Origin of the sequence: Paenibacillus sp. SYP-B3998 (assembly GCF_010820665.1) — a bacterium.
In the GTDB taxonomy this organism is placed as follows: Bacteria; Bacillota; Bacilli; order Paenibacillales; family NBRC-103111; genus Paenibacillus_E.
Map to the genome: position 1 here is coordinate 57,672 of NZ_JAAIKC010000002.1, position 115,343 is coordinate 173,014.

At 44.7% G+C, this 115,343-nt stretch carries 115 protein-coding genes and 1 tRNA gene (2 of these 116 cut by a window edge); 19 read left to right on the forward strand and 97 right to left on the reverse strand.

Going from position 1 to position 115,343, the window contains the following annotated elements; all coding sequences use genetic code 11:
* A protein-coding gene (gene glgB, locus GK047_RS08195) for a 1,4-alpha-glucan branching protein GlgB (RefSeq protein ID WP_346010305.1) crosses the window boundary here: on the reverse strand, window positions 1-1,638 show its 5' portion. 366 nt of this gene lie to the left of the window's left edge; the window shows 1,638 of its 2,004 coding nt (coding positions 1-1,638); it begins with the start codon at window positions 1,636-1,638; its stop codon lies off the left edge, out of view.
* Window positions 1,639-1,859: 221 nt separating this feature from the next.
* Here glgB and GK047_RS08200 point away from each other — a divergent pair, with 221 nt between their 5' ends.
* From GK047_RS08200 to GK047_RS08210, 3 genes are read left to right on the forward strand one after another with little or no spacing between them, the layout of a single operon-like run.
* Window positions 1,860-2,984 (forward strand): peptidylprolyl isomerase, encoded by a 1,125-nt coding sequence (locus GK047_RS08200; protein WP_163944032.1) that lies wholly within the window; start codon window positions 1,860-1,862, stop codon window positions 2,982-2,984.
* Window positions 2,985-3,038: 54 nt separating this feature from the next.
* Entirely contained in the window at window positions 3,039-3,905 is an 867-nt protein-coding gene (locus GK047_RS08205; RefSeq protein WP_163944035.1) for a class I SAM-dependent methyltransferase, read from the forward strand.
* Between the two features lie 3 nt (window positions 3,906-3,908).
* Complete coding sequence (locus tag GK047_RS08210; protein WP_163944037.1) at window positions 3,909-4,619, forward strand: pseudouridine synthase; 711 nt, start codon at window positions 3,909-3,911, stop codon at window positions 4,617-4,619.
* 1 nt (window position 4,620) lies between these two features.
* Here GK047_RS08210 and GK047_RS08215 read toward each other — a convergent pair whose 3' ends face one another.
* On the reverse strand, window positions 4,621-5,025 hold the full coding sequence (locus GK047_RS08215) for a MarR family transcriptional regulator (protein WP_163944040.1): 405 nt from the start codon (window positions 5,023-5,025) through the stop codon (window positions 4,621-4,623).
* Between the two features lie 310 nt (window positions 5,026-5,335).
* Between GK047_RS08215 and GK047_RS08220 the strand changes: the two genes are divergently transcribed.
* A complete protein-coding gene (locus GK047_RS08220; RefSeq protein ID WP_163943842.1) occupies window positions 5,336-5,503 on the forward strand; it encodes a hypothetical protein in 168 nt (55 codons plus the stop codon).
* Here GK047_RS08220 and gyrA read toward each other — a convergent pair.
* The 15 genes from gyrA to leuC all read right to left on the reverse strand — a co-directional run bounded on the left by gyrA (window position 5,500) and on the right by leuC (window position 29,127).
* Window positions 5,500-7,935, reverse strand: a complete 2,436-nt coding sequence (gyrA, locus tag GK047_RS08225; RefSeq protein ID WP_163944043.1) for a DNA gyrase subunit A — start codon at window positions 7,933-7,935, stop codon at window positions 5,500-5,502. The two genes, GK047_RS08220 and gyrA, sit on opposite strands and share 4 nt — an antisense overlap.
* 33 nt (window positions 7,936-7,968) lie before the next feature.
* On the reverse strand, window positions 7,969-9,930 hold the full coding sequence (parE, locus tag GK047_RS08230; RefSeq protein WP_163944046.1) for a DNA topoisomerase IV subunit B: 1,962 nt from the start codon (window positions 9,928-9,930) through the stop codon (window positions 7,969-7,971).
* A 32-nt stretch (window positions 9,931-9,962) separates the two neighbouring features.
* On the reverse strand, window positions 9,963-10,955 hold the full coding sequence (locus tag GK047_RS08235) for an ABC transporter permease (protein WP_163944049.1): 993 nt from the start codon (window positions 10,953-10,955) through the stop codon (window positions 9,963-9,965).
* Complete coding sequence (locus GK047_RS08240) at window positions 10,948-11,913, reverse strand: ABC transporter ATP-binding protein (protein ID WP_163944052.1); 966 nt, start codon at window positions 11,911-11,913, stop codon at window positions 10,948-10,950. The genes GK047_RS08235 and GK047_RS08240 overlap by 8 nt, the downstream gene beginning before the upstream one ends.
* Window positions 11,914-11,926: 13 nt before the next feature.
* Window positions 11,927-12,742, reverse strand: a complete 816-nt coding sequence (locus GK047_RS08245; protein WP_163944054.1) for a GDSL-type esterase/lipase family protein — start codon at window positions 12,740-12,742, stop codon at window positions 11,927-11,929.
* 228 nt (window positions 12,743-12,970) lie between these two features.
* On the reverse strand, window positions 12,971-14,818 hold the full coding sequence (locus GK047_RS08250; protein ID WP_163944057.1) for an ABC transporter ATP-binding protein: 1,848 nt from the start codon (window positions 14,816-14,818) through the stop codon (window positions 12,971-12,973).
* A complete protein-coding gene (locus tag GK047_RS08255) occupies window positions 14,815-16,635 on the reverse strand; it encodes an ABC transporter transmembrane domain-containing protein (RefSeq protein WP_163944060.1) in 1,821 nt (606 codons plus the stop codon). The genes GK047_RS08250 and GK047_RS08255 overlap by 4 nt, the downstream gene beginning before the upstream one ends.
* 267 nt (window positions 16,636-16,902) lie before the next feature.
* The gene (locus tag GK047_RS08260) at window positions 16,903-20,607 is read right to left on the reverse strand and encodes a dynamin family protein (RefSeq protein ID WP_163944063.1); all 3,705 of its coding nucleotides are present in this window, start codon (window positions 20,605-20,607) and stop codon (window positions 16,903-16,905) included.
* Window positions 20,608-20,683: 76 nt separating this feature from the next.
* Window positions 20,684-20,959: an NAD/NADP transhydrogenase alpha subunit gene (locus GK047_RS08265; protein WP_163944066.1), complete on the reverse strand. Its 276-nt coding sequence runs from the start codon at window positions 20,957-20,959 to the stop codon at window positions 20,684-20,686.
* A 25-nt stretch (window positions 20,960-20,984) separates the two neighbouring features.
* Window positions 20,985-21,656, reverse strand: coding sequence for an endonuclease III (nth, locus tag GK047_RS08270; RefSeq protein ID WP_163944069.1), 672 nt, complete (start codon window positions 21,654-21,656; stop codon window positions 20,985-20,987).
* 198 nt (window positions 21,657-21,854) lie between these two features.
* Window positions 21,855-24,581, reverse strand: a complete 2,727-nt coding sequence (locus GK047_RS08275) for an S-layer homology domain-containing protein (RefSeq protein WP_163944072.1) — start codon at window positions 24,579-24,581, stop codon at window positions 21,855-21,857.
* Between the two features lie 29 nt (window positions 24,582-24,610).
* Window positions 24,611-25,195, reverse strand: coding sequence for a GerMN domain-containing protein (locus tag GK047_RS08280; RefSeq protein ID WP_163944076.1), 585 nt, complete (start codon window positions 25,193-25,195; stop codon window positions 24,611-24,613).
* A gap of 52 nt (window positions 25,196-25,247) precedes the next feature.
* Window positions 25,248-26,762: an N-acetylmuramoyl-L-alanine amidase family protein gene (locus GK047_RS08285; RefSeq protein WP_163944079.1), complete on the reverse strand. Its 1,515-nt coding sequence runs from the start codon at window positions 26,760-26,762 to the stop codon at window positions 25,248-25,250.
* Window positions 26,763-27,042: 280 nt separating this feature from the next.
* On the reverse strand, window positions 27,043-27,648 hold the full coding sequence (gene leuD / locus GK047_RS08290) for a 3-isopropylmalate dehydratase small subunit (RefSeq protein WP_163944082.1): 606 nt from the start codon (window positions 27,646-27,648) through the stop codon (window positions 27,043-27,045).
* 57 nt (window positions 27,649-27,705) lie between these two features.
* Window positions 27,706-29,127 (reverse strand): 3-isopropylmalate dehydratase large subunit, encoded by a 1,422-nt coding sequence (leuC, locus tag GK047_RS08295; RefSeq protein ID WP_163944086.1) that lies wholly within the window; start codon window positions 29,125-29,127, stop codon window positions 27,706-27,708.
* Between the two features lie 254 nt (window positions 29,128-29,381).
* Between leuC and GK047_RS08300 the strand changes: the two genes are divergently transcribed.
* The 4 genes from GK047_RS08300 (at window position 29,382) to GK047_RS08315 (ending at window position 32,960) form a co-directional block, all read left to right on the forward strand.
* The gene (locus GK047_RS08300; RefSeq protein ID WP_163944088.1) at window positions 29,382-30,275 is read left to right on the forward strand and encodes a LysR family transcriptional regulator; all 894 of its coding nucleotides are present in this window, start codon (window positions 29,382-29,384) and stop codon (window positions 30,273-30,275) included.
* Window positions 30,276-30,295: 20 nt separating this feature from the next.
* The gene (locus GK047_RS08305; protein WP_163944090.1) at window positions 30,296-31,258 is read left to right on the forward strand and encodes a WYL domain-containing protein; all 963 of its coding nucleotides are present in this window, start codon (window positions 30,296-30,298) and stop codon (window positions 31,256-31,258) included.
* Window positions 31,259-31,378: 120 nt separating this feature from the next.
* Window positions 31,379-32,257, forward strand: coding sequence for an SDR family NAD(P)-dependent oxidoreductase (locus GK047_RS08310; protein WP_205516569.1), 879 nt, complete (start codon window positions 31,379-31,381; stop codon window positions 32,255-32,257).
* Window positions 32,258-32,468: 211 nt separating this feature from the next.
* Window positions 32,469-32,960, forward strand: coding sequence for a cysteine dioxygenase (locus GK047_RS08315; RefSeq protein ID WP_163944094.1), 492 nt, complete (start codon window positions 32,469-32,471; stop codon window positions 32,958-32,960).
* Window positions 32,961-33,009: 49 nt separating this feature from the next.
* Here the strand turns inward: GK047_RS08315 and GK047_RS08320 are convergent, their stop codons facing one another.
* From GK047_RS08320 to GK047_RS08330, 3 genes are all read right to left on the reverse strand, one after another.
* Window positions 33,010-34,392, reverse strand: coding sequence for a glycine--tRNA ligase (locus tag GK047_RS08320; RefSeq protein WP_163944097.1), 1,383 nt, complete (start codon window positions 34,390-34,392; stop codon window positions 33,010-33,012).
* 369 nt (window positions 34,393-34,761) lie between these two features.
* The gene (locus GK047_RS08325; protein WP_240343857.1) at window positions 34,762-35,562 is read right to left on the reverse strand and encodes a carbon-nitrogen family hydrolase; all 801 of its coding nucleotides are present in this window, start codon (window positions 35,560-35,562) and stop codon (window positions 34,762-34,764) included.
* Between the two features lie 66 nt (window positions 35,563-35,628).
* A complete protein-coding gene (locus tag GK047_RS08330) occupies window positions 35,629-36,156 on the reverse strand; it encodes a DUF1572 family protein (protein ID WP_163944100.1) in 528 nt (175 codons plus the stop codon).
* Between the two features lie 125 nt (window positions 36,157-36,281).
* Between GK047_RS08330 and GK047_RS08335 the strand changes: the two genes are divergently transcribed.
* From GK047_RS08335 to mtnB, 8 genes are all read left to right on the forward strand, one after another.
* A complete protein-coding gene (locus GK047_RS08335) occupies window positions 36,282-37,484 on the forward strand; it encodes a pyridoxal phosphate-dependent aminotransferase (RefSeq protein ID WP_163944102.1) in 1,203 nt (400 codons plus the stop codon).
* Window positions 37,485-37,991: 507 nt separating this feature from the next.
* The gene (gene proB, locus GK047_RS08340; RefSeq protein WP_163944106.1) at window positions 37,992-39,092 is read left to right on the forward strand and encodes a glutamate 5-kinase; all 1,101 of its coding nucleotides are present in this window, start codon (window positions 37,992-37,994) and stop codon (window positions 39,090-39,092) included.
* Between the two features lie 29 nt (window positions 39,093-39,121).
* Window positions 39,122-40,837 (forward strand): proline--tRNA ligase, encoded by a 1,716-nt coding sequence (locus GK047_RS08345; protein WP_163944109.1) that lies wholly within the window; start codon window positions 39,122-39,124, stop codon window positions 40,835-40,837.
* Between the two features lie 13 nt (window positions 40,838-40,850).
* Complete coding sequence (locus GK047_RS08350) at window positions 40,851-42,098, forward strand: glutamate-5-semialdehyde dehydrogenase (protein ID WP_163944112.1); 1,248 nt, start codon at window positions 40,851-40,853, stop codon at window positions 42,096-42,098.
* 70 nt (window positions 42,099-42,168) lie between these two features.
* Window positions 42,169-43,038 (forward strand): pyrroline-5-carboxylate reductase, encoded by an 870-nt coding sequence (gene proC / locus GK047_RS08355; protein WP_163944115.1) that lies wholly within the window; start codon window positions 42,169-42,171, stop codon window positions 43,036-43,038.
* 43 nt (window positions 43,039-43,081) lie between these two features.
* Complete coding sequence (locus GK047_RS08360; protein ID WP_163944118.1) at window positions 43,082-44,350, forward strand: 2,3-diketo-5-methylthiopentyl-1-phosphate enolase; 1,269 nt, start codon at window positions 43,082-43,084, stop codon at window positions 44,348-44,350.
* Window positions 44,347-45,009 carry a 2-hydroxy-3-keto-5-methylthiopentenyl-1-phosphate phosphatase gene (locus GK047_RS08365; RefSeq protein WP_163944121.1) on the forward strand — a complete coding sequence of 221 codons (663 nt, stop codon included), beginning with the start codon at window positions 44,347-44,349 and terminating at the stop codon, window positions 45,007-45,009. The genes GK047_RS08360 and GK047_RS08365 overlap by 4 nt, the downstream gene beginning before the upstream one ends.
* The gene (mtnB, locus tag GK047_RS08370; RefSeq protein ID WP_163944124.1) at window positions 45,006-45,647 is read left to right on the forward strand and encodes a methylthioribulose 1-phosphate dehydratase; all 642 of its coding nucleotides are present in this window, start codon (window positions 45,006-45,008) and stop codon (window positions 45,645-45,647) included. Before GK047_RS08365 ends, mtnB begins: the two co-directional genes overlap by 4 nt.
* Before the next feature lie 83 nt (window positions 45,648-45,730).
* Here mtnB and GK047_RS08375 read toward each other — a convergent pair whose 3' ends face one another.
* The 8 genes from GK047_RS08375 to GK047_RS08410 form a co-directional block, all read right to left on the reverse strand.
* A complete protein-coding gene (locus GK047_RS08375) occupies window positions 45,731-46,414 on the reverse strand; it encodes a DnaD domain-containing protein (RefSeq protein WP_163944127.1) in 684 nt (227 codons plus the stop codon).
* 38 nt (window positions 46,415-46,452) lie between these two features.
* On the reverse strand, window positions 46,453-47,742 hold the full coding sequence (asnS, locus tag GK047_RS08380) for an asparagine--tRNA ligase (protein WP_163944130.1): 1,290 nt from the start codon (window positions 47,740-47,742) through the stop codon (window positions 46,453-46,455).
* 127 nt (window positions 47,743-47,869) lie between these two features.
* Window positions 47,870-49,078: an acetate/propionate family kinase gene (locus GK047_RS08385; RefSeq protein WP_163944133.1), complete on the reverse strand. Its 1,209-nt coding sequence runs from the start codon at window positions 49,076-49,078 to the stop codon at window positions 47,870-47,872.
* Window positions 49,075-49,947, reverse strand: coding sequence for a 3-hydroxyacyl-CoA dehydrogenase family protein (locus tag GK047_RS08390; RefSeq protein WP_163944136.1), 873 nt, complete (start codon window positions 49,945-49,947; stop codon window positions 49,075-49,077). Before GK047_RS08390 ends, GK047_RS08385 begins: the two co-directional genes overlap by 4 nt.
* 199 nt (window positions 49,948-50,146) lie before the next feature.
* Window positions 50,147-51,652 (reverse strand): AAA family ATPase, encoded by a 1,506-nt coding sequence (locus GK047_RS08395; protein ID WP_163944140.1) that lies wholly within the window; start codon window positions 51,650-51,652, stop codon window positions 50,147-50,149.
* The gene (locus tag GK047_RS08400; RefSeq protein ID WP_163944143.1) at window positions 51,645-52,175 is read right to left on the reverse strand and encodes a hypothetical protein; all 531 of its coding nucleotides are present in this window, start codon (window positions 52,173-52,175) and stop codon (window positions 51,645-51,647) included. Before GK047_RS08400 ends, GK047_RS08395 begins: the two co-directional genes overlap by 8 nt.
* 176 nt (window positions 52,176-52,351) lie before the next feature.
* The gene (locus GK047_RS08405) at window positions 52,352-52,840 is read right to left on the reverse strand and encodes a cell wall elongation regulator TseB-like domain-containing protein (protein ID WP_163944147.1); all 489 of its coding nucleotides are present in this window, start codon (window positions 52,838-52,840) and stop codon (window positions 52,352-52,354) included.
* Between the two features lie 24 nt (window positions 52,841-52,864).
* Window positions 52,865-54,160, reverse strand: coding sequence for an amidohydrolase (locus tag GK047_RS08410; protein ID WP_163944150.1), 1,296 nt, complete (start codon window positions 54,158-54,160; stop codon window positions 52,865-52,867).
* Between the two features lie 246 nt (window positions 54,161-54,406).
* Between GK047_RS08410 and GK047_RS08415 the strand changes: the two genes are divergently transcribed.
* Both GK047_RS08415 and GK047_RS08420 read left to right on the forward strand, forming a co-directional pair.
* Entirely contained in the window at window positions 54,407-55,033 is a 627-nt protein-coding gene (locus tag GK047_RS08415) for a DUF47 domain-containing protein (protein WP_163944153.1), read from the forward strand.
* Between the two features lie 64 nt (window positions 55,034-55,097).
* On the forward strand, window positions 55,098-56,099 hold the full coding sequence (locus tag GK047_RS08420; RefSeq protein WP_163944156.1) for an inorganic phosphate transporter: 1,002 nt from the start codon (window positions 55,098-55,100) through the stop codon (window positions 56,097-56,099).
* 258 nt (window positions 56,100-56,357) lie between these two features.
* On the opposite strand, the gene GK047_RS29185 is transcribed toward GK047_RS08420, so the two are convergent.
* From GK047_RS29185 to GK047_RS08495, 16 genes are all read right to left on the reverse strand, one after another.
* Window positions 56,358-56,600, reverse strand: coding sequence for a cytochrome P450 (locus GK047_RS29185; protein ID WP_205516571.1), 243 nt, complete (start codon window positions 56,598-56,600; stop codon window positions 56,358-56,360).
* Window positions 56,578-57,102 (reverse strand): cytochrome P450 family protein, encoded by a 525-nt coding sequence (locus GK047_RS08425; protein ID WP_205516573.1) that lies wholly within the window; start codon window positions 57,100-57,102, stop codon window positions 56,578-56,580. The genes GK047_RS29185 and GK047_RS08425 overlap by 23 nt, the downstream gene beginning before the upstream one ends.
* A 143-nt stretch (window positions 57,103-57,245) precedes the next feature.
* Window positions 57,246-57,866 (reverse strand): redox-sensing transcriptional repressor Rex, encoded by a 621-nt coding sequence (locus GK047_RS08430; RefSeq protein WP_163944159.1) that lies wholly within the window; start codon window positions 57,864-57,866, stop codon window positions 57,246-57,248.
* Window positions 57,863-60,724, reverse strand: coding sequence for an ATP-dependent DNA helicase DinG (gene dinG / locus GK047_RS08435; RefSeq protein ID WP_163944162.1), 2,862 nt, complete (start codon window positions 60,722-60,724; stop codon window positions 57,863-57,865). The genes GK047_RS08430 and dinG overlap by 4 nt, the downstream gene beginning before the upstream one ends.
* An 84-nt stretch (window positions 60,725-60,808) precedes the next feature.
* Entirely contained in the window at window positions 60,809-61,402 is a 594-nt protein-coding gene (locus GK047_RS08440) for a tetratricopeptide repeat protein (RefSeq protein ID WP_163944165.1), read from the reverse strand.
* 99 nt (window positions 61,403-61,501) lie between these two features.
* Window positions 61,502-61,885: an aspartate 1-decarboxylase gene (gene panD, locus GK047_RS08445; protein ID WP_163944167.1), complete on the reverse strand. Its 384-nt coding sequence runs from the start codon at window positions 61,883-61,885 to the stop codon at window positions 61,502-61,504.
* A 31-nt stretch (window positions 61,886-61,916) separates the two neighbouring features.
* Window positions 61,917-62,783: a pantoate--beta-alanine ligase gene (gene panC / locus GK047_RS08450; RefSeq protein ID WP_163945240.1), complete on the reverse strand. Its 867-nt coding sequence runs from the start codon at window positions 62,781-62,783 to the stop codon at window positions 61,917-61,919.
* A gap of 26 nt (window positions 62,784-62,809) precedes the next feature.
* On the reverse strand, window positions 62,810-63,664 hold the full coding sequence (gene panB / locus GK047_RS08455) for a 3-methyl-2-oxobutanoate hydroxymethyltransferase (RefSeq protein WP_163944169.1): 855 nt from the start codon (window positions 63,662-63,664) through the stop codon (window positions 62,810-62,812).
* Window positions 63,665-63,897: 233 nt separating this feature from the next.
* The gene (locus GK047_RS08460) at window positions 63,898-64,866 is read right to left on the reverse strand and encodes a biotin--[acetyl-CoA-carboxylase] ligase (RefSeq protein WP_163944172.1); all 969 of its coding nucleotides are present in this window, start codon (window positions 64,864-64,866) and stop codon (window positions 63,898-63,900) included.
* Window positions 64,867-64,929: 63 nt separating this feature from the next.
* A complete protein-coding gene (locus GK047_RS08465) occupies window positions 64,930-66,261 on the reverse strand; it encodes a CCA tRNA nucleotidyltransferase (protein ID WP_240343858.1) in 1,332 nt (443 codons plus the stop codon).
* Between the two features lie 31 nt (window positions 66,262-66,292).
* A complete protein-coding gene (bshA, locus tag GK047_RS08470; protein ID WP_163944175.1) occupies window positions 66,293-67,465 on the reverse strand; it encodes an N-acetyl-alpha-D-glucosaminyl L-malate synthase BshA in 1,173 nt (390 codons plus the stop codon).
* A 19-nt stretch (window positions 67,466-67,484) separates the two neighbouring features.
* Window positions 67,485-68,189, reverse strand: a complete 705-nt coding sequence (bshB1, locus tag GK047_RS08475) for a bacillithiol biosynthesis deacetylase BshB1 (RefSeq protein WP_240343859.1) — start codon at window positions 68,187-68,189, stop codon at window positions 67,485-67,487.
* The gene (locus GK047_RS08480; protein WP_163944177.1) at window positions 68,183-68,608 is read right to left on the reverse strand and encodes a methylglyoxal synthase; all 426 of its coding nucleotides are present in this window, start codon (window positions 68,606-68,608) and stop codon (window positions 68,183-68,185) included. The genes bshB1 and GK047_RS08480 overlap by 7 nt, the downstream gene beginning before the upstream one ends.
* A 57-nt stretch (window positions 68,609-68,665) precedes the next feature.
* Window positions 68,666-69,469 carry a 4-hydroxy-tetrahydrodipicolinate reductase gene (gene dapB / locus GK047_RS08485; RefSeq protein ID WP_163944181.1) on the reverse strand — a complete coding sequence of 268 codons (804 nt, stop codon included), beginning with the start codon at window positions 69,467-69,469 and terminating at the stop codon, window positions 68,666-68,668.
* Between the two features lie 34 nt (window positions 69,470-69,503).
* On the reverse strand, window positions 69,504-70,004 hold the full coding sequence (locus tag GK047_RS08490) for a tetratricopeptide repeat protein (RefSeq protein ID WP_163944184.1): 501 nt from the start codon (window positions 70,002-70,004) through the stop codon (window positions 69,504-69,506).
* A gap of 101 nt (window positions 70,005-70,105) precedes the next feature.
* The gene (locus GK047_RS08495; protein WP_163945249.1) at window positions 70,106-70,444 is read right to left on the reverse strand and encodes a nucleotide pyrophosphohydrolase; all 339 of its coding nucleotides are present in this window, start codon (window positions 70,442-70,444) and stop codon (window positions 70,106-70,108) included.
* 133 nt (window positions 70,445-70,577) lie between these two features.
* On the opposite strand from GK047_RS08495, the gene GK047_RS08500 reads away from it, so the two are divergent.
* The gene (locus GK047_RS08500) at window positions 70,578-71,450 is read left to right on the forward strand and encodes a YitT family protein (RefSeq protein ID WP_163944186.1); all 873 of its coding nucleotides are present in this window, start codon (window positions 70,578-70,580) and stop codon (window positions 71,448-71,450) included.
* A gap of 55 nt (window positions 71,451-71,505) precedes the next feature.
* On the opposite strand, the gene GK047_RS08505 is transcribed toward GK047_RS08500, so the two are convergent.
* From GK047_RS08505 to rpsA, 53 genes are all read right to left on the reverse strand, one after another.
* Complete coding sequence (locus tag GK047_RS08505) at window positions 71,506-72,384, reverse strand: sporulation protein YpjB (RefSeq protein ID WP_163944189.1); 879 nt, start codon at window positions 72,382-72,384, stop codon at window positions 71,506-71,508.
* A 55-nt stretch (window positions 72,385-72,439) separates the two neighbouring features.
* Window positions 72,440-73,108, reverse strand: a complete 669-nt coding sequence (locus tag GK047_RS08510; protein WP_346010306.1) for a DUF1405 domain-containing protein — start codon at window positions 73,106-73,108, stop codon at window positions 72,440-72,442.
* A 70-nt stretch (window positions 73,109-73,178) separates the two neighbouring features.
* Complete coding sequence (locus tag GK047_RS08515; protein WP_163944192.1) at window positions 73,179-74,066, reverse strand: c-type cytochrome; 888 nt, start codon at window positions 74,064-74,066, stop codon at window positions 73,179-73,181.
* A gap of 19 nt (window positions 74,067-74,085) precedes the next feature.
* On the reverse strand, window positions 74,086-74,757 hold the full coding sequence (qcrB, locus tag GK047_RS08520; RefSeq protein WP_163944195.1) for a menaquinol-cytochrome c reductase cytochrome b subunit: 672 nt from the start codon (window positions 74,755-74,757) through the stop codon (window positions 74,086-74,088).
* Between the two features lie 17 nt (window positions 74,758-74,774).
* A complete protein-coding gene (locus GK047_RS08525) occupies window positions 74,775-75,320 on the reverse strand; it encodes a QcrA and Rieske domain-containing protein (RefSeq protein WP_163944198.1) in 546 nt (181 codons plus the stop codon).
* A gap of 283 nt (window positions 75,321-75,603) precedes the next feature.
* Window positions 75,604-76,035, reverse strand: a complete 432-nt coding sequence (locus tag GK047_RS08530) for a DUF2487 family protein (protein ID WP_163944201.1) — start codon at window positions 76,033-76,035, stop codon at window positions 75,604-75,606.
* 70 nt (window positions 76,036-76,105) lie between these two features.
* Window positions 76,106-77,122: an LCP family protein gene (locus GK047_RS08535; RefSeq protein ID WP_163944204.1), complete on the reverse strand. Its 1,017-nt coding sequence runs from the start codon at window positions 77,120-77,122 to the stop codon at window positions 76,106-76,108.
* Window positions 77,123-77,290: 168 nt separating this feature from the next.
* A complete protein-coding gene (locus GK047_RS08540) occupies window positions 77,291-77,479 on the reverse strand; it encodes an IDEAL domain-containing protein (protein ID WP_163944207.1) in 189 nt (62 codons plus the stop codon).
* A gap of 192 nt (window positions 77,480-77,671) precedes the next feature.
* Entirely contained in the window at window positions 77,672-78,817 is a 1,146-nt protein-coding gene (locus GK047_RS08545; protein WP_163945255.1) for a hypothetical protein, read from the reverse strand.
* A 141-nt stretch (window positions 78,818-78,958) separates the two neighbouring features.
* Window positions 78,959-79,540 carry a histidine phosphatase family protein gene (locus GK047_RS08550; protein WP_163944210.1) on the reverse strand — a complete coding sequence of 194 codons (582 nt, stop codon included), beginning with the start codon at window positions 79,538-79,540 and terminating at the stop codon, window positions 78,959-78,961.
* Window positions 79,541-79,590: 50 nt separating this feature from the next.
* Window positions 79,591-80,220 carry an anti-sigma factor family protein gene (locus GK047_RS08555; RefSeq protein WP_163944213.1) on the reverse strand — a complete coding sequence of 210 codons (630 nt, stop codon included), beginning with the start codon at window positions 80,218-80,220 and terminating at the stop codon, window positions 79,591-79,593.
* 7 nt (window positions 80,221-80,227) lie between these two features.
* On the reverse strand, window positions 80,228-80,809 hold the full coding sequence (locus GK047_RS08560; RefSeq protein WP_163944217.1) for an RNA polymerase sigma factor: 582 nt from the start codon (window positions 80,807-80,809) through the stop codon (window positions 80,228-80,230).
* A 468-nt stretch (window positions 80,810-81,277) separates the two neighbouring features.
* On the reverse strand, window positions 81,278-82,144 hold the full coding sequence (locus GK047_RS08565) for a polysaccharide deacetylase family protein (RefSeq protein WP_240343860.1): 867 nt from the start codon (window positions 82,142-82,144) through the stop codon (window positions 81,278-81,280).
* 168 nt (window positions 82,145-82,312) lie between these two features.
* Window positions 82,313-83,401: a prephenate dehydrogenase gene (locus GK047_RS08570; RefSeq protein ID WP_163944220.1), complete on the reverse strand. Its 1,089-nt coding sequence runs from the start codon at window positions 83,399-83,401 to the stop codon at window positions 82,313-82,315.
* Between the two features lie 29 nt (window positions 83,402-83,430).
* A complete protein-coding gene (hisC, locus tag GK047_RS08575; RefSeq protein ID WP_163944223.1) occupies window positions 83,431-84,531 on the reverse strand; it encodes a histidinol-phosphate transaminase in 1,101 nt (366 codons plus the stop codon).
* Between the two features lie 275 nt (window positions 84,532-84,806).
* On the reverse strand, window positions 84,807-85,613 hold the full coding sequence (gene trpA, locus GK047_RS08580; RefSeq protein ID WP_163944226.1) for a tryptophan synthase subunit alpha: 807 nt from the start codon (window positions 85,611-85,613) through the stop codon (window positions 84,807-84,809).
* Between the two features lie 3 nt (window positions 85,614-85,616).
* A complete protein-coding gene (gene trpB / locus GK047_RS08585; protein ID WP_163944229.1) occupies window positions 85,617-86,813 on the reverse strand; it encodes a tryptophan synthase subunit beta in 1,197 nt (398 codons plus the stop codon).
* A complete protein-coding gene (locus tag GK047_RS08590) occupies window positions 86,810-87,508 on the reverse strand; it encodes a phosphoribosylanthranilate isomerase (protein ID WP_163944231.1) in 699 nt (232 codons plus the stop codon). Before GK047_RS08590 ends, trpB begins: the two co-directional genes overlap by 4 nt.
* A 31-nt stretch (window positions 87,509-87,539) precedes the next feature.
* Window positions 87,540-88,328 (reverse strand): indole-3-glycerol phosphate synthase TrpC, encoded by a 789-nt coding sequence (gene trpC / locus GK047_RS08595; protein ID WP_163944236.1) that lies wholly within the window; start codon window positions 88,326-88,328, stop codon window positions 87,540-87,542.
* The gene (gene trpD, locus GK047_RS08600; RefSeq protein WP_163944239.1) at window positions 88,318-89,358 is read right to left on the reverse strand and encodes an anthranilate phosphoribosyltransferase; all 1,041 of its coding nucleotides are present in this window, start codon (window positions 89,356-89,358) and stop codon (window positions 88,318-88,320) included. Before trpD ends, trpC begins: the two co-directional genes overlap by 11 nt.
* Before the next feature lie 28 nt (window positions 89,359-89,386).
* Entirely contained in the window at window positions 89,387-90,934 is a 1,548-nt protein-coding gene (gene trpE, locus GK047_RS08605) for an anthranilate synthase component I (RefSeq protein WP_163944242.1), read from the reverse strand.
* Between the two features lie 335 nt (window positions 90,935-91,269).
* Complete coding sequence (aroH, locus tag GK047_RS08610; protein WP_163944245.1) at window positions 91,270-91,647, reverse strand: chorismate mutase; 378 nt, start codon at window positions 91,645-91,647, stop codon at window positions 91,270-91,272.
* Between the two features lie 3 nt (window positions 91,648-91,650).
* The gene (aroB, locus tag GK047_RS08615) at window positions 91,651-92,745 is read right to left on the reverse strand and encodes a 3-dehydroquinate synthase (protein ID WP_163944248.1); all 1,095 of its coding nucleotides are present in this window, start codon (window positions 92,743-92,745) and stop codon (window positions 91,651-91,653) included.
* Window position 92,746: 1 nt separating this feature from the next.
* Window positions 92,747-93,910, reverse strand: a complete 1,164-nt coding sequence (aroC, locus tag GK047_RS08620) for a chorismate synthase (protein ID WP_163944252.1) — start codon at window positions 93,908-93,910, stop codon at window positions 92,747-92,749.
* Window positions 93,911-94,104: 194 nt separating this feature from the next.
* Window positions 94,105-94,269 (reverse strand): hypothetical protein, encoded by a 165-nt coding sequence (locus GK047_RS29190; protein ID WP_205516575.1) that lies wholly within the window; start codon window positions 94,267-94,269, stop codon window positions 94,105-94,107.
* A 56-nt stretch (window positions 94,270-94,325) separates the two neighbouring features.
* A complete protein-coding gene (locus GK047_RS08625) occupies window positions 94,326-95,108 on the reverse strand; it encodes a CheR family methyltransferase (protein WP_163944255.1) in 783 nt (260 codons plus the stop codon).
* A gap of 161 nt (window positions 95,109-95,269) precedes the next feature.
* Complete coding sequence (gene ndk, locus GK047_RS08630) at window positions 95,270-95,713, reverse strand: nucleoside-diphosphate kinase (RefSeq protein ID WP_163944258.1); 444 nt, start codon at window positions 95,711-95,713, stop codon at window positions 95,270-95,272.
* Window positions 95,714-95,812: 99 nt separating this feature from the next.
* Complete coding sequence (locus GK047_RS08635) at window positions 95,813-96,790, reverse strand: polyprenyl synthetase family protein (protein ID WP_163944261.1); 978 nt, start codon at window positions 96,788-96,790, stop codon at window positions 95,813-95,815.
* The gene (locus GK047_RS08640; RefSeq protein ID WP_163944264.1) at window positions 96,787-97,650 is read right to left on the reverse strand and encodes a menaquinone biosynthesis protein; all 864 of its coding nucleotides are present in this window, start codon (window positions 97,648-97,650) and stop codon (window positions 96,787-96,789) included. The genes GK047_RS08635 and GK047_RS08640 overlap by 4 nt, the downstream gene beginning before the upstream one ends.
* A complete protein-coding gene (locus GK047_RS08645; protein WP_163944267.1) occupies window positions 97,631-98,242 on the reverse strand; it encodes a UbiX family flavin prenyltransferase in 612 nt (203 codons plus the stop codon). Before GK047_RS08645 ends, GK047_RS08640 begins: the two co-directional genes overlap by 20 nt.
* Complete coding sequence (locus GK047_RS08650; RefSeq protein ID WP_163944271.1) at window positions 98,239-99,114, reverse strand: UbiA-like polyprenyltransferase; 876 nt, start codon at window positions 99,112-99,114, stop codon at window positions 98,239-98,241. The genes GK047_RS08645 and GK047_RS08650 overlap by 4 nt, the downstream gene beginning before the upstream one ends.
* Before the next feature lie 7 nt (window positions 99,115-99,121).
* Window positions 99,122-99,856, reverse strand: a complete 735-nt coding sequence (locus tag GK047_RS08655) for a demethylmenaquinone methyltransferase (RefSeq protein WP_163944273.1) — start codon at window positions 99,854-99,856, stop codon at window positions 99,122-99,124.
* Window positions 99,857-99,867: 11 nt separating this feature from the next.
* Window positions 99,868-100,734, reverse strand: a complete 867-nt coding sequence (locus GK047_RS08660; RefSeq protein WP_163944276.1) for a heptaprenyl diphosphate synthase component 1 — start codon at window positions 100,732-100,734, stop codon at window positions 99,868-99,870.
* Window positions 100,735-100,822: 88 nt separating this feature from the next.
* A complete protein-coding gene (locus GK047_RS08665; protein ID WP_163944279.1) occupies window positions 100,823-101,356 on the reverse strand; it encodes a hypothetical protein in 534 nt (177 codons plus the stop codon).
* Between the two features lie 122 nt (window positions 101,357-101,478).
* A complete protein-coding gene (gene mtrB, locus GK047_RS08670; RefSeq protein ID WP_163944282.1) occupies window positions 101,479-101,730 on the reverse strand; it encodes a trp RNA-binding attenuation protein MtrB in 252 nt (83 codons plus the stop codon).
* An 81-nt stretch (window positions 101,731-101,811) separates the two neighbouring features.
* Window positions 101,812-102,738: a phosphatase PAP2 family protein gene (locus tag GK047_RS08675; RefSeq protein WP_240343861.1), complete on the reverse strand. Its 927-nt coding sequence runs from the start codon at window positions 102,736-102,738 to the stop codon at window positions 101,812-101,814.
* Window positions 102,739-102,834: 96 nt separating this feature from the next.
* A tRNA-Pro gene (locus GK047_RS08680) sits at window positions 102,835-102,911 on the reverse strand.
* Between the two features lie 291 nt (window positions 102,912-103,202).
* Window positions 103,203-103,475: an HU family DNA-binding protein gene (locus GK047_RS08685; RefSeq protein WP_163944285.1), complete on the reverse strand. Its 273-nt coding sequence runs from the start codon at window positions 103,473-103,475 to the stop codon at window positions 103,203-103,205.
* Window positions 103,476-103,723: 248 nt separating this feature from the next.
* Window positions 103,724-105,202, reverse strand: coding sequence for a stage IV sporulation protein A (gene spoIVA / locus GK047_RS08690; RefSeq protein WP_163944288.1), 1,479 nt, complete (start codon window positions 105,200-105,202; stop codon window positions 103,724-103,726).
* Between the two features lie 266 nt (window positions 105,203-105,468).
* Complete coding sequence (locus GK047_RS08695; protein WP_240343862.1) at window positions 105,469-106,239, reverse strand: hypothetical protein; 771 nt, start codon at window positions 106,237-106,239, stop codon at window positions 105,469-105,471.
* Entirely contained in the window at window positions 106,236-106,583 is a 348-nt protein-coding gene (locus GK047_RS08700) for a 2Fe-2S iron-sulfur cluster-binding protein (protein WP_163944291.1), read from the reverse strand. Before GK047_RS08700 ends, GK047_RS08695 begins: the two co-directional genes overlap by 4 nt.
* 37 nt (window positions 106,584-106,620) lie before the next feature.
* Window positions 106,621-107,214: a nucleotidyltransferase family protein gene (locus GK047_RS08705; protein ID WP_163944294.1), complete on the reverse strand. Its 594-nt coding sequence runs from the start codon at window positions 107,212-107,214 to the stop codon at window positions 106,621-106,623.
* 21 nt (window positions 107,215-107,235) lie between these two features.
* Window positions 107,236-107,529, reverse strand: coding sequence for a 2Fe-2S iron-sulfur cluster-binding protein (locus GK047_RS08710; protein ID WP_163944296.1), 294 nt, complete (start codon window positions 107,527-107,529; stop codon window positions 107,236-107,238).
* A 20-nt stretch (window positions 107,530-107,549) separates the two neighbouring features.
* The gene (locus tag GK047_RS08715; RefSeq protein WP_163944299.1) at window positions 107,550-107,729 is read right to left on the reverse strand and encodes a DUF2768 family protein; all 180 of its coding nucleotides are present in this window, start codon (window positions 107,727-107,729) and stop codon (window positions 107,550-107,552) included.
* A 136-nt stretch (window positions 107,730-107,865) separates the two neighbouring features.
* On the reverse strand, window positions 107,866-108,147 hold the full coding sequence (locus GK047_RS08720; RefSeq protein ID WP_163944302.1) for a stage VI sporulation protein F: 282 nt from the start codon (window positions 108,145-108,147) through the stop codon (window positions 107,866-107,868).
* Between the two features lie 75 nt (window positions 108,148-108,222).
* Window positions 108,223-109,266 carry an NAD(P)H-dependent glycerol-3-phosphate dehydrogenase gene (locus tag GK047_RS08725; protein ID WP_163944306.1) on the reverse strand — a complete coding sequence of 348 codons (1,044 nt, stop codon included), beginning with the start codon at window positions 109,264-109,266 and terminating at the stop codon, window positions 108,223-108,225.
* A gap of 92 nt (window positions 109,267-109,358) precedes the next feature.
* Window positions 109,359-109,961 (reverse strand): glycerol-3-phosphate 1-O-acyltransferase PlsY, encoded by a 603-nt coding sequence (gene plsY, locus GK047_RS08730; RefSeq protein ID WP_205516577.1) that lies wholly within the window; start codon window positions 109,959-109,961, stop codon window positions 109,359-109,361.
* 13 nt (window positions 109,962-109,974) lie between these two features.
* Complete coding sequence (der, locus tag GK047_RS08735; RefSeq protein WP_163944308.1) at window positions 109,975-111,300, reverse strand: ribosome biogenesis GTPase Der; 1,326 nt, start codon at window positions 111,298-111,300, stop codon at window positions 109,975-109,977.
* A 200-nt stretch (window positions 111,301-111,500) separates the two neighbouring features.
* Window positions 111,501-111,680, reverse strand: coding sequence for a capping complex subunit for YIEGIA (locus GK047_RS08740; RefSeq protein ID WP_163944311.1), 180 nt, complete (start codon window positions 111,678-111,680; stop codon window positions 111,501-111,503).
* A 5-nt stretch (window positions 111,681-111,685) separates the two neighbouring features.
* On the reverse strand, window positions 111,686-112,591 hold the full coding sequence (locus GK047_RS08745; RefSeq protein ID WP_163944314.1) for a YIEGIA family protein: 906 nt from the start codon (window positions 112,589-112,591) through the stop codon (window positions 111,686-111,688).
* Complete coding sequence (locus GK047_RS08750) at window positions 112,591-113,217, reverse strand: YphA family membrane protein (RefSeq protein WP_163944317.1); 627 nt, start codon at window positions 113,215-113,217, stop codon at window positions 112,591-112,593. Before GK047_RS08750 ends, GK047_RS08745 begins: the two co-directional genes overlap by 1 nt.
* An 87-nt stretch (window positions 113,218-113,304) precedes the next feature.
* Window positions 113,305-114,363 carry a type 2 isopentenyl-diphosphate Delta-isomerase gene (gene fni / locus GK047_RS08755; protein ID WP_163944320.1) on the reverse strand — a complete coding sequence of 353 codons (1,059 nt, stop codon included), beginning with the start codon at window positions 114,361-114,363 and terminating at the stop codon, window positions 113,305-113,307.
* 68 nt (window positions 114,364-114,431) lie between these two features.
* Window positions 114,432-115,343, reverse strand: partial view of a 30S ribosomal protein S1 gene (gene rpsA / locus GK047_RS08760; protein WP_163944324.1) — the 3' portion only. The gene runs 396 nt beyond the window's last position; 912 of the gene's 1,308 nt are visible here — the last part of the coding sequence; the start codon falls outside the window, past its right edge; it ends in the stop codon at window positions 114,432-114,434.

Genomic DNA, 115,343 nt, shown 5'->3' on the forward strand with positions numbered 1-115,343 from the left:
AGTAACTACGCTTTGGCTTTCATCGTGAGGATTGATCCATTGGAATCCTTGAGCATGATGATCAAGCTCCCATAAAGCAGGCTCACTCAAATAAAATTGATTGAGCGCCTTCACATAGCTTTGCATCTCTCGATGCTTGTCGAATTGTTCGAGTAAAAACCAATCGACTTCCTCCAAATCTTTCCACTCATCGAATTGTCCGAATTCACTGCCCATAAATAACAGCTTTTTACCAGGATGGCCCATCATATAGCCATATAAAACGCGAAGATTAGCGAATTTTTGCCAATAATCGCCTGGCATTTTATGCAGGAGCGAACGTTTACCATGGACAACCTCATCATGGGAAAACGGTAAAATATAATTTTCCGAAAATGTATACATAAATGAAAAAGTAATCAGCTTGTGATGATACTTTCTGGCGATCGGATCTAATTTCATATACCTCAGCATATCGTTCATCCAGCCCATATTCCATTTGTAGTTGAACCCAAGCCCGCCATCATGAACAGGTGCCGTTACTAACGGCCAGTCAGTGGAATCCTCTGCCATCATGAGCGCATCCGGAAAGTATGAAAATACAACTTGATTCAGCTTACGCAAAAAAGCTACAGCCTCCGGGTTATCATTCCCGCCGAACTGATTATGAATAGGCGTCTCATTCCATCTGCCGAAATTCAAATGGAGCATGCTCGCTACGGCATCCACCCGTATCCCATCCATATGATACATGTCCATCCAAAAGACCGCATTGGAGATCAAAAAACTTTGAACTTCTGGTCTTCCAAAATCAAATGTGAGCGTACCCCATTCCAGCTTCTCTGCTTTACGTGGATCTTCATATTCGTATAGCGGACTACCGTCAAATTGTCGTAAACCATGATCGTCTTTGCAAAAATGGCCTGGCACCCAGTCCATGATAACGCCAATTCCGCGCTGATGGCAGCGGTCGACGAAATGCATGAAATCCTTCGGCGAACCGTGGCGACTTGTAACCGAGTAATACCCCGTCGCCTGATACCCCCACGAGCGGTCAAAAGGATGCTCTGCGAGCGGCATTAACTCAATATGTGTATACCCCATGTCTGCCGCGTAATCTACGAGTTCGAGTGCTAATTGCTCATACGTATATAATTCTTCACTTTGAAGGTCTTTTTTACGCCATGTGCCTAAATGCACCTCATAAATAGAGAGCGGTTTATCATAAAGGGGACTGTTCTGTTTGTGTTGCTGCCACGATTGATCCTGCCAATCATAACCAGCCAAGTCAACAATACGGGAAGCCGTACCAGGACGAAGCTCAGAGTAAAAAGCATATGGATCTGCTTTCAACAGTACTTGTCCACTTTGACTATGAATTTCGAATTTGTAATAATCGCCTTCGCGGGCTTCTGGCACGAATAATATCCATACCCCTAGTGAGCTCAGTCGTTCCATTCGATGAGTCCCTGAGATCCATCCGTTGAAATCTCCAAGTAGATGAACCTGTCTGGCATGTGGCGCCCAAACCGCAAAGCGAACGCCTTCTTGCCCCAACGTCTTGCTGACATGTGCGCCCAAAAGTCGATAACTGTGGTAAAGTGACCCTTCATGAAGTAAAAATAAATCTTCTGCGCTGAGAATACCTTGCGTCCTCACACAATCACCTCCTGATTCATCTAGTAGCGGTAACTCCGTGCTCGCAACCTATCTAAACGCCTAGATGACTGGATGAAAGCTGACTTCCAGCTCCTTCTATAGAGTACAAATACTACAAGCGAGTAAAGAAATCCTTCAATTTTCTCCTAAGAAAAAAAGGGAATTATTTGAGAGATGGTGAATTGTTAAGATAGAACATGTTGAAAGGTGGAATATTAGCAATGAAGGACAAAATGAAAGGACTTATTGTCGGCTTGACGATCGGTTCCTTATTGAGTGGCACAGCAGCGTTTGCTGCAAGCAGTCAAATTGATGTAGCTTTCCGAAACCTCAAGTATATGTTTGACGGTGTTGAAAAAGCACCCGCAGAAGGAAAAGGGTTTATTTACGAGGGCTCCACCTATGTACCCCTTAAATTTGTAAGTGAAGCACTTGGGAAAGCTGTGGAGTGGGATGAAACAAATGAAACGATTTGGATCGGCAGCAACCCGTCTCATATCGTAGCGACTTACAAAGGTGGTAAGGTGACCAAAGGCGAGTTCGAAACGTATTTGGCACTGCAAACTTTCTTTTACCCAGACTATGCATCCTCTCAAAATGATCCTGAATTTCAACAATACATAGTCAAAGAGCTGATTCAGAACCGGATTTTATCCAGCAAGGCTTCAGAGACCGATCTGGCAGCCGCTAAGGATAGCGCATCGAAGCAAATTGCAGCTTGGAAAACGAAAATTACTGAATCGGCTGCAGTCGATCAATTGAAACAGATCAAGCTAACCGAGGCTGACTTGTACAACTCCATTGTAGAAAGCCTAAGTGTGCAAAGTTATATCAACTCAAGTATCTCAGATGAGCAGTTAAAAGCCAAATATGACGAAATCCTTAAAGCAAACGAAGGTGCCTACACCATCGCTTCGCTCCGTCATATCCTGATTGGCCTGAATGACAGCGCCACTCAAAAAGTGCTTCGAACAAAAGAAGAAGCACTTGCTCGCGCCAAAGAAGTGCAGCAGAAGCTGAAAAACGGCGAAGACTTCACCAGTCTAGCTAAAACCTACTCAGACGATCCAGGTTCCAAAGACAATGGCGGTCTTTATTCAGATGTAGAAGTGAGCCAGTGGGTTGCTGGATTTAAGAAAGCTGCAATCAGTCTGACTCTGAATACAATCAGTGACCCTGTAGAAACAGAATTCGGCTATCACGTAATGAAAGTGGAATCACGCAGTGTGAAAACTTTTGATTCTGTAAAAGCTCAAATCAAAAACGAGCTGTCACAAGAACATTCGCAAGCTTTTATGGAAAAAGAACTGCCAGCCTTGATTGAAAAGATCGATTTAGGACAATAAATGGTGTACAATGGGTGTTTGACCAAGTATACAAGTTGAAGGATGGATTACAGCATGTTTTATGCAAAAGATTGGACCGATTATGAGCTTCTGGATACCGGCGGCGGCGAAAAGCTAGAACGTTGGGGCACTTACGTGCTAAGAAGACCGGATCCTCAAATTATATGGCCGCTTGAAAAAGAAACACCGGCTTGGAAGTCAGCCGATGCCCACTATCACCGCAGTTCCAGCGGAGGCGGACAATGGGAGCAGCACTCGGAACTGCCAGAACGTTGGACGATTACTTATGACCAGAAACTGACGTTTTATATTAAGCCGACAGGCTTCAAACATACCGGCTTGTTCCCAGAACAGGCTGTCAACTGGAAATGGATGATCGAGAAAATTCAACAAGCAGGCCGTCCGATTAAGGTTCTCAACCTTTTTGCCTATACTGGCGGAGCTTCGCTGGCTTGCGCTTACGCAGGTGCGGAGGTTTGTCACGTGGATGCCTCCAAAGGCGTAGTCAATTGGGCGAAGGAGAATCTTCAGCTGTCTGGTATGGGCAGCCGTCCTGTACGTTTTATTACAGACGACGTCTTCAAATTCGTACAGAGAGAACAGCGCCGCGGAAGTAAATACGACGCAATCATTATGGACCCTCCTTCCTATGGAAGAGGGCCTAACGGGGAAACTTGGAAGCTAGAGGATGACCTTCACCCGTTCATCCAAACTTGTATGTCCATCTTGACGGACGATCCGCTATTTCTGTTGATTAATTCTTACACAACAGGTATTTCATCCACTGTCCTTCATAACATCCTCTCCATGGCGATGAAGAACAAGCATGGTGGTACGATTTCCAGCGGTGAAATCGGTCTGCCTATCACCCATTCCGGCTTGATGCTGCCTTGCGGCATTCTGGGACGCTGGGAGGCGTAAAGGGTGGCAGGATCAAGAGATATCTCGGAAGCTTCACAGATTCCGATTCTGTTTGAAGACAACCACATTCTTGTGGTTGAGAAGCCCGTCAACATGCCGACGCAAGAGGACGACTCGCGCGATCCAGATCTGCTTAGCTTGTTGAAGGCTGATCTTAAGCACCGTCACAGCAAACCAGGCAATGTTTACCTCGGGCTTGTTCACCGCCTAGATCGTCCCGTTGGAGGCGTTATGGTATTCGCCAAAACGTCAAAAGCCGCGTCCCGACTATCGGACGCGGTAAGGACGAGAGCCTTCGACAAGACGTATGTCGCTGTCGTACACGGTAAGCCCCCACAGCCGTCTGCAACACTGCGGCACTGGCTGCGGAAAGACACGCGGACGAATACCGTCAGCGTGGTCAGAGAAGGCCAGCCGGAAGCCAAGGAAGCTGTGCTCGACTATTGGCTGCTCGGCAGCCAAGATGGGCTCAGCTTACTCCGGGTGAAGCTGCACACCGGTAGGCCGCACCAAATCCGGGTACAGCTGGCAGCCATCGGCTGTACGCTCTACGGCGACCAACGCTACGGGAGTACCGTCAACAAGCCCGGCCAGCAGCTTGCGCTCTGGTCAACGGAACTTGCCTTCGAGCATCCTACGCTGAAAGAGACCTTAAGCTTCCGGTCGTTACCGCCTCAGCAGTACCCTTGGCGCGAATTTACACATACCTGGTAAGTTAATTAGCAACTTTCCCCAATAAATAAATAAGCAGTTTCTGATTATGGGCGGAAACGCGATTGAGATACGAATTCAGCAGCTTTTCGCGGATTCCTGTCCCTCTCTCGCATTCCGCCTTTCCTGTATCCGTCACGTTGACCCACACGATACGACGGTCCTTCTCATCTCGTTCCCGAGCTATCAATTGATTCTTCTCCATGCGATCCAATAGCGTTGTTACAGCCGCTGGTGTGGTCGATAAAAATTCAATCAAATCAGAGGGCTTCATTCGCTCATTTGCACTAAGCAGCTCTAGTACATGAAGTTGGCCCTCCGTGAGGGTTGGCGCCAGACCGGCTTCCATCTGAGCTTTCAATTCTTTGGATAGTTTAAGCCATAGCTTACCGAATTCATTGGAATACACGCTTTTATCATCTCGCTTCCAAATTACTCCTAACTCAAGTATAGCATGACCTATCTATGGTTTAAAGGTTAATGGCATTAATATTTTCTGACAACTACTGCATCGTTTGTAGGACATGCTGTCGATAAGTTACGACAAAACAACCATCTTGTCCTAATATGATGGTTCATCTTGATAGTCATGCTTGCGAGAGAGCATTAACACATGGGCCACTCCTTACATATACTGTGGAATAAGTAGGCTTAAGGCTTTGATGCGCATTTGAACTTACACAACAGTTAAGTAACTAGCTACAAAGGAGTGATTCAATGTGGACGCTTGGAAAATGGAGCTTGGCAAAAAAGCGCTGGAATCAGGGTTGTTAAAAGACCCACAGTGGCTGGATCGGTTAGACGAACCAATGCCCCTATGGGTCCTATTAGAAATGGCTTTTCAACTCATTGAGAAGCTGGATCCACCTTCAATCAGTTACGATTAAGGAAATCGCAAGATTTCAACAATGGCCTCCGTTTTGGTAACCGGTATGATTTGTTTCCCTTGCGCTTTACGATCTTCCAACGGCGCAGTCTCCGTTGAGAAACGAAGCTTCTCTCCAGTGTTCATGATCGCTGTTATTGTATAATCCATTTTCACGATAAAGGTTCGAATTAGCATAGAGCCATTCGGCCTTACGCGCTTGCCTTCTTTGAATTCAAAGGTGAGAATACCCTTGCCTCCGCGACCTTGGATTGGATAATCCACAACAAGGGAACGTTTGGCATAACCAATATCCGAGATGACGAGTACTTCTCCTTCATCCCCATAAATCCATTCCGCTGAGACGACCTCATCGTCTTCCTTAAGCTGAATGCCGCGAACTCCTGCGGCCGCTCGGCCCATTGGGTTCACTTCCTCTTCGCGGAAACGAATACTCATCCCCTGTTTCGTGACAAGCAATATTTCTTTCGAATTGTCGCTTAAGTGAACTTGCAATACTTCATCTTGCTCACCAAGCTTACATGCGACGATTCCGTTTGAACGGTTCGTCATATATTCCTTAAGCTCCGTTCGTTTGACTTGTCCTTTGCGCGTCACGAAAACGAGTGATTTGGTAGGATCTTCGAAGCCTTTCACCGGAATGACACTAACAATTCGATCTTCTTTTGAGATCGGAATAATGTTGACAATCGCCGTTCCGTTTTCCTTCCATTTAAACTCAGGCGCTTGGTGGACAGGCAGTAAGTAGTACTGACCTTTTTTCGTAAAGATCAGTAAACTCTCTATCGTATTCACATCCAGAAGGAATCGTACATAGTCGCCTTCCTTCACCCCTGTGCTTTCCAACTCGCCGCCTGATCTCGTGAAAGAGAGCTTGCTGGTCCTTTTAATATATCCTTCGTTGGATAGCGTTACCAAAACGTCCTCTGGTGTCACTAAGACCTCCAGATTCACTTTCAACTCTTCTACCTCGCCTTGAATATCAGAACGTCGTTCAATGCCATACTTTTTACGAATATCGCCGATTTCATCCTTGATAACGCCAAGCAGCTTTTTTAAACTGCCAAGGATGCCGCGTAAGTAGGCAATTGTCTTCTCAACCTCACGCAATTCTTTCTCCAGCGAAGTAATTTCTAAATTAGTTAAACGATATAATTGCAAGACCAGAATCGCATCCGCTTGACGCTCTGAGAATCCAAACTTCGCAACGAGGTTGTCCTGCGCGTCTTGTCGGTTCTTAGACGCCTTGATCGCAGCAATAACCTCATCTAAGATGTTCAGTGCTTTGACGAGCCCTTCCAGCACGTGAGCGCGATCCTCAGCCTTCTCCAGTTCGTACTGGGAACGGAACGTAACAACTTCTTTCTGATGTTCAATGTATGCTTCTAGAATATCCTTGAAACCAAGCTGACGCGGCGCTTTATTCACGATTGCGACCATATTGAAATTATACGTCACTTGAAGGTCTGTCTTTTTGAGCAGATAGGCAAGAATGCCTTGCGCGTCCGCCTCTTTTTTCAGCTCGACGACAATTCGCAGGCCGTTCCGACCGCTTTCATCACGAACCTCGGCAATACCCTCTACTTTTTTCTCAAGTCGGATATTTTCCATCGCTGTCACTAAACGTGCTTTTACCACTTGATAGGGAATTTCGGTAATGACGATCTGCTGTCTACCGCCGCGCATATCCTCAATTGCCGTTCTTGAACGTATATGAATACGTCCTTTCCCTGTCCGATATGCGTCGCGAATTCCCTCCTCGCCCATGATGATACCACCCGTTGGGAAGTCGGGACCTTTGACGATTGACATCAGCTCGTCCATTGTAATCTCTGGCTTGTCAATCATTGCGATACAAGCATCGATGACCTCACGTAAATTGTGCGGAGGAATTTCTGTAGCGAATCCCGCCGAAATCCCGCTTACTCCATTAACAAGTAAGTTTGGATAACGGGCTGGAAGCACAACTGGCTCCTTCGTCGTATTATCGAAGTTGTCTTTGAAAATAACCGTTCGCTTCTCGATATCTCGAAGCAATTCCATCGCAATTTCCGACAAACGGGCTTCAGTATAACGCATCGCTGCAGGCGGATCATCGTCTAACGATCCCCAGTTTCCATGGCCATCCACAAGTGTATGCGCCATTTTCCAAGGCTGCGCCATCCGTACCATACCTTCGTAAATTGGCGCATCGCCGTGCGGATGATAATTACCCATCACGTCACCAACGGTTTTCGCTGATTTACGATACAATTTATCAGGTGTATTGCCAGCATCATACATCGCGTACAGGATACGCCGTTGTACAGGCTTAAGACCGTCTCTAACGTCAGGAATCGCACGATCCTGAATAATATATTTGGAATACCGGCCGAAGCGATCGCCTACGACCTCCTCCAGAAAGGCAGGCAAAAACTGTTCTAACATACTCAATCTCTAGTCACCACTCTTTTTGGTCTACTCGTCTTAATCGGTAAAATCGACATTATCCATGATCCATCGTTTCCGGGGATCTACTTTATCGCCCATTAACGTCGTAACTCGACGCTCGGCTTTAGCAGCATCTTCAATCTGAACTTGAAGCAAAATGCGCGTTTCTGGGTTCATTGTCGTTTCCCATAGCTGATCCGGATTCATTTCTCCAAGTCCTTTATAACGCTGCAGTTCTGAATTTTTCCCAAATTCTTTTACAACCTTCTGCAGTTGTTCGTCGGTCCACGCGTAGCGATGGCCCCCATTCTTGCCTTTTTTCGTCACCTTATATAGCGGAGGCTGCGCAATATACACTTTACCTGAATCAATTAATGGCTTCATGTAGCGATAAAAGAAAGTCAGCAGCAGCACTTGAATATGTGCGCCATCTGTATCAGCGTCGGTCATAATAATAATTTTGCCGTAATTGGTCTCTTCTGAATCAAATTCCGAGCCAACGCCTGCTCCGATTGCAGCAATAACAGCTTTGTACTCATCGTTTTTCATAATGTCGAGCAGCTTTGCCTTTTCGGGATTCATCGGCTTCCCTTTGAGGGGGAGAATCGCTTGGTGTTTCGAGTCACGGCCTTGCTTGGCCGAACCGCCCGCAGAATCGCCTTCTACGATGAACAATTCGTTTCGCTGTAAATCTTTGGATTGCGCTGGCGTCAGCTTACCATTCAAGTTAGAGCTTTCGCTTTTACCTTTTTTGCCGTTACGAATTTCTTCACGCGCCTTCCGCGCGGCTTCACGCGCCTTTGAAGCTTGCACAGCCTTCTTCAGCATCATTTGTCCGATTTGCGGATTTTCTTCCAAGAATACCGCCATTTTATCAGAAACGATGGCATCTACAACACTTCGGGCGACGGCACTTCCAAGTTGATCCTTCGTCTGTCCCACGAACTCAACATCGCCCATCTTGATATTAATAACCGCCATCATACCTTCACGAAGGTCGGTGCCGTCCAAATTTTTGTCTTTTTCCTTGAGAAGCGCCGCTTTACGGGCGTACTCATTCATAACGCGGGTATACGCGGTTTTAAAACCAGTTTCGTGCGTACCACCCCCACGCGTGGGAATCGAATTCACAAACGAAGCAAGTGTTTCCGTGTAGCCGTCATTATACTGAATGGCCACTTCCACTTCAATCTCATCTTTTTCTGAGGCAAAATGGATCACGGGATGAAGGACGGTTTTTTCTTCATTCAGGAACTCTACGAATTGGCTGGCACCGCCCTCATATTGGAACGAATCCTGCTTTTCCGTTCGATCGTCCTTTAAATTCACTTGTAAACCAGAGTTCAAGAAAGCAATTTCTTGCAGCCGCTCTGCCAATGTATCATAGTTAATCGTCGTGCCGCCCTGAAAAACCCGTTTATCTGGCTTGAACGTTACTTTCGTTCCTGTGCGGTTCGTATTGCCTATAACTTCAAGACCCGTTGAAGGTTCCCCAACATGTTCGACTCCTAATTCATCCACCCAATATTCAAAGCGCTGCTTGTGCGTTTTGCCATCTCGGTAAATCTCCACTTCCAACCATTCCGACAATGCATTCGTAACGGAAGCGCCTACACCATGGAGTCCGCCTGACTTCTTGTAACCGGAGCCACCAAACTTTCCTCCAGCATGAAGTATCGTAAATACAACTTGTGGTGTTGGAACTCCGGTTTTGTGCATCCCGGTAGGAATCCCCCTACCGTTATCTTGCACGGTAATGGATTGGTCTTTATGTATCGTCACGTTGATCTTCGAACAATGCTTGGCCAAGTGCTCATCGACCGCATTATCCACGATCTCCCAGATCAGATGATGCAAGCCAGAGCTGCTTGTGCTGCCGATATACATCCCTGGTCTCTTTCTTACAGCGACTAGGCCCTCGAGTACTTGAATATCATCGGCATTATAATCCGACGCCGTGGCGTTTCCATTTGCAATTTGTTCTAGCTGCTCGGTCATCGAAGCCCTCCCTTTTAAACGATACGGCACATTTAATTTAATACGTCTTTGCGTGTAAATACAAAAAATGAAATAATTAACGAAGCAATCGCCCATAGAGCTAACACGCTAAGTGAAAACGTTAGGTCCATTCCTTTAATCGGCGGCAGCCCTCCAGTTAAATATTTGGTCAGGTCTAAATTAACCATGAACAAGTATTTTGCCGTTTCCCAGGAAGATACCATGTTGGAAAGAATCGTTCCAGAGATTAATACGGCAAGCATGACGCCCATTCCTGCCGCAGTTGAGCGTATCAGAACTGAAAGCATAAGCGACATCAAGGCAACTACAAGGGCGGAGAACCAAACCAAGCCGAACTCCATCAATAAAAAGAACCATTGGTCCACAGCCCGAACAAGACTGAAATCAACTTCTGAACCTGTTAATTGAATCCCGATAAAAACCGGCATCGTCCATCCGTTATAGCCAAAGACAACACCCGAAATTAAGTAACAAAGGACGCCTGTGGACAGAACCGTCAGTGAAGTAAAGAACACCACTGTAATTAATTTACTCATAAGGATTTTCCATCGCCTGACCGGTCTTGTCAACAATAATTTAATAGTCCCCGTAGAATGCTCCGATGATACGATATCAGCGGAAATCACCATGATGATGAGCGGGATGAATAATCCAACCGCATTTTTAACAAATTCACGCGTAAATGTGACTGCGTTCGGCGTGCTCGGATCAACATTTTTGTCCAAATAATAATTAGCAATCTGTATCTGTACCTTAAGCTGCTGCTTCCATTCCTCTGGCGTTCGCGCCGAGCTGAGACGTTTCTCCGCGTCTGCGATTTTCTGTCGCTGATCCGCTTTCCAATCCGTTGTACCGAATTGCTTTTGCGTATTTTGAGCAACCCGCATTTGTGCATAAGTAAACATGGGAATTAAAGCGAGCAGAATAAGAAGAATGACGTAGAAGCGTTTCTTCTTTATCATCTTGATACATTCATTTTCCACAAGCGAATATAAACTACTCAATTCTTTCACCTTCTGTCAGGCTCAAGAACAAATCTTCGAGCGTTGGGTTTTTGATTTCTACAGCATAGAGGCTAATTCCTGCTTCCATAAGTTCCCGACTTACTTGCGGTACATCTTCTTTGTTCATAACGGTTACGATTTGCTTCACAAGCGGATCATTCCCCGCGGCGCCTTCTTGGATTATGTCCTCAATAAAAGTTACCACTGACGAAGCGCCAAGCAGCTTTTCGGCCTTATCGACTGGCGACACAGACCAAACTACTTTACCGCCTTGGGCGACTAGCTCATCGACTGCGCCGACTTTAATAACTGCCCCGTGGCTAATAATCGCCACACGATCACACATTTGCTGAATTTCGCTTAACAGATGGCTAGAGACGAATAAACTAAGGCCACCCTCAGCTAAACGATAAATAAATTCGCGCATTTCTTTAATACCTTGCGGGTCGAGACCATTCGTAGGCTCGTCCAAAATTAATAAGCTTGGTCGGCCAAGCAGCGCCTGCGCAATGCCTAATCGTTGACGCATGCCTAGAGAATACGTGCGTACGCGATCATGGATGCGTTGATCCATGGAGACGATCTCAACAACCTCGGCAATCCGCTTCTCATCCACATCAGGCAGCATTCTTGCGAAATGCTCAAGATTCTCCCAGCCCGTCAAATAAGAGTATAGCTCCGGATTCTCTACAATGCAGCCTACATGGCGCAATGCTTGGTCATGCTCTTTGTGAACATCGTACCCACAGATATGAATAGACCCTTCTGTCGGTCGTATCAAATCAACAAGCATGCGAATAGTCGTCGTTTTACCCGATCCGTTGGGTCCAAGAAAGCCGAATATTTCCCCCGCATAGACTTCAAACGAGATGCCCTTAATAATTTCCTTGTTCTTAATTCGCTTTTTGACATTTTTTACGGATAACACGGTAGTTGGTCGTGCAGCTGTTTCCGTCATGTTTCTCCCCCTCCTACTTCAAAATTTGCACAATACGATCAGCTATTCGTTCATAGCCATCACCGTTCGGATGAAAATGATCGGCTGAGGACAAATATTTGATCAGATTTTGTTCAAACAGATCATAAGTAGGGACAATAATCATATTCGGATAGCGATTCGTTATTGCGAACACGCTATTATTCCAGTGCTGTACAATCAGTGAGCCTTCACGTTTAGGATCAAGATCCAGAAAAGGATGATAAAGTCCCACATACAACACAATTGCATTCGGATTTGCTTTGTTGATGGTTTGTAAAATTTGATCCATCCGGGCTAAAGCCGGTTCTATACGTTTGAGCGCCCCCTCGGGATTAAACTCTTGTTGATTATCTCCTGTAAAGATTCCCTCGCCGCCTGCAAAGATATCATTGCCTCCTATTGTCAGAAGCACAATATCCGCTTGAGCTAGCGCATCCTGCGTCTTTTTCAAAGCTAAATCGTTAAGCAATTGGTCGCTCTTATATCCAGGAATGGCCAAATTGTTCAAAACGAATACCGGTTTACCACTTTGCTTTTCCAATTTATCACGTACTCGACCCACGTAACCTTTACCCGTGTTATCGCCAGTCCCCGCCGTTAAAGAGTCACCGAGTGCCACAATCTGCAGCTTGCTTTTTGTCTCAATAATCGTTTCATTCTTCGGAGCTGTTGTAGATATTGCAAGGTCTCCAGAGGCTTTGGGAAACCATATTTGATTCGCTGCGTAGGCAAAACCAACCGCAAAAACGAATGTGGATATCGATGCCGTAAGGCCAATAGCTCCCCATATGAAGCGAGATGATCTCAATTGAGTTCCCTCCTGCGTATAAATGGCATAATTCACTATAAGAGTATAGCTTCTTGGTTGAATTTGCAAACAACAGTTGCTTTATTAATTCTATTATACAGAACGTATGTTTGTTTTCAATACCCTTGGGGCTTTGCCAAATATCTTTTCGACCTTATCTTTACTACATGTTTATAAGCAAAAAGCTGGTTGACCGCTCTAGCAGTCAACCAGCTTCCATTCATCAACCTAACCAACGTCCTGCAAAAATCTGTATTGCGCTTGAATCAAACCAAAATATATCTTCTGTTCTTTCATCAATTCTTCGTGGTTTCCGCTTTCCATCATACGTCCATGATCCAATACAATAATCTTATCTGCACTCCGAATCGTAGAGAGCCTGTGAGCAACGATAAAGGAAGTACGCCCTGCTAGTAGTGTTTTAAGCGCTTCCTGTATTTTCAGCTCTGTCTCGGTGTCGATGCTCGCTGTCGCCTCATCCAGGATCAGCACGCGTGGATTCGCTAGGAGCGCTCTAGCAAAAGAAATCAGTTGACGCTGCCCCATGGATAACACGCTGCCTCGCTCTTGAACTTCCGTATCATAACCACTTGGCAAACTAACGATAAAATCATGCGCATGAACAGCTTTTGCTGCAAGCTCCACTTCCTCATTCGTCGCGTTTAAACGCCCGAAACGGATATTATCTCGTATCGTTCCAGAGAAAATGAACGTGTCCTGGAGTACTATACCTATTTGTGAACGAAGACTCTGAATCGTCACTGTACAGATATCCTGACCATCTATGAGCACTCGCCCTTCCACTGGATCATAAAAACGGCATAATAAATTCATTATCGTGCTTTTTCCCGAGCCCGTGTGTCCAACTAAAGCAATGGATTGACCTGCCTGCACCTCCAAATTAATCCCTTTCAGCGCGGGTCTGCCGGGTTCGTATTCGAACACCAAATTCTCGAATCTCACACTGCCTACGATATTGGGAAGGTCCTGTGCATGTGGTAACTCCGCTACAGTTGGTTTTTCATCGATATATTCGAAAATTCGCTCTGCAGAAGCCATAGCAACAAGAAGTTGAGAATACATCTGCCCCAGTCGCGTAATTGGCTCCCAAAAGTAGCCTATGTACGTGGCGAAGGCAACCAGCAATCCCACTGTAATTTCCTCTGTTTGAATAAGGTGAGCCCCGTACCAGAATAAAATACAATAGCCTATCGCACCTGTAATTTCAATGATCGGCCCAAAGCTTTGATTAAGCATCGAAGCACGGTTCCAAGACAGCCGATTGACCATATTCATGTTGTGAAAGTAACCGATATTTTCTTTTTCTTGCGTATACGCTTGGGTTACCCGAATCCCTTGAATACTTTCATTCAAGTGTGAGTTCAATCGCGATTGTTTAGTTGTCACGTCCTGCCAAGCGCGACGAATCTTCATTCGCAGCCTCGTCGAAATGACGAACATCAATGGAACGGTAACAATAATCGCCGCGCCAAGCTTAAAGTTAAAGCTTAATAAAATTATAATGATTCCGCACAGTTGAACACAATCTATCAATAAATTTACAATGCCGTTCGTAAATAAATCTTGCAACGAGTTCACGTAATTCGTGACGCGCACCAGCACTGACCCTGCAGGACGAGTATCAAAGAACCGGAATGACATCTTCTGAATATGACTGAATAAATGTTGCCGAAGATCATAAATCACACGTTGACCGATCATATTTGTATACTTTATGCGGAATGTGTTTGCCAGCCACTGAATGATATAAACACCAAGCATCATGCCAACAATTAGCAGCAGCATATTCCGATTTTTCGGAGTTATCGCATCATCGATTGCTACACGGATAAGGAGAGGAATGGTTAGCTTGGTAATCGCTCCAACCAGCATCATGATAATAATAATCGGCAGCATTTGTTTCTTGTAGGGCTTCATGTAACTAAATAAACGTCTTAGCTGCTTCCAATCAAACGGCTTATCAATCAACTCATCGTCTTGATAAACGAACCGCTGCCCTGCTTGAGATTCCTGTTGCTTCCCAGTTGTATCTGTCTGCTTTGCGTTCGAGCTCAATGTGCAAACCTTCTTTCTAGAGAAGATGCAGGATTATTTAAAGCTGTATTTGCCTCTGCAGCGTGATCCGAAGCTGATGCGGCCGGAGGCTGGTCTGCATACTGGATTCGGTACGTTTGCCGATAAAGACCTTCCTCTTGAAGAAGAGCCTGGTGGGTTCCCCTTTGGACAATACGCCCCTGGTCCAACACAATAATTTCATTGGCGTGCTTGAGAGATGAGATGCGGTGCGCGATGATTAACGTTGTGCGACCTTGCATCACCTCGCCAAAACCCGCTTGAATCTCATGTTCTGTCTCCATATCCACTGCGCTTGTCGCATCATCCAAAATGAGAATTCTCGGATCTTTGAGAAGCGCTCTAGCAATCGCGATCCGTTGTTTCTGCCCGCCAGATAAGCCTAGACCGCGTTCCCCAACGACCGTTTCGTATCCATCGGGCAGTTCCATAATGAAATCATGTGCTTTAGCGAGCTTAGCTGCGCGTATGATGTCATCCATCGTGACTTCCTTACGACCATATGCAATGTTTCCACGAATCGTTGATGAAAATAAGAATGTCTCTTGAAATACGGTAGCGATTTGGCTACGTAGACTCTCGGCACTGAGTGAGCGAATGTCTTTACCATCCAGCGTTATCTTACCTTCCTTCACATTATAAGCCCTCATGAGCAAGGAAATAACGGTCGATTTCCCCGACCCTGTACTACCCAGAAACCCAATCACAGATCCCGCTGGAGCATCTACAGAAAAGTTGTACAGCGCTGGTTGCTTTTCAGGATAGGCGAATGTGACCTGTTCAAACGTAATGTGTCCCTTCACTTCGCTGCTTTCCAGCTTAATGGCATCAGGCTCATCTTTAACATGCATATATTGATGTAAAATCTCCAAAATCTTTTCTCCGGAAGCTTTCGTTTGCGTAAAGTTATTAATCTGAAATCCAAGGCCCCACATGGGACCGATGATATACCAAATTAAGCTAAAGCAAGCGACCAATTCACCAAGTGTAATTGTATTTTCAATAACCATGTAGCCGCCAACACCGAGTAAAATCACGACGCTGAGATTCGCCAGAATCTCCATAATCGGGAAATATTTAGCCCAAATGTTCGCTGTATCCATATTCATTGATTTATAATCCTCATTATGAGCTGAAAATTTTGTGATTTCGTGCGGCTCACGAGCAAAAGACTTTACCGTTCTTACGCCTGTAATGTTTTCCTGAACGGCCGTTGTCATTGAACTGAGCGATTGACGAGCTAAACGGAAAGCAGGGTGAATTTTCCCTTCGAAGCGAATTGCTGTGAAAGCTAGAAATGGCATGGTTAGCATGGTCAAGATTGCTAATTTCCAGTTAATCAAAAACAGCATTCCCATCCCGAAAACCAGCATTAACGCAACGTTCAACAATTGGGCAAAACCAAAACCGATGAAGGTACGAATTGCTTCTAAATCTGCCGTCAAGCGCGACATCAAATCCCCTGTCCGAGCTTGATCATAATATTGAAAAGATAAATACTGAAGCTTTTTGTAGAGCGCATTTCGCATATGAAATGCAACTCTGTTACCTAATCTGCCTCCAGTTAAACCATGAAGAAATTGAAGAATCCCCTTCAAAGTAACTACGCTGACAACAAGGAGAGAGAGCTTAGGAACAAGCCCATATTCCTTCTTACTAATCACGTTGTCAATCAAATACCTGAGTAAATTCGGATACACAAGGCCTAATGCGGTTGCTAATGTCAAGCAAAAAATTGAAGTAAATAACAATTTCCGTTCTGGCCAATAAAATTGCTTCAACTGCCTGAACACATCCACCGTAGCGCACTCTCCTCAAGAAGGGAAAATTGGAAAAGCTAAGAAAGCGTTTTAAAACCTTTATGAATCTTAACACCATCCCTATATCGGAGCAATGAGAGTAAAAGAGGATTTAAACGCTTAAATGACCATATCTAAACAAAAACTAGTAAGAATCCACCCTATTCTTGGAAATCATCCCGATAACCACCAATGTAAGCGATTACATAACAAGACAAACAAAAGGAGGGATAAGTTGTAATCAACTTTACCCACCCTTTTGTTTGTCTACGCTAAGAACGCCTTTAATTGATGCTGCTTGGAGATTAATTCGTTCAAATCGATCTTCATTTCGAGCGCATCTAACATACCCCTTGTATGTTCTTTCAGTTGAATCTCCATGTCATTCTTCAAGCTTAACAGCCGTTTTTCTAGCTGTTCCGCGTAAGCTAGTTCAAGCTCTATCGTTTGTCGCTCAATAACGAGGGCAACCGGCATATTCATACGAGTTTCCAACTCTGATCTTAATTTGCTCTTCCCGTCTCCCTCAAAGAACTGTTTCGCATTCTTGAAGTAGCTTTGAAGCAATTTCATGGAAACATCCGTTACTTCCAACTTCGGTGTAACTTCAGGTGTTTGAAATGAATGGGGCTCATACGTGCTGCTTTCAAACCCATCTAACTGTTCCACTAGCTGCTCTTCCCAACGTTTTACACGATTTCCACTGAAAAGATTCATTTTATTTTCCACTCTGAGTGTAGTAGCTAATACTTCTTGGGACAGGTCAAAAGCAATCATTCGCAGCAGCTCTCCCCAAGCAGACTGGAGCGCTTGCTTCGGATCACGAGCTTCTTCCCGGAAAGTCGATGGATTGAAGGCATAATTGTACAGCTCCCCGAAACGGAACATTGTCCGCTGCTTGACGTAATATAGGAGCTCTTGAATTTCTTTCTTCATTTCTTTTAATTCTGGCGCATAATCAGTCTCCTCCAGTAGTTTCAGCCCCGCTTGCTCCGCTTCCAGAAGCTGTGCAATTTGCTGTTTCCGCTGTTCTTCTCCTGTTTGCGCATGCTCCAGCCATTGCTGCATCGTGTGTATAGCACGTTTGAGCTCCAGATTCGCCGCATGAATCGCAACATCGCTAAGCTCGTTGAATGTGAACTGAATAAAGTCTTGTTCAAACGGTCGAATACCTGATTGTGCAACTAATGATTCGCTATTTGTGATTTTCCCTTCAGCTGCCAAATAACTAGAAATAGGATAAATGCGCGGATTGCGGATACCATGCTGAATCAGATTCGTCTCTACATGCTTAACAACACCCTGTAGCTCTTCTTGGCTCGAAGCCAAGTCAGCGGCATTCACAATAAAAAACATTTTATCCATCTCAAAGCTATCTTTCACCCGCCCAAGCTGTAACAGAAATTCACGATCTGCTTGCGAGAAAGCGTGATTGTAATAAGTAACGAAAAGAATCGCATCCGCATTCTTAATATAATTGAAGGCTACGCCCGTATGACGCGCATTAATTGAATCTGCCCCTGGCGTATCTACAAAAATGATGCCTTGTTCAGTCAAGGGATTAGAATAATACAATTCAATAAATTCAACAAAGCAAGATTTGGATTCATCCGCCACATAGCTTGGGAATTCATCCTTCGTAATTTTCAATTCAGAACCTAACTTATTCTCAGCTAACGTCCAGCCTTTCTCAACGGCCTTTAAAAACGAATAATGAGGCTTTCCTTTCGCCGTTACATCGGTTGGGGATAACGAACTGATACGCTTTAATGCAGACGCCATATCTGTGGCCTGCATGCCAAGCAGTTCCAGCGAGTACAGCACATCCTGCAGGATAGCATCAGCTGCTTTCATCTTAACCTTAGCCGTTCCATGCGGCCATCCTTCTTGAGGCGGCATAATCTTGTTGATTGCCGCTGTCGTCGGATTCGGCGATACCGGCAAAACCCGTTCCCCAATAAGTGCATTGGCAAACGAAGATTTGCCGGCACTGAAAGCGCCGAACAGTGCGATCGTGAACGTCCGCTCGCGCAGCCGCTCGGCCTTGCCCTGCATCGAGCGCGCGATTGATTTCATCGATGGAAGTCCATCGATGAGACTCGCCGCCTCTTGCAGCGCGGCGGCTTTGCGCTCCATGCGCCTTCCGTGTTCACCCGAGGAGAACACGGAAGGCGCCGTAGCTGCCTCTATATGGGCAGCAGGGCTGTTAGCTGCCGCAGTCGCAGTCGCGGCAGCCTGCAAAATCGTATCCATGGAGGTTACGTGCAGGCCCCCGCTCAGCGGGGCTGCTGCCGTCTCCTCCATGATCGTAGCCTGCTGCAAATCTGGCAGCGCTGGCGGAAGAGGCTTCCGCCAGCTGGCCATTTGCAACAGTTCGGCCAGCCCAGCAGCTTCAGCAGCTTCAAGCCGCTGAAGCGCTTGATAGGCGCTGAGACTTTCGCTCAGCGCGCTTAGCTCCTGCGCAAGCACATCCATCGCTTGCGCGGAATGCTTGCGGACGGCAGATGCGAGCTCGTCTATTAACGCAAACGCCTGTTTGCGGTACTGCAGTTTAATGTCAGCAGCTACCTGCTTCATATAGTTAAGCGTGTACTCTCCACCGAAAACTGCCCCAGCGTGAACTTGGGCTGCCAACCAATCTGGGGTCACTTCAACCTTAAGTGCTTCGATCTTGGCTATTAGCGCTTGATCGTACTGTCCTTGCTGCTGTGATGCCTTCTTTAAAGAATCCCTTAAATGCCAATCAAGTTGAGCTTCTACTTGCTCAGCAAGGTCTTCTTGAAACGTCTTCAAACGTTTCTCCGCTTCTAGAGCTGTTTGCACAGCACGCGAGAAGAAACCCACCTTAAACCCAGGCTTGCGGCTCTCCAAATACAGGTGAGCTTGATCTCGGGTCAAAGCTGGCGTAATATTGGCGTTCTCAATAACCACACCAACCTCTTTGCGAAATGCTGCCGTTAATACCTCCGGCAGCTCCCTTAACTGTTTAAGCTCCAACTGCTTGGCATCTGCTTGCTCCTGAGCCGCCTGCACATCGCCCTCTTGGTTGATTTGCTCCATAAGATCATTTTTTTGCGGCTCATTTTGCTCAGCTAACCATCTTCCGTGCTCAACTGCTAGAAAGCGAGCTGATGCGTCAATACTAAAGCTGCGAAGTGATTCCCCTCGTTCGATCAAACTTGTCAAGAGCCAACGCAACTTAGCGTACTCATTGTGAGGATGGCCTGGTTCCTTCATGGTAACATACAGTAAACCGTCTGGTTCAATTCCCCAGTTAAGGAAAGCTTGTTTCGTTCCCTCTTGATATTGCTTAAATGGAAGCTCCTGCTCCTTATGCTTATCAATCATATTGATAACCAGATAAAGCGGCTTTCCCCACTCTTTCATCTTCTTCGTAAACGCAAGATTGACCTCTGATTGGACATGGTTATAATCCATTACATAAAAAACAACATCTGCCAAGTGAAGAGCAGACTCTGTAGATTGATGATGGGCATCATCTGTCGAATCAATACCTGGCGTATCCAGCAACGCTGTGTGTTCGCCGAGAAATGAGATCGGATAGGTAATCTCGATGGATTCAATATCCGTGCCATTCACACAATATGCCTCTAGCTCCTCTAAAGGGATTGTCTCCTTATTGGTGTTCACTTCTTCACTGACCAGTCCTTGTTTCATACGGTGCGTAACATGTGCACCTGGCTCTCCATTGCGAATACTAACGATATTAGCGCTTGTCGGAATGGGGCTAGAAGGCAGCAGTGCATGGCCGCAAAGCTGATTAATCAGGGTGGATTTACCCGCAGAAAAGTGGCCGCAAAATGCGATATTCATCCGTGCCGAGCTTATTTTATCGAGCAATTGCCCCAGTTTACTCGCGTTATCTTGATCCCCTATTTGACGCAACCTCACCTGCATCTGCGTCATCGCAGGCGGCATAGCCTCTATACTTGCCTCTGTCATTTGATTCATCGTCAATCTCCCCTAGGTAAACTAAGCAATTCAACACCTATATGTCGTAACAGAAAAAAATCTCCACAAGGGAGATTTAGGACATAATCACATTTTCATTTTCTGGCAAGAAAATTTCAAATACATCGCGATGCTGCAAAATCGTAATATCCGAATCTTTTACTTTCATAACAACCACTTCTGGTTTCGTTTTCATTTTGTCTATGTAGTTCTGAGGAACCTCACCGGATTCACTAATCGTTACACCTTCAATGACGGTTTCTTCATTATCTTTCAATGGTGTGTTAATTACTTGCTCATAAATGTCGGAGAACAATTCAAAACTATTGGTATATACGGCGATGCACTTCATTTCTATCCCATCCTTTGTTTGCTTATCATTTGTTTGTAATAGTTTTCCTAGTTTTACTTGGTTTCATACGTTTTTTACCTTCTCGGCAATTATCCAACAACGGACAGATCGCACATTGCGGATTTTGTGCTTTGCAATGGTACCGACCAAAAAAGATCAGACGATGATGGGTTTGAGTCCACTCTTCACGCGGAATCTTCTTCATCAGCTTCTTTTCAACTTCGAGTACAGAATCATCTAACAAAGCCAGACCTAGTCTTTTGGAAACTCGTTCCACATGTGTATCTACCGCAATTGCTGGTACACCGAAAGCGTTCGATACGACCACATTTGCTGTCTTACGCCCTACGCCAGGCAATTCGACTAAATGTTCGTGCTTTTCCGGAATCTCACCATCAAACTTGTCCAGCAGCAATTGACATAGCTTTTGAATATTGCTTGACTTATTTCGAAACAGGCCAATTCGACGAATGTCTTGCTCCAATTCCTCTTGAGGCACAGCCAAGTAATCCTCTGGCCGTTTGTACTTCTGAAACAAGGATTGAGTAACCTTATTGACCGTTTCATCTGTACACTGTGCGGAAAGCAATACAGCGATGGTCAATTCAAATGGATTGCTGTGATGCAACTCACAATGAGCATCCGGGAACAGCTCGCCAATCGTATCTAAAATATGTCTAACCAACTTTTGAGTCATGTTTTTTCTTCCTTGAGGCGTAATAATCTCCAGTGTAGCGAATTGTAACGGTAGAATCAATCCTTCTAAGCGTCAAAATGCGAACATTTTTTAAAATTTATAAGTTTTTTTTATTTTGACCAACAAAAAAATGAGCCGCCTAGTTGAGGAGATAGCCTCCTGATAAACAGACGGATCATTTTTTTATTTTGTTCAAGCTTATTGCTTATCGATTTCTACAATCTTATCGTCCAGAACATAAACCATCACTTGATCGCCAGCTTGGAAGGAAGAAACAGATAGCTGATCTGCACCTTTGTGATAATAAGCTCTTGGATAAAGATTATAAGTTGTTCTATCGTTAGAACTAGATGGTTTAAAATTCATTTGATTCACAATGTTGTTATAGCTGGCAAACTCTCTCTTTGCAGCAGCTGCAACTTGAATGACCTGCTTATCTCCGGCATCTTTCATCACCTGTACACGATCACCAACTTTAATCGATGAGAAGCTTAATGCGGCTCCGCCATTTAATTTTACAGCATAGTTACTTCCAGCGGCAAACACTTGGTTCTTCCCTGTAAAATCCTGTACAGTTAAGCTCGAACTCGCTACATCAACAGCTGTAACTTTGCCTCGAATAGCACTTATCAGTTCTGCTTTCACTACGGCCGTGCCTTTAAATGTCAGCTTCACATACTCATCAGGCACAAAATCTGTTATCGCTCCAACGCTTTGATCGGCCCTAACAATAGGTACATTATCAAGATTAACAACATAAGAGGTGTTCGCTTCATCAGTTACGGTTACTTGTTTTGCGTTGACATTGCTTAATATCGTTTTGTAAAGTCCCGTTTTACTTGTGACAATCTTCGTAACGATGGATTGATCGTAGCTAAGGATCAAGCTAATATTTTCACCAAGCTTCAAATCGGAAAGCGTACTATTCGGTTTATTAGCCAACTCAACGACTGGGGCATAGTTAAGCTTAAAGCTTAAGCTTTGGCCACTGTCTGTTTTCAATGTAATATCGCTTGTCGTCAGGTTAAGCTGCGTTAAAGTACCGTCTAATTGGTTCGACATTTGAATTTGAGTTACATTGTTTTTGGAAACCAACAAATCTACATATTTGCCTGTCGTAAAAGTACTCACGAAGCTAGTAAATGGAAGCTTCATACCTGCATACATAATGGACATCGACTCAGATAATTGGTAGGCATGCGGGGAGCCTGAATTATCTTTTACTGTTAAAATCTTATTTGTTTGATCATAAGAAATAATTTTAGCAAAGTATAAGTTCTCGATCGATCGATTCGTTACGGTAATTCGTGTAACCTTATTATTCAGAACATCCAGTTTGAGCTGATCACCGGGAGCAAGATCATATAAACTAGCTGTCGTCAGGCCATTGATCATCACTTGCACATTATCACCAAGGAAATAAGACCCTAGCTGGCCACCTGCCGTTTTGATAATCGTTAGGTACGTTTTATCATCACTAATTGCTTTAAGTGTACCTTCTACACTAGTACCCACATCAGCTTGTTTTTTAACAAGCACTTTAGTAATCACGCTATTTTGAACCGTGTATTCAATTGCATCTCCAACGTGAAGCGAATTAACATCAATCAAACTGTTATCAGGCAAAGTAGCAATTAAATTACTCGAAAATCCGAAAGTTTCAGGTTGACCTGATGTACTTTCGAGTATTGTCAGTTGTTTACCGTCTTTATTAAGCGTTTGAATCGTCCCGTTTACCGTTTTATTTACCGGTACTTGTTTGACAACGATGGATGTAATTTTGTCGCCTTTTACAATCTTACTTTTTCTTAATTGAATCGTACTTCCACTCACGATGGAACCAAGGCTGAGGCCTCTCCCATCCACGTCGGTTACGGCAACATCAGTAGCAAGATCATATACCTCAAAATTGTCGAGAGTAGCTTTCAATCCATTGATATTTAAGTTTAATAATTTGCCCTCATGAATGTCCATTTGTAGTTCATCGTTCAGTACTTCAACGTAGTAAGCCGTACCGCTTACTTGTACAAGCGAGACCTCGTACGTTTCTTGAATTGTTTTGGCAGCAATTGGATTATCGTCCTTTTTACCATAAAAAACAGCGTTCGTTGAAAGTTTATAGGTGCTTGTGTTCCCATCTTTGTCCATGATAGCGATGCTTCCGCTCGTCAAGCTGGTCATATAGCCTTTAACCGCTCGCGAAGGCAGAGTAGCCAATTCTTTTTGTGAACGACTTAGGAAAGCGGCCATCTGAGCTCGTGTTACAGCACCTTTTGGTTGGAAAGAACCGTCCTCAAATCCATTTACAACTTGCAAAGCAACGGCTGCATTCACATAACCAAGAGCTGTGTAGCTAATCGCACTATTGTCTTTGAAAGCTGTTGGCGTTGAAGACATACTTTGCGCAAGCGATACCTTGCCAATAGCTCTAATCACGACTTCAGCTACCCATTCCCTTGTCGCTTTTTTCTGACCCCAAACCTCTTTCGAAGTATCTCCTTGCGCTCTTGCTTTTTCTTCTTCGTTAGAAATCAAGCCTTTTTGAAGTGCAATTGCTACATAATTTCGAGCGTATTTATCAACGGCCATAAAATCAGGAAAGATTGTGGATGCTGTCATCGCATCTACTTCGCCTTGAAGACCCATCATCCGGGTAGCCATGATCAGTACATCTTGCTGTGAAACAGAATTTTCGGCCCGATACGCGCCATCCTCATAGCCTTCGATAATACCTTCCAAGGCTAACTTGGAAATATGACGAATCCCCCAATAATCGGATTTTACATCTGGAAAGGATAATTTAACATTCGAATTCGTAGATGAAGATGAGTTCTGGTTAGCAGATTCGGCAAGAGCTGGCGTTGCCGCCAAGCTGGTCACGATTAACGAACTTAGAATAGCACTTGCTAATTTCCTATTTTTCATTATATGTATATACTCCTCTGCACCTTCATTTAATTAGGTCGTTTGATTGGATAAGGAAGCTCTAGATGTCCCATTAAACTTTCAACCTGTTTTCCATCCTTCAGTACAAATAGTGCTTTCACTTCAGGAAATTGAAAAGCTGTTTTCTTTAAAGCCTGCAAAAATAAATCTTCCCCAGGCGCACCTAACTGCGTTTTTGGACCAAATTTAAGATCGACTTTCAACTCTCCCTTGGTCTTATCGAACACGACATTCGTAAACTTCATATCGTCAAATAAAGAAACGGCTTTACTATCGTCACTCTTTCCGAGAGCGTTCAGAGAAGCTTGATAGATATCACTTTCCTGTTTAAAGCTGATCGTGACTTCCTGTTCGATTAATTTCATCTCATCTTGGTCACTGTAATAGGCTTTAACCTTCTTTTGCATCAAAGGTTCAGCCGAAGATGTTGGTGTCGGTTGTGGGCTTTGAGCAATAGGTGTAGGCTGTGCCGGTACCGTCGATTGAGGCGTAGCGCCTCCGACAAGCAAGCCTTTTTGACCGCATGCAGTTACAGTTAAAGTGATGGCACTTACAAGAAGCGCCCCTTGAAATAGGCGACTTGTTTTTGTCATCTCACTCACTCCTTAGAGCTTCCTTCTGGAAGCCAGCTTCTTAAGCCTAAGCTTATTTAAGATCCAAGTATTCTTTGATGGCTGTTACGATTGATGTAGCTACTTGATCCTGGAAAGCATCTTTATACATCGCTGCTTCGTCGTCTTTATTGGACAAATACCCCACTTCTACAAGCACAGCTGGCATTGTGGTTTTCTTAATGACACGAAAATCCGCTTCGCGAACTTTGCGATCTGCAAACCCCGTTGCAGCAACAACATTCTTGTGTACGACATTGGCAAAAGATAAGCTTTCAGGCCGATTATAATACGTTTCCGTTCCTGTAATGTTAGCTTTGGCGCTATTCCCATGAATGGACAGGAATAGATCAACTTGATTATCGTTAGCGAAGGCAACGCGATCGTCGAGTTCAACAAATGTATTGTCCGAACGGGTCATTAGCACTTCAAGACGCTTGTCCTGAGAAAGAAGCTTGCTTACCTTCTTCGCTGTAGCTAATGTAAAATCCTTCTCATGCTTGCCTGTAATCGATAAAGCACCTGGATCTTTATCCCCATGACCCGCGTCAATCATAACAGTTAAATGATGTTCACCGATCGTCGCTATCCATTGATTGGTTGGCTTCGTCGTTTGAATTTTATAATCCGCTGAGCTCTTCAAATCCAAAATGACACGCACTGTATCAGGACTATCCGAATAATTTGAAAAACGGATTTTTTGCACGAGGGGATGCTTGGAGGACATCTCACCTGCGTTATTAACCAAAAGCTTTTGAAATGAATCATCAAGCTTCGTATTTGGGAAATCAAAGACGATCCTGTTCGGATTTGCCAGCTTCATGATGGTTGGTTTTAATACACCATCTTTTGCAAGGACGACAAGATCCTTTGCTGAAAGTTCAATGGACGTAAGCAGATGTGTATTTGGATTCAGCGGTTTGTCCCCTGTTCCAGTGCCGGTTCCAGGCGGTGGTGTGGTACCTGTTACAGGAGGCTTTGTTCCTGTTGAAGGTGTCGATGGGTTTGTCGGCTTAGTCGGCAGCACCTCCCCTTGAGGCTTGCCATTTTTATCATCAACCACATCAACAGGCTCAACTACAGGCTTGGATGACAAATCGTCTTTCTTGAACATGTGAACGGAGGAGGTTATCGAATCCCAATTGAACTCAACTCCCAATTTCGCGCCAACAAAGCTTAACGGCAGCATTGTACTCCCCTCGATGATGACGGGAGAAATAGCCATTTTCTCATTAACCCCATTAATCTTAGAAGTTTTGCTGTCAATTGTCAGTTCAATCAAAACATCACTTTTTTTAATCGTAACTTTACGCAGCGCGGCATCCCAAGTAACTTTAGCACCAAGCTCCTCGGCAATGATACGAACAGGCACGATTGTATAGCCCTCTCCAACAATTCTAGGAGAAGGATCTTCTTTTTTTATAACAAGTTGCTTTTCATTCATATACAATTTAATCGTGTTCGGAGACGCTTCATTTCCAAAAGCATACGTAGGAAGAAGGAGTATAAACACGACTAGCGTCAAAAAAATAGCAGGAAATTTCATCATTCACCTCTATGTAATGTCGGAATTAGGAAGTTTTATCGAGCTTAAATAACCAATGTATCAGAATCTAGCAGCAACACTGTAATTATATCAAAATAGCAAACTTACTGACAACAAAACCTCCGTTCTTGCGACAATCTAGTATACTATTAGACGTGTTATTCTGCCAAAAGTTGCAAAGTAATCATATAAAAAATAAAATTTATCATTCTGAGAATAACTATAGGGAACAAAAAAAAGGCCATGCCAATTGAACATCAATTAGCACGCCTTATTCGAGGTTTTATTTATAAGCCAAACGCTCTTTATGAGCTTCTTCATATGCGGTAATTTTGTCCACGTGTTGAAGCGTTAACCCGATATCATCTAAACCTTGCAGCAAAAATTGACGGCGATGCTCGTCTAGATCGAACGTAATGCTGAGACCGTAGTCATCAGTCAACTTGTTATTCTCCAGATCTACATGCAGCTTATAGCCATCATGTTTCGCTGTCCGTTGGAATAAATCTTCCACCTGCTCTTCGGACAATTTAATGGGCAGAATGCCGTTTTTGAAACAGTTGTTGTAGAAAATATCTGCGTATGATGGTGCAATAATAACACGGAAGCCAAAATCTTGAATCGCCCAAGGGGCATGTTCACGGGAGGATCCGCAACCGAAGTTTGCTCTGGAAATCAACACGGAAGCTCCTTGATAGCGTTCTTGATTCAAAGGGAAATTCTCGATCACATTGCCCGCTTCATCCCATCTCCATTCAAAGAAGAGAAATTGACCGAAGCCGGAACGTTCGATTCTTTTCAAAAATTGCTTAGGAATAATTGCATCTGTATCTACATTCACTCGATCAACTGGGCCAACAAGACCCGAGTGTAGTTTAAAAGCGTCCATATTCACATTCTCCTTAGAGTTTTTCGTTAGAAAAACTAACTTCATACACCAATTTAATTAAGCTTGTTGGTATTCTTTAACTTCCCAATCGCGCACATCGAAGAAATGACCTTTAATTGCTGCAGCAACAGCCATAGCTGGAGAAACAAGATGTGTACGTCCTCCGCGACCTTGACGCCCTTCGAAATTACGGTTTGAAGTCGAGGCGCAACGTTGGCCCGGTTTAAGTACGTCTGGGTTCATCGCTAAACACATACTGCAACCTGCATCGCGCCATTCGAAGCCAGCATTCGAGAAAATTTTGTCCAAACCTTCTTTTTCAGCTTGAATTTTGACCCGGCCGGAACCTGGAACAACGATTGCCGTAACGCTAGGATCTACGGTGTACCCTTGAGCAATTTTGGCCGCCGCACGAAGGTCTTCAATACGACCGTTGGTGCAAGAACCGATAAATACATAATCCACTTTCAACTCCGTCATCGGAGTTCCTGGCGTTAAATCCATATATTCAAGCGCTTTTTCAGCAGCTTTACGTTCATTTTCGGTTTCGAAACTTTGTGGATCTGGCACCAATGCATTGACACCTGTCCCCATCCCTGGGCTTGTTCCCCAGGTAACTTGCGGGATCAAAGAATCCGCATCGAAGTCAACTGTCCAATCATATGTTGCGCCTTCGTCCGTTACATAGTTTTTCCATTGTTCAACCGCTGCATCGAATCCAGCGCCTTGAGGCACATATTCACGACCGCGCAGGTAGTTAAAAGTAGTTTCATCAGGAGCGATTAGACCTGCTCTAGCTCCACCTTCAATGGACATATTGCATACAGTCATACGCTCTTCCATGGAAAGACCACGAATCGCTTCACCTGTATATTCAATAACATAACCAGTAGCGAAATCCGTACCGTATTTTGCGATAACGCCAAGGATTAAGTCCTTTGCCGTTACACCTGGCTTCAGGCTGCCGTTAATACGCACTTCTAATGTTTTGGCTTTGGACTGCTGAAGCGTTTGTGTAGCAAGTACGTGCTCAACTTCACTCGTCCCAATACCAAAAGCCAGAGCGCCGAATGCACCGTGTGTAGAAGTATGGCTATCGCCGCATACGATAGTTTTTCCCGGGTGTGTAAGACCTAACTCAGGACCCATAACGTGAACGACACCTTGGTCGATGCTGTCGAGATCAAATAGTGTAACGCCGAAATCACGGCAGTTTTGAGAAAGTGTATCAATTTGTTGTTTGGAAATCGGATCCGTAATGTTAAAACGGTCCTTTGTTGGAACGTTATGATCCATTGTGGCAAAAGTCAGATCCGGTCTGCGAACTTTACGTCCTGACAAACGAAGACCCTCAAATGCTTGTGGTGAAGTTACTTCATGAACCAGTTGCAAGTCAATATAGATAACGCTTGGCTTGCCTTCTTCCTGGTTGATGACGTGATTTTCCCAAATTTTCTCGAACATTGTCTTTTTACTCATACCCAGTCACCTCTTGTCATTATCCGCTCTTAAATGATTACGTTTAATACCCTCATAACGTATACTAGCACGAATTCGTTATTTGGTGAAAGACACAATAACTATAAGGTTCATAGTTTATTCCTATAAGTAACACAGAATATCGACACTCAATTTCTTTCTATATCAGAGCGTATTCTTGTATACTAAGGACAAGCTTCATAGGTAAAAACAATAATGAAAATGCGCTTTATATAAAAGGAGACCCTTCTATCATGGAATTACGCCAACTTCAATATGCCATTCAAATCGCTGTAGAGCGTAACTTCTCGCGCGCAGCAGAGAAACTTCATATCGCCCAGCCTTCCCTCAGCCAGCAGCTGTCCAAGCTTGAGAAAGAGATTGGCGTTCTGCTGTTTCAACGCAGCACCAACTCCGTGGAGCTTACGCATGCAGGCTCTCTTTTTGTTGAAAAATCGCAAAAAATTCTGGACATGGTCGAGCAGCTTAAAAAGGAGATGGAAGACATTTCGCAAATGAAAAAAGGCCGACTTGTTGTTGGGAGCATGCCGATAACGGGTTCAACGATCCTTCCCTTTGTCGTGCCTGTTTTTCGAACTGCGTACCCAGACATTGAGATTTCTCTCGTCGAAGAAACTTCGGCGAACTTAGAAACCCTTACGAACAACGGTCAAACGGACATAAGCCTCCTTTCTCTCCCGCTTCGTGAAGATTCGCTTGTGTACGAAACGCTGTTGGAAGAAGAGTTCGTTCTTGCGGTTCCACCGAGTCATCCACTTGCGGCAAGCGCGGCGCCTGTCCGCATTGAACAGCTAGCGAACGATGCCTTCATCGCGTTGAAAAAAGGACAAGGGTTTCGTAAATTAACACTCGATCTCTGTCAAAAAGCCGGGATTACACCCAATATCGTTTTCGAATCAAGTAACATGGAAACTGTTCAATCACTCGTTGCCGCTGGAATGGGCATAGCCTTTGTACCTTATCTCATCTCAAGAAGAAACCTAAGCGAGCTTTCCCCTATATATCTTCCGCTAGAAGGTCGACCTACGCGCACGCTTGTAATCGCTTATAAGAAAGGACGCTATATTTCCAAAGCTGCCGAAGCTTTTATTTCTACAATGAAAGAAGTCATGAGCAGTATTGTCTAGCAAAACGGGAGGCATTCACGGTGAATAAAACACAGCGATTGATTCATTTGATGATGGCAGTTAATGAACGTATGCAGTTCACTGTTAAAGAAATGGCTGATGAATTCGGCGTTTCCGACAGAACCATGCACCGCGATCTGCAGGAATTAAGCGAGCTCGGCATGCCCCTTTACACGGAATTCGGCCCTCATGGCGGTTACCGCTTGCTGAAAAAACGCATGCTGCCTCCGATCCTGTTCTCGGAACAGGAGGCCGTTGCCATGTTTTTCGCCTTTCAATCGCTCCAATATTACGGAGCGCTGCCTTTTGAAGCGGAATCGACTTCCGCCCTTCATAAATTTTATCATTACCTTCCGACTGATGTAAGAACAAAGATTGATGCGCTCAAGGATCGCGTTTCGTTTTGGACACCGTATCGAACGCAGAGCTCACCATTTTTGCAGCAGCTGCTTGAAGCTTCCATCGAGGGTCATCCTTTACTTATGAGTTATGCCTCAAAAGAGGGAATCAAGCAAAGAACGATTCAACCGATAGGCATATATGCGAGTCATGGCTTTTGGTACTTACCCTCTTATTGCTTTTTAAAAGAAGGATTTCTTTTATTCCGTGCTGACCGAATCATTTCTCTGGAGCCTGCTCATTCAAGTCAACCTAGTAAGGATTTCAGAAACTATACCATTCCGGACTGGCTCCTTGCTGGCGCAGCATATGAAGGTCAACCGCAGCCGAAGCTTAATCTACGCGTCAGATTAACTCCAAATGGTATTCGCGCTTATGAACGCAGCAATGGTTTCAATGGTGCTTTAACACTCGATAAGGATGGCAGCGGTATGCTTGTAGCCGACATGCTGCCTGACAATTTAGCTTACTTTTCCAGCTATTTTCTTAGTCTTGGCGCTGATGCGATTGTTGAAGAGCCCTTCGAAATGGTTGATTGGATCCGCGAACAGATCCGAGCTATGCAGCAGGCTTATGAGGTATAATATTCCGTAAATACGATGACAAGATCTGTCAACGATTACGTGTAGCATGAGAGCTGTAGTCAACTTAAGATGATGGCTAAGCCAGTAATTCTGGCAATAACACGCTTGGGAGGCGCAGCAATGACAAATAACGTTCAAAATTTACAAGGAAAGATTGCTTTAGTGACAGGATCAAGTCGTGGTGGTGGACGCGGAATCGCGCTTGCTCTTGGGGAAGCCGGGGCAACTGTGTATGTGACAGGACGCAGTACGAGAACACAGTCAAGTAGAACCGATTTAACTGGAACCATTGAAGATACTGCTGAAGCCGTCTCTCAGCGCGGCGGCGTGGGTATTCCTGTTCGCTGTGACCATACGGTTGATGACGACGTAGCCGCGTTGTACGATCGCATTAAGCAAGAACAAGGCTCCCTTGATCTTGTTGTAAACAACGCTTGGGGTGGTTACGAAAACTACGAAGACACCGATTTCCAAGCTCCTTTTTGGAAGCAACCGATGCTGCGTTGGGACAAAATGTTTCAAGCCGGCTTGCGCGCTCAAATGGTTTCAAGCCGCTACGCCATGTCAGGACTATTTCTTGCACAAAAGCACGGACTCATCATTAATACCGGTGTTTATTCGGATATCGGCGGGAATTATCCCGTGAACGTATTTTACGATACGGTGAAACGCGCTGTCGCTACGATGACTCGTGGGATGTCCCTCAATCTTCAGGCAAGTGAAACTGGCGTAATTGCATTAGCGCTTGCACCTGGGTGGATGCGAACAGAAGCGGTGTATAAACACTATGGACTAGAAGCAGGAGATCCTGATTTCATGAGAATCGAAGCGCTTCATCCTACCGAGTCGGTGGAATACATTGGCCGTGCTGTTGTCGCCCTTGCTTCCGATCCTCTTGTGCACAAGAAAGCAGGTCAATTACTTGAGGCAGGCTCTCTAGCTGCTGAGTACGGTTTCACCGATGTAGACGGTAGGCAAATGCCGCCGTTCCGGGTGTAGTCCCTTATTCCCTTATTAAATCCCTTCACAATACGATTTGGCTGTTGGATACGGCAGGTGTCAAAAGCTGCTATATGCCGATGGCCATTTTGTTCCCCCCCCCTATTAACCATTTAGCCTACAAAAGCATATGATATATCAGAATTTATGATCAATACGATAATAAAACATGATATTATAAGATGAAAGTGGCTTATGGAGGCTGAAAACAATGAAGTTATTACAAGCAATTGAGCAAACATTCTGCAGGTTGCAAGAGCCCTCACACGAACAAATGAAATCAGCTATACATGCTTTGAAAGAACGATTTTCCACTATTAAGGACCTAATAACGGAGCCAACACAGCTTCCTTACGGCAGAAATGTCGTTTTTAGCAGCAAAGAATTAGAAGTGATCGTCATTCATATTCCCGCCAATCAGGCTACAGCCATTCATAACCACGGATTATCCATTGGTACCGCTTATTTAGTTGAAGGTTCGCTTGTAAATACGATGTTTACCCTAGATCCCGCAGGCTACCCTATCCCTCAGCAAGATCACTTCATACAAGCCGGACAATTTTTCCTTGCCCCTGCTGGACAAATCCATCAACTAAACAATCCCTTTCACGAACGTGCCATCTCTCTTCATGTGTACACGCCTCCGCTACGCAGTGTGAACCGTTACTTGCCCTACAGTGATATTCTCGATTACGTCATATAAAAAATCCCCTGCACCGCGCCAGCTAGCACGCATACAGGGGATGACGCTATTAAAACTGCAGCTTGTTTTCGATAAATGTCTTTAACTCGCTGATAGGCATACGTGTTTGCTCCATCGTATCACGATCACGAACCGTTACTTGACCATCAGTTTCTGACTCGAAGTCATACGTAATACAAAACGGCGTACCGATTTCATCGTGACGACGGTAACGTTTACCGATTGAACCCGCATCATCATAATCGACCATGAAGTGCTTAGCCAGATCTGCGAAGACAGCCTGCGCACCTTCAGCCAGCTTTTTGGAAAGCGGGAATATCGCGGCTTTGATCGGCGCAAGCGCTGGGTGGAAACGCAGAACCGTACGACTGTCGTCACCTTCCAATTTTTGCTCCTCATATGCATCGATCAATAAGGCCAAAGTCACTCGATCTGCACCCAATGAAGGCTCAATACAGTATGGGATGTAGCGCTCGTTCGTCTCTTGATCAATGTAGTTGAAATCTTCGCCAGAATGCTCCATGTGCTGTTTCAAGTCAAAGTCCGTGCGGTCCGCAATGCCCCAAAGCTCGCCCCAACCGAATGGGAATTTGTACTCGATATCTGTCGTCGCATTACTATAATGAGATAGTTCATCATCATTATGGTCTCGCAAACGCAGGTTATCTGGTTTCGCGCCTAATGTTAGCAGCCAGTTATGGCAGAAGCTTCTCCAGTACTCAAACCATTTCATGTCCTCGCCCGGTTTGCAGAAAAATTCTAACTCCATTTGCTCAAATTCACGCGTACGGAACGTAAAGTTACCTGGCGTGATTTCGTTACGGAAACTTTTACCGACTTGTCCGATACCGAAAGGCAGCTTTTTACGCATCGTGCGCTGCACATTTTTGAAGTTAACGAAAATGCCTTGTGCGGTTTCTGGACGCAGATAAACGACGTTAGAGCTTGATTCAGTTACCCCTTGGAACGTTTTGAACATGAGGTTGAATTGACGAATATCAGTGAAGTCTTTGCTGCCGCAATCCGGGCAAACGATATCATGCTCAACGATTAGCTTCTGCATATCGTCAAACGTCATGCCGTCAACAATGATTTCGATGTCTTTTTCAGCCAATTTGCCTTCTATTAATTTATCCGCTCGGTGACGCGCCTTACACTGTTTGCAATCGATCATCGGATCGTTAAAGTTCCCTACGTGACCGGATGCCACCCAAGCTTGCGGGTTCATCAAAATCGCTGCATCAAGGCCTACATTGTAGGGGGATTCTTGAATGAATTTTTTCCACCATGCGCGCTTAATGTTGTTTTTGAGCTCTACGCCAAGCGGACCGTAATCCCATGTATTAGCAAGCCCGCCGTACACTTCGGAACCTGGAAATACAAAACCTCTGTGCTTCGCTAACGCTACAATTTGCTCCATAGTAACACTCATCTTCATTCTCCTTCATCTGTTCAAAATAGGTTGATTCTCGTTGAAGACGACGCCTTGATGATGGGCCAAATGCAAAAAAAGGCTCATCATCCAAAGGCATCAAAACAATGCCTAGGGACGAGAGCCTTACGCACCCGCGGTTCCACCCTAGTTGACACGCAAATTCACAAGAGCGTATCCCCTTTATCGAATTGACTCCGGATAGCCTTTTCCTTGAACTTCAGTCTGGGCTCTCACCGTCCCCAGCTCGCTGAACATGAAGGTGCTTCAAGTACTATTCATCCATCACAGCCACAATTGTTATACAATTGGCTTTAGTGTACCGAAAAACCACAAAAAAATCAAATCTGTTTTACGCAGAGTCTAGCGCTAATAAAGGTGTGGCCGCCGATCTTCGAACACAGGTATTTTCCCCCGAACGCGCACAACTTCGCTCAAATCGATAGTCGCGTGTAAAATCGCTTCGGTTTCATCCCCTTCAACAAGAACTTCCCCCCATGGGTCGATAACCATCGAATGTCCGAAAAAGTTCGTTGTACCGCTAGTACCCACCCGATTACAGGAAACGACATACATTTGATTCTCAATCGCTCTTGCCATGAGCAGCGTACGCCAGTGATGCAATCTCGGATGTGGCCACTCCGCAGGTACAAACAATATCCTTGCCCCATCTAAAGCTAGCTTCCGAGCAAGCTCTGGAAAACGAATGTCATAGCATATCATTGCGGCAGCGGGAACGCCCTCTAGTTCGAATCTGCCTAGCTGGTCGCCGCTTTGCAGGTACTTTTCCTCATCCATAAGGCGGAAAAGATGAATCTTGGAATATTCAGCAATTTCTTGGCCCTGACGATCGAAGGCATACACCGTATTCAGTACCTGATCTCCCCGTTTATTCGCGATCGAGCCCCCGATAAGATTCACCTTATTTTTCATCGCAAAATCACGTAGGAACGTTTTCGTACGAGCTCCGTCTTGATCCGCTATTTCATGAATTTCAGTCAGCGCGTAGCCTGTGTTCCACATTTCCGGAAAAACGATGACATCTGGCTTTATTTCAGCAGAAACAGCTTCGTTTAAAAATGCTTCCAAGCGAGTAAAATTGGTGTTCGGTTCTCCAATGGCTATATCCATCTGAATGAGTGCAATATGTAGAGTATGGGCGTCCCCCATGTGAAGGCTCCTTTCAAAATCGTATATTCTTCATTTTTATTATATTAGCCGAATTGAGTGATGAACTCAATTCGGCTTGAACGCTTTGGATTGCCCTCTAGGAATACTCAGTGTCGTCCAGCTATTACTTGCCAAATGCTTGCCAAGAAAAACCATTTGGCCCACGTGATAACCGTAATGAGAAACTTGTCGTTGAATGGCTTGTAGCACCGTATTAGCTTCACCACGGATCATAACGAGACTAAGCACATCATCCGCAGTTAGCGATTGGAGTGTACCAAATAAAACTTGCCATCCCTCTTCCCAAAGCGAAATGAGCTCCTGTCGGTTGAATGACTTACTTTCAAATTCTCCGTCTCGATTGCGCCATTCCTTTTCTCCATCGGTTGTCAGGAAATCCGTCCAACGAGACAGCATATTGCCATGCATGTGTTTGATAAGGATCTCCATAGAGTTGGACTCGCCGTCCAATGCTTGATGGAAATGTTCATCTTCAAGCTGGATTAACGTTTTGTCTGCGAGTTGCTTCATACTTTCAAATGCTCGAATCGATTCTTGTAAAAAAACCTCAGCCACTTTTTCGTTTGTATGCATAATTAACCCCTTCCCGTTTGGGTTCTTACTAAATTCATGCGAACAATCTAACTATACACCACACTTGAATCATGGTACATTAATGTTATTATGTAAATCCCGACCTACGGAGTGTGAATTAAAACATGACCAATCTATCTCGACCACAAGCCCCTTTTTCCATACAACCTGCCGATCGTATGCAGGGATTGCCAACACAGTTCTTTGCAACACTAGTTCGTAAAGCAAATGAGCAAATTGCACAAGGACACGACGTCATTAATTTGGGGCAAGGTAACCCTGACCGACCGACCCCCTCTCACATCGTTGCTTCCATGCAAGAAGCTGCGGCTAATCCGCTCTATCACAAATATCCACCATTTAGCGGGTTCCCCTTTCTCAAAGAAGCGGTCGCTCAGCGTTATAAGGAAGACCACGATGTCGACCTTGACCCTGAAACCGAGGTCGCCATACTTTTTGGCGGTAAAACAGGATTGATTGAAATCGCTCAATGTCTGCTCAATCCAGGAGATGTTTGTCTTGTCCCTGATCCAGGTTATCCAGACTACTGGTCTGGCGTAGCGCTTGCAGGCGCGCAGATGGCTTTCATGCCGCTTAAAGAAGACAATAACTTCCTTCCTGATTATTCAGCGCTGAAGGAATCTGATCTGAACCGTGCCAAGTTAATGTTCATTAACTATCCGAATAATCCTACCGGAGCCACCGCACCAGCCTCCTTTTACCAGGAGACCGTTGAGTTCGCTCATCGGCGCGGGGTCGTGGTGGCAAGTGATTTTGCTTATGGAGCCATTGGTTTCGACGGTCAGAAACCCGTAAGCTTCCTCTCCACCCCTGGCGCAAAAGAAGTTGGCGTGGAATTTTACACCTTGTCCAAAACTTACAATATGGCTGGCTGGCGTGTCGGCTTCGCTCTTGGCAATCGTGAGGTTATCCGCTTAATCAACTTAATGCAGGATCATTATTACTGCTCTCTGTTCGGAGGCATCCAAGCAGCGGCGACAACCGCTCTTATCGGTCCTCAGGACTGTGTAACTGAACTTCGCAATGTTTACGAAAGCCGACGTAACGCACTATACACAGCGCTTGCTGGTATCGGATGGAACGCCTCCCCCTCACAGGGCTCGTTCTTCTCATGGCTGCCAGTGCCGAAGGGACACACCTCGACAAGCCTTTCCGACCTGCTGCTGCAGGAAGCTAAAGTTGTCGTGGCTCCGGGTGTAGGCTTTGGGACACACGGCGAAGGATATGTACGGCTTGGGCTGTTGTCATCTGAGACACGCTTGGAAGAAGCCGTGCAGCGAATTGGCAAGCTTCATTTGTTTGATTAATCTATGGACATTACAATGGGTTGAGAGCTTCATGCTTTCAGCCTTGCAGGAGCTTCATGAGTTACTCCTGTTAGAATAAAAAAAGGGCCGAACAGTCAGGTTCCCTTCCCTTGGTAAGAGGGAAGTATTGACATTAGCTCCTTTACAAAGACTTGTACAGCATGCTATTCTATAAAGAATTAAAAGGAAGCCTTCAAGAGACTTCCATATCGCAACGTTATGATGGGAATAGTAGGAAGCGTGCAACACGTCTGCAGAGAGTAAGCTCCATTGGCTGAGAGAGCTTACCGTGAACCGATTTCGAACCCGCCCCTGAACGGTCAACGACGAGTTGAACAGCCCCCTGCTGTTATTTAGGGAATCTAGAGTTGGGTGCAGCTTTTTTTACATGCGCCAATCTAAGGTGGTACCGCGGAAGTTACAGACTTTCGTCCTTATTGTTATGAGGACGAAAGTCTTTTTTGCATATACATACTTAGCCAAATAAAACCAAAGGATGGGATCGATATGATACAGCGAATCGTCGTCAAAATCGGCAGCAGCTCTTTAACTTCCGATACAGGCGGCCTAAATCCGGATAAAATACGTTTTTTCGCTTCGGAGTTGGCGCGATTGCAGCAAGACGGCCATCAAGTGCTGCTCGTTACATCCGGCGCGGTAGCCGCAGGCTTCACTTCCCTTGGCTACCGCACACGGCCTAAGGTGCTGCACGAGAAGCAGGCCGCTGCTGCAGTCGGCCAGGCGCTATTAATGCAGGCCTATCACGAAGCCTTCGCCTCTCATGGCACTAGCGTCGCTCAAATTTTGCTAACGAGATATGATTTCTCCAACCGCAAGCGCGTCCAGAACGCGCTGATGACGATTGACGAACTGCTGCAGCGGGGCGTCGTCCCCATCATCAACGAGAACGATTCCGTCTCAGTCGATGAGCTTAAATTCGGCGACAATGACACCTTGTCTGCGTTAGTCGGCAACCTAGTGAAAGCCAACAAGTTGATCATCATCACAGACATGGACGGCTTGTATACGGACGACCCTAGAAAAAATGCGAGCGCACAGCGAATCGAGCGCGTAGATGCAATCAGCGACGAGCTCTTCAGCTTCGCTGGAGGTTCAGGGAGCGCAGTCGGCACCGGCGGTATGCGCTCCAAGGTCGAGGCCGCCCGTATCGCCATGCGCGGAGGTGTACCCGTTTTCGTAGGGCGCGTGCTTGAGCCCTACGATCTACAGCTTGCCGTAGATGGTCAAGGCAAGGGAACTTATTTCGACACGGCGATGAACAACTTGCCAGTCAAAAAGCAATGGGTCGGTTTTCATTCGCTGCCCCAAGGCCGAATTATCGTCGATGCGGGTGCCAGGACAGCGTTGCTATCCGGCGGTAAAAGCCTACTCCCCGCCGGTATTACTGCCGTCGAAGGCGATTTCCACCCCGGAGACGTCGTTGAGGTGTTGGGCACAGATAACACACTACTAGGTCGCGGAGTCGTTAACTACACAGCATGGCAATTGCAAGCAGCCGCAGGCTTATCAACCGAAGAAGTACAAAAGCGGGTCGAGGTCGTACGTATTGAAGTGATCCATCGAGACGAGTGGGTCCCGCTCCTATAGATAGGCTCGGAAAGTGAGGCAAGCTAAGCATGAGACAACAATTGTTACTTAACCCTACACTGCGGGACGTACCAGCAGACGCAGAAGCTGTGAGCCACCGCCTCATGCTTCGAGCAGGATTCATCCGGCAGCTATCCAGCGGCATTTATTCTTATTTACCTCTAGGATTGAAAGCACTGCGCAACATTCAACAGATTGTACAAGAAGAAATGGATGCGGCTGGAGCTCAAGAGATGCTCATGCCAGCCCTCCATCCTTCTGAATTATGGAAAGAATCAGGCAGATGGGACATCTATGGCCCAGAGCTCATGAGACTAGAAGACCGAAATGGGCGAGAGTTCGCCCTTGGCGCTACGCATGAAGAAGTGATTACTTCTCTTGTACGCGATGAAATTCAGTCTTACAAGAAGCTGCCTATGACGCTTTATCAGATCCAAACCAAATTCAGGGATGAACGACGACCTCGGTATGGTCTCCTGCGCGGACGAGAATTTCTAATGAAGGACGCCTATTCCTTTGATCGTTCTTCCGCTGGATTAGATCTAAGCTATAAGCAAATGTATAACGCCTATGACCGCATCTTCCGTCGTACGGGACTGAAATTTCGCGCAGTTGAAGCCGATTCCGGCGCTATCGGCGGCACCGATACTCATGAATTTATGGCACTAGCCGATGTTGGCGAAGATACCATCGTTTATTGTCCATCCTGTCAATATGCAGCTAACCTAGAGAAAGCTGTCGGTGTGATTCCAGAACTACAGATGACGGCTGAAACAAACAACTCGACTCCGCCTGAGAAAATTCACACGCCTCAGGCTTCAAGCATCAAAAAATTAAGTCAGTTCCTGAACGTCAAGCCGCAACAAATCATCAAAACAATTGCTTTAAAGGCCGATGGCGCCCCTCTCGTCGTGCTCATTCGAGGAGATTATGAGCTGAATGAGATTAAGATTAGGCAAGTCGTTAACGCTGAACAAATCAGCATGATGACCGAAGATGAGATCATGAATGAACTTCGTTCTGTTGCAGGTTTCATCGGTCCAATCGGACTTCTTGGTAGAAGCGGCGTTCAGCTCATCGCGGACGACTCTGTTAGAGGGCTGACTGAAGCAGTCATCGGTGCGAACGAAGCAGATTTCCACTTGCAACACGTACAGGTCGACCGTGATCTCCCTACTTTGATGTACGCCGATTTACGCAATGTGGCAGAAGGTGATACGTGCGTCCATTGCTTGAGTGAACTTGTTTTTGCAAAAGGCATTGAGGTTGGGCACGTATTTAAATTAGGCACTAAATATAGTCATTCATTGGGTGCTGTCTACAACGATGAAGCTGGCGCTTCCCAAGATATCGTAATGGGCTGTTATGGCATCGGGATTTCACGTGTGCTTGCTGCTATAGTCGAACAAAATCATGACGATTACGGCATCATTTGGCCCCATGCCATTACACCATTCTCGATCCATCTACTAACGGTTAAGACGCAGGATGAAGCTCAAATGAAACTGTCAGAACATATCTACGACACGCTGACACGTGCAGGCTTCAGTGTTTTATGGGATGACCGAGAAGAACGACCAGGAGTCAAATTCCATGATGCGGATCTCCTCGGCTTCCCGCTCCGACTAACTGTAGGGAAGAAAGCGGCTGAATCCAGTATCGAATGCAAGGAACGCCGCAACGGTAACCAATACGAGCTTCAAGTCGACAATTTGCTAGCTCACTGTCAAACATTTTTTAATTAGGAGGCTGAAACCGATGAGTGAAGTCGTTCAGAAATCAAAACTTGCCAAACAAGCGGCTCAAATGATGGGCAATCTAAGCACCGAGCAGAAAAACGCCGCACTGCTTCTTATGGCTAATGCACTAGTAACCGAGCAGCAAGCTATCATTGATGCTAACGCTAAGGATTTGCAGCGTGGCAAAGACGCTGGCACCAGCACTTCCTTACTAGACCGTCTAGCGCTGAATGAGAGTCGCATTCAAGCAATGGCGGAAGGTCTTCGTCAAATCGCAGAATTACCTGATCCAATCGGAGATACGTTAGAATCGTTTGATCGTCCCAACGGTTTGCGCATTAGCAAAATCCGTGTTCCATTAGGCGTCATTGGCATCATTTATGAAGCTAGACCTAATGTAACCGTTGATGCTGCTGGCTTATGTCTAAAAACAGGGAACGCAGTTGTGCTGCGTGGTGGATCTTCGGCACTATTTTCCAATGAAAAAATTATTCAGGTACTCCATGGCGCCCTTAGCCGCTCTGCGATACCAGTGGATGCCCTCCAGCTTATTCTCAGCGCTGACCGTTCGTCTGTGGACGAAATGTTGAAGTTAAATGGCCTGATTGATGTATTAATTCCAAGAGGCGGACATTCGCTTATTCAAAATGTTGTCAATAACGCTTCGGTTCCTGTCATTGAAACGGGAGCAGGTGTATGTCATACTTTTATAGATGAAAGTGCGCAGCTCGATATGGCGATTCGAATTGCAGTGAATGCCAAAGCGCAGCGGCCTTCCGTCTGCAACTCCATGGAAACCATGCTCGTTCATGAAGCATTCGCCGCCCAACACTTAGCTGCTTTAGCCGATGCTTTCCAAGCGGTTCAAGTCGAACTACGAGGCGATGAACGCGCAAGAGATCTGGTCCCTTCCATGCATATCGCCGAGGCTGTTGACTGGGAAACGGAATACGGAGATTACATCCTTTCGGTCAAAGTTGTGAAAGATCTTGATGAAGCATTCGCGCATATCCACAATTATGGCACCAAGCACTCCGAGTGCATCGTGACCGAACAACCTGCACATGCAGAACGATTCCTACAAGAGGTCGATGCGGCGGCTGTGTATCACAACGCTTCAACGCGTTTTACAGATGGTTTCGAATTCGGCTTTGGCGCTGAAATCGGTATCTCTACACAGAAGCTGCACGCGCGAGGACCTATGGGTCTGCACGCTTTAACCTCAACGAAATACCGCATCTACGGAAGCGGTCAAATCCGAGAATAGTTTCGCATCCAACAGATTGCTTGCGATGTCAATCGTGCTTGATCAAAACCCTAAGGAGGATTACGCACTTATGTCCATTTCATTATCTCAGGCAAAAATTGCATTTGTCGGCGCCGGCTCGATGTCCGAGGCTATTTTCCGAGGGCTTCTAGAACGTAAAGTTGCTCATTCACACAATCTATTTGTTATGAATCGTTCCGATCAAACAAGATTGGAATATCTCCGTTCCGAGTACGATGTAAATGCAACCTCTGATTCTGTCACCAGAGAAGCCTACATCCGCGAGGCTGATGTTGTCGTCCTTTGTATGAAGCCTAAGGATGTCGAAACCGCGTTTGCCGATTTGCAGCCCTTTCTTAGTGAGAAGCAATTGCTTATCTCTGTAATCGCCGGTCTTTCCATTGCCAAAATCGAAGCGTTGTTACAAACACGCATGCCGATTGTCAGAACGATGCCGAACACTTCCTGCACAATAGGCTTAGGCGCTACGGGCATGAGTTTTTCCGCTTCGGTGAGTGAATCGCTTCAACAATTGGCTACCCAAATATTTGAAGCTGTCGGCATAGTCAGTATCGTTGAAGAAACAAAATTAGAAATTGTGACGGGTGTATCGGGCAGTGGCCCTGCTTACGTCTATTATTTCATGGAAGCAATGATTAAAGCGGCTATTCAAGGGGGTCTATCCGAGGAAGATGCGCGCCAGCTTACGCTTCAAACTGTACTTGGAGCAGCGCATATGGTTCAAATAACGCAAGAAAATCCAGCAGAATTGCGTCGCAAGGTCACCTCACCTAATGGCGCTACACAGGCCTCGATTGAAGTTCTGGACAACCATCAATTTGTCGAAGGGATTACTCGCGCAGTTTTCCGCTCTGCGGAACGGGCCAAAGAAATGGGCGAGGAAATCGCTTCCCAACATACAAGCGTGAAAACCGTATAATCACAAGATGACTTACTCTATGTAAAGCAGGTGAAAGATAAAAATGAGCGCTTATTGCTTAGCAACTTATCGGTCTTTCGATGAGAAAGCCGATTTTCATAAAAAAGCGACTAGCATCGCAGTCGGCCTCACGGTTGGCAGCTGGACTGAACTTCCTGAAGCACAAAAGACCCAAATGGAGAAGCACCTTGGCAAGGTCATTTCGGTTGACGTCCATGAACCCGCTCCTGGACAAGGACTATCAGAACGTTACGCCGACATTCAAATCGCATACCCGGACGTTAATTTTAGTCGTGATATTCCAGCCCTATTGGTTACCGTGTTCGGCAAGCTATCTATGGACGGCAAAATCAAGTTAATTGATTTGTCGTTCTCTTCTGATTTTCTTGCTGGTTTTGCCGGTCCCAAATTCGGGATGCAAGGTGTACGCGACCTACTGGACGTACATAACCGTCCGCTTCTAATGAGCATTTTCAAGTCTGTTGTTGGCTATGAACTGCCTGCACTGCGAGAACAATTCTACTTACAGGCCGCTGGCGGCGTGGATTTAATCAAAGACGATGAAATTTTGTTTGAAAATCCATTAACCCCGCTTGAGAAGCGTATTGAGGTCTGCCTGGAAGCCGCTGAGCAAGCGCGCAAGGAAACCGGACAAAAACTGCTCTATGCCGTTAATTTAACGGGGCCGACCTTTGAATTGGCTGAACAAGCTAAAAAAGCCATTCGCGCTGGGGCAAATGCCTTGCTTTTCAACGTGCTTGCTTACGGGTTCGATGTGCTTCATGCGTTAAGCGCCGATCCTGAAATTAACATTCCGATTATGGCACACCCAGCAATGGCTGGCGCTACTTATCCATCTCACCATTATGGCATTTCCGCTTCTGTGTTATTAGGCAAATTAATGCGAATCGCGGGCGCAGACTTAGTTCTCTTCCCTTCGCCTTACGGCTCTGTCGTCATGCCAAGAGATGAGAACTTAGCCATCAAGCATGCGTTGTTAACGAGTGATTTGCGGGCCGATTATGCCTATGGAGCTTCGACTGACGCTGCGTTGAATCTTGCCGCCAGCTTCCCTGTGCCATCCGCTGGGATTCATCCAGGCCTAGTTCCGCTAATTCTGCGTGATTTTGGTGGCGATGTCGTTGTGAATGCAGGCGGAGGCATCCATGGTCACCCGCTTGGCACAATTGCCGGCGGACAAGCATTCCGTCAAGCGATTGACGCAAGTCTGCAAGGTATTACTTTACAAGAATATGCCAAGACACATCCAGAGTTACAAGCAGCTATTGATACTTGGGGGAATAAAGAATGAACAAGGAACGCATCATCTTTTGCGACTTTGACGGTACGATTACCGTGAACGATAACATTGTGGCGATCATGAAGCATTTTAAGCCGCCAGGTTGGGATGAACTCGTCGATCAGGTTGTAGGGAAGAAAATTTCGATCCGTAAAGGCGTTGGCGCGATGTTCGCGCTCCTTCCTACTGCTAGGAAGAAAGAAATCGTCGATTATGCGATTACGAATGCAAAGATTAGAGAAGGTTTCGGGGAATTCGTTGCTTACTGCAAAGAACAGAACATTACATTGCTCATCACAAGCGGTGGCATCGATTTCTTCATCTACCCATTGCTACAACCGTTTTCCATACCAACGGATCACATTTTTTGCAACGCCAGCACGTTCGAAGGCACGACGATTGAAATTCTGTGGCCTCATCGCTGTGATGAACTGTGTTCTACGGACTGCGGCATGTGCAAAACTAGCATTATTCGTTCCTATGATCAAGAACGTTACGAACGTATTATTATCGGTGACAGTATTACCGATTTCGAAGGCGCTAAGCTGGTTGACACCATTTTTGCGAGATCCCATCTCATCGATATGTGTAAACAACTTGATTATCCGTATTATCCTTTCGAAACGTTCTTCGATATTATGAAGCAATTGGAGGCTGAACCGATATCATGAGTATTTTACTAGAAGAGAAACAACGTGCATTCACGGAACTTCGAGACATTAAAGCTAATTTAGCGGCAAGAGGCTGGTTTCCGGCAACGAGCGGCAATCTTTCTGTTCGCGTAGGCGGTTACGCCCCTGATGCCTTCACTTTCGCCATTACATCTAGCGGCAGAGATAAATCGGTCCAGACGCCAGAAGACTTTCTGCTTGTCAATGAGCAAGGTCAACCAACTGAAGCGACTAGCTTGAAGCCATCGGCAGAAACCTTAATCCATAGTGAAATTTACCGTTTAACAGGCGCAGGGGCTATTTTCCATGTGCACACGATTTTCAACAACCTTATTTCCGAGCTATACGGGGAGCGTAAAAGTATTCCCGTCGATGGTGTCGAGCTGATCAAAGCATTCAACATTTGGGATGAAGAAGCACAGATCGAAATCCCAATTTTACCCAATTATGCTGATATTCCGCGTATCGCTGAGCTTGTAGAAGGAGCTATTATCCCTCGCATTCCTGGCATTGTACTTCGTAAACACGGCATCTACGCTTGGGGCGCTAATGCTTTTGAAGCGAAACGCCATTTGGAAGCATTTGAGTTCATCTTCGAATACGTGTACCATTCCCACTTGCTTCATAAAGGTGTCTAGTTACCGTTTACAGACACTTCTTTAGCCAAAAAAGCCAGATCGTCTCCAAGTCATGGAGTGACGATCTGGCTTTTTCTCATAAGTTATCTAGATTGGCGAAAACGCTGCGAATACTCCTTCGCCTGCTCGACAGTCGCTACCCGATTCCTGCTCCATTCAAGCAGGATACGGTCAATGTAGCGGAAATACACTTTTCCAGCAAAGACAGCTTCTTTCAATGCTGTTAAGATCAGTTCTTCTCTATACATATCTTTGTCCAACCAACCGCTGATCGTTTCTAATTCCATTGGCGTCAGTGGTCGTGCAAACTCTTTTTCAAATGTGGTGTATATATCTTTAGCAGCAGCATCAGAATGAATAGGTGCACGAACGGCTGTAAGCGCAGCTGCTTCCTGCTCGATGACGAGCTGCGCAAGCTTTTGGTAGAGCGGCGATAAATTATACCTCTCACACCTCATGCCTGTAGCTTCTTCCGTATCTTCGTCAATCGTAATGAACTGCTCATGCAGCAGCTTCTGCAGACTGGCAATCACTTGATCGGGGGATGCCGTCATCCTCGCTTGGATTTCCTCAATGGTCGGAAAATCGTTCTGTTCCTTTTCAAAAAAGGAAATCAATTGAATGATCGTCATGACCTCAATCTCACTCAACTTCAGTGTTCGGTAATGCTTCAGGAGAAGCGTCGGGACGGTAACACTGCCCTCTCGAAATCCAATCAAAAGAGCTGCTTCCAGCATTTTGCGCGGTGTGGTATCCTGTCTACTCATCTGAATCCCCCCTTTTTACCAATGGTCGATAAAATAGTTTACGGATACAGTCTATAGAGAAGACGTGGGAACGGAATCGTTTCGCGAACGTGATCTAATCCGCAAATCCATGCAACCGTGCGTTCAAGTCCAAGACCAAAGCCGGAGTGAGGCACCGTGCCGTATTTACGCAGATCCAGATACCATTGATAGGCTTCTTTGGATAGTTCATGCTCTTGGAAACGCTGCTCCATAAGCTCAGGATCATCGATCCGCTGGCTTCCGCCGATAATCTCGCCATACCCTTCAGGCGCAATCATGTCTGCACATAACACAACTTCTGGACGGCTAGGATCTGGTTTCATATAGAAAGCTTTGATCTCAGCTGGCCAATGCGTAATAAATACAGGGGTTTCATACTGCGCAGCGATCGCCGTTTCATGCGGTGCGCCGAAGTCCTCGCCCCATTCAAATTCGTGGCCATTATTTTTCAAAAACTCAACAGCCGTATCGTATGTAATACGCGGGAAGCCACCTTGAATCTTTTCCAATTTGGACGTGTCTCGCTCAAGGGTCTCAAGCTCCTTACCGCAGTTCGCTAATACCGTTTGCACAATGTGCGACACGAATTGCTCCTGCACTTCCAAGCTCTCCTCATGATTGACGAACGCCATTTCCGGCTCTATCATCCAGAATTCAATCAGATGGCGACGCGTTTTGGATTTCTCCGCACGGAACGTCGGTCCGAATGAATATACTTTACCTAGCGCCATTGCCGCGGCTTCCATGTACAATTGACCGCTTTGCGTCAGGAAAGCATCCTCATCGAAATATTTGGTATGGAACAAATTCGTTGTGCCTTCGCAGGAGGAAGGCGTCAAAATTGGTGGATCCACCAAATGAAAGCCACGGTCATTGAAGAACTGCTGCACAGCCTGAATAATTTGTGCGCGAATCACAAGAACAGCACGCTGACGCGGACTGCGAATCCAAAGATGACGGTTATCCATTAAGAAATCAACGCCATGCTCCTTCGGCGTAATCGGATATTCCTCCGTTATTTGGATAATTTCCACACCCTGCACATCAAGTTCAAATCCACCCTTGCTGCGCGTATCCTCCTTCACCGTTCCTGTAACATAAAGAGAACTTTCCTGTGTGAGTTTGGTAGCGGCTTCCCATGCTTCTTCGCTGACATCGCTTTTTACAACGACACCTTGTATATATCCGGAGCCATCTCGCAGCTGGAGAAATTGAATTTTACCGCTCGATCTTTTCTTGTTCAACCAACAGCCAATCGTAACGGACTCGCCAACATGATGCTTTACTTCATTAATCGTACACTTCATCTTTCTTTCAAGCCTCCTATACATACCGGAACTTCCCAGTTTTTAAACACCTACACTATTGTACACTATTTCCACAAAAGAATCAGTTCACATGCTTCTGAATAATCCTCTTTGCTGCTTTAGCTTCTCACGCTCTGTTTCCAATTACTAACGCATACGTATCTCGGGCAATCATCCATTCTTCATTAGTTGGAATAACGAGAACTTCCACCCTCGACCCTACTTTCGAAATCCTGCGATCCAGTCCTCTACCTGTGCGATTCGCTGCTTCATCGAATTCCACTCCTAGGAAAGTCAGACCCTCACAAATGGTTTTGCGAAGTAGTTCTGAGTTCTCACCAACGCCTGCGGTGAACACAATCGCATCGACTCCATTCATGGCTGCTGCATATGCGCCAATATATTTTCGTAGTCGATATTCGTACATATTGAAAGCAAGCTGAGCGTTTTTGTCGCCAGACTCCAATGCTTCTACAATTTCACGCATATCGCTGCTGATCCCTGAGATCGCCTGAAGCCCGCTATGCTTATTGAGCATAGAACTGACCTCACCCAACGTCAAATCCTCCTTACCCATCACATAAGGCACGATGGCGGGGTCTAGATCGCCGCTGCGCGTGCCCATCATCAGTCCTTCGAGCGGAGTCATCCCCATGCTCGTATCGACAGATTGGCCGCCTTGTACTGCCGCACAGCTCGCTCCGTTACCGATATGGCAAGTAACAAGCTTGAGTTCCTCCAGTGGGCGTCCTAAGAAGGTAGCGGCGCGTTCGCTAACATACTTGTGCGAGGTGCCGTGGAACCCGTAACGGCGCACCTTGTGCTTCCGGTACAGCGCCATCGGCACAGGGTACAAATAAGCCGGCGCAGGCATTGTTTGATGGAAAGCGGTGTCAAAAACAACAGCCTGCGGTACGCCAGGCATATTCGCATCAACCGCCATAATGCCTAGCATATGCGCTGGGTTGTGAAGGGGCGCGAGATCGAAGAGCCGCTTGATCTCTTGCTTTACGTTTGCGTCAACGAGAACAGAGCTCTTAAACGATTCGCCTCCGTGAACAACGCGATGGCCAACAGCGTCTATCTCCTTGATCGAGGCAAGAACACCCTCTACGGGATGAACGAGCTTCTCGAGCACCTTGCGAATCGCAGTTGTATGCTCAAGAATTTCGCTAACTTCATGAACCTCCGCTTTGCCTGCTGGCTCATGGATCAGAATGGCCGTCTCCATGCCGATACGCTCAACTCTTCCTTTTGCGCAAACGGATTCATCTTTCATATTAAACAATTGATATTTAAGCGAAGAGCTTCCTGCATTTATAACTAAGATGTTCACAGGCGATCACCATCCTTATCGTAGCGGAAGAAACCTTCCCCTGATTTCACGCCAAGATGCCCGGCACGTACCATTTGCTTCAACAAGAAGGACGGGCGGTATTTGATATCGCCAAAATCACGGAACATGCCTTCTAGAGCGGAATAAACCGAATCCAGTCCGAATCGGTCACATAATTCTAACGGTCCATATTTGAAATCATAACCAATCCGCATCGCATTATCGATATCTTCAGCCGAAGCAACACCCTCTGAAAGTGTATGCAATGCCTCATTAATTAACGTGCAAATAAGCCTTGTCGTAATAAAACCAGGCGACTCATTTACTTTAATACTCTTCTTTTGAATAAGCTCGTCAACAAATCTACGCGTCTCTTCAAACGTTTCATCCGTCGTTTTCATTGCTCTAATAATTTCTACAAGATCAATTTTAGCAACGGGATGTAGGAAATGAAGCCCAATAATTCGTCCAGGATTCGTCGTTACAGCCGCGATTTCCGTAACACTCAAAGTAGAAGTATTGCTAGCTAAAATAATTGTCGGCCCACAAATTTGATTCAGTTGGAAGAATACATGCTTTTTGGCATTCAAATCCTCCGTAATCGTCTCGATTACCATATCACAGGCAGCCATATCTTGAAGAGAGTCTGTCTTTTTGATTTTCCCTAGAATTAGCTTTCTCTCTGCTTCAGTCAATGCCCATCTTTCAATTTGTTTATCCAAACTAAGCGAAATCATTTCAATGGCTCGATCCGCCTTGTCCATCGTCTTCTCAGCAAGCAGTACTTCCAAGCCTCTCGCCGCCAACATTTCGGCGATCCCTTGCCCCATTGTGCCTCCGCCTACTACACCAATTGTTTTGAATGCCATCCCCGGTGTCTCCTTCTCCATGCAGTTCTCTATAATTCTCAATGGATTCTCAATAGCGTCCACTACTTAATCATACAAGCTTTGGCCTACGATTTCATTAGTATACGCAAAAGTTTCATGATGTTTTCGCTAGTTAGACACAATTTGAACACCAAAGTACACCAAAAGAAAAACCGCCGACGTTTGTCAGCGGTCATGATTATGCACTTTGCTCCACGCGAGGTCCAAGGAGTTTACGAAACGATTCTCCTGAGAGCACTTCCTCTTTCATTAAGATTGCGAAGGAATGATCAAACACGCCGCGTTGCTGTTCAAGCAGCTCCTTGGTCCGCAGCATAAGCGCGTCCAAGATTGCCGTATTTTCTTTCATTAACTGCTCCTTCGTCACCATCTCACGATCCATAATACCCAATGCCGTCAAACCGGAATCCATCATATTACGAACCATCGATAAGGCTTGTTCAAAATCATTGCGGGACCCTGTACTTCGTCCGCCATAGAAAATTTCTTCAGCTGCCGCTCCGCCTAAAGCAATCATAATCTGTTCTTCGATATAATCTTTGGTGTACAGATATTGATCCTGCGGCGGATTGTGACGCACATACCCTAGCGCCTTGCCCCTTGGGCTTACGGTTACTTGAGACACAGAACCAGGACGAACAATTTCAGCGACAATGGCGTGTCCAAGCTCATGATAAGCGACTCGCTCTTTCTCCTCTTTTGCTGCTTCTTTATCCGTTCGTTCACCCATCATCACTTTATCGATCGCTGAAGCGAGGTGATGCTGCTCCAACGCAGTTTTCTCCTCGCGCAGCGCATAAATCGCCGCTTCATTCAACACGCCTTCAAGCTGTGCGCCCGAGAAGCCAAAGGTTTGTTCGGCAACCGTGTCCAAGGAGACCCCTTCAGCCAGCGGTTTGTTTTTCACATGGATATCCAGAATCGACAATCGCCCCTTCTTATCTGGCAAATCCACATCGATATGACGATCAAAACGTCCAGGACGTAGAAGGGCGCTATCCAACATTTCTTTACGATTAGTTGCCGCCATTATAAGAATGCGTGGAGCGTCGTTCGTATGAATACCATCCATTTCAGTTAGCAATTGATTGAGCGTCTGATCATACTCACGGTGCTGCCCGCCATCGCGTTTACCACCAATTACATCAATTTCATCAATAAAAATAATCGCACTCTCTTTGCCTTCTTTGGCCGCGCGAGTTCTCGCTTCTTTGAAAAGATCGCGAACGCGGCTAGCCCCTACACCCACATACATCTCTACAAACTCACTACCTGAAGCTGCCATATAAACAGAATTCGTATAATGAGCCGCGGCTTTCGCCATTAACGTTTTCCCTGTTCCCGGAGGACCCGTAAGCAAAATACCCTTCAATGGACGAATACCTAACTTTTTGATCTGCTCATGCTTAATCAAGAAATCAAGAGCTTCCATCAATTCGCGTTTTGCTCGATCCTGTCCGCCAATTTGATCAAAAGTTAAATAAGACGGGGTCCGATTTTTACTTTTCCGATCACCGCCACCAGCTGAAATACCTGCGCCACCACGGCTTCTAATCATATAAAACAACGAAACACCCAGTACCGCTACAAATAACAATGGAATTACATTGACACCAATGAAAGCCAAAAAAATGAGCAGCACAGGTACGAACCCGATACTTATTTCTTTATACATTTTACTCATTCGGCCACACTCCTATCTTCGAAGATCGTGGGAGCATTACGAATTTAGAGGATTCACCATCGGTCATATGAATGTATACATAAGATTCATCCATCTCACTATCTACCTTCATGTTAGGAACATCGGCTGCATATTTCTGCAGCGTGGTTGGAATATCTGCATAATGCTTCGTTTCCATTGCCTGCGCAACCTCAAACAATGCTTTGGACCACCATTCTTCAATCTTGGCTGATGGTTTGTCCGTTACTTCCACATGTAAAGAACGCTTTCCGATAATCGAGGAACCTTCCGTCTGTATACGTCTAACGATCTCACGCAAATTAGCGTCTTGCTTCAATTTTAATTCAATGTTTACTTGTGTACTGTCTAGCTTCATTGTCGAACTTTCTACACCTGGAGCATTACCGATAATATCGGATAATGGATTTTCCATGGCGAGACTTGTATAAGCAAACCATCCACCAAATAATACGGCGGAAGAGATGATCACACTCAGGACGACAGGTAAGAGACGTAGCTTCATCAGACAACGTCCCCCTTTCTATAGTCTATTTTGTTATTGCGTTCATTTCTCGTAATTGTATGCTATCGAGTGTACATCATGCGGCACCATTCGTTATTCACTGCTGCTATACGAAAAGTATATCACGCGGCATATACGATAGCTCTATGAAATGAGTGGAAATAACAAAACTCAGCCTAATGCAGGCTGAGTCGATAAGTATCCATATAGGTTCCGTCTTTAAATTTATAATAGTCATAAAAATAACGCGTTCCTGAGTCGTCCTGCTTTTTATAGAAAACCTCCCACACGTAATCATCCCCGAGTTTACCGGGCAATACGCGTTCTACTTCAAAGTCGGTTCCCTTTTTGAGCATAATTTCCCTAACTTGATCCTCGGAGAAACTTTCGGATGACATCTCCGTGTGTACGTCTTTATCAGACACCCAAACAATAACCGGTTGACCGATTTTGTCTTCACCGTACACAATCTTTAATGGTTCATCACCGTAGAAAGAATCTACCTTTGTAGCTTTTGCCAAAATCGTCTTTTCGTAGGCGGTTTCTACAGCTTTACTGTTTTCACCCCAATGTTTATTTTGCACATCCATGTAAAAGCGGCTGAGCACCACACCCAACGTCAATATGATGAACGCGCAGAGTGCCACCGTTCTTTTCCAATTCACGAAGCCGCTCTCCTTTCATAGACGTTAGCCGATTAATTTATCGAAGCATTGCTCGAATTCACTTTTGATCTTTTCTTCATCCAATTTCAGGCATTCGCCTTTACGCACGATCCATTCGCCATTTACACACACATCAACTACATCTTTTGCCGATGCTGAGTAAACAATATGAGAAACGAAGTCTGTCTTCGGCAAGAAATGCGGCTGATCGATGTCTAAAGCGATGAAATCAGCTTTCATACCTTGGGAAAGCTGCCCAACATCCTGCAGCCAAACCGATTCGGCACCCATCTTGGTTCCCATCAACAGTGCTTCAGCAGCAGGCACAGCTGTAGGGTCGCCCGATACGCCTTTGTGAATCAAAGCGGCAAGTCTCATTTCCTCAAACATATCCAAATTGTTGTTGGAAGCCGCGCCATCCGTACCAAGTGAAACTTTCACTCCTGCACGAAGCAGCTCAGGGACGCGTGCCACACCGCTGGCAAGCTTAAGGTTACTACCTGGGTTGTGCGAAATGCGCACGTCATACTGCTTCAATATTTGTATTTCTTCATCAAGAAGGTGAACGCCATGCGCTACTAAGGTAGGTCTTGAAAACACACCGATTTTTTCTAAATGAGCGACAGGACGCAGTCCATATTGATCAACATTCGCTTGTACTTCACGACTTGTCTCAGACATATGAGTATGTATAGGTAGGTTTAAGTCATGTGCCGCTTGCACGATACGTTCAATATAATCCGGTGGACATGTATACGGGGCATGTGGAGACATCATCGTCGTAATGCGGCCATCCGCTTTACCGTGCCAGTTTCTTGCGAATTCCGTCGCTTCTTTTAACTTGGCATCTTGAATTTCAGGTGGACACAAGCCAATTACACCGCGGGTCAAAACGCCGCGCATACCCGATTGTTCAATCGCAATGGCAACTTCATTCATATGATCGTACATATCAACGATCGTTGTTGTTCCGCCTTTAATCATCTCAACAATCGAGAGCAGCGTTCCCCATTTTACGTCTTGTGAGCTGAATTTGGCTTCCATTGGCCACATCTTCTCTTCAAGCCAGATCTGCAAAGCAAGATCATCGCCATAACCGCGAAGTAATGACATTGCTGCATGTCCATGGGTATTTACGAGCCCAGGCATGTAAACCTTATTGGTGCCATCGACAACTTCATCATAATTCTCGTGAGGTTCAGGCGCTAGTTCGCCAATATATGTAATTTGGTTGCCTTCAATGACCATACAGCCTTTGATGAACGTTTTCGCTTCATTAATTGTAATGAAAATACCGTTTTTAATTAATGTTTTTTTCATACTAAATAATCCTCTCTCTGTTCATTCTATAAAAGAACATTGCCTTTTCAACTTTACATCTTCAAGCATGTAAAATCAAGGAGGTCGAACTTTGTTGAGAAATTGTAAAGTGTCACGTATTTTTCGTTGCTTTAGATAGGAATATTATGATATTTTTAATTTTGTGAGTTTTTTCACTCATTTGGTCTGATTATCTCATAAATTCGATCAAAATCTTGTACATACAGAAAAATTTAGGAGGGTTCTATGACAACGCTATTTACGAAAAAGAACGAAATCGATTTTCTACAGCTTCTTATCCGTGCAGCAGAGAATGCATTGAAAACCGCTCAATTGTTCAGAACAGCCATGATGGGCGATAAACCGCCGATCGACTATCTCAAAGACATTAATGACTTGGAGCATGAAGGGGACTCCATTACGCATGAAATCTTCAAAGGTCTAAACAAAGTATTCATCACTCCGCTTGATCGCGAAGATATTATGGAACTGGCGTCCAAAGTCGATGATGTTACTGATGGCATTGAAGCTACAATCGCTCGCTTTGACTATCTCGGCGTTTCTCATACGGACAGTTATATGAAAGAATTTTCAGCAGTTATCGTTGAGTCCTGCCAGCATATGCTGGACGCGTTCAAACTGCTTTCCAAAAAAAAATATATGCAAATTCCCGAGCATACGGTTGCCATTAACAGCCTTGAAAATGACGGAGATCGCTTGATGCGCGAAGGCATTCGTCAAATTTTCATTGCGCGCAAAGATCCCTACGAAGATTTCAAATTGAAAGAAATTTATGAACGCCTGGAAGAGACGACAGACGCTTGTGAAGACGTAGCCAACATTCTTGAAAGTGTGGTTCTTCGTTATTCATAAGAACCGATCAGGTCCTATGCTTACGAAGAAAGTTTTGCTCATGCAAAACGCTTAGGAGGAAATCATGTTAACTTATCTGATCGTCATCGTGGTACTTGCCCTGTTGTTTGACTTCATCAATGGATTTCACGATACGGCCAATGCCATCGCTACATCGATCTCTACTCGTGCGTTAAGCCCCCGTGTTGCCGTCATGATGGCGGCAACACTCAACTTCGTTGGAGCGGTCGTATCATCCGAGGTTGCCAAAACGGTTGGTGGAAGTATCGCCAACCCGGCAAAAATCGAAAATGGTGTAGAAATTGTCATAGCCGCTTTACTTGCCGCTATTATTTGGAATCTCCTGACTTGGTATTTAGCAATCCCCTCATCCTCTTCACATACATTGCTTGGTTCCTTAGCAGGGGCAGTTATTGCTGGAGCAGGTCTTCATGCCGTGAATTGGAGTGGTTTTACACAAATCATTATTATATTGATTTTATCGCCGATTATTGCCTTCGTTCTCGGTTATCTGATCATGGTATTGATTAAATATATCATTCTATGGTCAGGGAATACATCTAGATCAAAGCTAAATCGTATGTTCCGTACGTTACAGATTTTATCTGCTGGTTTACTCTCTTATTCCCACGGAGGCAACGATGCCCAAAAGGCAATGGGGATTATCGTTTTCGGTCTTGTCGCTGCAGATTACCAAACGGATTTGACTGTTCCGCTTTGGGTTAAAATCTCAGCCGCATTGGCGATGGGACTAGGAACCTCCATAGGAGGATGGCGAATTATCAAAACCATCTCAGGTAAAATCGTTAAAATCGAGCCGATCAATGGCTTCGCGGCTGATTTAACCTCATCCTTGGTCATTCAATTCTCAACCCATATTGGAAAACCATTGTCTACAACACACGTCATCTCTTCCGCAATTATCGGTACAGGCAGTGTCCTTCGGTTTCACGAGGTTCAGTGGGCAACTGTTGGACGTATGCTTGTTACTTGGGTTATTACGATTCCTATCAGCATTGCATTAGCCTTCTCGATTTACTTTGTTTTGTTCAAAGTTATTTTTTAATAAAAACTTACAAAGAAATCGGTTCTTTTATTCAATTCCATTGCTTCTTGCACCCAAAAAGGTACAACCTCGAAGTGTTCACTCGGGGTTGTACCTTTTTTTCATGTGAGGAAGATATTTGATTGATGATGAAACACGCAATTTTAAGAATAATAACTTGTGATACTCCTTTTTCACGTCAATTCCTTCAATAATGAGCCCATATGGTTCTAGGCAAACTAGTTTTGATTAATAAACAACAGGGAGATTTACTAGCGCTCATAAAACCAACTGCGGGTTCCACTGTATGTCCGCAGTCGGTATAGCCAATTGCAGCTTAGGCAACCGTCTGAGAAGCGTCGTAAGGCCAATTTGACCCTCTAGCCTTGCTAATGGAGCACCCAAACAAAAATGAATGCCTTGACCGAATGCCAGATGCCGAATCTCTTGACGCTTGATTTTCAAAACGTCTGGATCAGCAAACTGCTGCGGATCACGATTAGCCGATGCAATAACTAACAATACCAGTTCTCCACGAGGGATAATCGTTCCCCAAACTCGATATCCTCGCTCGCGAATTGTTCTGTCGTCCGCGGAATTGCTCTCTATCTTCAAGCGGTAAACCAAGTAATTCCATGATTACAATAATGGGCAGCGGGTAAGCAAAATCATGAATTAGATCCATGGATCCTCTTTCTTCTACTTCGTCCAACAGCTCATCCGCAATCTGTTGAATGCGTCCCCCAAGTTGTTCGATCAGACGGGGCGTAAACCCTTTATGTACCAAGGATCTTAATCGGGTGTGACTGGGTTCGTCAAGATCCAGCATATTCTGAGACAACTGCCGCATCAACTCAATCTTGGGCGGCATTTGCGCAAGTTCTTCCGGAGTCATCGTGTTGCGCACGTCTTTAACAAAGCGCCTATCCTTCAGAGCAGACAACACATCTTCGTACCGCGTTATCAACCAAAGTCCTTGTCCGTCCGGTAATGCAACCCGATAAACTGGTGCTGCTTCACGCATGTAAGCATAAGTAGGATATATGGTTCAAGGGACTAGAAAAACTAATTTATATAAGATTTTTCAAGTCCTTCTTGATCCCTACACCTCACAAAAAAAGAGCTGCCTCTCAGCAGCTCAAAAGCTAATCGAGAGACAACTCTATTTTAATCCAAATAGTACGCTAAGCTTTGCAAATCTGTCGTAAAATCAGCATGATGAACACGAATCTCAGGAGGAACTTTAATAATAACAGGAGCAAAGTTAAGAATAGCTTCAATTCCGCATTCTACAAACTGATTAGCTACATTTTGCGCTTCTACAGCAGGGACAGTAATGATCCCGATGCGTACACCAAGCTTCGTTAATGTCATCTTCATCTCCTGCATAGGCTGTACAATCAAGTTATTAATTGTTTCCCCCTCTTTGTCTGGCAAAGCGTCGAAGACGGCCACAATTTTCATATCATTGCGTAAGTACGTATTATAATTGCATAGGGCTCGCCCCAAGTTGCCCGCTCCCACGAGTGCCACTTGGATGTGCCGATCAAGCTTCAAAATTTGTCGAATCTTCTCAATCAGGTAAGCTACGTCATAGCCAATCCCTTTTTTCCCGAACTCCCCGAAATAGGCTAAATCCTTCCGAATTTGCGCTGGATTTAAATCCAGCTTCTGACCAAGATCCTGCGACGACACGGTCATGATATTTTTCATTGAAAGCTCATTAAGAAAGCGTAAGTAAATCGGCAATCGGCGGACAACGGCCTCCGAAATTTTTTGTGTCTTCATTGCTCCACCTCCCCCATCCATTGCTCAATCCTCGGTAACATTTGCTCCGTCGTCATATGTTCAATCTTTGGTCCAGGCAATGAATAGAGGAAGTGCTTGCCATAGTACGTATCAATGACTCTCGTGTCGTAAATAATAACAATCCCCTTATCAGAAGCTCTTCGCACGAGTCTGCCAAAGCCTTGCTTAAAGCGAATAACGGCCTGAGGAACGGAAAACTTCATAAAAGGATTCTCATTACGCTTCTTAATGTTCTCGCATTTGGCCTCAACAAGCGGATGATTAGGCGGTTGAAAGGGTAATCGAATAATTGCTAAGCAGCTGAGCGCATCTCCCGGAATGTCGACGCCTTCCCAGAAAGAACTGGTTCCAAGCAGAACACACATCTTATTATCTTGGAACATACGGGTCAGCTTACTTCGATTACCGCTGTCTACGCCCTGCCCAAGCACCGTAATTCCATGTGGCTTCAAGCGATCTTTCATTCCTGCGTAAATTTGCTTCAACATCCGATTAGATGTACATAAAATGAGCATGCGTCCCTTGGTCACAAGTGCTACATCACTAAGAGATTCAATAAGTGCATTTATATAAACAGGATCGCCGGAAGGTCCTTTAATCGTCGGGAAATCCCGAGGGATTACGACAAGAGCCTGTTCCCTATAATTAAATGGCGATGGCAGCTGCACCGTCTTCAACTTTCCAGTTTCTTCATCCCTCGGAATGTGCAGCCCAAGCTGGTCAGCCGAATATTGAAACGATTTGTTAACGGACAAAGTTGCCGAAGTAAGCACTATGCTCTCTTTCAATTCGAAAAAGTGCGTCTGGAGCAATGCACTTACATCAGTTGGCACGGAAAGGAGCTGAAGTGACTTGGCTTTTGCGTATGTCCCGGCTTCCATCCAGTACACATACCCTTCGTCCGCCATTTTCATAAAGAAATGTAAAGCGTCTCTGTGGCTGTAAAGCTCTTTTACCGTACCATTCAAATCGGTGACCAACCCTTGAACCTCAAAAACTTCCTGCATCTCTTTGATTTCACTCAAGAGCTTATCTAATGTGCGCAGCAAGTCGTTTGCATTCAAATATATATTGTCCTCCATGATCAGAAGCTCGTTCCAGTTAGGAGGCAGCAGTTCCGGCTTCACTCTCAGCACATATTGTGAATTTTCCGTCTGAGAGGGGTCGCTCTTCGAGGAAAGCAGCTCATAGAGGGACTCGCTTAGACGATCCCAGTCTTCTTTTATTTTGATGATTTTCGGATATAACGTGTCGATTGTATAGCTCCATGCTGCCACTCGTTCAGGATGATCGTCTGATTTCTGCAAACGAAAGCGGAGCATCGGCAGTTGACCACTGCGCGTATCTTTATATAGCCATAGTAAGGAGTGATAAAAAGCCGAAGCATGTAGTTCAATACCAAGATGCTTGCTTGCCACTTCTTCAAAGTGATGCGCCTCATCGATCACCAAGTGCTTGTAAGCCGGCAGAAGCCGATTCTCAGCCTTCATATCCGTAAATAAAAGAGAATGATTGGTGATGACAACATCAGCTGCATTCGCATCGTTACGAGCCCGGTGGTAGAAACATTTCTTATACCATGGACACATCCGATTCAAGCAGGAGTCCGTGTCACTAGCAACCGTATGCCAGAACTGTGCCCCTTTATTGCCGAAATGCAGTTCTTCCTCATCCCCATGCTCCGTCTCACTGAGCCATACAACCATTTGCGCAGCCGTAAGCGGATCTTCCTTACCGTTCTCGTAATCACGCGTCGTCAGCTTATTCTCGAATTTACGCAAACAAAGATAGTGACTTCTTCCCTTAAGCACAGCGGCATTGAATTTAACAGGAAAAATATCCTTGAGCAAGGGAATATCCCTTTCTCTAAGCTGCTCTTGTAAATTAATCGTGTGGGTTGAAACAATCACTTTCTTCTCGTTCTTGATGCCATAGTATAGAGAAGGAATTAGATAACCCAGTGATTTACCAGTACCTGTTCCTGCTTCAATCATCAAATGCTGATCGTTTTCCAGCGACTGCTCAACCTCACGAATCATTTGCTCTTGCGATTCTCGCTCTTCGAACACCTCAAACTTCATCTTAAGCGCAGCCTTTAATCCATCCTGAAACTGCGAAAAAGATCCAAGCTTATCCACATCTTCGTCTTCGCGGATGGCTGCTTCATCGCCCCAATCACTCACATTGATCGTAAATTGACGAAAATAACGATGCGCATCAGTATCGACAGCTGTTTCTGACTCTTTGAAGAGGCAAATTTCATCCAGAAACCAGCTTAAATCGTTGGCTCCGCTTTCGAGAATTTGATTCAACCTCTGAACCGTTAAAAGCGGCAATCCCAACAATCGTTCTAAACAAATAATCCATATGAGTGCCGTAACTTCCGCATCGCTATCAGCTTGATGAGGTCTCTCATGATCCAAACCGAACATGCTGGCTACCATACTCAACTGAAGGCTTGAAATGGACGGGAACAGCACGCGCAACATATCCATCGTATCCAAAACACGTCCTGAAAACGGCGGATACCCCGTTTTTGTCAGCCCTCTTTGCAAAAAAGTTAAATCAAATGAAACATGATGACCCACAAGTACGCAATCGAATAAAAGTGGAAACATATCCGACATCACTTGATCGAGCGACGGGGCGTCTTTAACCATATCATCTGTAATTCCCGTTAAGGTCGTAATCGAAGAAGGTATACTGATCCCCGGTTTCACCAGAGAAGTATACCTATCAACGATTTGAAATTGATCTATAATGACGAGCCCAACCTGGATAATCTCATCCGTCGATTGGCTTCCTGTCGTTTCAAAATCCAATACTGCAAATTTCATGACGTATACATTCAATCCCTTCGTCCTGCTCTTCTCCTAGCATACCAAATCTCATCAGGAAAAGGGAATACTTACTTCAATTCGTTAGGATTCATCCAGATTGATTAGTGGTTCCATGCAGGAAGGATCGGTATGGTACGCTTTTTGAAAATACTCAAAAGCCTTTTCCATATTTTGATTCTGAATTTGGATACAACCCATAGCATTGTAAGAGATGGCCTTCATTTTCGAATTTTCGGTTAGAGGGAGGAGAAACTGAAAATGTCGATAAGCTTCTCCATATTCCCCTTTTCGCAAATAACCCATTGCCAAATAAACCCTTGCCAATAAAAAATCCGGCTGTCGCTTAATCAGGGTTTCGAATTCTAGAATCGCCTGATCGTACATATGCAGCTTGTAATAACCCTGTCCCCTCATAAACTCATCGGTTTGCTTACTGGACAAGTCAAGATCCATGAGCTCATTATGAAGGGTTTGAGTACTGATCGGTACGGCCCCGTAAAACTTTCCCAGCTTCTCCTCGAATAGCAGCCAAGCCTCAATAAACTCGTCGCTCATCGTTTTTAATACTTGTAATTGCTCATCAAGTTCTGCTTTTTTGTCCCCATTACTGCTCGGATATTCTTTTTGGATTTCTTCCAAAACTTCGTTCATTGTGGAAAATAAATGCTTAAACATTTGGCATCCCACCTTTGCTTCGAAAGCTTATCCTCATTCTTTGTAAACAGCGACAATTTCATTCATAAAATTGTAACGAAACTACGGAACTAAGCACTCTTAAAGGATCGTTGAATGAGCTTCTTCTTTGAGCAGTTGAGCCACGCGGTTACCTTCGCCCATAATGGCAATTGTGGGATGATGATGCTTCGCCTGCTCCTCTGTCATCATCGCGTAGGAAATAATGATAACGGTATCTCCCGTCTGAACCAATCGCGCAGCCGCACCATTCAGACAAATGACACCGGAGCCGCGAGGCCCCGGGATAATGTAAGTTTCAAGACGCGCTCCATTGTTGTTATTAACAATTTGCACCTTTTCATTCGGGTACATATCAACAAGGTCAAGCAAGTCTTCATCAATCGTGATACTGCCAATATAATTCAAATTTGCTTCCGTTACCGTAGCTCGGTGGATTTTTGCTTTCATCATTGTACGAAACATGGCTGTCACTTCCCTAATAATAAATTGAAATTTATAAAATTAAATTGTCAATAAGGCGCGTTTTTCCAAACTTAACAGCTAAAGCGATAATGAAAGAAGTAGGATGATCAGAAGAACGACTGATTGAATTTTCCAAGGGTTCCAGGGTCGGATATGCTAACACTTCAACGTAATCAATTTCAGCTAACGGAGCCGAAGCAATATGTTCAGTAACCAGCTCTTTCAGTTCTACTGAAGTATAAGAGCTATTCGCTTGTACGAAATCTTTTGCTTTCTCCAATGATTGCGACAACACAAGGGCCTGTTTACGTTCATCCACACTCAGATAAACATTTCTTGAACTCATCGCTAATCCGTTAGGCTCACGTAAAATTGGGCAAGGGATAATCTCTACAGGGATATTCAGATCATTAACCATCTGTTGGATCACAGCAACCTGCTGTGCATCTTTTAGTCCAAAAAAAGCTTGATCAGGCTGTACCAAATGGAACAGCTTACTGACCACTGTCGCAACACCGTCAAAATGACCAGGACGCGATGCCCCGCATAAACGAGAAGTAAGCCCTGTCACACTGACATTCGTGTGCATCGGTACTGGATACATCTCTTTAACCTCAGGTATAAAAACAATATCCACTCCCGCGGCTTCCGCTACTTGGAGATCTTGTTCGGTATTTCGAGGGTATTGCTCGAAATCTTCATTCGGCCCAAATTGCAGCGGATTAACGAAAATGCTTAATACGACTAGTCCGCTTTGCTGCCGAGCTTCGTTTAGCAAACTAGCATGCCCTTCGTGCAAGAACCCCATTGTCGGCACAAATCCAACGGACTGATCGTTGTTACGACGATACGAGCGAATGCGAGCTCGCAAATCGTTGATGGAATAAATGACTTCCATTGTCTTTACAGCACTCATCGCACCCACTACTCCTTATCTCCGTACAAATATTGAACAACATCATTATCCATATGAAAGGTATTTTCTGGAGCTGGGAAAGTACGCGACTTCACTTCTTTCACGTAATCGCTAATGCCTGCTCGAATAGTCTCCCCAATATTCGCGTACGTCTTTACGAATTTATTGGTTACATTGGCGGGTCCATATTGGAGGAGATCATGATAAACGAGTACCTGACCATCGCAATGCACGCCAGAGCCGATACCTATCGTCGGGATAGATAGCTCCTTCGTTATCCAAGTCGCCAGTTCTTCTGTCACCAATTCCAAAACAATCGCGCAAGCGCCTGCTTGTTCAAGCGCTTTAGCATCGCTCATTAGCTTCTCTGCTTGCTCAGAACTGCGTCCCTGGACTCGGAATCCGCCCAATTGGTGAACGGATTGAGGGGTAAGCCCGAGATGCCCTACAACGGGAACTCCTGCTTTAGTAATCGCCTCTACCGTTGCGGCAATTTCAGCACCGCCTTCAAGCTTGACCGCTCTTGCGCCGCCTTCTTGCATCAACCGAGCGACGCCTTGAAAGGTAACGTCAAGACTGCCGTGATACGTTAAGAAAGGCATATCCGTAACGATAAATGTGTTTCTAGCCCCTCTGGCTGCCGCTCGTGAATGATACACCATATCCTCTAAGGTTACTGGTAGCGTTGAGTCATAACCCAAGACGACATTGCCCAATGAGTCTCCGACGAGAATCATATCAATCCCTGCTTCTTCCGATAGCTTCGCGGACGGATAGTCATATGCCGTTACCATCGTAATCGGAACGCCGTCTTGCTTCATCTTTCTCATCTTCACTGTTGTCAAAGGCTTGCGTTGTTCCATGCGTATCCCAACTTTCCCTATAAAATAAAAAAACCTTTTAGCTTAGAGCTAAAAGGAGCGCATGCAGAAAGAATCCAATGATCCTTCTGTCTCGGTCCCTTAAGGCTCAGAGCAGAATCCAACATCTTGTTACGTAGTATGTCACCTATGAACATGTGTCAAACCAGAGTGCAATTCCCAAAGGATACCGCCTCAACATCAATTATACCAAAAGTTGCATACTTTTGATACTCCTACTTCAGTTCAATATCACCAGAATAAATCTTTACCTTTTCTCCTGCGCTTGTTACCACCGTCAACGCCCCTGAATCGTCGAGGGATTCCGCAATTCCTTCAACCACACCTGAATGCGTATGGGTCCGAATAGGACGATGAAGCGTAACACTTAAAGCTTCCCATAGCAAACGAATGGGTGCAAAACCTTTGTCCAAGTAAAGAGCGTAGAGTTCCTCAAATTCTAAAAGAAAAGCTTGTACGAGGGTTTCTCTTGGAATGACGGTTCCGGAAGCAATGGCTAAGGAGGTGGCAAGTGATCGAAGTTCCTCCGGGTAATCCTCCACCTTAAGATTCGCACTAATGCCAATCCCAGCGATCACATATTTCAGACGCTCATCCTCACCGCTGCTTTCCAAGAGAATTCCACTGACTTTCTTCCCGTCGATCAGGAGGTCATTGGGCCATTTGATGCCGATATTCACCTTTACCACTTTCTGAATCGATCTGCAAAGAGCCACTGCGCTAAGCAAAGTTAACTGCGGCATAAAGAAAACCGGGATCTGCGGCGTGAGAACCAAGCTCATCCATATCCCTTTCCCCCTTGGAGAATGCCATTTACGCCCCATTCTGCCTCTCCCCGATGTTTGAGACTCCGCCAATACTAAAGTGCCTTCAGGGGCGCCTGAGGCGACCAGAGCGTGTGCAATCGTCTGTGTGGAGTCTACTTCGCCATAAATATGCAGCTTCTTACCGAGCACCTTGGTTTGGAGCCCTGCTAACAACTTCGTCACGTTCCATTTGTCTGGTTTTGCAAGCAACCTGTATCCTTTGCGCGGAGCTGCTTCAAATGTGTAGCCTGCTTCGCGCAACGCTGCAATATGCTTCCAAATGGCTGTACGACTAACATTCAAGCTGCGGCTGATTTCTTCACCAGACACATAAGCGTTCGGATTTTGTTCAAATAAGGCTAAGATCCGTTCGTTCATCAATACTCACTCACGATCTATTGTAATTTCATTACTCTTATAAATCATAAAACCGCGCCGACGCTAGTTGCAAGCATCGCGCGCGGCGCATAGTAAAGCCTGGCGCTCATTTTGGATTTCGCCTAACGCTGTTAACTCCAAAAGCTGTAGAAGCAGCTTTCCCATCCAAGGGCCGGGCGGCTTGCCTGTCAGCTCCGCCAAATCTGTACCGGATAGGAGGAGATCTTTCAGACTGAAACAAGGAATCTCGCTCAGCCAGTCTTCCCCGTTCCGCAGCAAGGCTGGTACTATGCTTGAGCGAAAGCGTGCAAGTTCGCCGTCCGTTTCTCGATCTGGCTGCGGCAATACACGCAGCACACGTAGCAGCGTGCTCGCAGCAGCAGAGCCGTGGCGCACAGCTCCAAACTTCCAGGCACGCTCTAGCAAAGGCTGGTCTGCCGTGTCTGAAGCCGCGTCCTGTGTATCGCCGCCAAGCAGCTGCGCGGCCAGCGACTCGCGCAGGGCCAGCACGGCCACTACCGCGTCCATATCCGCACGGGAGAAGGTGAGCTCTTGGAGAGCTTGGCGAACGGAGTCCGCTGGCGTCTCCATCAGCATCAGCAGCAGAACCCAGCGGTCATGCTGCTCAGCAAGCGCGCTGACGACGTCCAGCGCGGCGTCGTGGGCGAGCCATCGCTCGAAGGGCAGCGGCAGCTGCTTTTTGAGATGCGCCGTCAAGCGGCTCGCCAAAAGCAACCGCACAGCCCTTGCCGGGGCTGGGCCTTCAACCATGCGCTGCAGCTCGCTGCGCACGCGCTCCATTGCGATGTGGCGCAGCAGCGAAGCCTGCGCCAACAGCGCAGCCCATGTTTTCGCCTCGATTTCCAGTTGATAGGTCGAGGCAAAACGAATGCAGCGAAGCATGCGCAGCGCATCTTCGCCAAATCGTTCCTCCGCGGCGCCAACGCAGCGGAGGATGCCATCCTCGATATCCTTTTGGCCGCCAAAAGGATCAAGCACTGCACCCGCCATATCCATCGCCATGGCATTCATTGTAAAGTCGCGACGTCTCAGATCCTCCGAAAGATCCGAGATATACGCTACAGATGTGGGTCGGCGGAAGTTTTCATACTGAGATTCTGTACGAAATGTCGTTACTTCGTAAGTCCCTTGTTTCAATATTACCGTAACCGTTCCGTGCTGCAACCCTGTTGGCGCCGTTCGCGGAAAGCATTCCATCACCTGCTCAGGCAACGCAGAGGTCGCGATATCAATATCCTTGATCGGCTTTTGGAGCACGGCATCACGCACGCATCCGCCAACCAAATACGCTTCGTATCCCGCCGCCATGAGTTGGGTAAGGACGTAATCCGCTCCATGATCAGATACTTTTTTCAGACCACCAACTGACATCATTGATTCAAACCCCTAACTACCCCATAGCCTTCTACTGACAAAACGAGTCAACAATACGATGAGATTCTGGCAATTCTCTTCCTAACACACGATAATAAATTTCTTCATATTGAACTGTGGTGATGTCATTGCAAAATGTATGCCGAGCGCGATATAAACAGTTCTGTACAACTTGCTCGTAATGCTCTGTATCAGTGAGTAGATGAATCACATGCTCGGCCATCTTCTCTGTATCTCCTGTTTCCGCTAAATAACCCGTCTCACCGTGCGTGATTAGCTCTGGGATGCCTCCGGCATTAGAGCCCACCGTTGGAACGCCGCAAGCCATCGCTTCCAACGCGACGAGTCCGAAGCTCTCCTTCTCCGACGGCAATAGCATGACATCCGCGAGTGAAATCACCTGCGCAACATCATCCTGCTTCCCGCAGAATGTCACCTTATCCGTAAGGCCAAGCTCCCTTACTTTCGAAATCATCTTCGACAAATCCGGGCCTTCCCCTACAAAGAGCAACCGTGAACGTACTGTTTTACTTACTTTCGCGAAAATTTCAATGACATCCTGGACGCGTTTAACCGGTCTGAAGTTGGATATATGAATCAGAATCTTCTCATCTGGTCGCGCAAACTCCCCACGAAGCTTTGAAATATCTCGCGGGTAATACACGCGTTTATCGACAAAATTGTAAGCTAAATCAATATCTCGATCAATATCGAGAGACTCTCTCGTCTCTTTGATTAAATCCTTCGAGACAGCCGTAACTGCATCACTCTCATTAATCGCATACCGAATTAAATCTGAGATGGAATGATCTTGTCCAAGTACCGTTATATCCGTCCCATGTAAGGTTGTTACGACTTTCAGTTTACTTCCAATCATTTGCTTAGCCAGTAGCGCGCACACCGCATGTGGAATTGCATAGTGCACGTGGAGCAGATCAAGATCCTCCATTTTGGCTACTTGTGCCAACTTACTCGCAAGTGAAAGATCATAAGGCGGATAACGGAATACATAGTATTCACTCACTTCCACCTCATGATAAAAAATATTTTTATGAAATTTACCTAATCGAAAAGGCATGCTGTGCGTAATAAAATGGACTTCATGCCCTTTCTCGGCAAGCAGCTTGCCAAGCTCCGTCGCAACAACGCCAGAGCCCCCTAGTGTTGGATAACAGGTAATTCCAATTTTCAGCTTATCGTTCATACCCTTCCTCATTTCCCAATCAGCTGAAGCGCTCTACCAGAAGCGGCAATCTCGAAACGAACCCTTCCGCGTAATGGATCATCCGTTTTTGACCCATAAGTCGATCACGCGCTTCTACTCGTTCTACATAACCCTGGTTAAGTGGTGTAGCCACCGTGTCTTGACCCGTTACAAACTGAGACCGGTAGGCGCTCAGCGCTGCAATTTTTTTATCGTAATAATCCGTTACATCTACCATAAGATCAGCTTCATAGACATCATTAATAAAGTAAAAATATAACTGCTGTACGTTCACAGGCTCAGTTTCAGGCGCGTACTTACGTAGCTTCGCATTGAAAACTGCCTCTTGAATCAAATGAGAGCAAGCAATATGGTCTGGATGACGATCCTGCCAATAAGGGGCAAAAACGATCTTAGGTCTATATTTCCGAATCTCCAAAGTGATTCGTTCAATACACGATTGGTTTAGCGACAAACCGCGATCGGGCAGCCCTAAATTGGAACGCATCGCTAATCCCATAATAGTCGCCGCTTCCTCGGCTTCTTCCATTCTCTTTTCCACCGTGCCATTGGAAGACATCTCCGCATAAGTTAAATCGCAAATACCAACTCTATCGCCTGCGGCTGTATGTTTGACAATCGTAGCTCCCATGCCGATCTCAGCATCATCTGCATGAGCGCCGAATATCAATATATCTAGGGGTTCACTCATTTTATTCAACATTCGAGGGCACCCGGTTTATATTTATGTACCAGCTCTCTCCAAGCGAAATCTCCGCGATCTACAGCACGAACTAACAATTCCGCAGTGGCCACATTAGTGGCGCATGGAATTCCCTGAACATCGCATAGACGTAGAAGTGCTATAATATCCGGTTCATGCGGCTGGGCCATTAACGGATCGCGAAGGAAAATAATCAGATCGATTTCATTTTCAGCTACTAAAGCACCTATCTGTTGATCTCCTCCAAGAGGACCCGACATAAAACGATGAACTTCTAAGCTCGTACTATCCATAATGCGCTGACCGGTCGTTCCGGTACCATATAACTTATGACCATCAAATACATGCTCGTAGGCGATAACAAAATTAACCATTTCATCTTTCTTTCGATCGTGCGCTATTAGTGCGATTTTCAACATGATGTAGTTACCACTCCTTAGGATTCGCCTTATCAATCATCTGTTCGTAAATCTGTTTTAATCAATAAAGTGCTCAAATCCATAGATCATGCCTGTATACGTCATTACTTTGCGAACGGCTATCGCTACGCCCGGCATATACGCAGCTCGATCATAAGAATCATGTCGAATTTTCAGCGACTGTCCGTGCTGAGCCATAACAACCTCTTGTTGAGCAAAAATACCAGGCAATCGCACACTATGTATTCTAAATCCATTGTAATACCCGCCGCGTGAGCCTTCAATCGTTTCTTCTTCTTTGGGATTGCCTTGACGCAGTTCTTCTCTTACTTCGGAGATTAGCTCTGCCGTTTTGACAGAAGTGCCAGAAGGCGCGTCCAGCTTCTGATCGCCATGATACTCAATGATTTCCAAATGAGGGAAGTATTTAGATGCTTGTGCTGCAAACTTCATCATCAAGATCGCTCCAATCGAGAAATTAGGAGCAATCAATCCCCCGATACTTTTCTCATGACAAAGCTTGTCCAAATCAATAATATCTTGAGGCGTGAAGCCTGTCGTTCCCATTACTGGACGTATGCCTAGACGAATAGCTAGGTTCGTATGTGAAGCTGCGGTTTGGGGTCCTGTGAAATCAACGAGAACATCTGCTCGTGATTCTACAAGAGCAAGTTCCAAATCATTTTGCATCTTCACGCCGCACTCATCTAAACCTACCATTCGGCCTAAATCAATTGGGCCGGAGGAGCGGTCCACACCAGTGGCTAATTCCATGTCCGGCTCTGTTAAAACTGTCTTTACAACTTCCCGCCCCATTCTTCCGCTTGCTCCGATGACTGCTACTCTAATTTTACGATCCATCTGTGTTAGCTCCTTTTTTATGTTTAAGCAACAACTATTTCATTTTTATTTTGTACTGCGCAGCTTGCTGCTTCGCGATTTCATGATGAGGCTCCAAACTGACAGCTTCCATGACCGTTTGATAAGCCCTAGAATAATCCTGTCTATTTGCAAATGCCTCAGCGAGAATCAAATAGGTTTCTATAGCCAGAGGATCTAATGCAATAGCTTCCTTCAACAAGAAAATCGCACGTTCTGCATGCTCCGACTTCACTTCCAGCTGCTTTTGTGCCATTTCGGCAAGTTCTCTTGCTCTAAGAACTTGCAAATGATAATGATAAGCTTCGTTGTTCTCTTTCAAATCTACTGCGATAATTGCGTGTTCAATTGCTTTTTGCAGCTTATTGCTTCTTGCATAAGTAATCGATAGCTTGTAATGATAGGCAGCATTGTATGGCTCAGCCGCTATTGCTTTCTCAAACCATTCAATGGCTTTTTCAAAATCATGACCAAGTATGGACTCGTAAGCTTTCTGTATTTGATTTTCTCCATTCATCTGCCCATCCTCCCTTCCAAAAGCTTTCCGTAAAAAAAACTGGCTTCGACAGCAAGAGCTTGTAAGACTCCCGCATATGGGGATGGTACAGTTTATGAAGCTTATGTGTTTTCGGTGTTAATTTTGGTCCACCTGTTCGCATCTCGTGTGTTGAATTTATGCATGACTTTATTATGAGCTTCCGTCAAATCAATACCAAGAGAGTTTGCAAAGCAGATCGTAATAAATAAAATATCACCTAATTCCAGCTCGATGGAGTTGTCAGCCTCCGATGCTTTTTTAGGCTTCTCTCCATGTGCGTGATTCACTTCTCTGGCCAATTCGCCTACTTCCTCGGACATTCTGGCGAGCATCGCTAATGGACTGAAATAACCTTCCTTAAACTGCGATATATAGCTATCCACTTCTTGCTGCATTTCTTTAAGTGTACGTTCTGACATGCTCACCCTTCTTTCTTTCATCACAACCGAACCTATCAGTTCCATGTTAAACTAAACAAGAAAAGTTGACAAATTTTTTTCATCGCAGAAACAAGCTATAATAATCTTTATATAATCAAATGGGGGTAAATGAATGATGTTCAAAGAGCGATTTGCTGATCGTTTCACCAATGTAGTCGCCATATTTATAGGTACTGCGATATATGCCTTTGGGCTGCACTATTTCGTCATTTCCAATGAATTGATGGAAGGAGGCGTTACAGGTATTTCCTTACTGCTGAAATACGTACTTAACGTTCCACCGTCCATTTCAACCTTAGTCATCAACATCCCTTTGTTTTACATTGGTTGGAGAAATTTTGGGAAGGAAGCTATGCTTTATACGATATTCGGTGTCGTTTGCTTGTCTTTCTTCCTTTGGGTAATGGAACTGTTGATTCGCAATCATTGGCTTATCCCGTTCCATACAACGCAGGATTACTTCCTTGCCACTCTCTATGCTGGTATAACGTTAGGTACAGGGCTTGGACTTGTATTCCGATTTGGAGGTACTACGGGCGGCTCTGACATACTAGCCAGAATTGGACATAAGAAAAGAGGATGGAGTGTAGGTCAAGTCATCCTTATTATTGACGTTATCGTGATCGGTTCCTCTTTTCTGTATTTACCGAAAGAAAAAGTTCTTTATTCTCTTGTCGCTGTTTTTGTAACCTCTCGAATTATCGATTACATATCCGAAGGCGCCTACGCGGCCAAAGCATTCACAATTATCAGCGACCACGCGAATACGCTAGCTCAATCGATTACCAAAGAATTAGACAGAGGAGTTACCTTATTCCCCGCTAGAGGCGCTTATTCAGGCAATAATAAGGAAGTCGTCTACTGTGTCGTCTATCGGTATGAAACGAGAAGAATGCGCGAGCTGATTAAATCCATTGATCCTCAAGCATTTATAATTATAGGCGAAGTACATGACGTACTTGGCGAGGGTTTCAAAACGCAATGAGGATACATACAAAAATCCCGTCCAGGGCAGCTGCAGTGGACGGGATTTTTTGTATTTACCTATGTTCGCTTTCTCTTGGTTGTTTCACAGGAACAACATTTCTTCCAGATTGGTACATGCGCCAGCCTGCAAAAGAAAGCACACTTATAATGATAAGTCCAATACCTATTGACCAAATAATGGGCTGCTGTGGATCCGCTAAAGAGACCAAAGCAAGAGTGTCTTTATGTTTCATAAACAATTCATTGATGACTTGTTGAAGATGTTCAATCCCATTCTCTAATTGCCGAGTGGGCAAAGGACTATTATTCAAGTTATTATTAAAGAAAATTAACAGTGAATCCAATTTCTCCACATCCGAGGGCTCACGGCTTATGAGTATAGAAGGATGAATAACCCCAATATGTTGCGACATTGCACCAAAGTCACTTAAAGCGACTTGCTGATCATCCGACTTAACCGCTTTACTAAGCAAATTGATGTCATTTTGCAATACTTTATAATATTGAAGCCACATTGGCTGATTCTTGTGTGTAAGCGCATCTGTGGCTAAGCGAATTTTGGCAACTGCAAGCTGACCCTCCGCAGGTGAATAGCTTACACTGTTAAACACCCGCTTTGCTTGCGTTATCGTCTCCGTTAGCGCATTCAAGCCTTCTACCGATGTCGCCCCTTCAAATCGAATTTTCGGAATTTGATCCGATAATTGCAATAATTTACTCCGAGCTTCCGCGACTTGGCCATCCATCGTTTTTTTATACATGTCATCGGCAATTTGATTCATAAGCTCCATTTTTTGCAGTTGTTCAGGGTCTACTTGCACGATGGCTTGCTCTTTGGTGCTTGGGATGGCTCCGCAGGCCGTGCTCACACTAACTACGATCAGAATCAGCAACATCGTTGCCAACCCTTTCACGCCGGAATAAACAAACATGGGACATTCCCTCCTTCACCATCATCTTATGGAGGTTTGTCCCAAATTAGACCATCTATGTAGTTGAATTTTTGTTCGCATCCCTTGTCCGTTTAAAAGCGATGGCGATTACAATACCTGTAATGCTTAAACCGACCGTAAACCATTTAATCACGTTTAAATCATCCCACAGCTCTCTGGCCAAACGAGGAAAGATCCCTCTTCCGTAATCCATGAAATCGTTCCAAAAAGTCCATATCGCTACAAGTATAACAGCTGGCATCTTATGGGTGTACCATCTGGCAAAAAGCAACGCTTCTACCGCCATAGCCAAATGCGAAGCCGTAAGCATCCAGCCATCCCATCCGACAGGAACACCTTGCCATGCACCTGCCCAAATCATAGCGACAGCCCAGATGCCATATTTAAACGAAGTAATGAGTGCGAACGCTTCCACAAAGCCGCGGAAAGCTCTGTACACCTTACTGCGTTGTGTATGAGACGATGGATTCAGCAATAAATAGGCGACTGAGCCCGTAAAAAACAAGCTTGCTGTAGGGCTATCAGGCACAAAAATAACGTACCAGATTGGATTCTCGGCAATGGTATCTACCATTTGCCCCCAATACCATTCATACCCATATACCGTCCCAAAGAAATTACAGATGAGCAGCAGCCACAGCATTTTTTTGTTTAGCAATAAAGACTTACTCCATAAATAAGAGAGTGATAACCCTTGCTGCAAGCAAACTCCTCCTTAGGTATAATTAGCATTTAAAAAAACCTGATCGCTTCCGCGACCAGGTTCTGTTACTTTACTGAACTTTTTGTTTGGATAACCAATCAGTCAGCTTGTCAATATCTGCATCCGTTAAGCCTTTATCAATGTTAGCTTGATACTGCTTGCCCATATTGCCTTTGCCGTTCTTGACGATTCCCATAATTTCTTCTTTGGAATGCTTATCACCGATACCTAACAAAGCTGGGACGCCTGAAGCCGGCATTCCTTTCAATCCAGCGCCATGACAAGATAAGCAAGTTGCTTTCTTGTAAATTTCTGCACCTGGGTCGTCTGCTGCGACAATAGCTGCAGCTTTCTTCGTTTCTTTAGCACCGCCGCCGCTCTTAGCGCCTTTATTAGCGTTCATTTCTTCCTCACGCTTAATATGCTCAGGAACGATATTTTTTTCTTTTAACTCCACTTGATAGTGAGACCATGAAGTGTATGTTAAATACGTACATGCAACTAATGACAAGATCATTAAAGAAGAAGCAATTGGTCTTCTGTAAAAGCGGCGTTCTTTCCCTGTATCCAAGAAAGGGGCAAGAAGCAAGCCACCGAACAACAATCCTGGAACAATTACAGCCCCTAGAACAACGTATTCACCCGAAGTATACGGGTATTTCAGTAATTGATACATAAACAAGAAATACCAATCCGGCATTGGAATAAACGCCGTGTTTTTGGGATCTGCTGGATAACCCAGTGGAGCAGGGTCAGACATAACCAATACTAGCATACCAACTAATACGACAACCCCAACCATCCATTCTTTTAAAAGGAAGTTAGGTATAAACGCTTCTGACTTTCCCGGATACGCTGAATAATCTCTAGGAATCAATCTTTGCTCTTGCGTTTTCTTAACTACGCGGGAATCCCCAACGTAAACAATTTTTTCGTCAGACTTATGACCATGCGCCACGCATTGACCCTCCTTTCAATTATAGCGGTCCGGAAATACCTTGTTTGCGAATCATAAAGAAGTGTCCGGCAAGCAAAGCGAGCAAAACGCCAGGCAGGAAGAACACGTGAATAGCAAAGAAGCGAGTCAGTGTTTGTGCACCAACGATTTCTCCACCTTGAAGCAACGTCTGAATGTACTGTCCCGCGAACGGTACGGACGCTGCGATTTTGATACCAACTTGCGTAGCAAAGTAAGCTTTGTTATCCCATGGAAGTAGGTATCCTGTAAAGCCAAGACCTAGCATTACGAAGAAAATCAGCATGCCTACAACCCAGTTCATTTCACGTGGAGCCTTATAAGATCCAGTAAAGAACACGCGCAGGGTATGTAAGAACATCATAACGATAACAAGACTGGCTCCCCAATGGTGCATACCTCTTACGATCACACCGAAAGCCACTTTATGTTGCAGATAGTCTACGCTGGCATAAGCGTTAATAATATCAGGCGTGTAGTACATAGTTAAGAACATGCCTGACAAAATTTGAATAACTGTAATGAAAAACGTCAATCCGCCGAAGCAATATACGAACGCGGAAAAATGATGAGCAGGGTTTACGTGCTCTGGAACCTCGTGGTCTGCTACATCCCTCCACATTGGCGTAATATCAAGACGTTCGTCAATCCAGTTGTATACATTTTTAAACATCTGATCGTGACGCCTCCTTATACTCTTGTGTTAGCATGTAGTTGTCCCACGTAAACGAAACCATTCTCTACTTTAGTCGTATATTGGTCCAATGGCTTTGGCGCTACTGCAAGGTTCTTACCGTCTTGCGTATAGTGAGCACCGTGGCAAGGACAAAAATACTGATCTTTGTAGGCAGGGTTGTCGTTCCAGTTGACCGTACATCCAAGGTGCTTACAGGTTGGGTTTAATGCAAAAAGCTCGCCTTTGCTGTCCTTGGAAATCCAAGCGACAAGTTCAGCATCACTTTCGTACCAGCCATCTACCTGGTGGATTTGGAACGTAAACGATTGTGGTACATTTGTAATTTTGCTTTCTTCGACAACTTTGATCCAATCCGATGCTTTCGTCTTTTGAAGGACAGGATCAACAGCAAACCTCAGCATCGGTATGATGATACCCGCTGCCATGAATCCCCCAGCGCCACCAAGGGTGTAAGAAAGAAATTGTCGACGGGACATTTCGCGTTTTGTCCCCGGTTTCTTCCCATGCTGCTCTTCATTGTGATTGTTGTGGTCACTCATTCTCAGGTCTACCCTCCTACATTGGCCGACGTCCGAACCCTCTCGGACGCTCCGTTACCTCTATCACGTGTCGTTCGACATTACACTACATAACTAGGACATTACTAATAATAGCCTACGACCTCTAGGGCGTCAAGAATCCATAACTCCTTTTCAAGTACTGAAATCTTGGGCTTCGGACAAATTTTAACGAAATTGTCACAACTTTGTGAAAGCCAAAGAAAACGATTACTCCCCTTAGCCTGCGCAATTTTTTTTCCAATAATACGCTCTGAAGTGAAAGTTAATCCCCTTGTTGCCATAACTGCTGGACTTGACTAGAAATACGCATTTTTAATTCCTTAGCATTGCTCGTCCACTCTTGCTTATCAACGACGATTATCAGGTCGGTCTGCTCTGTCTTCCACTCAACAGCTTCTTTATGTATAGAGAGCACGATTACATATCGAAATCCAGCATGTTTCAATTGACGACTTATGGCTTCCAATTGTTCCTTCATATGAAGGCCTGTCACATAATGAAGTGCTGGGTAAGTCACTACCCTTCCCTTAAAAGGGATCTCGATGGTTTCCAAGGCGTCTCGAAGATCTTCTAATGCAGTTGTTGTCTGTATGGGATCCTCGAAACCTTTCAGTCCAGTTAGCGGCAGTAAACATGTGTCCAAATACGGCTTAAGATCCGACCATTGTTCTTTCTCAATTTCACTAAATTTCATGCAGCGGCCCTCCCCTATCTTTTACAAAAGAAGAGCTTGCTATGTAAGTTAGCAAGCTCTAAGTGATACTTTAATTCGTCATTCCCTCACTGTCAATTGAAATAGCCGATTGTTTACGAAGAGCACGTAGCGCTTGCTCCAAATCCTGCTGTTTAATAACGACATATGGACTTTCCCACTCACCTTTCAAATGAATGTAATTTACATTGGCTGGCTTAATCGCTCTATATGAGCTTGTGAAATTGCGAAGTTCATCTGCTGGAATATCCGTTTTCACGGAATTTCCGATAATGTCAAACATTTTTCCCCATGCCGTAAGCCCATTTAATGAAGTAAGCTGTTCGAGCAATTGATTGAGGACGAGTTGTTCTCTTTGATTTCGTTCCAAATCTGATGACTCCGCAGTCCCTAAATTCGATTTACGATATCTAATGAAGTCCAAGACTTGCTTACCGTCCAGATGTTGAATCCCTTTGTCCAAATGAATATTCGTACCATCGCTAACATCTTCATATCTCATATTCATATCGACTTGAACTGTCATTCCACCCAGCTGATCGATCATTTTTCGAAATCCATCAAAATTAATAACCGCCATATAATCAATAGGCACTTTATATAGATGGCTGAATAACTTCTTCGTCTCATAAATCGCTGTTGCTTTATTTTTATTCGAGTAATACGCGTAGAAATAATTAGCTTTATGCGAATTCTCTAATCCAGACTCCTCTGCTTTTACTTCTAAATCCCTGGGAATTGAAACAACCGTTGCTTGGTGCGAAATGGGGTTGACACTGAATAACATCATCACATCCGTATTCAGTGACCCTTCGCTCCCTTCACGCTCATCAATCGCGGTTAACAAGAACGTAAGTGGCTCATCGATCAGATTTGTTGTTTGTTGAAGTGAAACCATGTTTTTGGTTTTTTGCAATGTCTTAGGCGCAGCTATCTGGTCTATCGTTTGATTCAATTTATTGTATAAATAGAGCGCATAAACCGACCCAGAGCCAATCAGTAACCCTGTAAGCACTAAAAATGCGATGAATGCGCGGCGCCATTGAGGCTTCCAAAATTTCATTTTCATATTCGTTCTCCTCGTGTTCTATTATCATCGTACATCTAATTGACGAAGGATAATACGAATTAGTTCTCTTTTTGGAAGTACAATCAGTTACTCGGCATAAAAAAGGCACGTGAATTAGCTTCACATGCCTTTTCAGACGAACAAATGGAAGGTGCCAGTTATTATGCACTAACCCAAAGATTGCAAGATTTTCAGCTCTGATGTAAGGGCTAGAAACGTTTCTTGATCCCCCATTGCTAAAGCACAGTCAATCTCTTTATAGAGATTTTCCTCTTTATATTTGCGAATAGCATCGTCCCATACGATCTCCGCGAGAAGTGCCAACAGCGCATCATTAGATACATTCATTTTTCCCATAGGACCTACCTCCAAATGTTGTCCGCGGTTTGTAAGGAGCTTCTATTTTCGTCGTAAATATTCATTTAGCAACTCATCAAGTATGTGCGATATGCATGTATGCTCCTACTAAAGCATATTCACATGATCCCCTACCGTTTCCTGCAATCGCCCTCTTCGGAAGGAATGTGTCTTTACCTAGTTCTCCGCGTTTCAAAAACCTTTTATCGTGCCTCGTTGATCTAGCATATATACGATTTTGTCATCCTCAGTCACATAGGTTCCTTGAATGACGCTGCTTCCAAGCTTGCTGACTTGTACGACTTTGCCATGTTCCTCATCTTCACCAATTCGAATTAAGCCCAAATGCATCATCATCTGCAAAAGGCGTTGTTCGAATATGGACTCCGAAGTATCGTAATAAAACGGCTTAATGAGCTTGCAGAGCACTTCACCGAGCGATGCTGTTGTTACCCATTGACTTCCTAAACGGTCTATCCAATGCGAGAGAGCTTGTACATTAGGAATCGCATTCTTATAGAGTCGTAGCCAAAATCGATAAACCTCAGCAAAATTTTCTTTTTGCCCATCCTGCAATCTCACTTTCCCTAAATGGGTCAACTGGAGTTCTTGTGCTTGTTCAGTAATAAGCTGGTGGTAATAGCAGTAGTCATAGATGAGTGAGAATCGATTGGGGTATTCCTTAAACAAGCGACCATATCCAAACCGCCAAGCTCCTTTAAGCACCATCTCTTCTTGAACAGACATTCTTTCAAGGATTTGTTGGAGTTGTCGCTTATACATGGTTCCTTCGCTAGTCAACGGAACTTCCCGCTGCGCAGCGACATAAGTCAAGAATTGGTAAATGTCATCAACGATTAGCAATTGTTCATCACAATAAACGCTAGGTTCTCTGGCGAGGTGCAACGTCACTCTAAATTGGCTTGTTAGAACATCGTTAAATCTTTTTTTTAAGTCTTTTGGAACATGGTACAAATACTTTGTTTGCTGAGAGTACCCATTAAATAACCAACCTAGACTCTTAAATTTGCTAATCATCTCGCGCGGATTCCACTCTCCCTTCTCGGATTTATAGAATCTCGACTGTTGAACTCTAGCGACTAGCTCTTCCAAACTAAAGGCATTTCGCTGATCAAAGAGCAAAGAATTAAGAAACCGAATGTCTTCCAGATTCAAGCTGTGAACATGCTTCTCAAAAATCTCTCTACGGAGCGCTGTGCTTAAAATAGACTGAATCAAATCATTCTTGGAATGACCGTTACATTCGCATTCATAGGTTTGGGCAATTCTACTCAATTCATGGATATCGGCATAGCTGAGCATATCCGCTAGGTTCATTTCCATCTCAAAGCCCCCCAGTTGCGAAGCTTACAGCTCCATAGTTTCTAGTAACCATTATGGGATTATTTACCGAAAATATTCCAAGATACATAAAAAAAAGCACTGTTCACAAAGCGAACAGTGCTTTTTTCTATAGATTCATGACAATTCAATATTTAAATGCTTCAAACAATTATATCTTTCTAATTCCCATGAATTATTTTTACGCAGCAGAATCGTCAATGAAGTATTTTGCAAGAATTCGACATGCTCCATTTGTAGTCCTCTAAGCACTTGTACAATGAATCCGCCATGGGAGATTAATAGCAGTCTCTCAATCGGATATTGAAGAACTAGCTCGCCTTCCAATTGTGACCAGCGTGCAAACAGCTCGGCATCTGTTTCTTGCCCCAGATTTTGCAGCTTCCAATCAGCGCCCCAGCGCTCTTCCCGCTCCGCTACCGTGGTTCCTTCAACTTGCCCATATTTACGTTCACGCAACCTAGCGTCCGTTCCAAGAAATGGAATACCGGACAATTTAGAGACAATTTGACCAGTCTCCTCTGCCCTTCTCAAATCACTTGTGATAATCCCAGTCCACTGTTCATTGGCTAATCGGAGTCCTAGCTGTTTGGCCTGCTCTCGCCCCTCTTGCGTTAATTCTGTATCCAGCTGCCCTTGCAGCTTCCCCAATCGATTCCACTCTGTACTTCCATGTCGAATAAATCCAATCGTAGTCATGACTACCCTCCATGTGTCTATAGTAAAAGAAAAATGCTCCTTTCGGAGCATCATACTTTAGTTCTAGATAACCAATTCATAATTAACATCGTACTAACTAAGCCTAGAATTGAGATGACTAGCAAATAATGTGGATACGAGTTGATCGGTCCTACATGAAAACGCAACGGCTCCATGAAGCTTGGATTCAAGCTCGCTACTGCATCCACCATTTTGTGACCGTTCATGGACTCTACTCCGCTTGATTTTAATACTTGCGGAGCTTCCAGATCAAATAGCGTATTGTCTGCTGATGCAATTGAGGACTGGGGAGAACCCTCATAGACGATGGCAAATAAAAAGCTAAACATAAATAAAGCTAAACAAAAAGCAATGACTGCCGTCAAATTTCTCCGGAATTTATAGGAGATTGCATACATACGTTCAGGTATGGGAATACGCCACGATTCATTTTCGTAAATCCGATTCATTACTTTATCTGAAACCATAGGCTCATAATCAGGGAGATCTCTGGATAAGTCTACAGAACGAATCAAGAGCATACTTTCCTCCCATATTTGAAACTCCTCAGCGCATTTCGGACAAGATGCAATATGCTTATCCACCGCGAGACGCCTCAGGTCATCATTCGGCAAATCCCAATAAACCCCAAATAATTCCTGAATGTCACTACACTTCATCGCTCTTTCATCCCTTCGACTCTTCGAATATCGACTCATTGAAATAAGGGTCTAATTGCAACTTAACTGATGCTCTGGCTCTAAATAATAATGACTTCACCGAACTAACCGTTTGCCCCAAAATATTGGCGATTTCTTGATAATCCATTTGGTCATATTCGCGCAAAATCAACGCTGATCTTTGCTTTTCTGGTAAGCTATTAATCGCATTACGAACCATAGATACTTTCTCGTTCCGCAGCATAGCTTGTTCAGGCATCGCATCGTAGGAAGCATGCGGTGTTAGTCCGCTTTGTTCCAAGGAAACTTGAACACTTTTATTTTTTCGCAGCTCACTCAAAACCGTATTGCGAGCGATCGTGTACAACCACGTTGAGAAGGAAGCCTCGATTTCTCGAAATGAGTGCAGACTGCGATAAGCTTTATAAAATGTTTCATTACAGAGATCTTCAGCCATCACTTCCATCTGCGTACTCTTCAGCATATGGAAAATAAATGCAAGGATTTTACGCTCGTAACGACGCATAAGCTCGTTATAAAGCTGAACATTTCCATCCTTGATTTCTCTGATCAATTGGGAATCGGTCATTACGTGGCGACCCTCCTCGCGATTCCGGGTACCACTCCGACTGCTCATACATGTTGTACTGCAGCTAGAGTGAAAAGTTGCGTTTTGTATGTAAACGAATTAGTAACTTTCTATGTAAAAGAAGTTAGTCTATAAACTTTCTTGATTCATCACAGAATTCCTGCTCAATTCGACAAATATTTGTTAAATCCACCTTTTGAATTGCCATTTGAAGGAGAAATAACTCAGATTTTCCGCCGAAAATACTCCACTGTCAGTTACAAACAACAACGCGTCTTTTCCATTATATAATAAATTCAGGAAAATATGGTGCTTTGGACAAAAAAAAACCGCCAAATCGGCGGTTGCACTTATGGTGCCATTATCGGATAGGAGTGGAGAGAAACCATACTGTACTTTTATTATATGTATACGGTTTCATTTTGTCAACAATTTTTTGAAAACGTTTACCAACATAAAAAAAGCCCATTATGAAATGGGCTGTAATTGATGGCGTAAAGATTGTTTAATAAGAGAATGAACTGTATTCCCTTGCACATAAGGAACCCCCGTATTGATACGCGGAACTTGCATGGGATCTGTATGACTCGTTGTCAGACCTGTTTTGGTTGTAAAGCCAAGTTGCACGCCATTTTGTTTCAGTAATTCAATCGTTTGACTATCAAAGCTACCAAACGGATACGCATATGCGTCAACTGCTTCAGAAGCATTTAATTCTTTAAGCTTTCGGATGCAAGTTCTTGTGTCAGTTACAATCCTTTGTTTAAACTGCTCCTCCGTCTCTACAAGCTTATCTTTCACTAATTTATTTGTAAGCATCGGCTTCCCATCCTGCATGGCATGCAGCGAGTCCGAGTGGCTTTGAAACTCAATGTTCGGATCTTCAGTTCTCATCTTTACAATTTCTTCCCTGGATAAAGAAGGAAGAAGCAGGCTGCGCAATGGGTCCTCTAAATCTTTGGTAATGACAAAATTCACTGCAGGCACTTCCATCTTCTTTAAGATTGGATAAGCATTCGTATAGAAGCTTCTATATCCATCATCGAAAGTAATTAAGACCGCATTGTCAGGCACATCCCTTTTATTCAATAAGAATTGTCTAAATTGATCTAGAGTAATAAAATTATAGCCTCTTCGATCCAAAGCCGCTAATTGATCTTCGAAAACCTTGGTTGTAATCGTCACTCCGCCTTGCTGGTGATCATCGATGTGGTGGTAGACAAGCACTGACACTTCTTTGGAATAAAACACTTCATTCTCACGAATAGAAAAGGGAAAAAAGTTGACAAAAATAATTAAAATAAGTAAAGCAGGTTTCCATATTGCTCGCATCATCAAGTTCGCCCCACCATAATAGTAATATGTATATAACAGCAGATGTCATTATAGCATAAGATTTTTTTTTTGAGAATCACAATCACTTAACAATAAAAAGAGCTGACCGCTTCTTCTTTTTTAAAGAAAAAAAGGAAGCGACCAGCTCTTTTAGTCAATCTTTTCATTCTATACATGAATGGCATACTCTTGTTTAAGCAGCTCAGAGGCACGATCTGCATCTTCCTGATTCCGGAAAGAAAGCCGTAACACACCTGGAACATCCTCGCGGCTCTCAATGATCTGAATATTACTCAAATTAATTTTTCCATTACCAAGTAAAGTTGTAATTTGACCGATAATCCCAGGATGATCGGGAATATCGACATAAATATCATATAGAGAAGTAATCATGCCTTTTCTACGCTCTGGAAGTTGACTACGGAATTCACCTGCGATTCGGAATTGCTCCGCTATTCCTTCGCCGTCACCGCTTTCCAGCAATTCAATAAAGCGTGAAATCTCCAGATTCCAATCCTTGATCAATCGAAGCAATACTTCACGATTATTCACAAGAATATCTCGCCAAATCATCGGCTCACTGGAAGCAATTCTCGTAATGTCTCTGAAACCGCCCGCGGCCAAATTCTGATAAAGCGGGTTTGTAGCATTATAGCCCCTTACCTGATTAACCAACGCTACGGCTATAATATGTGGTAAATGACTGATAGCGCCTACGATATCATCGTGCTCGCGAGCTCCTACTTGTACAATTTGAGCCTTCGTAGACTTGAGCAAAGAAGCTAATCGGTCTACTTCCACTTGCGGAGTTCCACTTGCGGGTGTGAGAACGTAAAAAGCATTCTCGAACAAATGAGATGATGCGGCCTCCACCCCATGTCTCTCTGAACCAGCCATCGGATGGCCGCCAATGAAATGAACTCCCTCAATATTTATAGAAGCTGCGCTCTCGGTAATAGATCCCTTGGTGCTCCCCACATCTGTAATGATGCAGCCTTGCTTCAAAGGAAGCTCTGCTAGCTGCCTCAGATAAGCATCAAGCATGCCTACGGGTACACAGAGGAAAATATAATCTGCTCCCTCTACCGCTTCTCTCATAGACGTCGTAGCCACATCTACGACATTGCGCTTAAGCAGCTTTTCTACAGACTTAGGATTAGGTGAATGGCCGACAACTGTATATTCTGGTTTACCTTTATAGCATAGAGCAAGTGATCCACCGATCAGCCCTACGCCAAATATCGCTATTTTCATCATGAAATCAACCTTTTATCCTTTAAATTAGGCTACACCTGAACAGGAACGTCAGCAAGCACTTTCGTCAGGGCTGTAATGAACTTTTCATTTTGTTCTTGGCTGCCGATTGTAACACGGATAGACGTCGGGAAATCAAGCAAGTGACCACCACGGACAATAATGCCGTTGCGAAGCAATCCATCAAATACAGCGCCAGCTGGACGGCCAACATCCACCATAATGAAGTTTCCATGAGCCGGAAATGCTTGAAGATCCAGTAACTCAAACTGCTTTGTCAAGTAAAGCAAGCCCGCGGTATTAGCTTCCCTGCAGCTCTTAATAAAATCTTGATCTTTAATGGCCGCCAAGGCCGCTGCTTGCGCAAACCGGGTCGTATTAAAAGGCTCTCTCACCTGGTTAATTGAGCGAATCACATCTGGATGCCCAACACCGTATCCAATTCGAAGCGAAGCTAAGCCATAAATCTTGGAGAATGTACGAAGCGCAATCACATTCTGATATTGCCCAATCAGCTCGATACTATCTGGAAATTCATCCGTTGTGTTGTATTCACAATAAGCTTCATCCAGGACGACAAGCACATGTGGCGGAACCTGAGCTAGAAATGCTTTGATCTCGGCATCTGTATTCATCGTACCTGTCGGATTGTTCGGATTGCAAATCCAGACGATTTTGGTGCGATCGGTAATGGCAGCAAGCATCCCTTCCAAATCATGCGTTCCATCTTTCAGTGGAACCTCAATGGATACAGCACCTTCGATCTGACAATTGTGCTTATATTGTGGAAAAGTATGGGTTGCCATGACAGTCTCGTCACCTTGTACTAGAAATGCTCTAGCAAGCATAAGAATAACTTCGTCTGATCCCGCGCCAAAAATGATTTGGTTCGTTTCCACACCTAGATACTCCGCTACAGCTTCGGTTAACTGTACTGCGCCTCCGTCTGGGTACAAGCTGATGTTAGATAGCTCGGCTTCAATGGCCTCTCTCGCTTTTGGCGAGCTGCCAAATGGATTCTCGTTGGAAGCAAGCTTGATTACTTCTGTTAATCCCAGTTCTCGTTTTACTTCTTCAATAGGCTTACCCGGTTGATAAACCGGCAAATGTACAATGGTTTGTTTCGGTTGCATACTGGTCACCTCATCAAAAATATTCGAACTCTTCAACATGAAAGAAAAGGATTTATGACATAAAATTTATTCTACCTTATCACAAAGTAGTTTCCAACTTATCAATTCCTTCTAGTTCATAGTGTAACGCTTTAAAGCTTAACAGTAAATAGTAAATGCGAATAATGTCCCAATGATTAAAACTGATATCGTAAAAAAAAAGCCCTCCTATCATTCATAGGAACAACCAAATGGTTATCCGATGCTGATTTCAGGAGGGCGTTTTGTCGTTCCATTTAACGTTTTAATTGAGAAACAAAATTATAAACTTCCAGAAGTCCTTCTGGATGCTTGCTATCTGCTTGCAGATGATGAAGAACATCCTCGATCTTACGAACAATAGCGCTGCCTACAACGACACCGTCGCATTGATTCTCGAATCTTTGTACCTGCTCGCGACTAGAGATACCGAAGCCTACGACAATAGGAACGCTTGCCGCTTCTCTTACTGTAGCCAAGAACTCATCGATGCCGCCAAAGAACTCCGAGCGAACACCCGTTACACCAAGCGACGAAACGCAATATACGAAGCCCTTAGCGCCCGCTGCAATCCTTTTGACACGCTCATTGGATGTAGGTGCAACAAGCGGGATGAGGTGAATGCCAAACCTTTCTGCCATGGCTTTGGTCTCGCTATCTTCTTCAAGAGGCAGATCTGGAATAATAATCCCGCTAATCTCCTTATCCTGCATGAGCTTAAACATTCGTTCAAGACCAAGTTGAAGAACCGGATTATAATAAGTAAACAAAATAAATGGCAGCTCAGAGCCTCTTAGACGCGCTTTACTAGCAACTTCAATTACATCAAAAATCGAAATATTGCGCTGCAAAGCACGCTCGGAGGATCGTTGAATCACAGGACCATCCGCAAGCGGATCCGAGTACGGAACACCTAGTTCAATAAGGTCTGCACCCGCACGCTCCATTTCTAAAATGAGCTCAATCGATGCTTCTACGGATGGATCACCAATTGTCAAAAAGGGAATTAAAGCAGTTTCCCCACGCTCTTTCAATTCTGCAAATCGTTGATCGATACGGTTCATTGTCTAATCCCTCCCTATGCCGAGATAGTCAATAATAGCGTCCACGTCTTTATCTCCACGTCCAGACAAGTTAACAATAATAATTTGATCTTTGGACATTGTAGGAGCAATTTTCACTGTCTCTGCAATCGCATGCGCGCTTTCCAATGCTGGAATAATGCCTTCAGTTCGACTCAGAAGCTGAAGCGCATCCAACGCTTCCTGATCTGTAATCGGAACGTATTTGGCACGTTCAATATCTTTCAAATAGGCATGCTCAGGTCCAATTCCCGGATAGTCTAGTCCAGCAGAAATCGAATGTGCCGGCTGCACTTGACCGTATTCATCCTGCAACAAATAGCTCATTGAGCCCTGAAACACACCTGGCGTTCCCTTCGTCATCGTAGCAGCATGCTCCTCTGTTTCAACACCTTTGCCTGCAGCTTCAACGCCAATCAATTTCACACTCGTATCGTCAACGAACGGGTAGAAAATTCCTATTGCGTTACTGCCTCCGCCAACGCATGCAATAACGACATCTGGCAATCTGCCCTCTGATTCCAATATTTGTTCCCTTGATTCATCACCAATCACACGTTGGAAGTCTCTTACCATCATCGGGTAAGGATGTGGCCCTGTAACCGAGCCAAGGATATAATAAGTATCCTCAACATTGCTAACCCAATAACGAAGCGTCTCGTTACACGCATCCTTCAAAGTACGAGTGCCTGAAGTAACAGGGATAACCTCTGAACCTAGGAGCTTCATTCGAAATACGTTAAGCGCTTGACGCTTCGTATCTTCCTCTCCCATAAACACTTTGCATTCGAAGCCTAGTAACGCAGCAACCGTAGCTGAGGCGACGCCATGCTGTCCTGCTCCCGTCTCGGCAATCACTTTCTTCTTACCCATGCGTTTTGCAAGAACTGCTTGTCCGATGGTGTTATTAATTTTGTGTGCACCTGTATGATTTAAGTCTTCACGTTTTAGATAGATTTTGGCGCCACCAAGCTTCTCCGTCAAACGCTCGGCATAATAAAGCGGGGTAGGTCGCCCTGAGTATTGTTTTTGCAAATACCGAACTTCTGCAATGAAGTCTGGATCATCTTTATATTTTGCATAGGCTTCTTCAAGCTCGATAAGTGCGTTCATTAGCGTTTCTGGTACATAACGGCCGCCGAATTTGCCAAATCTGCCGTGTTGGTCTGGTACTTGCGTCATTTCCGGGTCACCCTTTCAACAAATGAGATAATTTTCGCTATATCCTTCACGCCATCGGTTTCTACTCCACTCGAAACATCTACGCCATCTGGCCCATAAACATCCACTAACTGATGCACATTTTCAGGCTGAAGGCCGCCTGCTACAAGTAACTGAATCCCCGCTGCACGAGCCCATTCCTGATAGACAGGGATGCAGTCCCAGGCAAATGTTTTCCCAGAGCCGCCCCCATATACCGGATCAAATGTATCAAGAAGAATAGCATCTACCGTTCCCAGGTAAGGATCTAACTGGGCAGCAACAGATTGCGCCGTTGGAATCGTGTCTGACGATTTGGAAATAGATACGGATTTGAATACCTTGACTTTAAAATGCTCGCGAACCCACTGACAGAAAGCCGGCGTTTCCTTACTATGTAATTGAACGACATCAAGCGGAGCTACCGCAAGAATGTCTTCCAATTGCTCCTCGCTCGGATTGACGAACACCCCAACAGTCAGTGGGACAGAAACACCTTGCTTAGCTTCATTATTCAAATAAGCAATCAATTCTCCTGCTTTTTCCGGCGTGAGCTGACGCTTGCTAGGCGCAAAAACGAAACCGATATGAGCTATCGGTAAATGTAGGATCGATCTTAACACTTCAACAGATTGTAGTCCACAAATTTTTACCGTCGGAACGGTTTGCACACCCATGTGAGTCGCCTCTCTCCTAAAAGCTAGGTTGTTATTCATTTCGAGCACCCATTAAGTCATACACAGCTTCTTCAACGACAGGCTGACGCATAAAGTGTTCGCCAATCAGCACAGCTTGAGAACCGATTTGTTGTAAATAACCCATATCTTGTACGGATGAAATTCCACTCTCGCTGACTACTGTTTTCCCAGTAGGCATGTATTGGATGAGTTCTTCTGTCGTATGCAAATCCGTAACAAACGTTTTTAAATTTCGATTATTAATCCCGATCAACTGCGTATCCAGTTCCAACGATCGTTCTAGCTCTTCGCGATCATGCACTTCAACTAACGCATCAAGACCCAGATCATTTGCCAAAGCAAGGAATTGCTTCATCTGAGGCGTAGTCAAAATCGCAGCGATTAGCAAAATGGCATCAGCGCCAATCAAACGCGCTTCATAGATTTGCTTTACATCAATCGTAAAGTCTTTACGTAAGAGTGGAACATGAACCGCTTTTCGTACGGCGCTTAAGTAATCGTTACTCCCTTGGAAATATTGCACATCTGTCAATACAGAGATACAGTCAGCTCCAGCTCGCTCATACGACTTCGCCAATTGCACAGGATCAAAATCTGCACGAATCAACCCTTTGGAAGGAGAAGCTTTCTTCACCTCTGCAATGAGACCCATCGTACGGTTTTTCCGAGCGGTCAACGCTTGCTGAAAACCTAAGCATGGAGGGAGCTCAGCAATCCGTTTCTCCACATCTTTTATTGAAAATCCACTCATGGCTTCCACTTCCGCTAGCTTCGTTGCTACGATTTTATCAAGAAACATGGCTTAATTCTCCCGTAAATTGGATTAGATCGTTCAATTTTTGCTCTGCACGCCCAGAATCAATGACGTCTGCGGCAAGCTTAATGCCCTGCTGTAAGGATCCTACTTCTCCCGTCACATAGAAACAAGCAGCCGCATTAGCCAGTACAATATCTCTGTAAGGTCCTTTATCACCTGCAAATATATGGCGGATCAACTCCGCATTAAAGCTTGCATCCCCACCGGCAACATCCTTAATGCTATGCGCGCGTAAGCCGAGATCATCTGGCGTAACCATATAAGTGCTAATCTTATCTACTTTCAACTCCGTAACCTTAGTAGGCGCTGAAATACTAAATTCGTCCAGTCCATCCTCGCTAGCTACAACCAAAGCTCGTTTCAATCCCAATGCTTGGAGTGCTTGTGCAATCAGTTCTGTCTTAGAACTATCAAAGACACCTAGCACCTGGCGGTCTGCTCCAGCTGGATTCGTTAGCGGCCCAAGTAAGTTGAAGACCGTTCGAATCCCCAACTCACGACGGGGAGCCGCCACATGTTTCATGGATTGATGGTAGGCCTGAGCAAACATGAAACAAATACCTACTTTGTCTAAACATTGTGCCGCTTGCTCGCCATTTAGCGTAATATTCACGCCAAGCGCTTCAAGTACATCTGCGCTGCCGCTCTTACTGGACATCGCGCGATTCCCGTGCTTGGCAACACGAATCCCCCCTGCTGCTGCCACGATCGCCGCTGTTGTCGAGATATTAAACGTTTCGGCGCCATCGCCGCCTGTACCGCAGGTATCCAGCAGGTTCGCCTGCTGAACGTGCACTTGAACGGCCTTATTGCGCATCGTCTCCGCGAAGCCCGTAATTTCCTCCAGCGTCTCACCCTTAATTCGCAGTGCCGTTAATAGACTGCCGATCTGAGCTGGAGTCGCGGCGCCTTCCATAATAGCCGACATGATGCCTCGTGCTTCCTCTCGGCTCAAATGGCCGCCGTTGACGATTTTGCCGATTGCTTGTTGGACTGACATTTGTTGACTCATTGCTTTCCATCCTCCCTCTCTCCGCCGCTTAAGAGTTTACATAGTAATCTTTATTTATGTCGCTTACGGGTCTTGGCTCAGGACTGAACATAGCCTCTGCCATACGAATTGATTTCAATAACGCTGTTGCTTTATTAACAGTCTCTTGATACTCGCTCTCCGGTACCGAATCCCACACAATGCCTGCCCCAGCTTGCACATAGGCTTTGCCATGCTTAAAAATTATCGTCCGAATCGTTATGCATGAATCGAGATTCCCTGAAAAACCCAGATAACCAATTGCTCCTGCATAAGCGCCGCGCGACTCAACCTCAAGCTCTGCAATGATTTCCATCGCTCTTAGTTTTGGAGCTCCAGATACTGTTCCTGCTGGCATACAGGATAGAAAAGCATCGAAAAAATCTTTATTTTCAGCTATCTTCCCTGACACATTTGAAACAATATGCATGACATGCGAGTAACGCTCAATATCCATAAAGGTATCGCATTTCACCGATCCGAATTCAGATACACGCCCAATATCATTACGTCCTAAGTCTACAAGCATCAAATGCTCTGCGCGTTCTTTCTCGTCCGCAAGAAGCTCTTTTTCATAGGCTAGATCTTCCTCAGGCGTTTTGCCTCGGGGGCGAGTTCCTGCAATCGGTCTCGTCTCGACCTTCTCCTCCTCTACCCTTACCAAAAGTTCAGGAGAAGTGCCCACAATGATTTCATCATCCATTTTCAGCACATACATGTAGGGAGATGGGTTCATGGTGCGTAATACGCGATACACATGCAGCGGCGACACATTCGTTTCGATTTCAAAGCGCTGTGAAAGAACGACTTGGAAAATATCGCCTGCGCGAATGTACTCTTTCGCCTTTTCGACATTCGAAATATATGTTTCTTTCGTAATGTTCGAACGCACTTCACCAAGGGCAGGTTCCAAAACAATCGGATTGTGTGTCATTGTATCCAAACTGAGAGGCCGTTTGATTTTCTCAATGGTCGCGTCAATTTTCTCACATGTAGTTTGATACGCTTTGACAATATCCGCTTCAGTTGCAGAAGGAGGCACATGAACGTTCGAAATCACTTTAATTTGTTGTTTGAAATGATCGAACACGATGACTTGATCGCAAAACATAAACTGTATGTCATTCATTTGCAAATCGTCAATTTGATGAGCTGGCAGTTTCTCGTAATATTGTAATAAGTCATATCCGAAAAACCCTACGGCTCCCCCAGTAAACCGAGGTAAGTCAGCGAGCTGCGGACTCGTATAGGAACGAAGATAAGCTTTCAACACGTCTACCGGCTTCTCCTCGGTAACGGTAGTCTCCTTTTCCGTCTGGACCTCAGTCTTCCCGTGCTTCGCCTTAATCATGAGGAAAGGATCGCTGCCGATAAAGGAATATCTGGCCCACTTCACACCGCCTTCCACACTTTCCAGTAAAAATGCTCTTGGTTCTTGATATAAATGTTGAAAAATGCGAATTGGTGTTTCTGTATCGGCCAATAAATTACGAACAACAGGAATTAAATTATAATTTTTAGCTAGTCGGATAACTTCTTGAATTTCAGGTGTGTACATGGTCAATATCCCCTCTCAGCTATTAAGCTCCTATCGATTAAGGTGCCCAATGCTCTACTCCATCTCACGATTGCGAAACAAAGTTGTCCTATACATGCAAAAAAACCTCTACCGGAGTAGAGGTTTAACTTTAGTTATTGTAGGAGAAAAAGAAAGATATGAAAAAGAAGTCAAAACAATTTGTATGATTAAACGAACGCACTCCACCTAGGAAGGCGTACATTCATAAACATCCATAACAAAACGTTTGTACCTTTTCTCTGCTCATCTCAACTTTGCTCTACTCGACTAAACTCTGCTCTACTTACTCATCTATCCTCACTATACTACCGTCTTTATGAATTTGTCAATTTAACAATGTCTGGGCGCAGCGCTTTAGCTTCCTTCAGATAAACATGGTTGATCTCATCTTGTTTTTTGTTTGTATTGACTTGTACCATCAGACGGATGCATTTAGGCAAGGAATTCTCCACGGGAACTTCCAATGAACACATGAGAGGCACTAATTCCCAACTGGTCATCGTGCGAATCGCTCGAGCTGGAAACGTAGCCGTAATATCTCCAGTTACTGTAATGAATACGGAACAAATATCTTCTGGTCGAAAATCATTCGCATCCACAATCGCTCGCAGTAGCTCCCCTGTAGCGGTTAAAATTTCCTGTTCCTCGTTGTGCTCAACCGTTGTTGCACCGCGAATTCCCCTTACGAACATAAACTAACTCTCCCCTTTTAAAAGATCCACAATTTGTCTAACCTGATCTACTGTTGTGTCCTTACGAATTTCGACCTTGCCGATTTCCATCGGGATCACAAACACCATCGTGCCTTCTTTAAACTTCTTATCGTGCATCATGGCTTTCATGATCTTATCCGTATCCAAATGAGAGGGAATGCTGATTGGCAGCCCGTATTTTAGAAAAATACGTTTAGTGACTGTATAAATTTCCTCTGAATAGCCGAACTGTTGAGCCAGCTTAGCAGCACCCACCATGCCGATGGCAATCGCTTCTCCGTGAAGCAGTTCGCCATAGCCAGCAACCGCTTCTAAAGCATGACCAATCGTATGACCAAGGTTGAGAATCGCACGAAGGTCGTTTTCGCGCTCATCTTGAGAAACAACGATGGACTTTACTTTACATCCTATGTATAAGGCATAACTTAGCGATTCTGGATCTAGTGCAAGTAATCTCTCCGCGTTATCATCACACCATTGCGTGAATTCGGCGTCCCAGATCAGCCCATGCTTGATCACTTCTGACAAGCCTGCTTTCACTTGGCGGGGAGGTAGGGTCAATAGTGTGTCAATATCAAATAGGACAAGCTCCGGTTGGTGAAAGGCACCGATGATGTTCTTCGCCATCGGATGATTCACAGCTACCTTCCCTCCGACACTGCTATCGTGGGCGAGAATGGTTGTCGGGATTTGCACGAAGCGAATCCCGCGCATGAAGCTCGCCGCAGCGAAGCCAGCGAGATCGCCAACCACACCCCCTCCCAAGGCGACGATCGCTGAACTGCGATCGAGTCCTGCCTGGAGGGCGACTGTCACGATTTCCTCAAGCTGTGCGAGGGATTTGCTTGTTTCCCCTGCTGGCACAACGCAGGACGTAGCGGTGAAACCGCCCTTCTGGAGCAGCGTTAAGACACGCTCCAAATGAAGTGGGGCCACCGTGTCATCGGTGATGACAAGCAACGGTGATTTACGGCTTAGTTTGTGCTGTTCGAAAAGACCAGCGATGTTGTTCAGAATGCCTTGACCAATATAAATAGGATAAGAGCGTTCCCCCAAATCGACGGTAAGTTCTCTCATCTTAGTAGTTCTCCACTTGGGCTAAGAAGCTGTTCAAATTCGCACGGATTTCCTCGATCGAGTCACCGCCGAATTTGTCCAAAAATGCATTGGCTACTTCCCACGCAATAACGTTTTCCATAATAACGCCCGCAGCCGGAACCGCACACGTATCCGAACGCTCGACTTGAGCTGTAAAAACTTCTTTTGTATCAATATCAACACTTTGCAGCGGTTTGTATAAAGTAGAAATAGGTTTCATAACTCCGCGCACAACAATTTGTTCGCCAGTCGTCATACCACCTTCGAACCCGCCAGCACGATTAGTCGCACGACGGAACCCACCTTCTTGCGTGTATAGAATTTCATCATGTACATTAGATCCTCTGCGCTCTGCTGCTTCGAAGCCAATCCCGAATTCAACACCTTTGAATGCTTGAATGGATAACACCGCTTGCGCGATTTTACCATCTAATTTACGATCCCATTGTACATGGCTGCCAAGGCCAACCGGTACGCCTTCAATGATAACTTCTACGATACCGCCTAATGTATCGCCATCTTCTTTAGCTGCGTCAATAGCTGCTATCATTTTAGCTTCAGCCTCTTTATCAACCACACGTACGGGAGACTCTTCCGTAATCCGAACAAGATCGTCGAGAGGGAGCTCTTGACGCTGCGCTTCAACGTCGCCGATACGAATAACTTGTCCTGCGACTTTAATCCCAAACTCCGCCAAAAATTGACGAGCCACAGCACCTGTTGCAACACGCATCGTCGTTTCGCGAGCACTTGAACGTTCCAAAATGTTCCGCAAATCTTTTTGGTTATATTTAAGACCGCCGTTCAAATCTGCATGCCCAGGACGAGGTCGATTCACGCGACGTTTGCCTTCGTTATCCTCTTCAACCGACTCAATTCCCATTACGGTTGTCCAATGCTTCCAGTCGTTGTTAACAACGACAAGTGCAATCGGAGCTCCCGTTGTTTTACCATGGCGAACACCACCTACAATGTTAGCCGTATCTTTCTCAATCTGCATGCGACGACCGCGGCCGTAGCCTTTTTGACGTCTATGTAATTGAAAGTTCAGATCTTCAAAGTTAAGGGTTACATTACTCGGGAACCCTTCAATTATTGCAGTGAGCTGCGGGCCGTGCGTTTCACCTGCCGTTAAATATCTCACAATCCGTTACCCCCTTCTCCTATTTCCACAATTGCTGATTTATAGAACACTTTAGCGCTTTGACGCGCGATTATCTTTTGTCATTATAGTATAGGTACTCAGGTTTGGCAACTGCGCGCACGCAAAAACACGCTTCGCCTATGAGGTTTGACCCTCACAGCATAAGCGTGTTAACAACCTGTCCGAATTGTTTTCTAGCCGTGTATAGGTAGCTTCTGTACCACTCTTGGACTTTCAGCCATTAGCGGATCATTCATCAATCCCATAATCTGCATCGAATCTACACCCAAAATTTGTGCGCATTCTTGGATCGTAATCATACCTCTGCGATAAGCGGTTATCACTTTTCGTTTATCCATATGCACCCTCCTAAGACCTGATCTATATATCTTAGTATTGGAAAATATGGAAGATATTATACTCCCTTTTTACGATAAAAGAACGTATCTGCTGGTTCCAAGTCATATTGCCCTGGAGAGAAAATTTGTTCAGTAGAACCAACAAACAATAAACCGCCTGGCTTCAAGGCTTTCGAGAACTTTTGATACAAGACATGTTTGGCTTCCTCAGTAAAATAAATAATAACATTACGACAGACAATTAGATCAAATCCCGTATCAAACGTATCAACAAGCAAGTTCTGCTTTTGGAATTTAATCGATCGCTTAAGCTCATCCGAAATATGATACATGACTTGATCCTGTCGAAAATACTTCTTCGTGTATTTTTCGGGCACATCTCGCAATGAACGATCCAGGTATACTCCTTTGCGAGCTTTCTCCAACGCACCGTCATCGATATCGGTTGCTTGTAGATGCGCTTCGTTAAGAGCTCCTTGCTCAGCTAGGATCATGGCTAACGTGTATGGCTCCTCCCCGGTCGAACAGGCAGCGCTCCACACTTTCAAACGACGATTTTTACGCAGCATTTCAGGAATAAACCGTTGCTCAACCAGTTCCCAACGATTCGGGTTGCGCCAAAACTCAGACACGTTGATTGTCATACGATCCAAAAACTCATAGAAAAGCTCTTTGTCCTTCATCATCGCTTCAAAAAAAGCGACAAACGAGTTGTATCCTCTCTTCATTCGAAGTGTCGTAAGCCGACGCTTCATTTGAGCTTCTTTATAAAGTGCTAGATCAATAGACGTATAATCTTTAACTTTTTTTATAAACAGTAAAAAATCTTGATCTTCCATGGTATACACCCACCTTAGCATTTGCTGATTCAACTAATTCTGTATGTGCATGCCAATTTCCTTCAAAAAACGACAATATTTGCATCCATCTAACAGAAAAGCCCGCAACATAAAGATTGCAGGCTTTTAACACATTTAAGATAGCCATTTTCTATAGGGAACTAGACCCACTGTTGAATCACTTTACTGTATTCAAAAAGCTCATCTGGCTTGAAAAAATTGCGAATCTCGCGTTCAGCGCTTGCGGGAGAATCTGAACCATGAATTAGATTCAAGTTCGTATGTACAGCAAAATCTCCACGTATCGTTCCAGGAGCTGCTTCCAGAGAATTCGTCTTGCCGATCATCGTACGAGACAAAGCAATGACTTGCTCTCCTTGCCATACCATAGCAAAAACCGGACCCGATGTAATAAACGTTACTAATCTTTCAAAAAAATCCTTACCGATATGTTCCTCATAGTGCAGCTCAGCTTGCTCTCTTGTTATAACAGTTAATTTACTGCCAATAAGCTGAAAACCCTTTTGCTCAAAACGTTTAACGATTTCTCCGATTAGCCCGCGTTGCACACCATCTGGTTTTACCATCAAAAATGTTTTTTCCATGTATGGACCCGCCTCCCTTAACGATGTTGTTTGAACAACTTATGTATGTACGTCTATTTTACACTTCTTGGGAGCATTTCTCAAATCCAAGGCTTAGTTTTAATAGGAGCGATTGCCGATGAAATGCGCAACTTCGATCAAATCCTTACGCGCTTGTATGCTCGGGAGCTTATCTAGTGATGCAATGGCTTTATCAATGTATTTCTGTGATAGCGTTTCCGCTCTATCAATACCCTCACTGCTTCGGATCATGTCCAAGAACTTGCTTACATCGGTTTGACCATCAAGCTTCTGGATGCGGTCCAGTTCAAACAAAATGCGTGGTTTCAGCGTTGAATTTTGCATGGCGAACAACACTGGGATTGTAATATTCCCTTGTTTCACATCACTGCCTGGTGGCTTTCCAATTTGCTTCTCTGTCCCAATTAAATCCAAAATGTCATCACGAATTTGAAAAGCCATGCCTACATTATAGCCAAACGCGTATAATTTGTTACTCATCCAATCTGGTGCATTGGCAGCCATAGCGCCTATCTGGCAGGAAACTGCGATGAGTAGAGCCGTTTTACGTCTAATTCTTAACAAATAGTCGCGAATCGTTTGTTCCGAATCGAAAAAGAAGCGGATTTGTTCCATTTCGCCAATTGACATCTCGACAATCGCTTTTGACATAATTTGATGAACCGCAGGCTTCTGAATTTGCGTAATGACTCCAAGCGCTTTTGCAAATATATAATCGCCTGTGAACATAGCAATCTTATTGTCCCACTTGGAACGAACCGTCAACTGGCCGCGGCGCGTGTTTGCGTCATCGATCACATCATCATGCACGAGTGATGCCATATGAATGAGCTCGAGCGGAACCGCAACATGTTTCATGGTTTGAAGCTGGTAATCACCGAACTCTCCCGAAAGTAAGACAAAAACAGGACGGATCCGTTTCCCTCCCGCTTTTAACAAGTGCAGCGATGTTTCTCTCAACATCGCATGATCGGAGTACACACATTCTTCAAGTTCCTTCTCAATCGCCGCGATATCCTTTTTTTTCCTTGTATAAATATCCAATAAACTTCTCATTCAGTCACCCGTGCTATTTTATTCTCTGACCATATCCCGATCGTTGCCGGTTTAGGCAGGAAACCTAGCTCATAGCAATATTTATAATACGTTTGAAGACCTTCCCATTGCTCGGATCCAAAATCATAACATAACGTATTAAAATAATTTTCCCAGTAAGATTTCGTCCCGCCCACCTTTTGTTGAGCTTCTTCAATCATCTCTGCCGGCTGCTGATGTGCTTTATGCTTGCTCTTCACGAATGCCTCAAACACTTGCGCAACCAGTTCAGGATACTTCTCTACAGTCGCTTTCCGAATCGCCCACACGGCAAATGACATCCATTGACCGGTCCATTTCGCCCATTCTTGCCCAAGATCAGTAATCATATACTTTGAATTGCGCCAGCTCTCCTTAATCGCATCATCACCGATTAACAATGCACCATCCGCATGTTGGATCATTTCGTCCAAATTCGGCTGTGCAAATGAATAAGTTGGTTTCCCGTTATAAAACTTTTCCAAAATAATTTTGAGCAGGTTGACAGAGCTTGCAGATGTAGTTGGCAATACAATGTGCCCATTCGCAATCTCACGCAGCGGCTTCTCATGAAACAGAAGAATTGAATTCACTTCTCCAAACGCGCTGACAGATAAATCCGGGTATAACACGTAGTGTTCAAATGATTCTCCATAAGCAAATGAGGAGATCGGACCCATATCAATTTCGCCGGCTGCCATCGCCCGATTCAGTGAGCTCGGCACCTGTTCAATGATTTCCAAATCTCCTGCCTTAATAAGCTCAGGGAAATAGTAATAGATAGGCCAGACATTCGTGTAATTGATTCTGCCGATACGTATTTTAGGGTCTTGGTTGCTCATTGTTCTCTCCCCATCTTCGGTACAAGGAATGCTCAATCTCCATGCTGTCCAGCGCTTTACCCACCAAGAAATCAACCATTTCCTCGATTGAGTTAGGTCGATTATAAAATGCAGGCATTGCAGGAAGCATCCTTACGCCCATCTTTGATAAGGTGAGCATGTTTTCTAAATGTATAGCATGTAAAGGCGTTTCCCTCGGCACCAGAATTAATTTTCTTCCTTCTTTGAGCATCACATCTGCTGTACGCTCTAGCAAATTATCGGATGAACCGCGTGCAATCCCCGATAGCGTTCCCATTGAGCAAGGAATGACAATCATTCCTTTCGTACGAAAAGATCCGCTTGCGACGGATGCTCCAATATCCGCAATCGGATGATACTCATACGTGCCTTTATAGCTGCCGAATTGCTCCTGCAGCGTTTCTTTTCGTCGACTTCCTATCCAATCCAATTCATCATGCAAAACTCTCCAGCCAGCCTCAGTAATGATAAGGTGCACATCATAACCTTGTTGAAGCAACACTTGGCATAACCTGACGCCATAAATCGCTCCGCTAGCCCCCGTAAGCCCTACCACCCAGTTGCCACTCATGAATGCTGCCTCACAAATACGTCAAGTAATGTAAACACGAATACGACTAAACTTAAAACACCATTCATTGTAAAGAATGCAGCATTCACCTTAGACAAATCATTCGGTGAAACAAGGCGGTGTTCTTTGTACAAAAGGAAATAAGCAATAACAAGTCCGACTAAATAAAACCAGCTTAGATGCGTCATAAAAAACAAAGTAATCAAACCGACTGCGGTTAAAGCATGAAGCACGCGAGCTGTCATCAGAGCTGCCTTAATGCCAAAACGGCTTGGCAACGAATATAAACCTTCTTTACGGTCAAATTCCGTATCTTGACATGCATAGATAAGATCAAATCCTGAACTCCAACATACGACTGTAAGATAGAAAACAATAGAGGACCATGTGAACTGACCTGTTACGGCAATCCATCCACCCAAAGGCGCAAGTCCTAGTGTCAAGCCCAACACAAAGTGGCAAGCCCACGTAAATCTTTTCGTATAGGAATAAATAACAAGAAAAAACACTGCGATAGGCAGCAGTTTCATGGATAGTGAGCTTAAATTGGATGTAGCCCAGAACAACAAAGCAAAAGAGAGAATAATATAAATAAATACCTGTTTAATTGATATTAATCCTGCAGGAATCGCTCTATTCACTGTCCGCGGATTTTTTTTATCTATTGCTTTATCAATCACGCGATTTAAGGACATCGCGGCTGTTCTCGCACCGACCATGGCTAAAGTAATCCATAAAATTTGCATCCACGTGGGCAAGTGCCCGTTTAATACGACTGAACCCAGAATAGCTCCCATGAAGGCAAATGGTAATGCAAACACACTGTGCTCGAACTTAATCATTTCTAAAAATATTTTCAATTTAGTAAACATAACATGATTACACTCCTGATTTCATTTTCCCTTTGATCCCCATATGCAACGCTGCGATACCACCTGTCAGTGGATAAGCATTAACTTCTTCTAAACCTTGTTTGGCAAAAATTGCAGCGAGCTGCTTATGATCTGGGAAATGGATTAATGATTCTGGCAGCCACTTGTACTGCTCATAGCGCTTTACGATTAGCTTGCCTAATAAAGGCAGTACCTTTTGGAAATAAAAATAATAAATGGATTTGAACGGCTGCCATGTCGGTTTAGAAAGTTCTAGAGACACAACTAAGCCTCCTGGTTTAACGACACGCTGCATTTCTCGGATTACTTGCTCTAAATCAGGCACATTACGAAGTGCGAATCCGATTGTTGCATAATCAAATGTGTTGTCGTCAAACGGAAGACTCATTGCATTTCCACGTATTAATTGAATCTGCTTGTCCAAATGAAGCTGTTTAATTTTCTGAGCCCCATAGTCCAGCATGTTTTGGCTAAAATCAAGTCCGACCATTTCCCCATGGCCGCTTGCCTGAGCCAGACTGATCGTCCAGTCGCAGGTTCCGCAGCAAATATCAATCGCTGTATCCCCGGGTTGTACATTCATCTTTTTCATCGTAAACTTACGCCATGCTTTGTGTCTTCGAAAGCTTAAAATACTGTTCATGAGATCGTATTTGGGAGCGATACTTTCAAAGACAGAATGAACGAATTCTTCTTTTGATTTCGTTTTTGTCGTGTTCATCTGTAATCACCTCATATTTCTTCAAGCAATTTAGGCCTCTTCGCAGAGAATCGCAAGAATGGTTCGCCAATGTGAAACAGTTCACTTATTAGCTTATCCGAATCTAGCTGCTTAACTTTCACGTGAAGCTGTTTAATCTGATCATCGAGCATCTGATATAACTGAGAGGAAATGTTATATTTATGTATCAATGCACGAACTTTCATTGGGTCTGCTTCTTCTGCTTGAAGCTGCTTACGCTCTTCCTTGGTTCCATTCTGAACGATATGCCAGTAGCCCCAGCTTTCACGGAAATGGACCGTTGACTCCACGCGAAATATTTCTTCAAAAATAACTTCGCACTTCGTGAAACTTCTCAGTACTTCAGGCCATGCTTGATCATATACATTGGCCATACTCTCTGAAAAAGACAAAAACAGCTGAGATTTCATCTCCACCATTTGGTGGATGTAATCTTCTGCCGTCATTTTCAACTGTTTCATTTTCGTATATACATTCATTTTGAGACGATTGACTTCGCATATCGCACTAGACAGTTGCTTGATCATCTCAATTTGCCCTGCTTGTGAGAGTAAATGATAAAACCGAGAACTAAAATAATCTCCTGCAAGCACCTTTAATTGTCTAGAACGAGCCGCGCGTTTCTCTTTCACCTCGTTGGATGCCGCCACCATATCGTGTGTATCGAGCGCTAATTGAACTAATGAAGTCGCTAAGGTGAGTAGCTCGCTTGAAGCACTAAGCTTCGTATTTCCGTTCAAGAAAGCGAAGAGCAGCCGTGTGCGGAGTTCCGGAAAGTCAGGCAAGTCCGTGTGAATTTGGATCATATCATACTCCGTGTACTGCTTAGCGATCTCTGGGATCCGATAAGAATTCATGCAAAAGCCTCCGTAACCATGTGCCAAATATCAGTTGTGCTTCTATCCAAGTAATTATAGCATAACCCGCTTTGAGAAGCACAATTAATTATAAGGGATAGCGTTGCTGCCATCTAGACGTATAAGTGATGTGAAATCGATTTTGCAGTTGCTGCTCTAGCTGAATTAAGCTGAGCCCATTAGCACTTGTCTCCATATCTTTCCCATGTTCTCGATCTGCAACCATCGCTAACACGAGCTGAGCCGAGGACTGATCTTTGGCACCCGAGTAATCCAAAATGCGAACCCATACTTGATTGACATTATTGGTTTTGGAGGTCATTATCTGCGCAATCGTATACAAATCCCGATATACAGCTGCAGAGTCCGCATTTTTGGGCAAGCTCAAATCTAGCGACAGCCGACTATTTGTTAATTCAACTTTGCGAATCCGCAGCTGAATCGGAACCTGTACAAGCAGATCAACCAAATTCCGGTCCGTCAGTTGCGCCGTTCGCTTGCTTGACCACGTGTCTAACAAACTAGTGCCAACGGAATGATCCAACTTAGGAAGCAAAGACAAACAAACGGCCACCGCAATGGATAATCCAGCCGTAATCATCATACGTACCGACCATTTCATTGTACAAGGCACCTCCTGAGCGTTTTGCTTGGGCAAAACTGCTTCGTAAGCATGAGCACGTTTAAACAAGCTCATATATCATTGTACAATGAAAAAAAGCAGGCTATGCCTGCCTGAAAAAATTATTCCTCTGTATCGATTGTACCGAACTTCGTCATGATAAGCGCTTTACCTCTTACTTTTACTGCGGAGGTATGATCTGTGAACTGCGCGATCATTACTTCACCCTTGTCCAGCTTTTCCGTATGATGAAAACGAGTGTCTTGGCCGCGTGTTAAACCAATGACATGGACACCGTTATCTTTGGCTTTAATAACAAAATACTCATTCCCATTGGTGGTATTTCCGTTACTATTGCTTTTGTTGTTTTCCAATTTTCATTCCTCCGTTCATACCATACTTTTAATCTACCTAATGATGCTAAAAAAGCAGCAAGAAGTCAACCCAACTGCGTTTTAAGCACTCATCTCTTTTGATGAAGAAGGAGCTCCTTTACGATAAAAAAGCTTAAATTTAGCTGGCAGTACTTTATTTGAGGCCGTACGAATTAAAAAATCAGACAACTTAACTGTTCCATAAGCAAATAACATACCTGCAAACACATCAATTACCCAATGAATTTGCAAATACAGCGTGGAGAAAATAATTGCCGCACAATAAGTAACCATCATCGATTTGAAGATGCGATCTTTCTCACGTAAAGCTAGCAAAAGCATCGCAAACGAAATCGACGTATGCATGCTCGGAAAGCAGTTCATTGTGGCAACCAAGACCGAGTTTTCATCTGTAAAAACACGCTGCAATAAATCCGGCTGTTTGTTTACATACCAAACTTCATGAAGCAAGATTAGATTGTAAAAAGGTAAAATAAGCGGAAATTGCAGCATATGGCCTGATAATGCGTAAGAAATCATTTTTTTAATACTGCGTGTCCAGAAGCTGCGAACAATACAAATCCACAAGGAAAGAACAAAACCGTAATTATAAATCCAAACCATAGCCTTATCCAAAGAAGGCGTCGCGATCCATCGAGCCCATCCACCAGTGTTAAGCGGAATTGCATTCATGTAACTATCCCAATTCCAGGGATGGCGGTTATTCTCAAACATCCAATTGGCGATTTTCCACCAAAAACTATTTCCTGAACCATAAAAGTAATAAAATACGCCAAGTAACGGAAGGCCAAAAAGGAAAAATCGTCTCCAATCGACGTCGATTTGATCTTTGCGTACGCCCAGTAAACAGATTAGCAGTAATACCCAACATTCTTTACTCCAACTTCCAACTGTACCTATGCGCCAGATTAAATAAATAGAGGCAATGATGCCATACATGGTCCAATCCTGGGCTTTGATCAGCTCATTTAGCTTCAATTTGTTCAATACCGTTCCCCCTAATGTTTCTCTATAAAGCTAGCGTCCAGCAGGTAAAGGGTTTCTGCAAAAGAAAAAGACATCGGCTTGACGATGTCTTTCCCATGGTCGGAGTAACACGATTTGAACGTGCGACCTCACCCACCCCAAGGGTGCGCGCTACCAGGCTGCGCCATACCCCGTAAAAAAACCGCTCTGCTCCGCTCCAGTCCTACGTTCTTGCCGACCGCCTCTTAGCCGATGCCAACAAATTATATCACGTAGCCACGCACCCCTGCAATACTAAATCAGCACTCTTGCACCGCCACAATCATCCTATACAAAAGCCAATGGAGGAAAATCTCACGTCCGGTTTGATGAAGGAGCGTTGGAAAATTACGCTTTGTTTCCATTAACAAATAAAGCCGTAACTGCAATATGCAGCCACGGCTTTATTCTTGTTATTTACGTACATTCGTATGTAAAACTAGCAATTATTGAATTCCGTCTTTAAGCGCTTTACCCGGTTTAAACGCTGGGATTTTGCTTGCAGGGATATCAATTTCGTCTCCAGTCTGTGGATTACGTCCTTTACGAGCGGAACGTTCACGAACTTCGAAATTACCGAATCCTACAAGTTGTACTTTATCTCCGCTTTGCAATGCTTCAGAAATCGCCTCAAAAACAGCATCAACTGCTTTTGTTGCATCTTTCTTGGAAAGCTCAGAGGTTTCTGCAACCTTATTAATCAATTCAGATTTATTCATGCCATTCACCTCCCCCCAGCCATACTGTCTTCCGTTACTTCCTGTTTTCACCGTTTCGTCAGAAAATATACATGAACTTATGAAAAAACGTTGATTTTCTTAGTGAAAAATGACTTCGAAAGCAGACGAATAAATTCATAGTAATACACCCTGAGAGCAATTTCAAGTATAGTTTTCCTTTCTATGTTTGATATTTTGCTATAAATCGACAAAAAACACTCTCTCGAGTGTTTTTTCTCCTAATTCCTTTAAAGAATGATCGCAATAAGACCGCCTGAACCTTCATTGATAATCCGGCCCAATGTTTCTTGCAGCTTGTAGCGTGCGTTATCAGGCATCATAGCAAGCTTGCCCTGAATGCCTTCACGAACTATGGAGTGCAAAGACCTACCGAATATGTCAGACTCCCATATTTTAAGCGGATTATCTTCAAAATCTTGCATCAAGTAGCGGACCAATTCTTCGCTTTGTTTTTCCGTACCGATAATAGGCGAGAATTCCGATTCTACATCCACCCGTATCATGTGAATAGACGGTGCAGTGGCCTTCAGGCGGACACCAAACCTAGAACCTTGACGAATGAGCTCTGGCTCATCTAAAGCCATCTCCGCCAGTGTTGGAGGCGCTATGCCGTAGCCTGTTGTTTTCACCATCTCTAGCGCTTCTGCGAATTGATCATATTCCCGCTTAGCATGAGTGAAATCCTGCATCAGCTGAAGCAAATGATCCTTGCCGCGAATCTCGACGCCGACTACTTCCATGAGAATGCGGTCATACAACTCATCAGGCGCGTACAGATCGATCTCAGCGACACCCTGCCCCATGTTCATACCAGCCAGGGCTGCTTTATCAATAAAGTCATATTCGCCAAACTGACTGACTACGCGATCAACATCACGCAGGCGACGAATGTCTTGAACCGTATCTCGAACAGAATTTTCAAATTGACCACGTAACCAATGGTTTTCGTCCAAAACCATGACCCAACTTGGTAGATTCACATTCACTTCGTGAACAGGAAACTCGTAGAGTACCTCACGCAGAACGGAAACCATTTCTTCTTCTCCTGCGCTTGCTACACTCATGGTCACAACCGGAACGTCATACACTCGCTGTAGTTCACTACGCAGTTCAAGCGCTGGCTCGCCGTTAGGCTTTAAAGAGTTAATGATAACTATGAATGGTTTGCCAACTTCTTTCAATTCATTAATGACTCTTTCTTCTGCAAGCACATACGAAGACCGTGGGATATCGGAAATCGTCCCATCGGTCGTCACGACCACCCCAAGTGTTGAATGCTCCTGAATTACTTTTCGCGTTCCAATTTCCGCAGCTTCTTGAAACGGAATCGGTTCATCGAACCATGGGGTATTGATCATGCGTGGTCCGTTCTCGTCTTCATAGCCTTTGGCGCCATCGACTGCATAACCGACACAATCCACAAGGCGAACATTTACGTTCAACCCTTCCGCTACCGAAATTTGAACTGCAGTATTCGGTACGAATTTGGGCTCCGTCGTCATTATCGTGCGGCCAGCAGCGCTCTGCGGGAGTTCATCGGTAGCCCGGATCCTATCCGCTTCGCTTTGAATGTTCGGAAGCACTACAGATTCCACAAAACGTTTGATAAAGGTTGATTTTCCTGTCCGGACCGCTCCGACAACCCCCAGGTAAATGTCCCCTCCCGTTCGTTCTGCAATGTCCTTAAAGATATCCACTTTCTCCAAGAGAATCCCTCCTACAGTTTGGTCGTCAACTGACTCAAATGACGGTAACAATTGACTACTCGTACATTCATTTGGACTAGTAAGAAATATATGTACGTTTGATAGAAATATGATAGATGATCACGAATTTTTTTTACTGCTCATCTTCTACCTAAGCACGTACGGATCTCCTTATAGAACCTCTGAAGAAATATATGAGGAAACCTTGGACCTTATTCTAAAAAAATAAACCTCTTACCTGGAATATAAGGCAGAGGTTCGTTTTATTAGTCTTTGTTCTGAGGAATAGGCTGATTATTTTGCCAGAAATAAGTGTAACTGCGGATAGGAACAAAATATGACTTCGCGATGAGCAGTTCTCGCAAATCTTGATCAGGTTTCAAAGAAGCCTCTAAGGAGCCGCTTTGAATCACTTTCATAATATCCATGCCGTAATCAATAGCAACCTTGCCGGAGTTCTTGTTCAACATATAAGTGATGAAATTTTGACGATTGAAATCAGACTTAACTTCTGGCAATTTCATGCCTAACTTATCAAAATCCACATACTCGAACACATCATTAATAGCAATTCCGTCGGGCAGTTGCCCAGCGTGCTTAACCTTGTATTCATCCACTTTTTTCTGAACATCTTCTACACTTTGATAGGCTGATAAATCCATCAGCTTTACTTGTGGCTTGGTCTCTACATCCACTAATACATACATGAAAATCCCGCCGCTCTCAAAAGCATTTGCTGGAACACTGCTTAGAAGGTTCGTTTTTTTCAGCTTATTAAAATCAATCACATATTTTTCGAATAGGGGTGTCGTCATCTCACTATTTTTTATCGGTAATACACTGGTTTTTTCGTGGAATTGATCAACCGCCTGTTGAACAACCGTAATAAATTCCGCCGGGTTGATTTGATTTTCCTTGCGCATTTCCTTAGGGTAAGCGCAGCCACCTAACAGGAAGAGGAGACTTATCGCAACACTGATCCATTTCAACTGGAACCAATTTCGATTTAATTTCACTTGTACCATCCTTACATTCAAAATAAATCATCCTCTTCCCGCTGCTTGGCGAGTTGAGCGCGGATTACGGCCTTTAACGGATCTTCTGGTAATATGACATCTACACATCCCGCGACACGAGCTTGACAGGCCAAACGATATCCTTCATCCACTTGAGACCCAAGCTTTAAGCGTTCATTTTGATTCATGGGAGCGAGTCCGCTTGAATCCTTCACGATAACCTTACACATTAAACAGGCGGCCTTGGCTCCGCAACGCGTTCGAATATTAACCCTAGCTTTGCGCCCTGCTTCTAGCAGGGTTGTACCGGGCCGAACCTGAACCCGTTTATCATCAGGCCAAAAATGCACTTCTGAAAACGACATCTCGAACCCCTTCTTTTCTGAAAGCATTACACATAATTTACGAAGCCAATAATCTCTCAAGCCTAGAGAGAATTTCCCTCCCCCAGCTATTTCTTGCCAACAAATCCTCTAGTGCAGGCACATGCGGGGAAGGATTGCTTTTCATCATTTTGGCAATAGCTTCATAACGATCTGGGCGATCTCGCAGCAAATTAAACAGCAATTCGTGTGCTAACGGCATAATTTTCACCGTACACAAAGGTGTAAGTGGTACGACTGTACAGTGGTGTTCCCAAAGATAGGACACTTCAACCTGATAGGTTGATCGCATAGCCTGAACTCGAAAATCTCCCACAACCTCAACCGAGTTCCCTTGAATATCATAATGACTCAAAATAGAAGCGTAAATAGGCGTTTCACTATAAACAGGTGTATCAATCGCATTTTCATTCAGGGAAGCATGCAGGGTCTGTACATCAATTGAATCGACATAAATATCCAGATCTCTGGGACTTCTTTGAATGTCCACGTTGTGTAAAAGTAATCCGCAGCTGCCGCCTATTAACCAACGGGTGCCTTCAGCTCGTTGTAATTGCTGGTGTAAAGATTCAATTGTTAGTAATAGCGGTTGCAGCAGGAGCACAGTGTACACACCTTTCCAATTTATAAGTGTTTAGAAGTAAGGTTTATGCGTTACAGAAATGTCCCCGCCTTGCTTCACTGCACATTGGCAAGCTAAGCGATAGCCTTGTTCAAGTTCTTCAGGCTCCAAGCGATCTTCCTCAGCTTCAGTAGGTTGAGCCAACAATTCACGACCCAAGTCCACATAACAACGGCATCTGGCACAAGTTCCACGTATACAAGAAAATCCCCAATCAACATCATGCTTCAGCGCATGATCCAAAAGGGTTAATCCTGTATCGATCGGCATCATTTTTTGGGTTTTACGCGTTTTTAATTCTAGCATCTTTCCATCCTCCATGTTGTTTAAAACAGAGATAACAGCATGTAAAGCATAATTGGAATAAACAACAGAAAAGCAACGAACGATAGGACTAAACGTAATGTCCCTTTAGTACGTGTTCTTGCATAAGAAATTAATAAAGAGGCAACCACCATAAGCCCAATAGCGACAAAGGAAGCCCACATTTTATCTAAACTTGACATTGACATTACTCCTTACCGTTTTCGCTATCTAGCTAGAATCTTTATGTATTTGAGTATTAAGTTAAATAAGTCACCGTTCATTATAACATACGATGAGAAAAAAAGCATAAAGGGGATCACTCCCCTTTATGCCTACTTATTTCTTACCAAGCATCATATTCATCAATTGTTGCATATTGTTCGTATCCAGCTTACTGCTCTTAACCGCCTGAACAATATCATTAATCGTTTCTTCCGAAACTTTAACATTCACAAGTCCGGAAACTTGCTTAATGAGTTGACGAAGTTGTGCTTCGCTTTGCAACGTTGATGGTTTCACTCCGTTGGCAATTTTTTCAATATCTTTAGATGTAACGGACTTACCCGTTTTCTTCTTCACGACGTTTAATACGTCCTTAGAAATATCTTTGTTGGCCAAAGTTGTCGCCTCCTATACCTCATGGTGACTAATTGTCTAAGGTATAGTATGAAAGCGGACTTTAGGTGGTGTAGGCTACTCCAGCCAATTTGTCGTTGCGACATTGGCAACTTCTTCGATTTCGTGGGTTCTGACTCTCCCCATCAAATCTTGCGCAGCTAATTGAGGCGATTTCCCTGCAAAAAGAACGTTGTAGAGCTCATCTGTGATCGGCATCGTTACTTGAAAGCTGCGAGATAGCTCATAGGCGGCTTTCGTCGTTTTAACACCCTCTACGACCATCCCCATTTCAGCAAGCACCTCGTCTAATGGCAACCCTTGAGCAAGCTTGTTGCCCGCACGCCAGTTCCTGCTATGCTTGCTCGTACATGTCACAATCAAATCTCCGATCCCTGCTAAGCCAGCAAAGGTTAGCGGGTTAGCCCCCATTGCCGCGCCTAATCGGGCAATTTCGGCTAAACCTCGGGTTAGCAGCGCCGCCTTTGCGTTATCTCCAAACCCGAGTCCATCGGTTAGCCCTGCTCCTAGTGCAATAATATTTTTGAGCGCTCCGCCAACCTCAACGCCCGCGACGTCTGGGTTTGTATAGACGCGGAAATATGCATTAATCAACAGATCCTGCGCGGCTTCTGCGGCTTCCAAGTCCTGAGCTGCAACAACCACCGTCGTCGGACATTTGCGAATCACTTCTTCCGCGTGGCTTGGCCCAGAGAGTACAACAAACCGTTTAGCATCCATTTCTGGAAGCTCATCCGTAAGCACTTCGGTCATCCGCTTCAATGTACCTGTTTCAAATCCCTTGGTCGCATGGATAACCAATGCGTCCTTTTTCAAAAAAGGACGCATTTTCGAAGCAACCTCGCGCATGCCAGACGATGGAACGACCATCAGGATCGCATCTGCATCTTCAACCGCCTCTTGTAGCGAGCTCGTAGCTACGATAAGTGGCGATAATTCGATGTCTCCGAGAAAGCGAGTGTTCTGATGATGTTCATTAATTTCCTTAACTTGCTGCTCGTTTCTAGACCATAACAGCACTTGCTTACCATTATCCGCCAGTACTGAGGCGAGTGCAGTACCCCAACTGCCAGCAACAAGTACCGATACTTTGTTCGACATGGTCACATTCCTCCTAAGCGTTTCTCCGACTAGAAAACTTCCAGCCTTTGCAGTCGCTGTGTTTTCAAATTATCTAGGCGATGAAAACTAGGCTAGGCTTTTTTCTGACCTAGTTTATTCTCCTTGCCTTGAATAAGCTTCACGATGTTCGTGCGATGGCGTACAAATGCAAACACACAAAGCAGGATACTAATCAACAGAATCGGTAACGGACGGTCCATTCCCCATATAAGAAAAGGTAAAAGTGCTGTAAGAATAAGGGAACCGAGCGAAACAAATCTGGTGATTGCAATAATAATAATAGCTGTTAAACCCGCAATTACAGTAGGAAGGAAACAAAGTGTCGCCATAACACCAATCGTTGTCGCGATCCCTTTGCCCCCCCTGAAACCAAAATATACGGGCCAATTATGGCCAACGATAGCCGCTAGTCCACACAAAACTCGAATCCATATCTGATCCGGTCCTGGAGCCGCCCAAATACCAATGCAAACTGCGGCTACCCCCTTGAAGCCATCCAATAAAAGAACAAGGATAGCCGGTCCTTTGCCAAGTACGCGAAGCGTATTCGTAGCACCTGCATTACCGCTGCCATGCTTGCGGATATCGATGCCTTTAAACCATTTTCCGAATAAATAACTAAAGCTAATGGAGCCTAATAAATAACCCACCACAATTGTTATCACCGAAAACAAACTACATCATCTCCTACTCTTTATCCGATGATTTCCTACGGCTTAGAATCCGAATCGGTGTGCCTTCGAAACCAAAAGCTGCGCGTATTTTATTATCCAAATACCTTTCGTACGAAAAGTGCATGAGCTCGGGCTCATTCACGAAGAACACAAATACCGGAGGCTTAACGGCAACTTGCGTTGCGTAATTAATACGCATGCGTTTTCCTTTGTCAGTCGGTGGTGGATTGTAGGCTACTGCGTCAGAAACGACATCATTAAGCACATGCGTCGGCACACGCAACGCGTGACTTTCAGCGACTTGAACAACAACTGGCAGCAATTTGTGCAATCGTTGCGTCGTCTTCGCTGAAACGAAAACGATGGGCGCATAACTCATAAATAGAAAGTGATCACGAATGGTCTGAGTAAAATGCTGCATGGTTTTATCGTCTTTTTCAACGATATCCCATTTATTCACAACGATAATGGCAGCTTTCCCGGCTTCATGTGCATAACCCGCGATATGCTTGTCCTGATCAATGATGCCTTCTTGTCCATCTATAACAACAAGCACAACATCCGCGCGTTCAATAGCTTTCATAGCGCGCATGACGCTGTATTTCTCCGTGTTTTCATACACGCGCCCTTTTTTCCTCATACCAGCCGTATCGATAATTACGTACTTCTGCCCATCACGCTCGAAAGGCGTATCGATTGCGTCACGTGTCGTTCCTGCTACATCGCTTACAATGACGCGTTCCTCACCTAGAATCGCATTCGTCAAAGATGATTTGCCGACATTCGGACGACCGATGAGCGCGAATTTGACGACTTCATCGCCATACTCTTCCTCTTGTTTATCTGGAAATTGCGCGCATACAGCCTCCAATAAATCTCCGATTCCAATCCCGTGAGAACCGGAAATACCGATGGGATCTCCAAAACCTAAGGAATAGAATTCGTAAATATCGTCCTGACGTTGCAAATTGTCAACTTTGTTTACGGCAAGCACGATCGGCTTCTTCGAACGGAACAGCAGCTGCGCAACTTCTTCGTCAGAAGGTGTCACACCCGCTTTGGCATCCACCATAAAAATGATTACGTCTGCTTCTTCAATCGCAAGTTCAGCTTGCATTCGCACAGATTTCAAGATAGCATCTTCACCATCGATTTCAATACCGCCCGTGTCAATAACGCTAAACGACTGGTTAAGCCATTCGCCTACTCCGTACAACCTGTCGCGCGTGACTCCTGGTTTATCTTCCACAATCGCAAGACGATCTCCTACGATTCGATTAAAAATGGTGGACTTGCCGACATTCGGTCGGCCAACAATAGCAAGGATAGGTCTAGCCACTTGTAATTCACTCCTTCGAGTTTTTCGTCAGAAAAACTTTCTTCGTAAGCATAAGCTCAGTTGCCATAGAAAACGAAATTCAAAATCCTATTCCATGGTCAGCTCTGGAAAAATACGCAACTTACATCATAACAAAAAAGACACGAATTGGCTAATCTCATTTGAGAATCTCTCAATGAGTAAGCATTTCCTATCGATCATCAGGAATGCTTCACCAAAATCATCGTGCCATTTTTCAAATCATGCGCCGTTGCATCCAAGATTTTCTCTAGCGAAAAAGATACCTTCTGCTGCTGATCCGAGTTATCCACAATAAATATAGGAGCCCCTCCGCCCACTCGTTCTTTCTCCATAGTCACGATAGCAAGAATTTGCGACATGACGGTTACGCCTCCTTCTTTTTATTAACACCGGCTTCGGATGGCATACGAACAGCACTCTCCAAAACCGGTACTCGGTGGAGGGCAACGAACGTTTTGTCAGCGTCCTTCTCCTGCGGCAGAAGCAGAAGACCTAAGGTTCCAGTGTTCATATCCAGCTTAGCCATTGGAAGTAAGGAAGGCTCCCCCTCGTCACGATACACACCAAACAAGGTAGAAATATCATGCAAGATCGCTTGCCTCTGACCCAAATTAGCCAGCGTAACGCGTGCATTTCGATTTTTCGGCTTAACCAAATATCCGAGGGCTTGCTCTTGTATTTTTTGACGAGTGTCTTCCAGTCCGATATTCATAATATAAATCGAGCCGACAAACAGATCAGGTCCCTCTATCCGAATCGGAACTTGCTCAATATCGGCAATCGTTGAAAGATTATTGCCCGATTTAAAGTAGTTAGCGATCCAAATAGACACGATTCCCGCAGCAATTCCCCAATACCAAGCAAACAAAATACTAAAGAAGGAAGCAAGGAAGGCAGAAAAAATAACTAAATAGTTTCTCCCCTCGAAAACCATAGCAATCCCTTCAATATAAGCTGCCCCTCTTGGCACGAGTTCTAACTCATCAATCTTCGATAAGCTCTGTCTTTCCATATTCCGAACATCACGAAACTGCTGTGCTGCAAGTGAAAGGAAGGTCACTGCGGTATAGTTTTTATCCAGCAAAGCAGGCACAGCTACAGCGCCTAAGCCCGCAGCAATGACACCTAAAGATATATGAATAATTTTCCCATGTGGATACGTGGGGTATTGCCTATAATCAGTACGCAGCATATTTAAACGTGCAAACACGCCAAAAATAACACCTACCACGATGCCAATCGTATACCGATGCGAATAAAACCAATCCATTATTTTCGCCACCCTCCTTTCCGATCTAACCAACTTCTAATCATGAAGCGGCAACCATTATAAGCAGATTGAAGCACGATGGTCAATGTTCTTGCTGCAAATATTGAAAGCCACCATTGATCTTGAAAATGAGCTCCCCCCAACTGATGAGTACCATTCGCTTGATGGATGCCGGCCTGATACATATCTCCAAGCAGATATCCGATAGAAAGGCCAGCGATTTGCTCCAATTCATTCCGTTGTAAAACAGTTGCAATAACAGCCAGAAGCAGCGCTGTGTCCCACTCTGAATTACGAACGATGAGGATAGGATCCATCTCAAGAAGCTGCTGCAACAAAAAATGGAGCGAACCGAGCAAAAGTCCAATGGAAAGGAGATGAAGCTTATGGACGAAGCCTTGTGTAACATAAAGAATGCCTATACAAATACATAAAATCCATAGATAGACTAACTGAATATGTACATGATGTATAGAGAAACCAAGATGCGAGAAAACAAGCCATGCGGTAAAAAAAACAAGTATTCCCTTGTGCGAAACCTTTCGCACATAAAATTCCTTCCACCCGCTCGCAAACAATATCATCGTGATGCAGAGGAGAATGAGAGACAAATAGCCGGAGTTCATAATCATTACCACCCTGCAGATCATCAAGGCTTCCTCCATGAAGTTAAGGGGAAGCGCTGTCTGATCCTTAGTATGGCAAAAAATTGATTATTTACTCCGACTGCCTCTTTCTGCATATGAACTTAAATCGATCCCTCTGGCACGACACCATTCTGCTGTATCGCCCAAAATGACGACCGGGTGATTCCAAAGCTCTTGAACGGTCTTAGCGCCTAGCGCCGTCATAATAAGAATAAGTCCCTGCTCCAATTCATCTGCGAAACGAAGAAGCGCTTCGATCCCCTCGTCTTGCAATACTCTCAAAAAGGCTCCCGCCATCCCTACGGCCGATGCGCCGAGAGAGAGCGCCTTGGCTGCCTCTAAAGCATTCGTAATTCCTCCAGAAGCAATTACGGAGCCTCTCGGATATATCGACAAAGCTTCAAGTAACGACACACTTGTTGGAGTTCCCCAATCGTTCAACCACTCGATGGCGGCTGGCCTCCTCGCGTTTTCAATCGCGGCGAAGTTCGTTCCGCCTGAACCCCCCACGTCCAGTATCTGGACGCCGATGCTTCGAAGCTGATTGGCGTTATCTTTGAGGATACCAAATCCAACTTCCTTCACGATAACTGGCACATTAACGTGGTCAACTATGGCTGCAATTCGGTCAATCATGCCTATAAAGCTGCGATCACCTTCCGGCATAATTAACTCTTGCATGATGTTCAGATGAATTTGCAGCGCATTCGCTTCAACCATGTCAACAGCTCGAAGCGCTTGATCAACCGTCGCCTCGCTGCCCAAATTAGCAAATACAATGCCGTTCGGGTTTTCTCGGCGCACCACTTGGTAGCTTGAGGCTACCTCGCTATTCTTGATTGCCGACATTTGTGAGCCAACCGCCATTGCTAAACCTTTCTCCTTGGCTACGATTGCCAACTGACGGTTAATACGCTCTGTCTCTTGAGCTCCGCCAGTCATCGCATTAATCAAAATCGGCGAACTCATAATGAGATCGCCGATTTCCGTTGTTAATGCAATTTGATCTGTCGAAGTCTCAGGTAGACAGTTATGCACAAGCTTGATATCCGACAGCCCTTGCTGCCTTGATTGTCCAAGCTCCAGCGCGTAATGGACATGCTCCATTTTGCGTGAGATGCGCATTCCTATTGTCCTCCTAAAAGTTTTGCTAAAGCAAAACTAACTACGCATTCATATGCGAAATGTTGATCTTACTTGTTAAACTTAGAAAGTTTGTCACCAAAGCGCTCTGCCAATGTAAAGGAAAGACCTTGATTGCTCAAAGATACATTCTCGTTACCAGCAATTTCTTTTTGGTGACTTGCACTGTTGCCGCGATCACGATCGCCTCTAGGCTGTCTTTCTCTTTCTGGTTTAGCTGCTGATGCTGCTGGAGCCTCAGGAGCTTCTTCTGTTTCTTTGATACTTAGGCTAACACGTTTCTCAGATGGATTAATTTCCAAGATTTTCACTTGAACTTCTTGGCCTTCTTTCAACACTTCTTGAGGAGTAGCAACGTGACGGTGTGCGATTTGAGAAATATGCACAAGTCCTTCAACACCAGGAGCTACTTCAACAAATGCACCAAATGCAGCAAGGCGTTTAACCGTTCCAGTAACAATGTCACCAGCTTTGAATTCACGTTCTACTTTGGACCATGGACCTTCTTGCGTTGCTTTGATGCTAAGGCTGATTTTCTCAGTAGTCGGGTCAAGTTTCAGAATTTGCACCTTCACTTGATCTCCCTCTTTTACAACATCCGAAGCTTTCTCAACATGCTCCCAAGCTAATTCGGAAATATGTACAAGTCCATCAATTCCACCGATGTCAATAAAAGCACCGAATTGTGTTAAGCGTTGAACAGTACCATCCAACACTTGACCTACTTGAAGGCCTTCAATGATTTTCTTTTTGTTAACTTCATATTCTTCATCCAAAACATCTTTTTGGGAAAGAATCACTTTATTTTTCTCGCGGTCAATTTCTTTTACACGAAGACGCAATGTGCGGCCTTTGTAAGAGGAGAAATCTTCAACGAATTGACGCTCTACCATAGAAGCAGGTACGAAACCGCGTACGCCGATATCTACAACGAGTCCGCCTTTAACTACTTCCGCAACAGT

Excerpts from the sequence above, each read along its gene's own strand:
- GK047_RS08200 (WP_163944032.1), top strand. The coding sequence starts at position 1,860 with ATGAAGGACAAAATGAAAGGACTTATTGTCGGCTTGACGATCGGTTCC.
- GK047_RS08205 (WP_163944035.1), top strand. The coding sequence starts at position 3,039 with ATGTTTTATGCAAAAGATTGGACCGATTATGAGCTTCTGGATACCGGC.
- parE (WP_163944046.1), bottom strand. The coding sequence starts at position 9,930 with ATGACCGAGCAGCTAGAACAAATTGCAAATGGAAACGCCACGGCGTCG.
- GK047_RS08240 (WP_163944052.1), bottom strand. The coding sequence starts at position 11,913 with ATGACGGAAACAGCTGCACGACCAACTACCGTGTTATCCGTAAAAAAT.
- GK047_RS08260 (WP_163944063.1), bottom strand. The coding sequence starts at position 20,607 with ATGAATCAAATGACAGAGGCAAGTATAGAGGCTATGCCGCCTGCGATG.
- GK047_RS08265 (WP_163944066.1), bottom strand. The coding sequence starts at position 20,959 with ATGAAGTGCATCGCCGTATATACCAATAGTTTTGAATTGTTCTCCGAC.
- nth (WP_163944069.1), bottom strand. The coding sequence starts at position 21,656 with ATGACTCAAAAGTTGGTTAGACATATTTTAGATACGATTGGCGAGCTG.
- GK047_RS08275 (WP_163944072.1), bottom strand. The coding sequence starts at position 24,581 with ATGAAAAATAGGAAATTAGCAAGTGCTATTCTAAGTTCGTTAATCGTG.
- GK047_RS08280 (WP_163944076.1), bottom strand. The coding sequence starts at position 25,195 with ATGACAAAAACAAGTCGCCTATTTCAAGGGGCGCTTCTTGTAAGTGCC.
- GK047_RS08285 (WP_163944079.1), bottom strand. The coding sequence starts at position 26,762 with ATGATGAAATTTCCTGCTATTTTTTTGACGCTAGTCGTGTTTATACTC.
- leuD (WP_163944082.1), bottom strand. The coding sequence starts at position 27,648 with ATGGACGCTTTTAAACTACACTCGGGTCTTGTTGGCCCAGTTGATCGA.
- leuC (WP_163944086.1), bottom strand. The coding sequence starts at position 29,127 with ATGAGTAAAAAGACAATGTTCGAGAAAATTTGGGAAAATCACGTCATC.
- GK047_RS08300 (WP_163944088.1), top strand. The coding sequence starts at position 29,382 with ATGGAATTACGCCAACTTCAATATGCCATTCAAATCGCTGTAGAGCGT.
- GK047_RS08310 (WP_205516569.1), top strand. The coding sequence starts at position 31,379 with ATGACAAATAACGTTCAAAATTTACAAGGAAAGATTGCTTTAGTGACA.
- GK047_RS08315 (WP_163944094.1), top strand. The coding sequence starts at position 32,469 with ATGAAGTTATTACAAGCAATTGAGCAAACATTCTGCAGGTTGCAAGAG.
- GK047_RS08320 (WP_163944097.1), bottom strand. The coding sequence starts at position 34,392 with ATGAGTGTTACTATGGAGCAAATTGTAGCGTTAGCGAAGCACAGAGGT.
- GK047_RS08325 (WP_240343857.1), bottom strand. The coding sequence starts at position 35,562 with ATGGGGGACGCCCATACTCTACATATTGCACTCATTCAGATGGATATA.
- GK047_RS08330 (WP_163944100.1), bottom strand. The coding sequence starts at position 36,156 with ATGCATACAAACGAAAAAGTGGCTGAGGTTTTTTTACAAGAATCGATT.
- GK047_RS08335 (WP_163944102.1), top strand. The coding sequence starts at position 36,282 with ATGACCAATCTATCTCGACCACAAGCCCCTTTTTCCATACAACCTGCC.
- proB (WP_163944106.1), top strand. The coding sequence starts at position 37,992 with ATGATACAGCGAATCGTCGTCAAAATCGGCAGCAGCTCTTTAACTTCC.
- GK047_RS08345 (WP_163944109.1), top strand. The coding sequence starts at position 39,122 with ATGAGACAACAATTGTTACTTAACCCTACACTGCGGGACGTACCAGCA.
- GK047_RS08350 (WP_163944112.1), top strand. The coding sequence starts at position 40,851 with ATGAGTGAAGTCGTTCAGAAATCAAAACTTGCCAAACAAGCGGCTCAA.
- proC (WP_163944115.1), top strand. The coding sequence starts at position 42,169 with ATGTCCATTTCATTATCTCAGGCAAAAATTGCATTTGTCGGCGCCGGC.
- GK047_RS08360 (WP_163944118.1), top strand. The coding sequence starts at position 43,082 with ATGAGCGCTTATTGCTTAGCAACTTATCGGTCTTTCGATGAGAAAGCC.
- GK047_RS08365 (WP_163944121.1), top strand. The coding sequence starts at position 44,347 with ATGAACAAGGAACGCATCATCTTTTGCGACTTTGACGGTACGATTACC.
- mtnB (WP_163944124.1), top strand. The coding sequence starts at position 45,006 with ATGAGTATTTTACTAGAAGAGAAACAACGTGCATTCACGGAACTTCGA.
- GK047_RS08375 (WP_163944127.1), bottom strand. The coding sequence starts at position 46,414 with ATGAGTAGACAGGATACCACACCGCGCAAAATGCTGGAAGCAGCTCTT.
- asnS (WP_163944130.1), bottom strand. The coding sequence starts at position 47,742 with ATGAAGTGTACGATTAATGAAGTAAAGCATCATGTTGGCGAGTCCGTT.
- GK047_RS08390 (WP_163944136.1), bottom strand. The coding sequence starts at position 49,947 with ATGGCATTCAAAACAATTGGTGTAGTAGGCGGAGGCACAATGGGGCAA.
- GK047_RS08395 (WP_163944140.1), bottom strand. The coding sequence starts at position 51,652 with ATGAGTAAAATGTATAAAGAAATAAGTATCGGGTTCGTACCTGTGCTG.
- GK047_RS08400 (WP_163944143.1), bottom strand. The coding sequence starts at position 52,175 with ATGAAGCTACGTCTCTTACCTGTCGTCCTGAGTGTGATCATCTCTTCC.
- GK047_RS08410 (WP_163944150.1), bottom strand. The coding sequence starts at position 54,160 with ATGAAAAAAACATTAATTAAAAACGGTATTTTCATTACAATTAATGAA.
- GK047_RS08415 (WP_163944153.1), top strand. The coding sequence starts at position 54,407 with ATGACAACGCTATTTACGAAAAAGAACGAAATCGATTTTCTACAGCTT.
- GK047_RS08420 (WP_163944156.1), top strand. The coding sequence starts at position 55,098 with ATGTTAACTTATCTGATCGTCATCGTGGTACTTGCCCTGTTGTTTGAC.
- GK047_RS08425 (WP_205516573.1), bottom strand. The coding sequence starts at position 57,102 with ATGCGTGAAGCAGCACCAGTTTATCGGGTTGCATTACCGGACGGACAA.
- GK047_RS08430 (WP_163944159.1), bottom strand. The coding sequence starts at position 57,866 with ATGAAGACACAAAAAATTTCGGAGGCCGTTGTCCGCCGATTGCCGATT.
- dinG (WP_163944162.1), bottom strand. The coding sequence starts at position 60,724 with ATGAAATTTGCAGTATTGGATTTTGAAACGACAGGAAGCCAATCGACG.
- GK047_RS08440 (WP_163944165.1), bottom strand. The coding sequence starts at position 61,402 with ATGTTTAAGCATTTATTTTCCACAATGAACGAAGTTTTGGAAGAAATC.
- panD (WP_163944167.1), bottom strand. The coding sequence starts at position 61,885 with ATGTTTCGTACAATGATGAAAGCAAAAATCCACCGAGCTACGGTAACG.
- panC (WP_163945240.1), bottom strand. The coding sequence starts at position 62,783 with ATGGAAGTCATTTATTCCATCAACGATTTGCGAGCTCGCATTCGCTCG.
- panB (WP_163944169.1), bottom strand. The coding sequence starts at position 63,664 with ATGGAACAACGCAAGCCTTTGACAACAGTGAAGATGAGAAAGATGAAG.
- GK047_RS08460 (WP_163944172.1), bottom strand. The coding sequence starts at position 64,866 with ATGAACGAACGGATCTTAGCCTTATTTGAACAAAATCCGAACGCTTAT.
- GK047_RS08465 (WP_240343858.1), bottom strand. The coding sequence starts at position 66,261 with ATGATGTCAGTTGGTGGTCTGAAAAAAGTATCTGATCATGGAGCGGAT.
- bshA (WP_163944175.1), bottom strand. The coding sequence starts at position 67,465 with ATGAACGATAAGCTGAAAATTGGAATTACCTGTTATCCAACACTAGGG.
- bshB1 (WP_240343859.1), bottom strand. The coding sequence starts at position 68,189 with ATGTTGAATAAAATGAGTGAACCCCTAGATATATTGATATTCGGCGCT.
- GK047_RS08480 (WP_163944177.1), bottom strand. The coding sequence starts at position 68,608 with ATGTTGAAAATCGCACTAATAGCGCACGATCGAAAGAAAGATGAAATG.
- dapB (WP_163944181.1), bottom strand. The coding sequence starts at position 69,469 with ATGGATCGTAAAATTAGAGTAGCAGTCATCGGAGCAAGCGGAAGAATG.
- GK047_RS08490 (WP_163944184.1), bottom strand. The coding sequence starts at position 70,004 with ATGAATGGAGAAAATCAAATACAGAAAGCTTACGAGTCCATACTTGGT.
- GK047_RS08495 (WP_163945249.1), bottom strand. The coding sequence starts at position 70,444 with ATGTCAGAACGTACACTTAAAGAAATGCAGCAAGAAGTGGATAGCTAT.
- GK047_RS08500 (WP_163944186.1), top strand. The coding sequence starts at position 70,578 with ATGATGTTCAAAGAGCGATTTGCTGATCGTTTCACCAATGTAGTCGCC.
- GK047_RS08505 (WP_163944189.1), bottom strand. The coding sequence starts at position 72,384 with ATGTTTGTTTATTCCGGCGTGAAAGGGTTGGCAACGATGTTGCTGATT.
- qcrB (WP_163944195.1), bottom strand. The coding sequence starts at position 74,757 with ATGTTTAAAAATGTATACAACTGGATTGACGAACGTCTTGATATTACG.
- GK047_RS08525 (WP_163944198.1), bottom strand. The coding sequence starts at position 75,320 with ATGAGTGACCACAACAATCACAATGAAGAGCAGCATGGGAAGAAACCG.
- GK047_RS08530 (WP_163944201.1), bottom strand. The coding sequence starts at position 76,035 with ATGAAATTTAGTGAAATTGAGAAAGAACAATGGTCGGATCTTAAGCCG.
- GK047_RS08535 (WP_163944204.1), bottom strand. The coding sequence starts at position 77,122 with ATGAAAATGAAATTTTGGAAGCCTCAATGGCGCCGCGCATTCATCGCA.
- GK047_RS08540 (WP_163944207.1), bottom strand. The coding sequence starts at position 77,479 with ATGGGAAAAATGAATGTATCTAATGATGCGCTGTTGGCACTTCTCGCG.
- GK047_RS08545 (WP_163945255.1), bottom strand. The coding sequence starts at position 78,817 with ATGAACCTAGCGGATATGCTCAGCTATGCCGATATCCATGAATTGAGT.
- GK047_RS08550 (WP_163944210.1), bottom strand. The coding sequence starts at position 79,540 with ATGACTACGATTGGATTTATTCGACATGGAAGTACAGAGTGGAATCGA.
- GK047_RS08555 (WP_163944213.1), bottom strand. The coding sequence starts at position 80,220 with ATGAAGTGTAGTGACATTCAGGAATTATTTGGGGTTTATTGGGATTTG.
- GK047_RS08560 (WP_163944217.1), bottom strand. The coding sequence starts at position 80,809 with ATGACCGATTCCCAATTGATCAGAGAAATCAAGGATGGAAATGTTCAG.
- GK047_RS08565 (WP_240343860.1), bottom strand. The coding sequence starts at position 82,144 with ATGATGCGAGCAATATGGAAACCTGCTTTACTTATTTTAATTATTTTT.
- GK047_RS08570 (WP_163944220.1), bottom strand. The coding sequence starts at position 83,401 with ATGATGAAAATAGCGATATTTGGCGTAGGGCTGATCGGTGGATCACTT.
- hisC (WP_163944223.1), bottom strand. The coding sequence starts at position 84,531 with ATGCAACCGAAACAAACCATTGTACATTTGCCGGTTTATCAACCGGGT.
- trpA (WP_163944226.1), bottom strand. The coding sequence starts at position 85,613 with ATGAACCGTATCGATCAACGATTTGCAGAATTGAAAGAGCGTGGGGAA.
- trpB (WP_163944229.1), bottom strand. The coding sequence starts at position 86,813 with ATGACGCAAGTACCAGACCAACACGGCAGATTTGGCAAATTCGGCGGC.
- GK047_RS08590 (WP_163944231.1), bottom strand. The coding sequence starts at position 87,508 with ATGGGTGTGCAAACCGTTCCGACGGTAAAAATTTGTGGACTACAATCT.
- trpC (WP_163944236.1), bottom strand. The coding sequence starts at position 88,328 with ATGTTTCTTGATAAAATCGTAGCAACGAAGCTAGCGGAAGTGGAAGCC.
- trpD (WP_163944239.1), bottom strand. The coding sequence starts at position 89,358 with ATGAGTCAACAAATGTCAGTCCAACAAGCAATCGGCAAAATCGTCAAC.
- trpE (WP_163944242.1), bottom strand. The coding sequence starts at position 90,934 with ATGTACACACCTGAAATTCAAGAAGTTATCCGACTAGCTAAAAATTAT.
- aroH (WP_163944245.1), bottom strand. The coding sequence starts at position 91,647 with ATGTTCGTAAGGGGAATTCGCGGTGCAACAACGGTTGAGCACAACGAG.
- aroB (WP_163944248.1), bottom strand. The coding sequence starts at position 92,745 with ATGAGAGAACTTACCGTCGATTTGGGGGAACGCTCTTATCCTATTTAT.
- GK047_RS29190 (WP_205516575.1), bottom strand. The coding sequence starts at position 94,269 with ATGGATAAACGAAAAGTGATAACCGCTTATCGCAGAGGTATGATTACG.
- GK047_RS08625 (WP_163944255.1), bottom strand. The coding sequence starts at position 95,108 with ATGGAAGATCAAGATTTTTTACTGTTTATAAAAAAAGTTAAAGATTAT.
- ndk (WP_163944258.1), bottom strand. The coding sequence starts at position 95,713 with ATGGAAAAAACATTTTTGATGGTAAAACCAGATGGTGTGCAACGCGGG.
- GK047_RS08635 (WP_163944261.1), bottom strand. The coding sequence starts at position 96,790 with ATGAGAAGTTTATTGGATATTTATACAAGGAAAAAAAAGGATATCGCG.
- GK047_RS08640 (WP_163944264.1), bottom strand. The coding sequence starts at position 97,650 with ATGAGCAACCAAGACCCTAAAATACGTATCGGCAGAATCAATTACACG.
- GK047_RS08645 (WP_163944267.1), bottom strand. The coding sequence starts at position 98,242 with ATGAGTGGCAACTGGGTGGTAGGGCTTACGGGGGCTAGCGGAGCGATT.
- GK047_RS08650 (WP_163944271.1), bottom strand. The coding sequence starts at position 99,114 with ATGTTTACTAAATTGAAAATATTTTTAGAAATGATTAAGTTCGAGCAC.
- GK047_RS08655 (WP_163944273.1), bottom strand. The coding sequence starts at position 99,856 with ATGAACACGACAAAAACGAAATCAAAAGAAGAATTCGTTCATTCTGTC.
- GK047_RS08660 (WP_163944276.1), bottom strand. The coding sequence starts at position 100,734 with ATGAATTCTTATCGGATCCCAGAGATCGCTAAGCAGTACACGGAGTAT.
- GK047_RS08665 (WP_163944279.1), bottom strand. The coding sequence starts at position 101,356 with ATGAAATGGTCGGTACGTATGATGATTACGGCTGGATTATCCATTGCG.
- GK047_RS08685 (WP_163944285.1), bottom strand. The coding sequence starts at position 103,475 with ATGAATAAATCTGAATTGATTAATAAGGTTGCAGAAACCTCTGAGCTT.
- GK047_RS08700 (WP_163944291.1), bottom strand. The coding sequence starts at position 106,583 with ATGTCGTTTTCAGAAGTGCATTTTTGGCCTGATGATAAACGGGTTCAG.
- GK047_RS08710 (WP_163944296.1), bottom strand. The coding sequence starts at position 107,529 with ATGCTAGAATTAAAAACGCGTAAAACCCAAAAAATGATGCCGATCGAT.
- GK047_RS08715 (WP_163944299.1), bottom strand. The coding sequence starts at position 107,729 with ATGTCAAGTTTAGATAAAATGTGGGCTTCCTTTGTCGCTATTGGGCTT.
- GK047_RS08725 (WP_163944306.1), bottom strand. The coding sequence starts at position 109,266 with ATGTCGAACAAAGTATCGGTACTTGTTGCTGGCAGTTGGGGTACTGCA.
- GK047_RS08740 (WP_163944311.1), bottom strand. The coding sequence starts at position 111,680 with ATGTCGCAAATTCTTGCTATCGTGACTATGGAGAAAGAACGAGTGGGC.
- GK047_RS08745 (WP_163944314.1), bottom strand. The coding sequence starts at position 112,591 with ATGGATTGGTTTTATTCGCATCGGTATACGATTGGCATCGTGGTAGGT.
- GK047_RS08750 (WP_163944317.1), bottom strand. The coding sequence starts at position 113,217 with ATGAACTCCGGCTATTTGTCTCTCATTCTCCTCTGCATCACGATGATA.
- fni (WP_163944320.1), bottom strand. The coding sequence starts at position 114,363 with ATGCGCATCTCACGCAAAATGGAGCATGTCCATTACGCGCTGGAGCTT.